The organism is Vibrio sp. GLN_1, from assembly GCF_043106015.1.
GTDB classification, from domain to species: domain Bacteria; phylum Pseudomonadota; class Gammaproteobacteria; order Enterobacterales; family Vibrionaceae; genus Vibrio; species Vibrio parahaemolyticus.
In genome coordinates, this window is record NZ_JBICMD010000007.1 from 57,672 (window position 1) to 173,014 (window position 115,343).

Consider the following 115,343-nt stretch of genomic DNA (forward strand, 5'->3'; position numbering starts at 1 on the left):
TTTATTTCGGGCTTACCAAACCTCAAAAAACATCGGTTATTTGGTAAGAACCATACGCGCATTGAGCGGTTGAACTGGACGATTATTTTCCCCCATGACGTGTTCAAATTGCGCAATTTGCTCTGCCGAAATGCTTTGTGGATCTTTGATCACAAGCCAACGCACGCCTTCTGAACATGGTGGCGTGGTCAATGAGCCGTTAAATCGGTAGTAGTCTTTGTCGCTAGGAATCAACGCGTTTGCATCGAAAGAAGCGCGAATCGCTACGTTTTGATCTCTTTCCGGCACATTTTCTAGCAGATTCGCCAACGCCGGATTGGCTTTGCCTTGTTCAAAAAATACCGCCACTACTGCGAGATTGCCTTGCTCATCGGCATGAACGTAATGCGCTTCCAATGGGTAAGATTTGCCGTCGACATGGTTTTCAGATGGTGTGTGGAAATGAAACTGCTTTAAAGCAAACGCTTTGCCATCAATGGTCAGAACATTCTCTCCCTCAATGCTGGTTTGCAATGTGTGACCATTGTTTGTTAGCGCAACCACTTTGCCTTGGTAATCCAATTGCAGTTTTGCTAATTCAGCTTGCGTCGCCGCATGAATATCAATCGGGCTTTGGTTTTTACCTTGCGCACATTCAGAAGCAAACTCGCCCCAATGCTCTGGTCCGTGACTTCCTTCGTAACCCCAGTTTGCTGCGTTGGCCGAACCAACGAATACCAAAGACAATCCAATCGCTGTAAGTGACTTTTTCATGATTTTCCTTATCCCTTCAAGTGAAGTGTTGTAAAAGCAAAGCCATACTAATCTCACAGGATTCGGTCGTTACAGAGTGGAAACTATGATTGCAAACAAACTTTGGAATCAACTCCTCTAGTCATGCAATTGATATGATGCTCAAAATTGAACATCAACGATTATTGAGTCGGTATAAGTGCCCGCGGGAGGGGTAGTTTGGCTTGCCATTATCTGCGCGCGATAATTGTAGTTCTGTGGAGTGATACCATCTGGAATGGCGTCGCCAGTATCGACATCACTCTGTTCGCGGCGCTCAGCACCAGCCGAGCCCCAGCGCTCCGTCGATGAAGACTTATAGATTTCATATTCCAAATAGTTACCATCAGATGCCATCCTTCGTTGGCCTCCTGAAGCATTTACGCCGTCGTTTAAACCAATGGTGAAGGAACTGTTCTTGGTACAAGTTAACGATATAACCTGACTAACGGGATCGAAGCCCGCCACCAATGGGGATGAACCAAAATCAATATCCGGCGCGGTTATCATACAGTCGGGAGTCACTTCCAACTCGACCGTAATAGTACTTTGAGCACTCCCCTCATTCCGCATAATACATACTCCTGGTAGACCTACGCCCTTGCAGTAATTCCAATCCCAAGACGCCATAATTTGGTCTGTATAAGTTCCGGCCGAAAGGTTACTTCCAGCTCCCGTCCGAGCATAAAGAGGGAACTCAACTTGGTCTCCAAACAGCCCCAACAAATCTAACAAGTCGGTGTCTGTGAAGGTGTGCAATTGGCCAAAAACATACTCTTCTGAAAGGCTTGAATCGCCAAAGATCTGATAGTTAATTACCGAACTGGCATCTCCTTGGGTGGTCATCTGCCCACCATTGAGGCTGGTAAATGTGACGGACACATAGTCGCCACTCAACAACGACACAAGTGTCGAAAAGTCACACGTTATCCCGGCATGAGGCTGAGCTGAACTTTGTTGCTGAGTGCTCGACACCGTAAATGAAGAAACATTGCCAAACTGGATTGAAGGTGTTAGCGCCGTGATCTCACATGCCATTGTCGAACAGGAGAAAAAGAGAAGTAGACTAGCCAGCCAGCGATGCAAAATCATAGTGCCGCCTCATCTTCTGTTTTGAGGCAAACCAGACTATTCAGTGTTTGTATTTTTTGACTCTCGCGCTCATACAACCCTTCAATTGAAACTTTACATGGTGACTGCCCTTGAGGATAAAACAGAATGTAACTGCCCGGATCAATGCCTTCAAAGTAGGTAAACCCATCCCACCCAATTTGACTGACTAATCCTGTCTCTGAACGCCCAAACGTGCCAAGCGGCAGGACTAGGTGATTTTCATCCACAACGGTCATACTCAATGCAATTTGCAGCTCAATGGGAAACTCTAATAAATAACCGTAACCTGCATGTATCGAAGCGAACTGCTCTGTCGTCGAAAATGCCGCATTCGCTGGTAAAGTGAGTGGGTCAATTTCATATTTGGCGGTGTAATACGCGGTAGCCCAAGGCACTAGCAAATAGCCATCCTCGTCAGTCACGCCAACAATTTGGTTTTCATATTTAACCGGAATACCGTCAAAACCGCTGGTGCTGACCACGGCAAAGCTGTCATACACTTCGTTAGCAGGGAAGATTTTGCCATCCAATGTCGAGACTGAACCCGCCATTTCCGCAAAATAATCATAATTCCCACTGGTGCCATTGAGCCCTCCTCGAAACTGAGCCCACGAGGCACGATAGGTCAAATCGGCTTGCTTACGGTTTTCAGGATCTTCATTGAGGTCATGTGCTAAGTTAATACCCCAACCGCCTTTTATAGGCGCGAGGCGACTGTATCCAACTCGCCCTCGCGCATCGCCATCATCTTCCCTTTTCAGCGTTAAGCCAGCACTGCCGCCAAGCGAACCAAAGGGCAACGAGAACTGTGCTAATGTCACTGCCTGACCACCAATACTGTGGTTGTAAGAGAGCGACATATTAATATCAAAAGGCAGAGCATAACTGTACGTAAGATTGAGTGTACGCGAGCTAGAATCGGTTTGCTGAATATCGAAATAACCACCGGAAAGTGAGCCCCAATCCCCTAGCCGTACTCCCATATTGACTTGCGATACATGGCGAGACTTCAGCGATGCCTCCTCCCCTTTATTAAGCTTCTCGTAATTTGGCAAATGTGACAGGGTATAGAAATCAGCTTGCTCCACTTGCGTTCTAGCAGCGAAGCTAAACAACCTAGATTGGTAACTGTAACTCAGCGCGTATGAGCTGGATTGGTCTTTAAAATTACTGACTCGAAATGAGGCATCTACCGTACCTAAGTTGAACGCATTACTAACAAAACCCAGCCCTGCAACAATTAGGTCATCTTTTGCTTCAGCTTGTGTTTCCAAGGTTAACCAATCCGTCATGCCATGACGCATCGCTACAACAACGCCGCCAGCACCATATTCATTCGATGCGTTTCCAAAATCTTCTCTGAGCGCACCAATACTGGCACTGTAGGAAGTAAATCCTGTTTTCAACAAATCGGAAGATAGGAAAAACGGACTGGTCATGACCGTTTGTCGGCCTTGAGCATCAGTCGCAATGACAGTTGCTTCACCCGCGCCAGAGATCATGGGAATGTCGTTGATAACGAAAGGGCCTGGCCCGACGGCCATTGAATCGGTTTTAAAGCCATTTATGAATAAATCCAAGGTCGTGGGCGCAGTGACCTCACCATAAAACGCTGGCAATGGCGTCGTCACTACGTCGGGGCGCATAGAAAAGTCATGCGACAACTGAATGCCCGCCATTCTCACCGGCTGACTCCAAGACAAAGGACGGACGATGTAGTCTCCGACTTCCAAACGAAGTCGGCGCGCCTGATTGGCGTACTCATACCCTGTATCGAAACGGGTGTATTGACTGCTTTGCTGAGACTGAACATCGCGATGAAAATTGGATTTAAATATTCCCGTTGTAGAAAAAACGCCAAACTCAGAAAAGGCTCTGATTTCATGATCGATAGAAACCTCCTTTTGTTGGCTTTCGTTTTCATACACACCAAAAACGTTGTAGTTAAACAGTCCCCCACGACCAAACTTAGCTGGAGAAAATCGCCCCATATCGTGTGCAGATAAACTCTGCATCGGCAGCCAGTTCGGCGGAACGTCGATCGCCAGTTGCAATGACGATTGCAAATAACGCACGTTAACCCCTGCAATGGAAGAAACGTCAATCCTGTCTTCCGTTCCTGGCAACGATTTGGCCGTAACGCCAACCGCTATTAGATCTTGCCGCTGGAGAAAGTACTGCTCGCCAATGCGCTCGACTTCGGTAATATGCCCCGTCGCTCTTTGATTGATCACCAATTCTAGTTTCAAGCTAATATTGTTAAACTTATCAAAAGAAAAGTTTTCAGGACTCGGTAACTCAGAAAAACTGTTGGGTGAGTTCGCACAAAGGCCAATATTGCTCCACGCCATACTTAGTAATCCAACCCAAAGCAAGACATACATTTCATTGCGTCTGTTCATTATTATCATTATTGCGTCAATGGTATTTTGTAGCGTTTACCTCCAATATTCGCACTCAAACTCATATTGTTTATATTCTTATATGAAATAGGCCAAACCTTATATTGCTCTGGAAGAATATAACCGGCTAATCCTTCAGAAATCATTAACGGTTCTTTATTCGGAGAATCCAGTTGTAAATTCACCAGACGCACATGATGATTTCCTGAGTTTTTAATGTGAATAAAACGTTGATTATTTTTCTTAATCAATTGAGCTTGCAAACCATTCCACAACTCACTGTCCTTATTCTGCTGTTGAGTATTGTTAAGCCCTTTTCCATAGATAAATAAGGGGATGGAGTAGCGCATTCGAACTTTAACAGCGAGTTCATTTTCCATCGAATCGGTTAGAGGGTCGTGAGTTGGAGGCAGTTCATCGATGATCACTCGGTAAGCGTACTCTTTACCTGCTGCGGCTTCATCTTGATTGAGGATACGAATCAGCTGTTTTTCACCAGGTTCAATTTTGACAAATGGTGGCGTGGCAATCAGTTGATTTTGATTAGAATAGTTATCTTCACCTTCATTTTGTCCCCATTTAAAAATCCTCACTTGTAAGTAAGAATCAACGTTGCCTTTATTCACCATCCAAAGGTATGTCGCATTCGTCTCCGCTGTTATTTTGGGGTAGATCGGCCAAATTAATAATGAATTGGCGTTAGTATTGGAGATAAAAACAAAAAGGAAGGTCGCTATTAATAATGATTTTTTGAGTATGAATTCCATTTCATCCCTCCGAAACATCACTTACCACTCTAAGGTCAGCGTAAGCGTATCCATATAAATTCCGGCTATTTCATTCCCATTTATTATTGCCTTTGCCCAGATAGGAAACTGAATATTATCTGGGTCTTGAGTGGTATCGACGGAATATCGTGTATCGATATCAAGCACTTGTGTGTAATCCAGATCCTGAAACAAAAAGTAGTCTACCGTCGTGACCTCTTCGCTATGCTTTAACTTGCGCACGCCATCCGATGAATTCAGCCCACCGTTTAGAGAAACATTCATCGCAATACCCGGAGTACAACTTAATGTAAGTGATGAGCTGTATGTGACATTGCCTTGTACTTCCGCCGCATAAACAGAAGAATGTTCACCAAAATCCAACGTTCCTATTTGTCCAACTTGTGTTGCGCTCTCTTCTTGTACTGCGCCATTAATCAAACAGCCTGTGTCTACTGTTGCTGATACTTGAAAGGTTTCTGTCACATCAGCCAGCACAGTTGAAGAACACCAACTCATCACGACAAGTGAAAAGCCTCTAACAACCAGCGTCACGGTTTACCAGCTTAATGTCACACTGATTGTATCTGAGTACGATCCCGCAGTGCTGCTCGTACCGTAAGCTTTCGCAAAAAGCTCAATGGTCTGAGCCGTTGCGGTCGTAAACTCAGTAAGCGCCACCGTTCCATTTTGCACGATTTGGGTATTTCTGTCTGAATCGGTAAACAGCTTATATTCGATATACTCGGAACCATTCGACATCGCGTAGGAGCCAGCTGCTACACTTCCGTCATACAAACCAGTGCCAAGTGTAAAGGTCGGAGTCACACCGTTACTACAGAGCACTTCAATGCCCGTCGCGCTGCCACCATTGACCACAGCATCTTGCTCAGTAAAGATCGCTGGCACGTCGCCGAAATCAAGTGAACCAAAACCAATACCAGAAGCAGTGTCTACCGCATTATTTCCGTTGATCACACAACCTTGTACAAGGTTAATGGAAACATCAATGGTGCCGCTCACTGAGGCGCCGTTTGCTTGCCAACTGAATGACGTTAATAACAGAGGCATCATCAAATATATTCTTTTCATATAAAGCTCCATTTTCTAACATTCCACTGTATATCGATGATTGTTTTATTAGTTATAGCTCAAGTATGACAAACTAAGTGCATATAAAATACGAAACATATAAAAGAAGTAAGTTAGGTATAAAAACAGGCATACTTAAAAAATAAATAACCACAAAAAACAACTTTTACGAGATATAAAACCACAAAATACCCTTAAAATTAAAAAGGTCATTTGGTTATTCTAAATACGGAAAGTGAAGCTTTGCTGAAGTTTCAGAAGAAAATAAAGTCGATTTGAACAGAGTCGAGCAGGAAATTGGTTATTAAACGGCAGTAAAATTCTAGGCTGAAATTAAGAAAATGGACGAAAAAGATAGGGCTAAAATAAACAAAAAGCGCCCCTTTTGGAGCGCTTTCTTACTAAAACTGACTATTCCCAATCAAGAATAACTTTGCCCGACATGCCAGAGCGCATGACGTCAAAGCCTTCTTGGAAATCATCAATCTTGTAGTGGTGCGTGATGATTGGCGATAGATCCAAACCAGATTGAATCAGTGAAGCCATCTTGTACCACGTTTCGAACATTTCACGGCCGTAAATGCCTTTGATAACCAGACCTTTGAAGATCACTTGGTTCCAGTCAATACCCATGTCTGATGGTGGAATACCCAACAGAGCGATACGACCACCATGATTCATTGTCGTTAGCATTGAGTTGAATGCAGCTGGGTTACCCGACATTTCAAGACCTACGTCGAAGCCTTCTGTCATGCCTAGTTCAGCCATTACATCTTCAAGCTTCTCTTCAGCCACGTTTACTGCACGTGTTACGCCCATTTTACGAGCAAGCTCAAGACGGTATTCGTTTACGTCTGTGATAACTACATGGCGAGCACCAACGTGTTTAGCAACCGCTGCCGCCATGATGCCGATTGGGCCAGCACCTGTGATCAGCACGTCCTCACCCACAAGGTCGAAAGAAAGCGCAGTGTGTACCGCGTTACCAAACGGGTCAAAGATAGACGCTAGATCGTCAGAGATCTCGTCTGGGATCTTGAACGCGTTGAACGCTGGGATAACCAAGTATTCTGCAAATGCGCCTTCACGGTTTACACCCACACCGATAGTGTTACGGCATAAGTGAGTACGGCCGCCACGACAGTTACGACAGTGACCACAAGTGATGTGACCTTCGCCAGATACGCGGTCACCGATTTCAAAGCCACGAACTTCCTGACCAATCGCAACCACTTCACCCACGTATTCGTGACCGACAACCATAGGTACTGGAATTGTCTTTTGTGACCATTCGTCCCAGTTGTAAATGTGTACGTCTGTACCACAAATCGCGGTTTTCTTAATTTTGATCAGAATGTCGTTATGGCCAACCTCAGGTTTGTCTACTTCGGTCATCCAAATGCCTTGTTCAGGCTTTAGCTTTGATAGTGCTTTAATTTTCATAGTATTCACCAAATATTGCCCCGCTCAGTGCGAAACAAAAAATCTCTATAAGGTTCATCATCACTCAACAATGCGGGATAAAAGGCTTAACCCAATGAGCCTGCTCCAACGGAGATTTGGGCAAGCCTTTGTCATCAAACCGCATCAACATGAGAGATATCGAACTTAGATAATGCCCATGTCTTTACCAACTTGGATGAACGCATCGATCGCACGATCTAGCTGCTCACGAGTGTGCGCTGCTGACATTTGAGTACGGATGCGCGCTTGGCCTTTTGGTACTACAGGGAATGAGAAGCCGATTACGTAGATGCCTTTTTCTAAAGCACGCTCAGCGAACTCCGCTGCAACTTTTGCATCGCCCAGCATAATTGGAATGATCGCATGGTCTGCGCCGCCCATTGTGAAGCCTGCTGCTTCCATACGAGCACGGAAATGCGCTGCGTTTTCCCATAGACGGTCACGTAGGTCGCCGCTTTCTTCTAGTAGATCTAGAACGCGGATAGAAGCGTTTACGATTGCTGGTGCAACAGAGTTAGAGAATAGGTATGGACGAGAGCGCTGACGTAGCCAGTCAATCACTTCCGCTTTACCAGATGTGTAGCCGCCAGAAGCGCCACCCATTGCTTTACCTAGCGTACCAGTGATGATGTCGATACGGTCAACCACGTTGTGGTGCTCGTGCGTACCTGCCCCCGTTTTACCCATGAAGCCAACTGCGTGAGAATCATCAACCATCGTCAATGCGCCGTACTTCTCTGCTAGGTCACAGATAGCTGGAAGGTTTGCTACTACGCCATCCATAGAGAACACACCGTCCGTTACGATAAGAATGTGGCGAGCACCTGCTTCTTTCGCTGCGATCAGTTGTTGCTCTAGCTCTTCCATGTTGTTGTTTGAGTAACGGAAGCGCATTGCTTTACATAGACGAACACCGTCAATGATTGATGCGTGGTTTAGTGCATCAGAAATGATCGCATCTTCTTTACCAAGAATGGTTTCAAACAGACCAGCGTTTGCATCAAAGCAAGAGGTGTAAAGAATCGTATCTTCTTTACCGAGGAATTTAGAAAGCTTTTGTTCTAGCTCTTTGTGGATGTCTTGAGTACCGCAGATAAAACGTACTGATGCCATGCCGAAGCCGTGCTCATCCATGCCTGCTTTACCCGCTTCGATAAGCGCTGGATGGTTTGCTAGGCCTAGGTAGTTGTTCGCACAAAAGTTCAGTACTTCTTCACCTGTCGAGATTTTAACAGCGGCTTGCTGTTGAGAGGTAATGATACGCTCTGCTTTGTAAAGACCTTCAGCCTTCACTTCTTCAATTTGCTGTTGAATCTGTTGGTAAAATGCAGAAGACATTCGCAATTCCTTCCTGGTTGTTTTGACGAGTTTTCACTCGTTTCGAATTTGGTTTAGCCTTTACGTGACGGGCGTCACAGGCCATCAGCTATCAATTAATTGTAGTGTAAAACAAGGAAAGGAAAACGATTATCCCTCAAGGTGGAAAAGCATTAATGAATTTGAGGAACAAATAACATCAATGCTTTTCTATGAGGTTGTATTGAAAGGAGTTATGACCAAGTAGGTTGGTTTAGAAGTTGCTCAAACTCCTTCGCTGGCACAGGGCGGCTATAGTGGAAACCTTGGCCGAACTCACAGTTTAGCTCGTTGAGATAATCCACATGGCGCTGCTCTTCGATACCTTCTGCGACAATTTTAAGACGCAAGGCTTTGGCCATAGCAATGATCACGTTGACCAGTTCACGATCAGAGTCGTTCTCAAACACGTTTTGCATAAAACTGCGGTCGATTTTCAGACGGTCAAACGGGAACTTCTGCAAGTAACTCAGTGCAGAATAGCCCGTACCGAAGTCGTCAATCGTCAGCTTGGTACCGAGCGCACGTAGGTTATCCAGCATGTCTACCAACTCATCATCATGGTTAAACAACAAGCTCTCGGTTACCTCGACATCAAATTGCTCAGCAGGCAAACCCGATTCTTCTAAGCTTTGCCTAATGAACGCCAATAAGCGATCACAATAGCGGAATTGAACGCTAGAGAAGTTCACCGATACAAACAACGGCGAAATGGATTGCCATTGCGAGGCTTGATGACACGCTTGCTGAATGGCGAACTCGCCAAGTTGATGAATCAATCCGTTTTTCTCTGCAATCGAGATGAACTCTTCTGGATTAACAAAGCCGAACTTCTCATCATTCCAACGCATCAATGCTTCTGCGCCAACAATTTTGCCGCTTTTCAGTTCGATGATTGGCTGATAGTACATTTCGAGCAGTTGGTTCGAGATCGCATTACGCAATCGACTTTCTAGATCCAAGTAACGCTGTAGATCTTGGTTCATGTTGTGGTTGTAAAAGCAGAACGCATCACGGCCATCTTGCTTCACGCGGTACATCGCCATATCGGCACATGCCAACAGCTGCTCGGCGTTATCACCGTCGTCTGGGAAAACCGACATGCCGACACTGCCTGTCAGGAAAAACTCGTGATTATTCCAAACAAACGGTTCACTAAAGGCCGATAACACGCTCGAAGCAACGCGCTTCGCGGTATCGTTATCTGGTAAATCTGGAATCACCAACAGGAACTCATCCCCACCGATTCTGGCGAGCAAATCGGTTTTTCTCGCGACGTTTTGAAGACGCTGAGCACTAAGTTTGAGAATTTCATCCCCGACAAAATGCCCCATAGAATCGTTGATCTGTTTGAAGTGGTCCAAATCAATAAACATCACCAATACTTTTGACCCCGTACGAGATGCACGAATAAGCTCCAGCGCCAATCGTTCTGAGCCATAACTGCGATTTGGCAATTCTGTTAAGGTGTCGTATTTGGCTTGGAATGCGAGCTCTTTCTCCGATGCTTTTCGGCGCTCTATTTCTTTGGTGAGTTTGTGGTTTTGTTGAGAAAGAATATCTTTACGCTTTTTCTCTTCCTCAAGCTTAATCTTTAATTCCAATTTATTATTGTTTGCGACAAATGCATAACACAGCGCAATAACAATCATCACGGCGAGAATACTTAGCCCAACAATAAAGAGTCGAGAAGTAAAAATATCTCGCTCGTTGAGCGGTTCAAACCATGCCATCAATTTAAAGTGATGTTGTTCCACTGGCACTTCGAAATATATTTTTCCATCCAAAACTTTAGAAAGAAAATGATTCTCATCTGCATTAGTGGTTGAGTTTTTAATGATGGAATCCCACACCACCATTTCAACATCTTTTATTTTCAGCACCATGCGACTGTAGCTGTCTTCGTGCTCTTGATTGGTTAATTGCTCAATAACAATATCTTTATTGATGTCCGCAATTAAAAAAGCCACTGGTTTCCCTGAAAATTTGACTTGCTTAATCACTTGAACCCGAATGTTGTCACCATCACGAGTGGCACAAACTTCTTCCGGATGCCCGTGTTGGGTCATCAAATCATGAATATCCATTGGCTTGAGATCTTTTGGGCCAGTCGTGACGATGGTTGTTCCGTCACTGCCCACCAGCGTTAACTTGTTGTAGATGTTGCTACTGTTGATCAACTTGCCGTCAATCTTCTCATCAAATCTACGCTTTAAGTTGATTAAACTTGCACCTAGGCCATATTCCATCGACATACCAGATGCTAAGTTTGCAAAAAATGTTTGAACGGTTTTGTCACTCGATAAATTATCTACGTCTTCACTTGCAATAGTAAATAAGTTGTCTAGTGTGCTTGCATAGCTTTTTACTTTTAAATCCAGCTCTCTATATTGAGAGTCTTTTAATTTATTCTGTCCAAGACTTGTAACAACGATAAGTATCGCTAAATAAATAGAAACGATTATTGCGCTTATCGTTATTATCTTTTTACTGGATATTTTTTTAGCAGCCTTTTTCATCGAATTTTCTTACTATCTTCTAAGAAGTAATCGTTATAAAAGTAGTAAATTGACGGGTAGTATTTTTTAACGAGCTTTTCATACGTCCCATCTTTTTTAATAGAATCTAAATAACGATCAAACGCTTCGCGTAATTCCGGTGAATTTTTACGGAACGCAACAGCCATTTTTTGATTTTCAGAAACAGGGCCAATGACTTTTATTTCTCCCGGCCATTTTTCTAAAGCAATTAATGTGTCTGCGACATCCAATAAGGTACTTTCAGCATCATTTTTCATGATGGCAGGTACCATTTCGTTTAAGAGTCGTTTGCCATCGGGCAAAATCACTTTGGCACCCGTGTCGTACAAGTCGTAAAGGTTTGGGTCTAGGCACGAATGCTCTAGCGCCAACACTTCTCGTCCATCGATCAACTCTTTCACTGTCTTGACGTCTTCGTCGATCGAGCCACTGGGCTTAATTGGACTTAAACTTGAATCGGTACGAGAAACAAGCCATACCGCCGATGGGAAGTAGTCCTGAGAAAAGTCCAATACCTCTTCCCGCCAATCCAAAATCGTCACGCCATTGGCGATCAGATCACCCTCAATTGGCACACTGCCACCCACGACTGCGCGGTTGTGTCGGTATTGAACATCTTGACCTGTCAGCTTACCGACCATGTCACTCCACTGAGCCGGTACGTACTCATATCGCACACCCAACGAGCTCGCAAATCCTTTTACGATATCGACATCTAATCCTGTCAGCGTGTGCATTTCACCTTGCTCGATGTAAGAAACAAAGTTGGCATAAGGCACACCGATATGACGAAGCACACCACGTTCACGGATTTCTTTAAGGTCATTAGACCAAGCCGAAGAAGACATCACGGACGCGGCCAAAATCGCCACTGCAGTGATGGTTCGTTTAAGTGTTTTGGCTGACATTGTGTATATCCTTCCCTTCAACAAAGCGCCCATAAATGGGCGCTTGAGTGATAAACAACGACATTAGAACGAGTAGTACAGATCAGCAATCGCTTCGACCAATCCTTCTACATCTCGCTCATCATGGAACAAGTGTGTAGAGATACGAAGCGCGTACGTGTCGTGTCCATCATCTTTGTACAGCTTGAAGTTCGTTGTACGGATGATGTAGCCATATTCTTCACGCAGACGGTCACGGAACTCAGTCAGGATTTCTTCGTTCGTCACATCATAAAATGGGTTGAACGTCGTTAATCCACTCGTCAGCCCTTCCACATTTGGCGAGAACATTTTCGCATGTGGCAGCACGTCTTGGAGTGAGGTTTTACATTGGTCACTCAACGTTAGAATGCGGTCTTGGATTCGGTCACGACCAATCTCATCCCACATTTTACAGCTATCAGCCAGAGCTTGTTTAGCTGGGTAGTTATCGTTACCAATGTACTGCATTTGGATTTGCTTACCTAAGTAATCCGCATGAGAAAGCGACGAGTTTATCAACCACAATGGATTTTCACGGTCGCTCCAGTATTCGTTCAAACGATTACCGTTGTCGCGCACGTATAAAATGCCTGTTGCGCCCGGGCCACACTGCCATTTATGGCCAGAACCAGAGTAGAAATCGCAATCCAGATCATGTAGGTCAAGATCGAACATACCCACCGTGTGAGCACCATCCACTAACGTTGGAATTTGGTGCTCTTTTGCAAGAGAACAAATTGCCTTTGCTGGCAGAGCAGTACCGGTCTTGTATGTGATGTGAGAGAACACAATCAGGCGAACATTGTGGTGCGCTTCAATAGCGTCACGGAATGCTTGAATGTAGTCTTCTTCAGAAACGTCTTCAGTACCTGTAAACACTGGTAACTGAATTTCCACGACTTCTACACCAAAGCGGTGTTTTACAACATTCAGCGGAGATGTCGCTGCAATGTGTTCGTGGTGTGTAGTAAGAATCACGTCTCCCGGCTCGAAATGCAGACCATTAATGATCGAACATAGACCGTCAGTCGTGTTGCGGCTTAAGATGATTTCGTCAGCATTTGCGCCAAAACCTGGTGCAATCTCTGCGATCATGTCTGAAACGTAAGGGAACTTACCAAACTTACCTTTCATGTCCCATGGGAACTTCGCCACTAATTTGTTGTTGTCTTCATAGCCTTCAAGAACATGTTTCGGCATTGAGCCTGTTGTACCAATGTTCATGTAAGTCGTTCGTTTATCCAAAACGAACTGCTTTTGCACTTTACGCCAAAAGCGCTTATCGTGCTTTCTACCTAGCCCGCGGCTGCTCCAATCAATTTTCTGTTCTCGAGCTTGTGCTACACCTGAAAAAGCAGAAGCACCAACACCAGCTACAACGGCACCCGTTGCGCCTTTAAGAAAATTACGTCGGCTGCGATTAGTCTGAATAGAATCCTTGTCGCTCATTTTTTCGATCCTTGTCGGAAATTAGCCATATTATTAATTTTTAAACGCGTAACTATCTGTTACTAAAACATTATTACCTATTCAAACCAGACTTTAATTTTTTACTCTGCTATTAAGTGACTTTAGTTCCACTTTTTTAGCTTATTTGATGACATAAGCAACAGTTTCGCTTCCAACCAATAAACAACTGAATACATATTAAAATATTCATTAAATTGACTATTTTTATGATAAACGCTTAATAATAGTTTTATCTATAAACAAACGGTGAGCTTTGTTATAAATTCATTAAAAATTTAACTTTGTATTAATTAGAAAATTCAGCGTCATATTTGTTCAACTGCGACTATTCTTTTTATAACCAAGTAATCTCAATATGTTAAGTTTCATAAAATGGCTTGATGTTTAAATGAACAGTTAATTTTTAGACCATATATAGCGAGATCTAAAGTAGTTCAAACAAATGTACGGTCTAACTCTTAGCTGCGAGAACAAACCACTTGGATATACGCTCAAATGAATACTTTATAAAGAAGGAAATCGCATGTTAAAAGGATTGCTGTGCATCTCAGCGGCGGCTGCTTTCGTGATGACACCAAACGCGTTGGCCCAATCAATCACCATGACCGATTTGGGTACTAACCAAGCCGTCGGTACGGTGGAATTATCAGAGAGTGACTACGGAATTGTATTCACGCCAAATCTTTCAGGAATTCCAGCCGGACTACATGGCTTTCACGTCCACGCTAACCCATCCTGTGACAGTGCAGAAAAGGACGGTAAAACCGTAGTAGGTGGCGGTGCGGGCGGCCATTACGACCCAGACAATACTGGCCAACATGGTTTTCCATGGACCGATGGCAACCATCTTGGCGATCTGCCAGCGTTGTACGCCGACATGGAAGGAAACGCCAACCAACCGGTTTTAGCTCCGCGCCTCAAAATGTCTGATTTAAAAGGCAGAGCCTTGATGATTCATGCTGGTGGGGACAATCACTCGGATCAACCAGCCAAATTAGGTGGCGGCGGTGCACGCATTGTGTGTGGCGTGATCGATTAAATCATGATCTGTCTGATTCACACTTCCTCATGCGGCAGGAAGTGTGAATCGTTGTGTAAACCGATGCGATGTCACATCGGTTTCAAGATGACTGTGATGCAGCATTAAAATGGACTGGACAATTTTAGTACCAATGCCTAGCGCGCCAGCTTGCGCATCCAGCTCTATTTGGTTGGAAAAAGTAAAACGAACTTGAGATGTATTATCGCCCCGTTTTACATCGCAACTCACGGTCGCATCCGACGGACTATGCCGAAGTGCATTTTCCAATAAATTCAATATCAATCGTTCTAATAACCCCTTATCACCTATCACTTGGATTGGCTCATCTACGGTAATGTTCAACGTCACGCCTTTACGTTGAAACTGACTTTGCATGGTTTCGGCGCATTCTGCCATTAGTTGGCTAATATCAATCGGAAGATACTCATAGCTCGGTAGCGGAGCTTCTTGTTTCGCCACATCCAACAGAGCGTGCAATTGCTGGGAGAGTTTTTCACTGTTGCGAAACGCCACTTCAATGAGCGGATCGGGGTCAGGATGCTGCAAACGCCAAGTTTCCAAATACCCAAGCACACTCGAAAGCGGCGTTTTTAAATCGTGGCTCAATTGCAAAAGACTTTGGCGGCGATGAGAGGATTGATATTCAAGTTGTAAAAATTGCTGCTGGATGTGTTTTGCCATCAATTGATACGAACGAGCAATCGGCACTAGCTCCGGCACTTGATGTGCAAAATCGGGTTGTAGGCGAAAGTCGTGTTCGGCTTGTTTTTGCAGTTGATCGGTCACACGTTCAATCGGGTTTAACAAGCTGCGCTTAACCAAGAAATATGAGCCAAAAGCGAAACCTAAAATCGAAATAAGCACTAAACCCGCAAGCGCCAAGTACGGCGAATCCACTTGAGCATTGGCAATGGCCGTATGACGAGAACTCCCGATCACCACATACAAATAACCAATGGTTGAGCCAAGCTCCTCTATCGCTGCGACAGAAAAGACTTTATGTTCATCACGATTACGCGGGTCATCGCCTAGAATCGGGAAAGGTTCTCCACTGAGAAACTGACGAATAGGAGCCAGATTCACCGCTCCCATCAATTCCGTCCCTTCTGGCGCAGCGTGCGTAGTAATGTTGCCTTGGCTATCAAGAAAATAGATTTCGAAATCAGGCCCTATCAACATGAGGGTGTGGAAAATCGACTTGAGCGCTTTGGGATTGTAGTCCGTACCAATCATGAGCGGATTGTCATCCCGCATGTGACTGGCTAGATCTTGATGCAAGCTTTGCTTGGTACGAAGCTCAATGGTCTCTTTTTGCCAATTGTAAGTCAGCGCAATGGCCGCCATCGCCAAACAAAACCAAACCGTGGTGAATACCACCAAACGAGATTTGAAGCTCATCCTATCGCCTCCTCACACCGCCCATTATTGGCGCGGCTGAAATTTGTACCCAACACCCCAAACCGTTTGAATAAAATGATGCTCTGAGTCCGACAACGACAGCTTGCTGCGCAAGCGATTAATGGTGCTACAAACCGTGTGATGGTACCCAGCATGATTGGTGTTCCAGACATGATCCAACAGCTCGTCCTTACTGTAGACTCGACCGGGACGCGTGGCGAGAAACTGTAGCAAGGTAAATTCGGTTGCCGTCAGCGCGACGTCTTTATCGTTGAGCGAAACCTGATGCAATTGGGGAATGATCTTCAAGTCACCAAAGTTAAGTGCCCCATCTTCTGCTTTTTCTGGAGTCGGCTTTTCAGCGACTTGATTAACGCGCCGAAGTACATTTCTCACCCGAGCTTGAAACTCTAAAACACTAAACGGCTTTGTAATGTAATCATCGACGTCAGCTTCCAACCCATCCACTTTATCCATCTCACCGTCTCTTGCGGTCAACACCAAAACCGGCGTCCAATCTTGCTGCTGGCGCAAGTGATGGCAGATATCTAAACCATCACCATCGGGTAAACCTCTGTCGAGGATCACCAAATCAAACGACTGCTGCTGATAAGCATTTCTGCCCGCTGCAACGCTGGATTCTCGACTGACTTGATGCCCCTGAAACTTGAGATGCATTTGAACCAGTTCGGCCAAGTCATCATCATCTTCAATCAACAATATGTTCGCCACCACGTTGGTTGTGTGCCGTTCCATAATCCTTTCCTTGTCTGGGAGACGCCTCATTCTGCAAATGACCGGAACGGAGCCGTATTTCTTTCAACAAGGTCAGCTTTCAACAAGGTCAGATTCCCACAAGGTCAAAAAGTGCTCTGGTGGTGGAATGAGGGATAAAAGCATGAACAAACACTTTTAGGAAAGGATCCGCCACCAGAGCAGGTGAGTTATTCAACGCGCGTGATCGTGACCTTCGCTCCAGGATTTAGAAAACGATGGTTTGCCGACAAGGTTGAATCCGCCAGTCCATCATCATGGCTGATGACCCCAGCGTGAAACGCGACCGCATCATTCATATCATTTCGGGTTGAGTTAAACCCTTCTCCGCCACCCGCAGGGCCGGGAATCGTAGCCGCCAATTCGTCATTAAGCTCTGTGCCAGAATCCCACACGTTCATGTTCATCTCGTAACTCTCACCCACTGCGAGTGACTTGAGCGATAATCCCGTTTCGCCAACAAAGGCATCATTAGTGTTCACGAGCATCGAAGCCAGCGACAAATAACCATAACGATGAGGATTGACTGTGATGGTGACTTCGTCCGATGAGCCCGGCAGCAGCAAACCGTTACCAGAGACACCTTGGTAGACGTTGTCGTCACTGTTCATCAGAGCAATCAGCTCGGCATTGCTGCCACCCTCGGCTAAGTGTTCTAACTCAACCGACGCACTTTGACCAATTTCGAATAGCTGAAAATTGCTATTGTGAGTCAGCACTGCCAATGGAGACATCGGCTGATTCGCCGTTAAGTTCTCGACAGACACCGTATATCGGTATGACTTCGCGACATCATTATCGTCATCATTCGGACAACCAGCAAGCACTCCGACAGAGGCCGCTACCAGTAAGATTTTGTATTTCATACCTCCTCCTTACTTCACAACAATTGTGATGGTTGCGACTGGGTTTAACCAACGATGATGACTGCTATCGAGATCACTCTTGCCACCAGCCGGATCGCTGTCACCCAAATTACCCGGATGAATGTGAACCTTGTCGTTGCTCACCGCCGTTTCTACACCAGTACCACCGCTACCGAAGGTAATAAAAGGAGGATTAGGAATACTGGACGCTAACTCATCGTTCGCTTCAGTGCCCGCGTCGTAACTGTTCAAGGTTGCTTTATAAGTGCCCGCTTCGGTTGGAATTTTCCAACTATCTAAGCCGACAAAACCATCATTGGTTGGCAATAACATCGCGCTAAGTGAGAGGTAACCGTGATCGCCACTATCCAAAGTAAACGTAGTCGCAGCGCCCGGATTGAGAATACCGCCCGCAGGGTTTTCTACGACTGCGCCGCCTGCGTTGCCAATCACGGTCGATAATCCAGAAATATCCCCACCTTCAGCCATCGCTTCAAGCTCTGCTGTGGCGGATTCTCCGACTTTAAACATGTGCAGATCTGAGCCATGCGCCGCGACGATAAGCGGTGTAAAGTAAATGCCTTTGGTTGCGTTGGTAACCGTAATTTCTAGTTCCGCCGCTTGAGCTGATGCCGCGCCAACCGCCAGAGCAACAGACGTCATGACAAGACTAAGTTGGGTACGTTTTTTCATTGTGAATCCATCCTTTTATGAGAGTGAAACCCAAGCCCTTGAACATCGTCTTTTGTTGGCTTGAGCAGCATTGCTTTCGAACGTTTGTCATTCTTGTCTTTAAGCATGACGAGCAAATATCTCGGTAACTTCATCGAATTCTCATAAAATTCTCACAACTTCTTATCTCTTTCATTCCGTTATAAAATAGCGCCCATCCGTTCCCCAAACGCACATTAAAATGCTCAACAATTTACTTGCTGCATACTATGGAGAAATCTACGGTATTGCCTTTTTCAGTCACTATCTCAACAACTACAAACAGGCAGAGCAACGCGCGCTTTGGCAAACTTTAGTCGACGTGGAAAAACTGACCGCTGAAAAACTCAAACCTGTTTTGCAAGCACATGGACTGGAGATAGAAAACCGTCATCAAGAAATGATGGAAAAAGGTCTTTCCGATGCAGAAAAGTGGATCGATTTACCTTGGTCAGAGCTGGTTTCCACGCTACTCAATTGGGTTGAGCCGTACGAAGTGACATACCGAGAATGGCAAACACTCGCGATAGAGAAGAATTCAAACGCTGTCAATTTTCAAACTGCATTTGATTTAGTCGCAGAACATGAAACCGCTATTTATCAATGTTGGCAGCGTTATCATGCTAACGAGTCTGGGTTGCCGATTCTTCACGCCTTTTTGGCAAAATATCGTTAAAGCGAGACTGGCACACTTGCACCTCGTAAAGCCCTGCCAGACAATACTTTTAATACGCCGCGTAGAACGGAATCTTTATGGTTAATCCAAAACTCATTGCTCTACTGCCCGATTTGGCCTCCTTTATTTTGGTGGTCAACGAAGGCAGTTTTACTGCCGCAGCCAAACAGCTTGGCGTTACCCCATCTGCGTTAAGCAAACTGATCACCCGTTTGGAGCAAGCCCTCAACGTGAAGTTGTTTGAACGCACCACGCGCAAGCTGATCATTACTCAAGCAGGGCAAAAAGTGTATGACCAAAGCATTGCGATGGTTAATGCCGCGCAGCAAGCCGTTGAGCTCTCTGCGGAAGAACATGCCGAACCAACTGGCGCGCTCACGGTAGCGGCACCAGAGGCGTTTTTAAACTCGGTCTTGCAACCGTTCGTGCTGCCTTTTTTGCAACGTTATCCAAAAATTCAGCTCAAGCTGCGCGCTGCCGACGGGGAAATCGACCTGTTTCATCAGGGCATTGATGTTGCCTTTAAACTCACCGATAAACCGGATGAAAACTTGGTGCTCAAAGAGATAAGCAAAACCAATCTGGTTTTGTGTGCCTCACCAGACTACCTCGCACAAAGAGGCATGCCAGAACATCCGACGCAACTTGAACAGCACGACTGTATTTACCTAGCAGAAAACGACAAAGACAACATTTGGTCGTTTTTTAAAGAAGAGGCGTTTCATTCCATTGCGGTCAGTGGTCGGTATGCGGTCAACCATTCGCAAATGCGCCTAAATGGCGTCAAAGCAGGTTTAGGGATTGGCATCTTCCACGATTTCGTGGTGAAAGAGGCATTAGAGCGCGGAGAAGTGGTCGAAGTGTTGTCCGATTGGATGATCAAAAGTAACTACCACGGTGCGGTCGCCATGCAGTACGCACAAACCAAATACATGCCTGCGCGTCTGCGTGTATTTCTCGACTTTGTAAACGAACATCTCGTGTCTAAGGAACCCAACCATGTTTAATGCGATTCATCACGTCGCTATCATTTGCAGTGATTACCCAACATCAAAGCATTTTTACACCGAAGTGCTAGGGCTAAAAATCATCGCAGAAAACTATCGTGAAACGAGAGATTCCTACAAACTCGACCTTGCGTTGCCGGACGGAAGTCAAATCGAGCTGTTCAGCTTTCCCGGCGCACCGGAGCGACCAAGCTTTCCGGAGGCGCAAGGCTTGCGACATTTGGCGTTTCAAGTCGACAACGTTGAAGAAGTAAAAACGTACCTCGAGTCCAAACACATCGCTGTTGAACCCATTCGCATTGATGAGTTTACGGGAAAAGCATTTACGTTCTTCCAAGATCCCGATGGCTTACCATTGGAGCTTTATCAGAAGTAAAAAGAGCCAGCAATTCGCTGGCTCTTGTTTTATACCAATACGACACCTTAGTTCAGTGCTGCTTTTAGCTTCTCGACACGGTTGAACACCACCCAGTCCAACAGCAAAACGCTCACAATGGCTAAACCGCCCATCGGGAACGCGGCACAAATGGCAACCAATGTGGCTAACCCCAATTTCCACACTCCGTCATGTTGAAATTGTGGCGGCGCGCCAAGCGATGCGCTGCGACTTGGTCGACGTAACCACCACATCACCACTCCGGAAATAGCAATCAGAATAAATGCCAGACAGAACAGCACATTCAACGCCTTGTTGATGATGCTTACGTCTCCTTGGTGAAGTGAGACACCCGCAGCCATTAACTTGGCAAACCAGCTGTAATCCTGCCAAGTCACATCCACCAGCAAACGACCTGAGTATTGGTCAAAATGGCTGGTTCGATCTTGTCTTGGGTCAGAGATGTCCCCTCCCATTGAGTTGGCGGCAACGGTGTAAACACCGTCATCTGAACGAGGCAAGAATACTTTGTAGCTGGTAAAGCCCATCATTTCTGCTTTAAGAATAATGTCGTCAATCGATAACGCGCGAAGGCTCCCCGTGTAAGACGCCCCCCTTTCCATGTTCGCGTGATCATGGGCGGGTTTATCTTTCGATTCAGGTACGGCAGCAAGCTCTAAGTTCCAAGGCATTTCTTCTGACGAACCGTGGTTAAGATCCTTATTCGTCAATGTCGACTCTGGCTTTTCACCCCAAGTGTAATAGGTCGGAAACGTGTTCCAAGCTTGAACCATCTTTGCCCCCCAAATTCCAGCCCAAGACAAACCAGAAATCAGAAAAAACAGTAAAACGAGGGACAACACGCCACCTAAATTAGCGTGCACATCGCGCAATAAAATACGAGAACCTTGGGCAGTACGGATTTTCAAAAAGCCCGCTCGACTGGCGTTGTGACGAGGAAGCCAGAGATACAAGCCCGACACCAAAAGTAAAATACCTAAGCTGGCTGATATTTCGATTAAACGATCGCCAAGCTCACCAATTAGCAAGGTGCCATGAATGTTATTCATCAGCTCATAAACGCTGTCTGAGCGATCAATGGTGCCTTGAACCTCGCCCGTGTATGGATTGACTGCAGCAACGAGCGAACGTCCATCTTCCGCTTTAATTGAAAACCGGTTGGCAAGATGCGCTGTTTTGGCAGGCACAAACTGGGTAACGCTGAAATCAGGATAGGCTTGCTTAACCGACTCTAACTGGATGGACACTGGTACCTTGTGCTCTTGCGGCACCACTTTTAGCGTAGCCTCATAGCGAGCCAGTTCAATCTCATCATCAAACAGCATCACCAGTCCGGTGACGGACAGCATGAGCATAAATGGGATAACGAATAATCCTGCGTAGAAATGCCATCGCCACGTCATAAAGTAGATGGATTTTGCGCGCGACGCTTCCTTGAGTTGAGGCTTTGTTGAGTTTCTCAACATGTTAATTTCCTTTTCATTTTTGCACGCCAAAAACGCAGACCAAATGCTTCCCCCACATGCTTTTCTATGCGGTGAAATTTGGACAGGTTTGGGAGTGCGACTGCTTGAATGAGCAGTGTATGTGTGACTTTACTTATTGTTTTTATGGATTATGAAAAAGAAACCACAGGCGGCGCGCGCGGAACTGGCGTTTCAAATCGTACACTTAGAGCCAAAAAAGTGTAGCGTTCAGAAATTACCGAGCTCAGTCGTGAAAGTATCGGTGTAGTTGGAAGTGAATCTTGGTGGAAAGTGGAAAAGTGACTAAATGGACACGGCTTGCCCTTGTGCGTCACCGAGCTGTCGCCCTCTTCTATCTGAACCAGCTCGAAACCGTTTAGCGTACAAAGCGTCGCCCACACGCCCATGCTGTTACCATGAGCATTGATAACAGGCATCAGTGTCACGAGCACCCAACTTAAGGCGCTAGCGAATAACATGGAGCGATAAAAAGGAATTAATCTACGCATAACGGTGACTTAACAAATTTCACACAGAGTAGCCAATTCTGAGTTTCAGCTCAAAAAGAGGATCAATAAGTGATTACTACCTCACAATCATTATGTTGACAGAGACAAAAAAGCCCGCAAATTTGCGGGCTTTCTTTCAATCATTCATGCACGTAAGCGCTGCTTAACCAAACAGCTTGCTCCAAATGCTTGGATTACGCTTGTCGTGGTACTCTTCACGAAGGCTATCGATCTCACGCAGTTGCGCTTTTGCTTCTGTCAAATTACCTGCATCCAGATCCGCTTCGATTTTGTCTAGCGTTACCGACAGCTTGTTGAAACCTTCTAGGTAAGTATCAAACTTTTCTGGTGGGTAATTACCACGTTTTGACTGTTCTACAATGGCTTGCAAGCTATCAATCGCTGATTTCATGGTTTCCACATCAGACGCTTCTGCGGCCTGTTTGAATTCCATCTTCATCTGCTTCATGTTTTGCTTCAAATCAACCGCTTCTGCCATCGCGTATGTTGAGCCCAACGCAATCGCACACCCTAGAACTAAAGGACGTAACATTTTCACTTCTCCATTTTAGTGCCGAATTCTGTGTCGGCTTCGTTTACCCAAATAACTCGCCACGCTAATGCGCATTGTAGGAATATTCGGGTATTTAAGAGGGGCAGTGTAAAGCAATCTTACCTAGGGTGCATACCTAAAATGTAATCAAGTTTATGCGTTGCGAATCTCGTCATACTCTGCGATTGGCAAGCGGCCACGCAGTTCAAGAAATGACAAAAACTGTTTAGCAGAGTGAGTAATCACTTTGTTGCTATCAATATCAAGGTTGTCCATCAGCTCACTGACAAGATCCAGATTGCCCACATCATGACAAAAGTGTGCATCGCTTCCCGTAGTAAAATACACATCTAACGCTTTGCCGATTTGCGCAATTTCATGACAACGATCCACACTGCCAACGCGGCTGTTGCCTTTGAGCGTGGTGTTATTGATTTCTATCGCTACATTGTGCTCTCTAGCGCACTTCAGCACTTGTTCAAAATCGAAATCGAAGTTCGGGTTACCCAAATGCCCTAACGCATCAACGCGACCGCTTTTGATGACGTTTATCAGCGCTTCAGTGTGTGCTTCTTTATTGGCAGGTGGAAAAACGGGCTCGTGGAAACTGGCAATAACCCAATCCAAATTGCGATCGACGCTTGGCGGAATATCAATTTCGCCTTCAATGTTAAGTATGTTGGATTCCACTCCGCGAACGATGGCAACACCTTCAAGAAAACGAGGCAGAATTTTTTGGTTGGAGAAAAACCAGTAGTGAGGCGCACCCGGCATCGACTCCGCATGGTCCGTCGTGCAAAACATGGTTAACCCGTTCTCTTTTGCCGACTTTGCGTTTTCAATCAACGTACTATACGCATGACCACTCGCGTAAGTATGCGTGTGGGTATCAACCTTAAATTCCATCATCCAGTCTCTTGAGTGCTCAAATTTGCGGGTATTGTATACCCTCGTGCGGTCAAGATGTAGCGAACACCGAAAATGCGGCGGTGAACGCTCTCTTACTCAGCCTAGAAATGGAAAAAGTGCGTCTCGATATTTAGTGCTATTGCGAGTCCGTTTCCTCACAAATACTTTTAATCAATGGCAACGCTTTTTCCCACCCATTGTTGAACATCGATACAAAGTCACTGTGAGTGTGAATGGTGATGTTGAGCAACAAGCGTTCGTCTTCTGTGTCGATCTGATAGATCTCACGAGATCCAATCCACTTGGCGGCGATATCAGCGTCCAACTGTTGCCTATTGTCGGGGTTAAAGATGGCAACATGATGAAACTCTAGCCGATGCAGTGGCTGTACAGAATCAATCACTGCGCGAGTACCGCCCATATCCGGATCAAAAAAGGTGATGTCGCTGCCCTCTTCCCATTCCCCTTCGAATTGAGATTGAGGTGAAAATGCCTGCGCCCAACGCTTGTAAAGCTCAGCATCCGTCAGCACTCTCCATACGCGCTGCGGAGTCGCGGTTATTTCTACGTAATAGTTTAATGTAAGCATGTTTTCTCTCCCTGAACCTTCATTGACGCTAGTTTATTCTCAGGAAAAATCAAATTTGCTTGCGTTTTAAATGCTTATCTCAACTAACTTTTACGAGGCACTAAGATGTTCTCGTTTGTAACGCCTTGCTTTGGTGATGCTTGACCAATACATCCCAGCACCCATTCAATACCGTCGCGAGCACAATTAAGCCCATGCCCGCGATTTGAGTGCGGCTCATTACATCAGCGAAAAAAAGTGATTGCCAAACGGCCGTAAACAACAAGTTGGTAAAAATCAGTGGTGCGAGTTGAGAGCCGCTACTGGCCAGTTGATAGGCTTTTGCACGAAACACTTGAGTATTGATGATCAACATCGACATGACTAATAGCCACAGCACACTAGGCTCAACGGATAGTGAGAATGAATGAGCCCCCAACAGTCCAGAGCCATCGTTGATAAGCACCAAAGGCAGAATAAATAACGCGGCAAAGCTAAACGCCCAGAAGTTGATCTCTAGCGGTGACATATTACTTTTGCTGACTTTATACAGCGTCAATTGTGAGCCGGAGTTAAACAGACCGCCAGCCAAACCAAGCAGTAAGTCGTATCGCAAAGTAAATTCGCCTTCCGTTCCAGCCAACAACACCACACCACTAAACGCCATCACAATACCAAAAACGGTGGACGTACGAATTTTTCCATGCCAGACAAGCTTCTCAATCACAGGCATAAACAACGGGCCTGTAGCAAAAAGGACCACACTTTCGACCAGCGTTAACGTTTGAAGAGATGCAATAAAACACAATTGAGACAGACCAATACAAAGTGCGCGAAGCAAAGTGGGCTTCAGCTCGGTCGATTTCGGCAGTTTGATGCCTTTCGGGATCAGAACTAAGAGCAAGATAAGCGCAGGTAGGAAAAATCGCAGAAAGCTGAACATGGTTACCGAAAGCGCCTCAGACAGCTGCTTTGCTAGCAAGCCCGTAACAGATAAGCTTAATGTAGACATCAACATAAATACGATGGGTTTGTGAACGTGATTCATTAGATACTCCTTAATTCTCGGAGCATTTTATGAAAAGTGACTTTATAGAAATAGCGAGTAATATTAACCACTATTGTAAGTAAAACTTACACATTGAAAACAGGTTCGTTCCATGCGCAAATTAGTACCATTAAAATCCATCTACGCGTTTGTGGCGGTGGCGGAATCAGGCAGTATGACGGAAGCCGCCCAGCTTCTGAGCGTTAGCCACTCGGCGATCAGCCAAGCGATTAAATCTCTCGAAAGCCAAGTAAACAAACCGCTTTTTGACCGAATTGGACGCCATGTGTACCTCAATACGGAAGGCAAAAAATACTACCGCAAAGTCGCGCCAGCGTTAGAACAAATCGTCGATGCAACCGAAGCACTGATGCACGATCAAAACTCTCAACGCATTACGCTAAACATGGTGAATTCTTTGGCACTGCATTGGTGGATCCCACGTATGCCATGCCTTCAAGCCTATGCGCCCCAACTTGATGTGCGCCTATCTAACCTTTCTGGACGGTTCAATTTGGAACAAGAAGGCGTTGATGCTGCGTTGGTGCATGGCAAACCTGAAGAGTGGCAAGACTACTATTGCGAAAAGCTCAGTGAAGACGAACTGGTATTAGTGTGCAGCCCTGATCTCATCGACCACAGCAATCCAGTTAACCTTTCTGACATCTTAAAGACGTATCCGCTCATTGAGGTCACGAATGAGCGCAGAAAACACGATTGGCAAGTCTGGTCAGACGCGATAGGAGTCGCTCGTCCAAAAAACAAAAAGCCGATCACTTTTAATATGTCGATTCAAGCGGTACAGGCAACCACGCGTCGTTTGGGTGTGTTGGTGACTCACCGTTTGTTTGTGAAAGACGACATCAAGTACGGTCAACTGATCGAACTTGGTGAGCCTGTGATCAATCCTAATCAGCAACTTTATTTTGTGTGCCCACCGCATAAGCTCAAGCAAGAAAGCTTTCACCTATTGCGCTCGTGGTTAAAACAAGAATTTGCGTAACTGAGCCTGTTACTCAATACGTTGACTTGAGCTTGGTGAACTCTCGGCTAAAGTAAATAGAGTGCGAAAAAACTCAAGGATGAGGCTATGCGATTGTTTCATAGAGTAGTGATTGGGGCTTGTCTCGTTGTACCAGCAGTGGGTAATGCCAGTGGCGGGTCGGAGCTTGACGAGCAAGGCATTTCAACCGCGATTATTGGAGGCCAGCAAGCGTCTCAAAATCAGCTCCCCTTCTTTGCTCGGCTAATTTTACACAAAACGGGCGACCGACAATTCGCGAATATTTGTGGTGGTTCTATCGTTAATGATCGTTTCATATTAACGGCAGCCCACTGCGTAGAATCCTCGGTTTTTACTGACGGTTGGACAGCGAATGACCTCCGTGTTCTGGTAAAAAATCCAACCATGAACGATGTTTATGTCGAAGAGTTCAAAGACGTTCGCACTATTACAATTCACCCCAACTATGATCCTAATGACCTATGGATTAACGACTTGGCGGTATTGGAGTTAACCCGGCCAATTACCGATAACGTTCAGTCCATCACTCTGCCTCAAGATTTTGGCGATTACAGCGGCGAATCGGTTTATCAAATCTTTGGATTGGGACAAACGTCCACGACCGACACCAGTGGCCCGAACTATCTACGATGGGCGGAGGTTCAACCGCTTTCTGATGCCCAATGTGCCTCTCTCGTTGTAGGGTATAACGATCAAGAAAACATTTGTGCAAATGGCTTTCCAGACCGTAGCTATACCGGAATATGTAGTGGGGACTCTGGCGGCCCACTCACCTATCAAGACAGCAACGGTATGTATCAGCAAATCGGGATTGTGAGCTACGGCTCATCCATTTGTGAGTCGGCAGCCATTCCGAGCGTCTTCACAGAGATTCTGAATTACACCTCGTGGATAGAGGCAAGAACCAGTTCTGGGGTCAAAACCGTTTATAACGCGAGCTTAGCAGCCTTAGAGGATTACCATAGCGAAGGTGATTCTGGCTTTGATCCAGAAGACACTAATGTTTCAGGATTTAGCGACAACGGCAGCGGCGGTGCAATAGGTGCAGGGATGTTGTTCTTTGGAGGATTGTTAGGGTGGCTGCGACGCAGAAAAACGACGTAACGTTTCTCTTTACTAGATAAAAATAAACGCAAAACGCTTACAACGTTTTGCGTTTCACGCGAGAGTTGATGATGTCTTCAATCAGCTTTTGCTCTTTTTTGGCTTTCTCATAATTTTGCTTGGTACGCCATCTCTCTAATACCTTTTCCAATCCTTGAACGCGAGCGTGTTTGTGTTCTAACGTTTTTTGTACTGATGCACATTCGGCTTGCATCACCGCTTGTTCTTGCTCGTGGTGACGAAGCATTCTTTGCAGCATCTGATCAACGCGGTTGAAGTTCATCAACGCCGCGCTATTCAAAGACGGAGAGGACAACGCCGATTGACCAGCGTGTCCTTTGAGAGCTGAAAGTTGTTGCAACTGCGTTGAAAGATGATTGTGACGCTGACGCATAGCGTCGAGCTGTTGCCCGACCCTATCACGCTGCTTTTCTTCCATTTGTTGCAGTTTGCCGACCGCTTTAAGTTTGGCTTTCATCGCTGCATTTGCTCTCTACTGTGCGCCTTGGAACATTTGAGCCAGCTCAGTCAAACTTGTGGTGTAATCCACCGCCTCGTTCGCTGATTGCTGTAAGTACGAACGCAAATGCGGATACATCGACACAGACTGATCCAACTCAGGGTCCTGACCCGGTTGATAGCCACCAAGCGGCAGTAACTCTTTCACCTGAAGGTAATTGGAGTACATTTGGCGGAAGTTGTTTGCGATGGTGGAATGAGCAGGTTGCGTACAAGTGCTCATACAACGGCTGATAGAAGCGTTGATATCAATCGCCGGATAATGCCCTTGTTCCGCCAGCTGGCGCGACAACACAACGTGTCCATCCAAAATGGCACGAGCAGAGTCCACGACTGGGTCTTGCTGATCGTCGCCTTCCGCCAGTACAGTGTAAATCGCCGTTAAGCTGCCATGAGGATTTTCACTGTTACCCGCTCGCTCTAATAGCTGCGGTAACACACTGAATACCGAAGGCGGATAGCCGCGCGACGCTGGTGGTTCCCCCAAAGATAACGCGATTTCACGTTGAGCCATCGCGTAACGCGTTAGGGAATCCATCAACAAAAGTACATCTTTGCCTTGATCTCGGAAATACTCCGCGACGCGGTGACAAAGCAGTGTCGCTCTAAGTCGCATCAATGGTGATTCATCCGCAGGAGCTGCAATGATGATGGCTTTTTCTCTCGCTTCTGGCGTTAAGTTGCGTTCAATAAACTCACGAACTTCTCGACCACGCTCACCAATCAAACCCACCACAATGACGTCCGCTTCCGTGTTTTTGGTGATCATCCCCATCAACACACTTTTACCAACACCACTGCCCGCCATTAGACCAATACGCTGACCTTTACCGACCGTCAGCAAACCGTTGATCGCACGAACGCCAACATTAAGCGGGGTATCGACAGGACGACGCTTAAGGGGGTTGATCGGTTTAGGTTCAAGTGAAACACGATCGCCTCCTTTAAGCGGCATGCCGTCATCCAATGGCTCGCCTAAGCCGTTCACCACGCGCCCCATCCACTGAGAGCTGAGTTGCACGGTACTGTCGCCGTCTAATGGGATCACCTTCGCACCGGCAAACAAACCGCCTAAACGGCGGATTGGCATTAAGTACGCAACGGTATGATCAAAGCCGACCACTTGTGCTTCGATCATATCGCCTTCGGCGGTTTCCACTAAGCAACGTTGCTCAAGCTTAAAACGACATCCAACCGCTTGTAACATCAAGCCGTTCACTTTAATCAAGCGTCCGGTTACTCGCGCAACAGGAATAGAATCAAGCGATGCTAATGCATCGCTCAAACGCTCACTTAATAGTTCGTGGCTTAATGTACTACTCATTTTCAGACTCAACCTGTGGAATGCTGACTTCGTCTAACAAGTGCTGTTTTACGTTGTCCATGCACGCCTCTAAGCGTGAGTCACAACTGGCGTCTGCTTCCGCATCATCCGTCACTAACTGACAACCACCTATTGGCAGTTCGTTGTTGGCAACCAGCTTCCAAGACTTAGGCAGATCCGCGTTAATGTGCGTAATGCGTTCTAGATCTTGTGGGTTGAGATGAACCGTCACGGTTTCCGCTTTGCCCGGCATCGCAGACAGTGTTTCATCCACCAGCGCCAGAATTTGCTGTGGCATCAGAGTAAGCTCGGCACGAATCACTTGCTGAGCTACCTTCTGTACCAACTCACAAATCATGTGGCGTTGCTGCTGCTCTTTTTCACTTTGCCAGCGAGACAAGGCTTGGAACAAATCATTAACTGGCTTCGCCGCTTCTAAAAAGCCTTGCTTACCAGCTTGTTCACCAGAAACAAATCCTTTCTGGAAGCCTTCTTTCTGACCATCGAGCAAGCCTTGTTGCTTACCTTGCTCAATACCTTGGCGTAAACCTTCTTCATGACCTTGTTGCAGCCCCTGTTGGAAACCTGCTTCAAGTTGCTGCTGAATGTCCACTTGCGACTCTTGCCAACCTTGGTTGTCCAAGCCGAACTCTTCATCAACCGCAACTGGCTGAGCCAACGGCGGAAAACGGTGTAAACGGTAACCACTTGGAGGCAGTCGCATAATGTTCGATCTTTGTTCTGCCATGCTTTATTCCACCGTTGGCTCTTCGTATAGAAGCAACTGAACTTCACCCGACTCATCAAGCTCGCGCACCATTTGCATGATGTCTTGGCGCGCTTTCTGAACTCGACTTAGTGCAACTGCACCACGCGCTTCCATATCGTCTTCTAGCGCTTTCACCATACGTTGTGGCATTGAGCGTTTGATCGCTTGCTGCAACGTGATATCCGAACCTTTCAGTGCCGTAGCCCAAAGCTCGAGTGGAATTTGCTGTACGAGCATGTCCATGGTTTCTTCGCGTTGACGGCCCAGCACCATGAAGTCAAACATGTTCTCTTCGATGGCGTTAACCACTTCTTCATCATGCAGTTTGAGCATTTCCATCAGTGAACCACGGTCGCCTTCAAAGCGGTTGATGATGTCTGCCGCTTGCTTAACGCCAGAAAGCGGTACACTTTGGCTTGCAGACACTTTTTCGATACAACGTTCAACCAGTTCATGCAGATCGGTCGCGACTTGGTGATCGATGTCTTGTAGCTGCGCAATACGGAAGATGATTTCATCATGGTAGTCTTGCGGCAGATGCTTCAGCACAGCAGATGAGCTATCCGCTGGCAGATAAGCCAAGAAAATGGCTTGCATCTGCGGGTGCTCGTTGACGATAAATCGCGCCAGCGTTTCAGCCTCTACCCATTGCAGACGCTGCATGTTGTTGCGAATTTCGTCACCGTACAGGTTGTTCAACAGACCTTTAGCAAGATCGTTACCGAGCGCCTTACGCAAGGTGTTCGACAAGTACTCTTTCGATGCACCACGAATGCCACTGTGCTCACGAAAATCTTCAAAGAAGTTTTGAATCACGCCGCGTGCTGAATCGCTTTTTATGCCATTCAGTTTCGCCATTGCGCGAGTCACACGCTGTGTTTCATCGCGGGTGAAATGCTGCAACACTTTGGCCGCAGCATCCTCGCCCATGCCCAGTAGCACAAGCGCGGTTTGTTCTACATAACTAAGCGTTTGTTTTGACGTCAACTGAGCTGTGTTCATTGATGTTTACCCATTGTTTCAGTATTTCGGCTACGCGCTCTGGCTCTTCATTAGCAATAAGCTGTAGGTGTTTCAATTGAATCTCTAGTGGAGAACCTGCCGGAGGCAGCATGTCGCTGTTCACATCCAGACCCGTCGAGGCAGAAATGCCTTTTTCAGACAGACGACGGTTAAGCACTTCTTCATGCTCACGCTCTTCACGTGTTTGTAAGTTGTCGTAATCTGGCTCTTCTTGTGGCGGCTCAGCAAAGTTCAGTTCAGGCACTGGCTTGTCTGCGCCGGTTAGGTGCATGATCAATGGACGCAGCACAAAGAAGATCATCGCCAAGCCCAACATCCCACCGATCACGTAACGTAATGGCTGTTGAACCGTAGGGTCTTGCCACCAAGGCAGAGCTGTTGGCGCGTCGATATCAATCGGTGTGAAGTTGAAGCTCATCAAGCTCAAGCTGTCACCTCGCGCGGCTGAAATGCCAACGGCATCGGTGATCATGGTAGAGATTTGCGCTTTGTCTGCATCGCTCCAAGCCACGCCGTCTGGCGATGCTTTTGAGTTCAATAGAACCGATACGCTCAATTTCTCAATCTGACCTTGTTGGTACTGAGTACGGCGCACGCTGCTGCCAACCGCATATTGACGATTCACTTCAGAACGCGCATTGGTGTTTTGGCTGTCGTTTGTCGCCGCGTCACCAGTCACTGGAGGCTGGTTGCTGAGAGAACCTGGTACGCCAAGCGCGATTTGGTCAATCGAATTGTTTTGAATGGTGTGTTCGTTACGAACCACTGGCGCGTTATCAAGGATTTCTCGCGTTTCTTCCACTTGGCTGAAGTCCATATCGGCTGCAACCTGAACACGGAAATTACTAGGGCCAACAATCGGCGTTAGCATGTCTGCCGCACGTTGGATGATTTGCTTCTCAACGTTCTTTTGGTATTCCAGATACTTCGCGTTTACTTTGCCCGCTTCTGCCGACGCCACATCTGCACTCAACAGTCGGCCATATTGATCGATGACAGAAACAAACTCAGGCTTCATCGCCGTCACACTGCCGACGATCAAGTTGATGATCGCTTCAACCTGTTCTGGCTTAAGGTCTTCACCCGGTTTGAGTTCGAGCATGACAGATGCAGACGGGTTTTCACCGTTTTGGCGTACAAACAAAGTTTGACGAGGAATCGCAAGGTGAACACGCGCATTCGCTACCGAGTTTAGCGACATGATAGTGCGTACTAACTCACCTTCTAAACCATGACGGTAACGCGCAGTCTCCATAAACTGGCTGGTACCTAATGAGCTGTCTTCTTTCAGCGAATCCAATCCGGTTGGCAGTTTCGCTTTTACGCCTTTTGACGCCAATAACATACGAATGCGAGCCACCTCACCTTCAGGAACCAGCACTTGGCCGTTCTGCTCCTGCATGCGGTAGCTCACACCTTCACTCTCTAAGACCGAGACAATCTCGCCAATATCGAATCGCTCTTGTTGGCTGTAAAGCGGACGGAAGCTTTGAGAGGAACTCCAAAGCGCAACCACAATGATCGCCGCTACAATCGCCGCGAGAACAGCGGATAGAACAAGATTTCGTTGGCTACTTGACCAAAGCTGCTTAAGCTTATTTGTCACGTCGTCCATGTTGCCTGCTGGCGAGAACGCTTGTGTCGTGCTGGTCGTCATGGCCGTATTTCCTGCAACTTGGGGGGTTAGTTCTGACATGAATTACACCGGCATCTTCATAATATCTTCAAAAGAGGCAACCACTTTGTTGCGCACCTGCATAAGAGCGTTGAACGATAAGCTGGCTTTCTGGCTTGCGACCATTGCGCCAACTAAGTCGTCACTTTGCCCAGTTTCTACCGCCGTCATTTTTTGACTGGCCGCAGATTGATGTTGATTGACTGTATCCAACACGTTCGTCATCGCTTGAGAAAACGACAGTGGAGCATTCAGTGCTTGTTGATCTAAAGGGTTGGCACTCACGATAAATTCAGGCGGCTGCACTTGAGCCTGCATCGCCTGCATTTTTGACAACATGAGTTGCTCTGCCGAGACCGCATTAGTAGGTTGACTTGCCATCTATATTTTTCTCCTATTAGGCAGCCGAGCCTAGAGCCGACTGTAAATCAATACCGTGTTCTCGCATGGCTGCGAGCTTGTAACGTAGCGCTCGGGTTGATACTCCCAAGGCGTTTGCGGTTTTGGTTCGGTTTCCACCAAACTGACGTAATTTGTCCAAAATAAATTGGTATTCAGCCTGCTTCTTCGCTTCTACATGACCAAAGCTGGACTTTGGCTCCATGGAAGGCACTGGGGCAATGAGTTCAATCGGTAACATCAGATCGTGCGCTGTAATGTAGTCACCATGGCGCATCACCAAGGCACGTTGAATAACGTTCTCTAATTCACGAATATTGCCCGGCCAGTGGTACTGACTCAGAGCGCTGATCGCATCCTGAGATAAGTGACAGCGGCTGCTATCTTGATATTTTTCAACGAAGAATTGGCTGATCGGTAAAATGTCTTCTTTTCTTTCGCGAAGTGGTGGCCAATGCAATGGCAACACATCCAATCGGTAGTAAAGATCTTCACGGAAGGTGCCTTTTTGCACTTCTTCGCGTAAATCTTTGTTGGTTGCTGCAATCACTCGAATATCAAGCTTGATGGCTTTGTGACTGCCCACACGTTCCACTTCTCGCTCTTGAAGTACGCGCAAAAGTTTGGCTTGGACTGCAGGAGACATTTCACCGATTTCATCTAACAAAATCGTGCCGCCGTTTGCTTCTTCAAACTTACCGCTTTGCGAATTCGTCGCGCCAGTAAACGCGCCTTTCACATGACCAAAAAGCACCGCTTCTAGCATCGATTCAGGAATCGCGGCACAGTTCACTGCAACAAATGGGCCATTAATGCGAGGAGAGTGTTCGTGTACATATCGAGCTAGCACCTCTTTACCCGTACCAGACTCACCCGTGATCAACACACTCGCGTTCGTACACGCTGCACGGTGCGCCAATTGAAGCACCTGCTTACTGCGCCATGACTCAGCCACAATGTTCGCCATTGGTTTGCCAAGAGCTTCAACACGCTTTAGCAAATTGATGAGCTGATTCGCTTCAAACGGACGCAACAAGTAATCGGTCGCGCCCGACTTCATAGTCTCTGCAGCCAAAACGCCTTGTTCTTGATCCACAATCGCAATCACAACGCCAGCATTACGCTGCTTCTGGTGACACGCAACAAACTCACGTACGCACATATCCGGTAGCGTAGAGCTCACTAACGTGATGCTTGCGCGCTCTTCTAACAGTGCGCTTCGCCCTGTACGTGTGTGCTTTGCGGTGTAACCGGCATTCTTCAGCACATCCAGTACAGGTTGAGCAAGGTGTTCGTTCGGCTCAACCAACAAAATATTCGTTTTCGTCATCATTGAACCTTAACCTTCTTTTGTTGAGTCTGTTGTTGTACGTACATGGTGTTTTTTTCTATGGTGCGTTCGTTGTCTCTGACTAGGCGTAACGTCACACGTCGATTCTTTGCCTGACCAGCTGCTGTATTGTTATTTGCGACCGGATATCGGTCACCATGAGATCTGACTTCGATAATATTTGGGTTTACACCGTGAGCAATCAGTGCATCGGCCACTTGTTGAGCACGTAAACGTGATACCGAAAGGTTGGTGAGCCTTGGTCCAACATTGTCGGTATGGCCATCGATTAGCACTTTCGTCACTCGGTCATCAACAGAAAGATAGCTATAGAGCGCAGCTAACGTCTGTTGCTGAGTCGCATTTAGTGTTTTCTGACCGAATTGAAAAGGCAAAACGATGTCTCTTGCTTGTGAGAACGAAAGTTTCGGTAGTCGCTCAAGACACGCATTAAATTCGCTCAGTGCCTTTTGAATTTGAATTGTTGGGATTCTTACTTCTGACAAAGCGGAAGCATCTTTTCCTTCCAATACCAACGTAATCCAACTACCACCGGCAATCGCCTTCATTAATGAGGGGGCGCCTTTACGGAATACAAATCGACGAGAAGGCTTGGTAACTGTAAGAGAAGATTCGACTTTTCTATAAAGCTCTTTATCCCACGGTGCATTTTGACTAATTAATGTCACACCTTGCCATTTATTCCCTTCGTTGCGTATATCGGAAATAAATAAAATTTGATTATTTGGTTCCGCACGGAAATAAAACTTCCCCATTGGAATTTTTGAATGCATCAGGTTGCACTCAAATTTATTTCCTTTGAAAGACCAATTAGAAATATCCATTGGAACTGTCAATACCTCACCAGACATGGCTGGATTAAAATTGACCAAACCCAAAGAAAAAAAGACGTTACAAATTATTATCAAACTACGAAAGGAAAGGTATATCTTACATTTCCATGACTTAAGCAGTTTAATTAAATATGCCACTGAAGCTCTATAACTGGCATAGCTAATCATGTTAATTACCTATTCTGAAATATTTAAATTGATTGGCAAACGTTTAGCATGAGCTGGAACACCCATAAAACAAACGAGATAAGACCAATAAAACAACTAGTTATATTAATATTTTTATAATAATCACGTTAGTCACCAGATAGAGGATCCTGGTGAAATAACAACAAAGATTGCTCAAAAATTGTTATTTTTACTTATTAACCGATTTATAAATGAAACTAACCCTTTTTAATTTTTATTAAAAGCTTCGTATGTACTGACATAAGCAACATGTGAACTAAAGTCACATAATTCGAAGTTAAAACTAAAACATCATGAAAAACTCTGTGTAGACTACCGAATATTAAGTTAGAAGAACTTAGTTTGTTAACGCACGGTAAAATATAAATGGAAACTAGAGTTAGTGAGTCTATTTCCGATATCAAACCTCTTGATGTCGAATTATTAGGCAAGCCTATTCATATCATTCGAGATAAGCTTGAAAATTTAATTTCAGAATCTTGTTCAAGCCTAACGAATGAATTGCAAAATTGGCTCAGTACAAACAAAGTGGAAGCTAGCTTAACCTCCGTAGACCTGCATCGATTCTCTCCTGCAATGATGGACAAAGATCAGACATCCACCCATAAGCACCAAGAAGGTGGCATGGTATTTGTTCACGGTGATACTCAGACTCTCGTTAAATTAGCAGACCGTTTTTATGGCGCTAATACAGAGCGTTCAGTCGCAACACTGACTGCCAGTGATCTTCGCCTACAGGAAAGAATCAGCCGCATTATTATCGGTTGGCTAGCACCGCAAGACATGTGGGAAGCATGTGAGTATGAAGCTCCACGCGGCATAGGCTTATGTGTCCAATTAAATATCACCTTTGAAGGTTATCAAGGGTCGATGTACTTAAAACTGGACACGCATCTGATCCAAACCTTGATTGAACAGCTTGAGCTGCAATCAGACGTGGATTTGTATGAACCTTTTTGTCGTTCCCTAGAATCAACGCCAGTTCGTCTTAACGTGGTATTGAGTAAAAAAACGATGGCTCTAAGTGACGTGGTCAGCCTAAAACCTGATGACATCATGCCAATCGAATTACTGAATACCGTACCGGTAAGCATTGGCAATCAACCTCTCTTTACTGGCCGTATTGCTGAGCAAGACGGACAGCTTGTTTTGATTTTTAACCCGGATAAGGAAACGCAGCGATGAGCGAAGCGCCTGAAACTAAAGCGTTCGACACAGATGAACTGAACTTTGATGATTTTCAATTAGAAGACTTTGACGCTGAAACAACGCGCCAACCTGAACCTGTTGCTGCAGAGCGCGACCTGAGCTTTTTCAAAAGCATCCCTGTGACTGTCACGCTTGAAGTCGCAAGTAAAGAGATTCCACTTGGTGACTTGATGAAAGCGGGCGAAGGCACCGTCATTGAACTTGAAAAGCTGAACGGCGAACCATTGGACGTAAAAGTGAACGGTTCCCTACTTGGCCATGCGGAAGTAGTTGTCGTTAATGACAAATACGGTCTTCGCTTGATTGACGTACACGATTCGGCATTAAGCGGCGTTGGTCGATAATTTTTGGTAGGCAGTACAATGAACAATCTGAGCGCTTGGCATCGTTGGTTACCTTTGTTGGTATTGGTGTCACTTTTGTTTGCATTCCCAACAATGGCAGCAGACAACGGCTTAACAATTCTGTCCGTTACGGACGGCGACGCACAACAAGAGTATAGCGTTAAACTACAAATTCTTTTGTTGATGACGGCGCTCAGTTTCCTTCCTGCTTTCATTTTGATGGCGACGAGCTTTACACGCATTATTGTGGTGCTGGCTATCTTGCGCCAAGCGCTTGGTTTGCAGCAGAGCCCGCCAAACCGCGTGTTAGTGGGTATTGCATTAACGCTTACTCTGCTCATCATGCGCCCAGTTTGGACGGATATCTACGAGAACGCATTCCAACCATACGACAATGGTGAAATTACGCTGGTTCAAGCATTTTCCGTGGCGGAAAAGCCCGTGCGCAACTTCATGTTGGCGCAAACCCATCAGAGCTCTCTTGAGCAAATGTTGCGAATTGCCAATGAGCCGCTCGATCAAAAAGTAGAAGACATCTCGTTTGCCGTTGTTCTTCCTGCGTTTGTGATCAGTGAGCTTAAAACTGCGTTCCAAATCGGCTTTATGCTGTTCATTCCGTTTTTGATCATCGACTTGGTGGTCGCTAGCGTCTTGATGGCCATGGGTATGATGATGCTTTCACCACTTATCGTCTCTTTGCCATTCAAGTTGGTGGTGTTCGTTCTGGTCGATGGCTGGGCGATGACGGTCGGCACTCTTTCAGCCAGCTTCGGTTAACAGGAGCCCATAATGACACCTGAATTAACCGTTACTCTATTTTCTGATGCGGTATGGCTCATCATCTTGATGGTGGCCGTACTGGTAGTGCCAGGCCTGATTGTGGGTTTGGGTATTGCGGTATTCCAAGCGGCAACGCAAATCAACGAACAGACATTGAGCTTTTTACCACGTCTGATCGTCACTCTGTTGATGGTGATTTTTGCAGGACACTGGATTCTTCGCAAAATCATGGAGTTGTTTGATTTCTTGTTCCACAACATTCCGGGGATGATTGGCTGATGGCCATCACATTTGCAGACCTCTCTGCAATTCTCGGTCAACTTTGGTGGCCGTTTTTTCGTGTGGGAGCGGTATTTTTATCCATGCCATTTTTTGGTGACGCGTTGATTCCGATTTGGGTTCGCAGCTTATTAGCACTCTCTATCGTGGTCATCACAGCGCCATTAATGCCAACAATGCCTGCGGTTGAACTCTTCTCATTAACCTCTTTGTTTCTCGCATTTGAGCAAGCGATTTGGGGTTTGATGTTCGGTCTGATTCTGCACATGCTGTTTAACGTGTTCACCATGCTCGGCCAAACCATTTCTTTGCAGATGGGTTTGGGTATGGCAATGATGAACGACCCTGTGAATGGTCTGTCGGTGGCGATTCTAGGCCGTATCTTTTTGATTTTTTCGACCTTACTCTTTTTGTCACTAGAAGGGCACTTACTGGTGATCGACATCGTTATTCAGAGTTTTGTGGTGTGGCCTGTTGGCTCAGGCATCACGGCCCTATCACTGCAAGGCGTGATCAACGTGTTTGGTTGGATGTTTGCCGCTTCTCTCGCACTTGCGCTGCCCGCCATCGTGTCAATGTTGTTGGCGAACATCAGTTTTGGTGTGATGAACCGCGCCGCACCGTCTCTGAACGTTTATGCGCTAGGTTTTCCGATGACCATGCTACTTGGCCTGTTCAGTGTTTTGATTTCTGTTTCCGGTGTTCCGGGCCGCTACACCGCGCTGGTGCATGAGACGATCCGACACTTAAACAACTTTATGTTGGGGGGCGCATGAGCGATCAGTCGTCACAAGACAAAACCGAAAAGGCCTCCCCCCAGAAAGTTAAAAAAGCCCGCCAGGAAGGCCAAATTCCACGAGCGAAAGAGTTCACCACTGCAGTCATTTTTATGGCTGTAGCGCTGTATTTTTACTCTCAAATCAATAGCATCTGGGAAAGCATGTTCGGCATTTTTCGCTATAACATGTCGTTGACGAAAGCCGACCTAGAAAACCCACAGCAAATGGTAGAACAAGTGGGTCAGAGCCTTGGCATGATCATCGAAATGCTGTTGCCACTTTTCACGGTTATCATCATCGTGACGTTCGGTAGCAGTATGGTCTTGGGCGGATGGATGTTTCGTCCCGCAAACATGTTACCAAAACTGAGTAAACTCAACCCGCTCAGCGGCATTAAGCGTATTTTCTCAACGCGTTCGTTGGTGGAACTGGTTAAGTCGACAATCAAAGTAACAGTGATTTTCGGCATCCTTTACGGCTACTTGGACAATCACCTTCAGCCATTGTTAGGCATTCAAAACCTTCCGCTTAACCAAGGTTTTTCAATGGTGATGTCTATCTTGTTTGAAGGACTGCTCTTGATGGGATTTGCTTTGCTGTTGTTTGGTGTGATTGATATTCCTTACCAACGTTGGGAACACCTCAAAGAACTTCGCATGACTAAGCAAGAATTGAAGGAAGAATTCAAAAACAACGAAGGCCGCCCGGAAGTAAAACAACGTATACGCCAAATTCAGCAGCAGTTTGCGCGCCGAAAAATCGACAAAATGGTACCGACCGCCGACGTAGTGATCACAAACCCAACTCACTATGCAGTCGCTCTAAAATATGAGCCGTCGCTCTCAGATGCACCATTTGTGGTCGCCAAAGGCGTCGATGAAACAGCCATGCACATTCAACGTATCGCGCGAGAAAATCAGGTGGAAATCATTAACTCCCCACCTCTGACACGTTCGATTTATCACACCACCGCGATAGAGCAAGCGATTCCAAGCCAACTTTATATCGCCGTGGCACACATTCTTACTTACGTTTTGCAGTTGAAAGCCTTTCGTAAAGGAGACGGAAAAAAGCCGACACCTTTGCCTCATTTTTCAATTCCAAAACACTTGCAGCACTGATTAACCCGCGTTTATCCAAGGACACGAAAGTATGCTTACTCGGTTAAAACAACTTCAAACCTCAACCAAAGGCTACATTGGCATCCCCATTGTTTTGCTGATGATTCTGGCGATGGTTATTTTGCCATTACCACCATTGCTATTGGATGCGCTGTTTACTTTTAACATCGTATTGGCGATCTTGGTATTGCTGGTCAGTACCACAGCAAAGCGACCACTCGACTTTTCTGTTTTTCCAACCATTTTGTTGGTGGCAACCTTACTTCGCCTAACGCTGAACGTCGCCTCAACCCGAATCGTATTGCTAGAAGGCCATAACGGTGGCGATGCCGCCGGTAAAGTCATTCAAGCTTTCGGTGAAGTGGTGATCGGCGGCAACTACGTTGTCGGTATGGTGGTCTTCATCATCTTGATGATCATTAACTTTGTGGTTATCACCAAAGGTGGTGAACGTATTTCAGAAGTCTCCGCGCGTTTTACATTGGATGCCCTACCGGGTAAACAAATGGCGATCGATGCGGACTTAAACGCCGGTTTGATTGATCAAGAAACCGCTCGTCTGCGCCGTAAAGAAGTTGCGAACGAAGCCGACTTCCACGGCTCAATGGACGGTGCGTCGAAATTTGTTCGCGGTGATGCAGTCGCAGGTCTGTTGATTCTATTCATCAACATCATCGGTGGTATCAGCATCGGTGTTTTCGAACACGGCTTACCAGCGTCTGAAGCATTCAAAACTTATGCACTGCTAACCATCGGTGATGGCTTGGTAGCGCAAATTCCATCGCTATTACTGGCAACCGCAGCTGCAATCATTGTGACTCGCATCAATGACAGCGACAACGGCATGTCAGAAACCATGCAGAAACAGTTGCTCGCAACTCCAGCAACCTTGTTTACGGTTGCAGGGATCATGGCGGTCATTGGTATGGTTCCGGGCATGCCGCACCTTGCATTCTTTGCATTTGCTGGCGCACTAGGGTTTGCAGGTTGGAGACAAAGTAAGAAACCAGTTCAAGACACGCAAATCGAACAGGTGGAAGCACTTTCTCAAGCCATGCAAGAGGAAGACACACCACTCACATGGGACGACATCCCACACGTGCACACCCTGTCTCTTGCGCTTGGTTACCGTCTTGTTCACTTGGTAAACAAGGATCAAGGTGCGCCACTTTCGCAACGTATTCGTGGTGTACGTCGTAACCTCTCAGAACAGGTAGGTTTTCTTCTACCAGAAGTTCGCATTCGCGATAACCTAAGCCTAAAACCGAACCAATACACCATTTCTCTTAATGGCGAAGTGATTGAGCAGGGCTTCATCGAACCAGAGCGTTTAATGGCGATTGCCGTTGGCGACACCTACGGTGAAATCGATGGCATTCTAGGGAGCGATCCTGCTTACCAACTTCCTGCGGTTTGGATTGAACACCAAGACAAGGCGAAAGCGCTCAACATGGGTTACCAAGTCGTGGACGACGGTACCGTGATCGCAACGCACATCAGCAAAATCATGAAAACCAACCTTGCAGAATTGTTTACACACGATGATGTAGAAGCGATGACGCAGCGCTTAACCCAACAAGCACCGAAATTGGCAGAAGCCTTAGCAGCTGCGCTAAACCCAGCTCAACAGCTCAAAGTGTACCGCCAGCTATTGCTTGATCAGGTGCCACTAAAAGACATCCGAACCATTGCGAATACCATGCTGGAGTCTTCAGAAAACACGAAAGACCCGATTTTGTTAGCGGCTGATGTTCGCTGCGCACTAAAACGCACGCTGGTTAACTTAATTGCAGGACAAAAACCTGAGCTCAATGTTTACGCTTTATCGGATGAATTGGAGCAAATGCTACTGACGTCGCTGCAACAAGCGCAAGCTTCAGGTACAGTGGTTCTCGATAGTTTCCCAATCGAACCGAATATTCTTGGTCAGTTCCAACAAAACTTACCTTTGATTCGACAACAACTTAAGCAGCAAGGCTTACCGCCAATACTACTTGTAATGCCGCAATTACGCCCACTACTGGCGCGTTATGCGCGTACTTTCACTCAAGGATTGGCTGTGCTGTCTTACAACGAAATTCCAGAAAACAAACAGATCAATGTGGTAGGAAACCTTGGTTAATCTTATTTCAACACACGCGATATACGAATATCTTTGTAGTCTCGCGGTACAACACATCGTCACGGACGACGATCAATTGGTATTTGAAGCACTCAAACATAATGACATCCAACACGCTTGCCAAGCCATTCGTGAAACTCAATCCGGTGAGGTGGTGTACCAACACCTCACTTTGAGATTCGGATTGCGCGGAGAGCAAAGCGTTTATCAGTTTGAGCTTTCCGAACAAATGCAATACTGCTTAGATTTGTTCAGCCTTTATCTCGCCTTACGACAAACTCAATTTCAATTAGAAGCTTTTCATCCAGATTTAATCAGCAACGTCGTCGTACCCATTCGCGTCGATGCACTGCTGTGGGATCCGGGCGTGTATTTTCTTGAGCAGATGGTTCAGTTTCACTCAGCCGCTTTCCAGCATGTCATCCCATCCTTACAAGCAGATGAAACATTGTGCCTTCACGAACGCATGGAAACGCTTGTCGAAAAACTGAAGGAAAATGCGTTTGCATTGTGGTTTGAAGTAGCCACATCCCAAACGCATTTTGAGCGTATTGCTGAATTTGATCCAGATATGATCAAACTCTCGGTAACGATAGAGAACAAACAAGATCAACACTCATTTTTACCCATTGCGCGATTTCTAAGAAAACACAAATACCAGTGGGTTGCTGGTCGCGTTGCAAGCCAAGTCGAACTCAACCGCTATCGACTGCTCGGTGCAAGTTATTACTTTGGTTACTTCAGTGACATCCCTACTTCCCTGTCTTTCCGTTCCTTTGATGAGGAATAGCTGAAACCCAACCCTCATGGCTAAACTAAAAAGCGCGAATGATTCGCGCTTTTTTACTTTTCTCGTTTTAGATTTTCTCTCTGCCTTAATCTTATGCCGATCAAAACACATCGGAAACTAACGCTAAAACGGTAACAAACCCCAACTTAGTGGAATGCAAGTCACTAAAAATCATCAATTTTGATCTTTTTTAGAAAATTTTTAATTTTCAAATTAATCATTAGTGGCAAGCGACCGCCTCTAGTTAGTGACTAGGGAATATCCCAAGGCCTGAAAGAAATAGTGATAAACTAAGGAGACTAAGATGGCTTTATCAATGCACACTAACTACGCATCACTTGTAACTCAAAACACTCTAAACAGCACAAGTGGTCTTTTAAATACTGCGATGGAGCGTCTAAGCACGGGTTTCCGCGTAAATTCAGCTTCTGATGACGCTGCAGGTCTACAAATTGCTAACCGTTTGGAAGCTCAAACTCGCGGCATGTCTGTAGCAATGCGTAACGCTCAAGACGGCATCTCTATGATGCAAACTGCTGAAGGTGCAATGGAAGAGATGACCAACATCACTTACCGTATGAACGACCTTGCAACACAATCTTTGAACGGTTCAAACAGTGATAAAGACCGCGCAGCAATGGACGCTGAGTTCAAACAGCTTTCAGCTGAACTAAACAACATCATGGGCAACACATCTTTTGGTGGTCAAAAACTACTAGCAGCTGGTGGTGGTTTTGAAGCGGGCGCAGTTACTTTCCAAATCGGTGCTTCTTCAGCTGAAACTCTAGACGTAGACGCATCTGCAAGCATCAAAAAAGTAGCAGCTACACTTGCTGACGCAGCTATCACTGACGGTATCGGTGACGCAACTAAAGCTAAAGCAGCTCTTGATAAAATCAGCGATGCTGGTGGCCTTATCGAAGATATCGGTGCTACTCGTGCGCAGTTTGGTGCAAACATCAACCGTCTAGAGCACACAATGACTAACCTAGGCAACATGGTTGAGAACACTTCTGCAGCTAAAGGCCGTATCATGGATGCAGACTTCGCAGTAGAATCTTCAAACATGACTAAGAACCAAATGCTTATGCAAGCTGGTACTACAGTTCTTTCTAAAACTAACCAGCTACCTAGTATGGCAATGTCTCTACTTCGTTAATAACGAATTAGAACGTACGATATTGTTAATATGTACAAAAAGCAAAAGCCTCCCTATGGGAGGCTTTTTTATCACCTACGTATATAAATAGAGCTTGTATTCCCGCATTGCTCTTCAGGAACCCTAAAGCCTATTTTTCGCATCATGTTGTGAAGTACTTTGTTAAATAGCTCCAATTCAACTGTCTCGCTTCCCTGTCCTTGTTGATAAGTTTTTAACTCAGGGAAAGTGGATATCGCTTCCTGCTGGATACTGGCCAATTCATCCGCATTAATATTTTGTTTGCTCAGTAACTTAGCACTAATAAATGTCTCGTAAGATCGAGCGCATTTCATTAGTCGTAAAACAAATTCATTCATTTCTGTCGTTCTTTTCTAAGTGATAGCCTGACGTTGGTAAGGTGCGCTAAAACACCAAAATATGCCGAGTTAAAAGATACCAAAAATCGATGTACTTCCTCTGTAGGAATAGTCCTATTTACATAGCAGGAAACACCTAAAGCAGCGCTTTATTAACGGCTTAATCAACACGTCACATTCCTAAAATGAATTAAATATTTTCCGCTTTTTAGTCGCCTTGTCTTATAGGGAAACACTAGATGTTTTCGAGAGGAAGGCGGAACACATAAGGTGGAAAATCTACTTCCTCTCAAATTTAAATAGTATCGCAAGTCAATGTTTTATAAATACATTTAAGTTCGGCACGTATCTTGCGATAAGACATACTTTCAAGGCATAGAGTTACGCCAATTACCAATGAGAGAGGGAGTAAGCTCGTGAGTTCAATAGATCCAGCAACCTTTGCAGCCCAGTTCGCGCAGATCGAAATTCAACCTTTTAAACAACGCTACCAACTGCAAACCAATACGTATCAATCTCAGCTATCTGCTCTGGGTAAAGTTGAGAGTGCCATGCGCGAGTTCCGCACTGCGCTCAACGAAATGAACAGCAGCACAAACAGCATCATTAAAAACTCCACCTCCATCTCTCAAGAAGGCTACTTTACTGCAAATGCAGACGCTAAGGCTCTATCGGGTAGTTATCAGATATTCGTCGAGCAAGTAGCAACGTCACACCAAGTTTCTACTGGAATGCCAGCAGATCTAGACGCAACCACTGAAATCCCAAAAACAGGAAATCTTGAGTTCACCATCAACGGTAAAACAATGACGATTGATCTATCAACGGTCGATACCGACGGTGATGGTGTAACGACGGTGAGTGACCTAACGAAAGCGATCAATAACAACAGTGATAACCCAGGTGTAAACGCAACCTTGGTACGCTCAAATGGTCAGACTCACTTCATGCTTTCAAGCACTGAAACCGGCGTCGCTAACCAAATCAACGTGTCCACAACGGGCACAGGCCAAGCGTGGTTTGAAGATGCATTCACAAACCTTAGTCAAATCAGTGCCCCCCAAGATGCCGTGATCTGGTTGGGTGCAGAGAAAACTGGTCTAAAACTCACTAACTCGAGCAATACGTTTGAAGGTGTTATCGATGGCGTAGACATTACCGTAACCAAGGCTCAGACCTCTGGAGAAACCGCGATTGGTTTAGGTATCGGCGCTGATGACGAAGCAACCAAAGAGCAGCTCAATAAGTTCGTAGACGCCTACAACACTTTGATATCTACAATTGATGAACACACACAAATCGGCAGTGAAGATAAAAAACGCGGTGTTCTAGCTAGCGACCCAACCATGCGCTCAATTGAAAGCCAACTATCAAGCCTTGTCCGAGGCGAGCACGGCGGCATGCGCTTAAGCGAAATAGGCGTAACGTTGGATCGCCATGGCAAATTGAAAGTGGACCAAGAAAAATTTGCAGAGGCACAAAAAAACAATAGCGCAGGCTTAGAAGCAATGTTCAATGGCGACGGTGCATTACTTGACTCAATGGATGCCATGGCCGAACCATTCCTTAAATTTTCTTCTGGTGCGTTCAAATCTCGTAAAGAAGCGCTGCAAGCAAACTTAGATCGCCTCTCAGACAAACAAACCACTTTAGAACGTAAGTACGACATGTCGTACAAGCGTTACCTAAAACAATTCACTCAAATGAATACATTAATGACCCAAATGAACCAAACCATGTCAATGTTTGGCTAAGGCTTTAGGAGAAGATCTCATGCTTATGGACTCCGGTTACGACTCATACCAACAAGTCGACCTCGATGCTCAAGCGGCAGCAGCAAACCCTCATCAACTTGTCATCATGCTTATTGATGGCTTACTCGATGAAATTGAACGCATTCGCGGCCATCTTGCTGCGAAGCGTTTGGCAGAGAAAGGCGCTGGCATCAATAAATGTATGAACATTTTAATTGGATTAACCAGTGCCCTTGATGACGAAAATGGTGGCGAAATTGCAGAGAACTTGCGCCAACTGTACGACTTCTGTCAAGTCGAACTGTACTACGCAAGCGTACAAAATGACGCTGACCGTTTAATGAACGTCGAACGTGTAATGGGTAATATTCGTGAAGGTTGGATGAATTTTGGACAACAAGCATAAAGTGTCGCCAGAGCGATTCCGTCACTTATCTCAGCTAATCCAATTCGCCACTAAGACGGCGGATTGGCACGCGCTAAAACGCCATGATTTGCAGCTTCGAGAGCTGCTTATCAGTCATAAGCCGTTTTTGAAAGATCCCAAATTAGCACCTGAGATTCAGCGTGCTAAATCCGTGCATGCGGATGCTTTTGCTGCATTAGAGAAAGCCACTGGTGAGCTCAAAAAAGAGATGAACATGGCGAACGATCAACAAGAGCGTGCTATGGCATATCAACTAGCGATGACAATGGAGATGACACAATGATGATTTCTTCTTCAATGCCATCGTCAAATGCCGCTCCAGCTTCAGAAGGCCGAATCACGCAAGCAAAAGACGTTCAAGGCTTTTCGCAGCGCAATGCTTCAGGGCATACACCTCTGAATCAATCCGCAACATTATCAAAGCTAGCAGTACCAAGCTTTCGCCTTGCTGCACAAACGTTCTCAAGTGAAGAGCGCAAAGAGGCGACAACTGCAACAACGGAAGAAAATGCTGCTGTTGACACCACTGGAATGAATGTTCTTCTGAGTGCAACGACGCCAACTGAAACACCAGACCTTGCAGCGCAAGCGCAAACCTTGACGCAAGGCATGCTAAACATGGCTGAGAAATCGGTTGCGTCGTTCAACAAAGTCAATCCGTTGGAAGTAAAAGGTGAAGCAAAAATAACAAGCCCAGCGCAAGCTAATGCCTTGTTAAACACATCACCGCAACAACAAGATATTCAAATTAGCCAAACAGCTTCTGCGAATGCACGCGTGAATACCTCTGCCGTAGACTTTCAAGCATTGTTGAACCAACCAGCGCAAGGGCAAGCAACGACTGCACCACTGAACGTTCAAACTTCTGCTCCGTCCGCTCAAGCAGTGAGCGCTGCGACAGTAGCTCATGCTCATACGCAAGGCTCAGAGTGGGCAGCAGTGAAAGTGGACACAAGTGCAGGCAAATGGGGCGAGCAGATGATGCAGGTGCTGCATGACCGAGTCACCTTGCAAGCACAGCAAAGTGTTCAGGAAGCGAAAATCCGTCTCGATCCGCCCGATCTAGGCAAACTGGATTTACTCGTTCGTGTTGAGGGCGATCGATTGAGCGTACAGATCAACGCAAACACGGCGGCAACACGTGAAGCCTTGATGCAAGTATCGGAACGCTTACGCACTGAACTACAAGAACAAAACTTCGTCCATGTTGATGTCAATGTAGGTGCCGACCAAGGTCAAGAGCGCCATCAACAACAGATGAATGACGAAGACACCACAATTTTCGCTGCACGTGAGTCCAGCGCATTTCAATCCAATACAACAACAAACTATTCAGAACACTGGCTGAACACTCAAGCCTAAGTTAGTCATCGAGGAAAAAGGTTATGACCAAACAACAAATGATCGCCATGTTTATCGCCATGATCATCACCAGCGCCCTCGTTTCGGCCGCCACCATCATGGGTGGTATTTGGTATCTCAATAAACAGGCACAAGATTCAGGTGAAACCAGCTCACTGCTTGAGAACTCTCCTTTGTCTTTTCTTGTGACTGAACAACCAACCAGCAAAGGCCCAAGCTTTCACCCTCTAGACAAAGTTGTGCTGAGCATTAAAGGCAAGAAACAGACGCACTTTGTCATGCTAGAGCTGGCTATTGAGACCCGTCGACCAGAACGTATTAAAGACATCGATAACTACATGCCAATGGTTCAAAACTCGCTTTTGAAGCTGTTTAGCGACAAAACTTTCGATGAACTACAACAGACAGGCGCGATCGATATTCTGCAAAACGAAGTGAAGCAAACGCTGTTGGTAGCCTTTGCGAAGACTGACATCGTGCGTGATATCGATGATGTACTGCTGACGAAATACGTTGTGCAATAACGGAGCACAACCATGTTAGACATGAACCCTCAAGAAACGTACACCGCACCAGAGGAAGTGAACACACCATCACGCCCGATTGATGAAAACGCACTTTTGCAACGTCATCAAGTGATGGTGAAACGCGTAGTTAACCAGCTTCGCGTTCATGCCACTTCCCATTGCAGTATCGAAGATATGCAGCAAATTGGTCTTATCGCGCTGGTTGAAGCAGGACGTCGTTATGGAGACATTGACGATACTCACTTCCCGGCGTTTGCGGTTTGCCGCGTACGTGGCGCGATCTTAGATGAACTGCGCCGTTTAGACTGGCGCTCACGTAAGACACGTCAGCAAGCCCATGAGCTTAACGACGTCACACGTGACCTCACCCGCTCGTTAGGTCGCATGCCAACGGACTCAGAAATCATCAAAGCTCTCGGCACCGACGAGCAAGATTATTACAACCGTCAAAACGCGGCGCTTGCAGGTGAAATGCAAAGTCTCGATCAACTGATGGAAAACAGCACCGACAGCCACTTTGGTGGGCAATACGACGGCATGGAGCACGAGCACATTCGTCGTAGCTTAGACAGCGCACTAGGCCGACTGTCAAAGCGAGATCAATTGCTACTGACGCTGTTTTATCAACACGAACTCAATTTACACGAAATAGCCCTCGTCTTGGATCTGACGCCACCTCGAATTTGTCAGCTTCATAAACAAGCGCTGAAACAACTCAACCAATTAATGTCCTCTTAGGAGTCACAAGATGCAAAAGTTTTTAGGAGTCCTCACTATCCTTGTGTGTGTCTTCGGCGGATACATGTGGGCTGGCGGTAAGCTAGGTGCAATTTGGCAACCAGCAGAATTTCTGATCATCATCGGCGCGGCAGCGGGTTCTCTCATTATTGGTAACCCACCACACGTGCTGAAAGAGATGCGCCAACAAGTGCCAGCAACCATCAAAGGTCCAACTGAAGAGTACGAGTACTACATGGAGCTGATGGCGCTATTAAACAACCTGCTAGAAACAGCGCGTAGCCGTGGTTTCAAGTTTTTGGATTCTCACATCGAAGCACCAGAACAAAGCTCTATCTTCCTGATGTACCCGCTAGTTTCTGAGGATCATCGTCTGATTTCGTTCATTACTGATAATTTACGTTTAATGGCGATGGGACAAATGTCGCCTCATGAATTAGAGGGACTGTTAGAACAAGAAATCGAAGCTATCCAGAACGAACTGCTGCTGCCTTCACGCTCATTACAGCGTACCGCAGAAGCACTACCTGGTTTCGGTATTCTTGCCGCAGTTGGTGGCATCATCATCACTATGCAAGCCATAGATGGTTCTATTGCGCTCATTGGCTATCACGTAGCCGCTGCCCTTGTAGGTACATTCATTGGTATTTTTGGTTGTTACTGTGGTCTAGATCCACTAAGTAACGCCATGGCTCAGCGAGTGAAACGTAATATGACCGCTTTTGAATGCGTACGCGCAACGCTCGTTGCTTACGTCGCTAAAAAGCCAACATTGCTCGCCATCGACGCTGGCCGTAAACACATTCAGCTAGACATCAAACCAACATTCAACCAAATGGAGAAGTGGTTAGCTGAACAGGAGGGATAATGCAAAAACAAGAGCATGTAGTGTTCAAACGTGCCAAAGCTCACGGCCATGACGAACCTCATGGCGGCGCGTGGAAAGTCGCGTTTGCTGACTTCATGATCGCCCTAATGGCGCTGTTTCTTGTGCTTTGGGTCATGCAAGTGGTGGATAAAGAAGAGCGTAAAGCGATTGTTGCCCACTTGCATAGCTCAAGCGTGTTCGACAAGAGTTACGGCAATCCATTTGATACCTCACAAAGTATCTCTCCTATCGACTTGGCACAGGACTCTTCTGTGCCAAGTAAACACAATTCCAATCACGTTGTGAGCTCTTATTTTCAAGGTGACGGTGATGGTCCAGAAATTAACTCTCTAGTTCCTGGCACCTTCGACACCCAAGAGCAACTTGCTGCTCTGGCAAAAGTTATCGAAGAGATGACCGCGCAGATCAACGCGCAAGGAAACGTCAACGTTACTGTGACACCACAAGGCTTGCGTATCGTGTTGCAAGACGATTACAAACAGCACATGTTCAGTCGTGGTGGAGCCGAGCTTACGCCATTTTTTGAAGATTTACTGTTGGCACTTGCCCCTCTTTTCGAGCAAGTAACCAACCCATTGATCATCAGTGGTCATACCGATGCGATTCCGTTTAAGAAACGTTTTGGTCGTCAGTCGAACTGGGCGCTGTCGGCATCGCGTGCTGATGTGGCGAGAAAAACGCTGGTTGAAGGCGGAATGCCTGATGATCGCGTCATGCAAGTTACTGGCATGTCAGATCAAGCGTTGCTGAACCCAGATGAGCCAGATTCAAGCGAAAACCGTCGAATCGAACTGTTTATTCTGACAACACCAGCAGCAAAAGTGCTTGAGACCTTATTTGGCAATCAAGATGACAGCGAGCTGCAAAAAGCGAAACAAAAAGCGGAATTTAACCAACCCGTTATTCGACAAGAAGTGATCCGTTACTCGACGGACGCAGAAAAACAAGAAGCGAAAATCCAAGCACTATAACGCTTGTCAACGCCATAAACCACAAAGGTCACCTCGCCCTGCTGGTGACCTTTTTAATCCCTAATCCAATTGCCGTGACTTTTAGTAGAGTTCAATATGCACGAGCCAATGCCCGACACAAAAAGACGTGATGTGTTGAAGAAAGCCTTTTTGTGGCTAATCATCTTCGACTATTTATTATTGGCGTTTTTTCTTACCCAACTCTCTAGCCTCAACCTAAACAGTGGCACCATGATCAGCCTGCTGCTCGTGGTTTACAATGTTCTGCTTGTGTCGTTGTGTTTTCAACGAACCAACAAGCAAGACTCATACATCATCTACCCAGTGCTATCAGCAACGTTGCTCGCTTTTGTCTGCTTCCTTTACTTTTTTTTTCTGGTTTAAGAGCCCCATAACCTAATCAAGTACGCGTTCACTGATCATACGATTGAACACAACGAGGTCAAATGAGCCTTTAATTTCAAACCGAACTCGTCCCACTTCACTTAAGAAAAACTCAATTTCGCAATCGAGATCAAACGTGCCGGAAGTCTCAATAGAGAATGCATTGATCTTGCTGTAAGGCAGCGACGTGTAATCCACTTTTGAGCCCGTAATACCTTGCACATTCGCCGCAATCACTCGTTTGTTGGTAAACACCACTTGATCACGAACGGTTTTAAAAGCGGCGAAAATGGTCTCACCATCAATCAAAAATTTGTGGAAATCATCTCTGACTTTGGAAACGTCAATAGGCTTAAGCTTGAACACAGAGGAGTTATCGAAGTCGATCATGAGTCGTCCTTTAATTAGGCTGAAAAACGAATTTCTCAACGTATCAGACCACACCGGTTTTGCCTATCTACCTCAACCGTTTTTGCTTGATTCATCTAATGCAAAACCCAAATTACTTCCAACCCTGCCGCCATAACTCTGGGTCTTTCAAATTTTGCCAGTTCATCTCTTGCTCACGTTTACTCATAACGGCTTCAATGACGCATTTCACAACATTGCCGTCTTCATCCAGTTTCATTTCAGTTACGACAAAGTGCTTCTCTTTATTTTTAGGTGACGTCGCCGTCCATTTGCTGTGCAATAGTTTCTTTGGGTGAAGTCTATTCATCGCGGTATACCAATTTAGCTATCATCTTTATGTATACGACTGAATACCAAGAGAGAATCAGATTTTATTTTTAAGCATCCACGAAAGGGAAAAGCCGCAAAAGAGGTCATCCCCCAATACGGCCTTACTTGCAATCCACTTAGGTCTTTTGACCGTTCAAACGAGGGTTTAAGTACTGACTCTGTAGCAACTGCAAAGCCTTACCAACCAGCACAATCACCACCGCGCCGATCAGTACTGGCGTGAACAGAAAGCTCCACCCCTGCCCAGATGCCATGATCAAGATAGGATTTGCGCCCGCAGGTGGATGCGTTGTCTTCGTAATCAGCATCGCTGACACACCTAACCCAGTCGCAATCGCGAGGGTGATTGGCGTGATCTCAACGTATTGGCTAAACGCAATACCGATAGATGCCGTAATGAAGTGACCAATGATCACGTTTTTTGGTTGAGCGAGAGGGCTGCTAGGCACCCCAAACACCAACACCGCCGTAGCACCAAAGGGCGCCATGAGAAGTACAACCTCAGTAAGAGATACCTCGGCGTAAGACAACACACCAATAGCCAATGTCGCACCAAGCCCCGCGACCAAAGATAAAATTAAATTATTCATAAACACCTCAAAGTAGACCGAATTGTCTACAAATTAAAATAGACAAATCTGTCTACCTTTGTCAATATGTGTTTGTAGAACTTTTTGAGGACGTAGTTATGAACAAAAAGAAACAGCTATTGATCGACACCGCGTTGTCGCTGTTTTACAAACAGGGCATCAACTCCATTGGCATCAATGAAGTCCTTAAAGTTTCTGGCGTGGCTAAACGCACGCTGTACAGCCATTTTGAGAGCAAAGAAGCGCTCATCCTCGCCGCATTAGAACAACGCCACCAAATCTTCATGGCGTGGCTAGAGGAAAAACTGTCATCAGCACAATCGAGTACAGACGTAATCGACCAGTTGTTTACCGCGCTTAACGGCTGGTTTCATGGTTCTGAGGAAAAATTGGGCGAGTTTCGCGGCTGTTTCTTCATCAACACGTCCGCCGAATTCAGTGACGACAGTGGCGAAATCGCAACGTATTGCCGCCACCATAAACAACAGGTTCGAGAGCTAATTCAACGCTATCTCAAATCAGACAACACATCATTACTCGATGCTATTTGCATCATGAAAGAAGGTGCCATCACTACCGCTTACATGACAAAAGAGTACGACGACGTCACAAAGAAATGCGTGGAAATTTTGCACAAGCTGTAACGGTAAGAAAGCAAGAAACGAAACGACCGAACACCAAACTGGCGAGAATGTTCAGAAATGGTAAGGTTATTTTATCAACCTAATGAGACACGCTTGATATGAAAATTGGCGAACTGGCACAAAAAACGGGCCTTGCTCCCTCGCGTATTCGATTTTACGAGCGCATCGGACTGCTAAAAACCGTGACCCGTAAAGCCAATGGGTACCGCGAGTATCCGCAAGAAGCGTTAATGATTCTGGACATGATCACAACGGGTCAGCAAGCTGGATTCAGTTTGGATGAACTAAGTGCGTTACTGCCATCCGACCTTTCTAACTGGGATCATCATCAGTTGTTGACAACCTTGCAGCAAAAAGTCCAAGAGCTAGACGAACTTGAGCGAAAAATTGCGCAGAGTAAAAGCAAGTTAAAAGAAGTACTTAAAGAGATTGAAGCTAAGCCAGATGACATGGACTGTGCAATGAATGCAAAACGCGTCATGTCTCAGCTTGGTCAAACGATTCTGACCAAAGAAAACCCTTCAAATAAAAATAAAGCCGTCACCAAAGCAAAGCAACGTTAACAAGCGAAGCTTTACTCTTGATGTTGAGTTAAAGATTCGCAAGTTCCCTACCTGCCACTAAATTGAGTTTATCAAAACCATTCGCCCTTAGCTCAGGTCTGCCATCTCCTTATTTCTATATTCAATAAAAATTAATCTGATTTATCTTCAAAATGCGGGTTGACCTTAAACCTAACTTTAATCTTAGGATGAATATCAAAGCAACACAGCAGGAGATTGGTGAATGCAAACGATATTGGGTGCAAGTGGGCAAATTGGCCGTGAGCTAGCATTAAGCCTAAAACGAGACTTTACGAGCGACATCCGTTTAGTGAGCCGCAATCCGCATCGAGTCAACGAGACGGATCAACTGGTAAAAGCGGACTTGCTCGACGCGAAACAAACATCAGATGCCGTAAAAGGTTCTAGTATCGTTTACCTTACTGCAGGGCTACCAATGGATACCCAACTGTGGGTGGAACAGTGGCCAACAATGATGCGTAATGTCATCGCCGCATGTAAAACTCATCAAGCAAAGCTTGTTTACTTTGATAATACCTACATGTACCCGCAAACGGATACGCCTCAACAAGAAGATGCACCATTTCAACCTAATGGAGAAAAAGGTCGAATTCGTGCGGTCATTACTGACATGCTGCTAGAATCGATGAATAAAGGAGAAATCGAAGCCGTTATCTGTCGCGCTCCGGAATTTTACGGCCCGGGAAAAACGCAAAGCATCACTAATTCCGCCATTATCGATAATCTACTTAACCAAAAGAGCGCAAAAGTGTTTTTACGTGATGACACCAAACGCAGCTTAATTTATACGCCAGACGCAAGCCGAGCCATGGCGCTAATTGGGAATACGCCCGATGCTTACGGACAAACTTGGCATTTGCCTTGCGATGATCGTCGACTGACGTATCGGGAGTTTATCGCTGTTGCGGCAAAGGTTTTTAACGTTCAGCCGAAATACAAAGTCATCAAGCGCTGGCAATTGTGGCTAGCTGGGCGATTTAATCAAACCATTCGAGATGCAGCCGAGCTTTTGCCTCGCTACGAATCTGACAACCTTTTTGTTTCAGATAAGTTTCAGACTCGTTTTCCAGATTTTCAAATCACCACATTCGAACAAGGCTTGACCACAATTCAACAAGAAAAAGCCAATGACCAGAAACCTCTTTAAGCAGGCATTGATAGGAGCTTTTTGATGAAAGATAACACACCGGCATCATCCCCAGAGCGTTGGATCATATACGGAGCCAATGGTTATACAGGCGAGCTGATTGCGAGAGAGGCCGTAAAACGGGGTCACCACCCAATCCTTGCAGGTAGAAGTTTAGAGAAAGTACAAAGCCTAGCGGCTGAACTAGGGCTGCAAAGTCTTGCTTTTTCTCTTGAGGATAAAAGCAGCGCGGTCCAACATATTTCGGGTTCCTCACTGGTATTAAACTGCGCAGGGCCCTTTTCTTCGACGGCAAAACCGATGATGAAAGCGTGCCTAGAAGCAGGCGCGCATTATCTCGATATTACAGGTGAGATCTCTGTATTTGAGTTTGCACAAACGCTGCAATCACAAGCAAAGGAAGCTAGTGTCGTATTGTGCTCTGGTGTTGGTTTTGATGTTATTCCAACGGATTGCATTGCAGCCACATTGAAAGCTGCGCTACCAGATGCAACCCACTTGTCTCTCGGTTTTGACTCTCGCTCTGGTTTTTCTCCGGGCACAGCGAAAACGTCTGTCGAAGGTTTGGCTCAAGGCGGAAAAGTGAGACTTAACGGAAAAATCACCACCGTTCCGCTAGCGTATAAAGTTCGCAACATTGATTTTGGTGACGGCGAAAAACTTGCGATGACCATTCCGTGGGGCGATGTTTCAACCGCCTATTACACCACGGGGATTGAGAATATTGATGTTTTTATTCCCGGATCGCCGAACATGATAAAAAACGCTAAACGAGCGAATTGGGTTCGCCCCCTTCTCGGCATAACCTGGGTACAAAACCTCATAAAAAGCCGTATTGAAAGAACCGTAAAAGGACCGAATGAGGAGCAAAGAAACCAATTACCCACATATGTGTGGGGTAAAGCAAGTAACAAACTCGGACAAAGCAAAACAGCACGAGTACAAACGGCCAATGGCTACAGCTTAACCGTAACGGGATCTCTGGCGATTGTAGAACACCTGCTACATACGAAGCCTGAAGCCGGTATATACACACCCTCTAAACTCATGGGCTCCAATTTTGTGTCGCAGCTTCCCGGCTCTAGTGGCATAACCATTGAAGAGTAAACAAAAAGGCACCTATCGGTGCCTTCTGCATTAACAGGGGTTGAGACCATCACAACTCGTGTTCGGTACGGGCGATGATGTCATCCTGCGCGTCTGGTGACAGCGCGGTAAAGAAGGCTGAATAGCCCGCAACTCGCACGACAAGGTCACGATATTGCTCAGGGTTCTTCTTCGCTGCCAGCAAGGTTTCACGAGAGACGATGTTGTACTGCACGTGCCAACCTTTGTGGTGATTAAAGAAGGTGCGAATCAGCATTGAAAGCTTGAGCTTATCTCCTTCTGAAGCGACAGCCGCTGGGCTTAACTTCTGGTTAAGCAGCACGCCACCTAGGATTTTATTGGCTTGAATTTTACCGACTGAGTTATACACCGCCGTTGGTCCCAAACGGTCAGAGCCCGATGCTGGACTTGCGCCTTCCGCCAGTGGCGTTTTCGCTTTTCGACCATCTGGTGTTGCCATCGTGGATGCGCCAAATGGCACGTTGGCAGAGATGCTCGATGTTCCCGCGTAGTAGCCACCACCAATTGGTCCGCGCCCATAACGTGTGTTGACAAATTGCGCCAACTCATCGATATAAACTTGGTAAGCATCAGCCAGCAGTTGGTCGACATAATCGTCGTCATTGCCGTATTTTGGCGCGAAGTTGATTAAGCGTTGGCGAAGTTGTTCGTTCTCAATACCATCGAAGTCTTCTTCTAATGCTTTTGCCAATTCCGTTTGGCTGATTTGTGCTTCTTCAAACACCAAATGTTTGATCGCCGCCAAACTGTTACCCAAATTGGCGATACCCACTTGCAGGCCAGATACCCAATCGTATTTCGCTCCGCCTTCTTTTACGGTTCTACCACGCGCCAAACAGTCATCCACCAGCGATGAGCAGAAAATATCTTGCGCTTGCTGCTCAAGCACGCTGTCGACTACGGTATCGATCTCAATCGATTTACGTGTGTAGTAGCGAATTTGCTCCGCCCAAGAAGCGGTGACTTGATCAAAACTCTCGAAGTTACCTTTTGCTAGCGACTTATCATGCGGCAAGAAGGCTTTGCCCGTCGTTGCATCTACACCTTCGTTAAGCGCCGCCAGTAAAATACGCGCAAAATTAATAAAGCTCATGCCCGTGCAACGGTAACCCCATTTGCCTGGAACAGCGGTTTCAATACAGCCAATAGACGCGTAGTTGTAAGCGTCTGCTTTCTCGACGCCTAGCTTGATGAACTCTGGAATGACGATTTCATCGTTGTTGAATGCAGGCATACCGAATCCGCATTTGATCACTTCAATACAGCCCATCAAGAACTCTTGATTCAGACCTTCATGATAGCGAACACTCAAGTTCGGTTGTGTGGAACGTAGCTGACCACAAGACTCTAAAATCGCCCAAGATAGCGGATTTACGGCGTCTTCAGGTTCTCCATTCTCATTCAGCTTTTGGCCACCGATACAGACATTTTGATACAGAGGAGAACCTGCCGATGCTTTTGAGTGCGCACCAGAGCGAATCTTGTTTACTTCAAGCAATTTCAACCAACAGCTTTGCAATAACTCAAGGGCGAACGCTTTGTTCATCGCGCCACTTTCAAGATCACGCACGTAGTAGTCGTTTAGGAACTGGTCCATCCGACCGAATGAAACAGAGTGGCCATTCGATTCAATTTGCAACATCAACTGCACAAAATAGCTCAGTTGCAGAGCTTGCCAGAAGTTGGTTGGCGCATGGAAAGCCACATGACGACAGTTTTCTGCGATTGTCTCCAGTTCCGCTTTCCTCTCTGGTCGCGTTTCGTTTTGTGCCATTTCCAGAGCGAGATCGGCGTAACTCACCATGTGCTCCTGAATCGCAAGCAAGACAATTTCGACGGACTTATAAAACTGCTCTTTCTTCAACCCTTCATACGTCGACACGTCGTTATTAGCGCGATGCTGACGAACCTCATCCAGCAGACCGTTCATACCGATCTTCAGGATTTTTTCGTTATCCACCGCAAGGTGCGCGTCGCCCGAAGTCATGTTGCCCTCGGCTTTAATGATGGTGCTGGCTAGGATCTCTTGTTGCTCGTCGGTAAAAAGTCCATAGCAGCGATCTTGAACCGTTTTACCGCGCCAGTATGGCGTAATGGCGTGAATGCTTTGTTTGTCTTCTTCACTTACCGCAAAACCAGCCCCAGGTCGGTCGGCCAGTTCGTCGATTTCCGCTTCAATCCAACGCACCGTGTATTCAGGGAAGATCGGCGCAGCGCGTACTTTGCTCGCTTGGTTGCCTACAATCAGCTCGTCGTGCTTAATCCAAATGGTGCGAGTGCGTAAGTGCTCTTGTAACGCCAACGCTCGTTGCACAATCACAGGTTTGTCTTCATTTGCCTGATACGCTCGAGTATAAGCCTCTGCGCGCTCAGTACAGATAGGCGGCGTTACGATGTTGACCAGTGCCGATTTGTGGGCTTTGATTCGCTCTGGAAGGGTATGTAGGTCCATGGTTAACCTCTAACAATCACGTTAAGTTGAGTATGTTCGCTTGCGTATTGCATTGCGTTTTCTAGCAGTTCTGGATTATTTAATGGTTTGTCAGAACACTCGTAAGGCATATCGAGCAAACGGTATTTATTGATGCCGAGGGTGTGATACGGCAGCAAGTGAAGTTCTTGACAGCTTTCTAAAGAAGCAGCGAAATCAATGATCGCTTTGAGCTCATCAATGGTGTCATTGAAGCCCGGCACAACAGGAATACGAATCACAATGCGTTTCGCAATTGGTGCCAATTTTCTAAAATTGTCTTTGATGCGTTTTAACGATCCCTTCGCCCAGCAGAGAAACTTTTCTTCGTCGGTGTGTTTAAGATCCGCTAACCAGCAATCGATATACGGCGCAACTTTTTCTACGTTTTTCCACGGAACATGCATGCACGACTCCACCGCCGTAGACACATGGTTTTGATGCAAACGTTCGGCAAGTTCTGCCACAAGATTTGGCTGCATCAGCGGCTCGCCACCAGAAAACGTCACGCCACCTTGGCTTTGATCGTAAAAAGGCTTGTCTTTCATCAACACTTCAAACAAGTCGTCCGACTTCGCCGCATCTCCACATATGCTGAGCGCTTGTGTTGGGCATACGTTTCGCAGCGCTATGATCTGCGCTTCGCTCATGGCTTTTCGATTGATGATGATTTGATCGTCAATGCGTCGGATACCATCACTCGCCATGTCGCCGTTTACGGTTTGTTTATAAGCCGACACACAAAGCTGGCAGTCCGCCATACAACTGCGCTCATCAAACAGCAGAGAGTGCTTTTCACTGCGGCTTTCTGGGTTTTGGCACCAAGGACAGGACAGACTGCATCCCTTCAGAAACAGAATGGTGCGAATACCATCACCATCGTGGGTCGAGAACCTCTGAATATTGAAATACATTGCCGTCCGCCTCTTGGTTTGCTCTTCTACTTTTCACGCTTTTCTTTTTCTGAAAGCTTCATTTGATAATGAAATATTGCCACTTAACTTTCGTTTTATGAAATTATTATAGCTTCAATTGAAATTACAATTGATCAAAATCAAGATCTCGGCGGATTGTCAGATCTATAGTGATCCCATCATCAAAACGAAGATTTTGTATAAGGTAGAACCCATGATCGAACTCTATTTAGATACTGCTGACGTGGCAGAAGTAAAACGCTTTAACCAATGCCTACCTCTGAAAGGGGTAACCACAAATCCAAGTATTTTGGCGAAGTCAAAACAAGGCTTGAACCAAACCTTAGCTGGCATGCAAGAAGCGCTAGGGGGCACACCCCGTTTCCATGCTCAAGTGGTGAGCACAACTGTAGAAGGCATGGTGGAAGAAGCGCGCCAAATCCATGAATTACCTTATGATATGGTCGTCAAAGTGCCAGCAACCGAAACAGGCTTATCGGCAATTAAGTTAATGAAAAAAGAGGGAATTCAAGTACTCGCCACTGCTATTTACTCTGCTCAGCAAGGTTTCCTTGCGGCATTGTGTGGCGCTGACTATCTTGCGCCTTATGTGAACCGTATTGATGCGATGAACGGTAACGGTGTAGAAGTGGTCGCAGACCTGCAATTGCTACTGGATCAAAACCAACTGCCTGCAAAAATTTTGGCAGCGAGTTTTAAGAATACCCAACAAGCGATGGAAGTGATGAAGTTAGGTATTGAAGCGATCACCTTACCTGTCGATGTGGCCGCGCAGATGTTTTCTCATCCAGCAGTTCAGCCGGCTGTCAATCAATTTGATAAAGACTGGAAATCCGCATTTGGCAACAAACTTTCATTTGAAAGTTAATCGTAAAATTATCGAAAGTCCCGTTCCTCCTCGATCGAGGGGCTTTTGATATGGGAATCTCTGAGAAAAGGTAACATTCGTGCAGGCAACTGTTTATAGATGCGGCTTACGAAGAGATTCCCACCCCACTAGTCTCGCCTCTACCTTCACGCAAACTACTCTATTCGTAACATCACTACTGACGAAAAACGCTCGTTCCACAAGCAAAAAATTTTTGCTTCAAGCCGACAAACTCACAAGCGCGACGCATCAATAAGTCGGTAATTATTAATTTTATCTATTGGAAATGAACACTGTTCATTTATAATCAGCGAACCTAACGCAGTAACAAGGAATCCACTTCATGAAACGCATTGCGCTTCTCTTTGCCATGTTTGCATTAGTTTCTGGTTGTAGCAGCATGTCGCCAGAACAATGCCAAACCGCAGATTGGTATCGCGTCGGCTACCAAGATGGCCGCTCAGGCAACAACCCAAACATTTTGTACGAATATATTAAAGATTGTCGCGAAGCAGGCGTAACGCCAAATCACGTTGAGTGGCAAGACGGTTTTGATAAAGGCACTATTCTTTACTGTTCGCCAGACAATGGTTACACGGTGGGTGTAGAAGGAAAAACCTACTATGGCGTTTGCTCTAACGATCTTTTCCTTAAAAACTATCAGTTAGGCCATCAAGAATATCAGCGTCAACAGCGCATTAACGCGTTAGATGCGGAGATATCACGCCTTGATCATCAATTGGATGCAAACTTAGATAAAGACAACGCGAAGCGTATTAGAGAGAGAAGAAAACAACTGGCGCGTGAGCGTGCATCACTCATCTCGCCAGGAGCTAATTACTACTTTAACTTTTAGTCGCGACGGGCTACAACGCTAGGGTCATAAAGCGGCTATTTGGATCAGGTTGATAGTCGCCAAACGGCTCGCAGTACGCGAAGCCATGTTTTTCATATAGGCGATGCGCGGGTTCAAAAAATGCCATCGACCCAGTTTCCAAACTTAAACGTTGTATCCCCTGATGTTTCGCTTGCTCAATCACGTGATTGAGTAAGCGGGATGCCACGCCCTGTTTTCTCGCCGACGGCGTCGTACGCATCGATTTCAACTCTGCGTGACCATCTTCTAGTTGGCTAATTGCCACACATCCCAATAGCTGCTCACCATCCCAGCCTGTCCAAAACGTGATTGAAGGCAGCTTCAACTTGCTTACATCTAACGCATGCACGCTCTCTGGTGGCGATGTAGCGTACATGTCCTGCAAATGCTCTTCCAACAACGCAAGCACCTGCGGCCGTTCTAAATCGTCGATTTCAATTCTCATATTTCCATCCTTGGTGTTTTTACTATCCAAGTCACCTTAACTATATGTTTTAAAGTTAAATGTCCATCCAAACCTCAAAGATACCTAGGTTTGCACGAAACTAAGATGATTGAATAATAAAAAAGCCCCAACACAAACATCAGAAAAATCATGTGTTGGAGCTTCATTTGCATTTCTATGTAAGTCTATTCGTAAAGTGCTGGCGTACTTTGCAATTGCTCGCTAAATTTGAAAATATCATCAATCGAGTCGATTGGATGACGGGTTTCTGTTTTAGCTTCATCAAAGAGGCCAATGTACTTTTGTTTGGTATTGAACCAGAGGCGACATAATGGCTTCCTATTGTTGTCATCAAGCAGGATACCAAAATAACTTTGCGTATCACGGGCACACACTCGCTGTACATCAACTTGTTGTCGCAATATCGCTTTAACGACATTAAAACCCTCGATCTCTTCATCTGTCGTTTGAACTTTGGGTTTATCTTGAACGGGTTCAACAGATTCTTCAAAGGTGTTGACGCTATCGTCAACCTTGATCGGTGCTTTATCATCTCCACCAATTGCAGATTTCAATCGAGCATTAATGCTGTCGTTCAAGAATTGTTTTAGAGCCTTCGTTGTAATATCCATGAACTGTGCTTTGACTTTTGCGGTTTGGACGCCATCGTACACTTTTGAAGTAAAGAATTTTACAAACTCCTCTTCAGGGTTCTGAAACTGTTCATGAAGTGCTTTTTTAATTTGATTGAGGTACTTGAGCTCGCCGGCAGCATCAACCACAGACTCAACATCAAAAGAAGACTTGGTAAGCTTTTTCACTTCGGGAATTACGTGTTCATCAAGATTGGCAAGATCCAAAGTCAAAAACGGCTTTTCATCCATTTTATTTGGAGCGTCTAAGTCCGTAAAAAACTGATATTCAGATCCATTAGTTAAAATCGCAATACGAGCATTGGTTACTGAAAAATACCGAAACAATTGATTAGCATGTTTAGTGGCCAATGGCTCACCAAATTTTTTACACTCGATAAGAATTTGTACAACCCCATCTTTAATGAGTGCGTAATCTACTTTTTCTCCCTTCTTCGTAGCAATGTCAGCAGTAAACTCAGGGATAACCTCATTTGGATTAAAGACATCATAACCTAATACAGAGTGCAAAAATGGCATTACTAATGCGTTTTTTGTTGCTTCTTCTGTAGCTAAACTCGCTGATACTTGGGGAATTTTTTTGGAAAGAGCTTGAACTCGTTCTATAAAATCCATAAGACACTCCATCATATTGTTCATTTAAACACTTAAAGTATATATGACACTGGTATCTTAAAATGTTGTGTAGTTAAAAGTTTGAATGCCATATGCAAACACTCACTCAACAGCGAACTTAAAGCGGTTGTCTCATAATGTGCTGCGGTCCAACGGGGCCGCCGTGGTAAAGCTCATTGGTATCTTCAAACCCTGATTTTAAATAGCACTGATAAGCAGGTATGTTGCGGCAATTCACGGTGAGATAAAGCGCCTCAAACTCGGGATAATGGCGTTTGGCGAAATCGGCAAACTGTTGAATGGCTTGCTTGGCGATGCCTTTGCCTTGATGACGGTGATCCACCAGCAAAGCACGTACGCCTAAACTGTTTTTAGGGCAAAAATCGTATTTCTCGCTGTAAGCTGCATCAAATAGAAAAAAGCCAACCACGTCATCGTCTGCCAGAATCAGATGCGGAAGCTCTGTGGGTTCAAGACGTGTAAGCATTTCACCCACATCCGCGACCGTAAACTGCGATTGCTCTTCTAGCACGCTAAGTTCGCAAGTTTGTTCATGTCGCTCAGGCGAATACTTCTCAATAGTAATCATAATCTTCCTTGTTGTTTTTATGCTCAATTCATACAGGGTATGTCGTAAATAGAAATACCTAGTGTCGTATTTCCCACTCGCAGGCAAACGTTTAGCACTCTATTATCCTCGCCATTCGATAGAGAGGTTTCCATGTCCCGTTTTTTACTTTGTAGTTTTGCACTCGTTTTACTCTACCCTACTGCCATTGATTTGTATCTTGTTGGTTTGCCTCAAATTGCGTCAGATCTCAACGCCAGTGAATCTCAGTTGCATATTGCGTTTTCGATCTATTTAGCTGGCATGGCTACCACCATGTTATTCGCGGGGAAAATTGCAGACTCTGTGGGACGAAAACCTGTTGCCGTCGTCGGCGCGATGATCTTCGTGCTCGCGTCTTTTCTCGGCGGGATGGCTGAGCAACCAAACGCTTTCTTGATTGCTCGCTTTTGCCAAGGCATCGGGGCTGGATCTTGCTATGTCGTAGCGTTCGCGATTTTACGCGACACGTTAGACGATGAACGCCGCGCGAAAGTATTGTCGATGCTCAATGGCATCACCTGTATCATTCCAGTGATCGCACCCGTGATTGGTCACTTGATTATGCTGAAATTTCCTTGGCCGAGTTTGTTTACCACGATGGCAGGAATGGGCATTCTCGTCAGTGTATTGGCCATTTTTGTTCTCAAGGAATCACTACCCAGCCAACAATGTGAAGAACAGACAGCGCCAGAGAGCCATCAAGAGACTTTCTTCGAGCGATTTTTTATCAGTAGGCTGATCATTACTGCACTTGGAGTGACCACCATTCTGACCTTTGTTAACGCTTCACCAATTGTCGTGATGAGCATGCTTGGTTTTGATCGCGGTGGCTATTCTTCCATCATGGCAGGGACTGCGACGATCAGTATGTTGATTTCATTCTCGGCGCCATTGGCATTGGGGATTTTTAAGCAGCGAACTTTAATGATGACCTCTCAAGTATTGCTCGCTTGTGCAGCCATCGTGCTCAGTGCTGCCCATTTCCATGATGGACAATCTCATTACTATGTGTTCGGACTTGGGCTGATTTGCGCTGGCTTCGCTTGTGGCTTTGGCGTGGCCATGAGCCAAGCGCTCAGCCCATTCTCTCAACAAGCTGGCGTGGCGAGCTCACTACTGGGCATTGCTCAAGTTTGTAGTTCAGCGTTCTATATTTGGTTTATGGGTTTCATCGGCGTTAGTGCACTGAATATGTTGGTGTTTATCTTAGTGTTAGGTAGCGTAATCAGCCTTGCTCTAATACTATTGATTCCAAAGCCTGTTCACGATACCCATTATGAAGAAATCCCTAGCGCGACTTGATTTAAACTTACTGTTCACTCTGCAATTATTGCTGCAAGAGCAAAGCGTTTCGAAAGCTTCGAAAAAGCTGAACGTTACGCCCTCTACCGTAAGTAAGTCGCTCAACAAACTTCGTCATTGGTTCGATGATCCTTTGTTTGTCAAAACACCTAAAGGTCTTGCGCCAACGCCTTTGGCGCAAAGCATGGAGCAAGATCTAGCAGAATGGCTGCAAATTGGCAGCCAGATTGCAGAAAAACGCAGCGATATTACGCCTAAAGGAGTGCGTTTTGATATCACGATTGAGTCGCCATTAGTGCTCACGGTGCTGGACAGACTCATCGTCGCTATCCACCAGCGATACCCTGAAGCGAAAGTAAAAACCAGTAACTGGGATTACGATTCACTCGACGCCATCATTCGAGGCGAGGCGGATATCGGTTTTACCGGCCGAGAAAGTCACCCGAGATCGAAAGAGTCGTTGGATCTTCTGCCGTATTTCTTGGATTTTGAGATTCTATTTTATGACCTGCCGATGGTGTATTTACATAAAGATCATCCGGCATTACAGCAAGAGTGGAATCTCGAGACCTTTCTGAGCTACCAACACATCAATATTGTTTGGGAAAAAAGTGAAACTTGGGCGTTGGATGAAGTGTTAACGGAACTAGGGCTACAGCGCTCTATCGGGCTGACGATGTCCAACTTTGAGCAATCCCTTTTTATGGCAGCGCAGCCGACGCATGACATGATCACCACCGCGCCGCACTATTGCAAAAGCTACACAGAAAAGCTGCATCTCGATTTGGTGTGCTTGCCAATTCCGTTAGACCAAGCTCAACAAGACAAGTTACTGATTCCATTTACCATGATTTGGCATAAACGCAATGCGTACAATCCCAAATTGCTATGGTTGAAAAACACCATCAAGTCATTGTACGAACAACCATCCCTACCACAGTAACACTCAGGCTAAGGTCAGGTTTTCTCTGGTGATTTTTGCTGATTTTCTCGCTCTGACAGCTATAACTAATCACTTTATCAACTAATGAAAAAGGTCGTTTGACGCTACACTCAATCCATATTTCTGCGTTAAGGGCCAAGGATGTCGACCTTTTTACTCACTGCTATTACGATGCTGGCGTTCGCCGCCAATTCATTATTGTGCCGACTTGCATTGGCCGAAGGGTTGATTGATGCAGGAAGCTTCACTCTCGTCCGATTGATATCTGGCGCGATTACCTTAATCGCATTGCTTGTCGTGAGAGGTCAGTGGAAAACCGATCGGCCAACTTCTCGCTTTCGCTTTTTTGCTGGCGTGGCGTTATTTGGTTACGCTGCCCTTTTCTCTTTCGCGTACTTACAACTGGCGACAGGAACCGGTGCTTTGCTTTTGTTTGGTGCCGTGCAACTGACGTTACTGGCCATCTATTGGTGGCAAGGTGAGCGCTTTCAGTTTCTCGAAATCATCGGTATCGGCCTTTCGATTGTTGGCTTTGTTTGGTTAATGTTGCCATCTGCCACTCGCCCCGACATCAGTTCTGCACTTCTCATGTTGATTTCTGGCGTTTGTTGGGCTGCGTTTACTGCGCTCGGCAAACAAGCGCCTTCTCCAAGTAGTGGCATCACATGGGGGTTTATCGCTGCATCTATGATTGGCATACTCCTATCACCGTTGATGCTGTCCTCAATCTATCTCTCTTTGAGCGGAATCTTGCTCGCTATCACGTCTGGCGCTATTGCATCTGGCCTTGGGTATACGCTTTGGTATCAAGTCATGCGTAAGCTCTCTTTACTTCAAGCCGCCGTCAGCCAACTTTCCGTGCCAGCCATTGCTTTGCTGCTAGGTACCGTCGTACTCCACGAGTCTCTTTCACTGCATACACTTTTAACCAGTGGCATCATTCTTGGTGGTATCGCTTTGGTTTTTTTATCTCGATCCAAAAAAACAAGCGAACAATCGGCAAGCCGATAAAAAATAATAACTTTCCCTCTCAAATACCTATTCATCATCTATGCTTTTTAAAGCAGCAAAGCTCATTGCAGATGGTACGAGTGGCCTGCTTTAGTATCAGGCGAAGGATATAAGGTGAGAATTGGCTCACACAACACGACGATTTTGTTTCAAAAGTGAGAATCGTCACAGATCGCGATTTTGCTCGTTTTAGGCGTTTCGTCAATAACGCCAAGGGCTAGCGCGAGATCGAGCCAAATACGCACTTTGTGTTTTGACAAAGGGTTTACAAAGCACACTTTTTCACCCGCTATATTCCGCCCCCCGAATTTATTCAGAACAAGATTCTGATTATTCACATAAGAAATTCATCAACTTATAACGATAAGCCTGAGCAAACTTTGACACTATGAACGACAAAATAAAATTCGCTATTAAAGTATCGCTTAGCCTGACTCTGGCTTATCTAATCCCGTTTGCCATGGGTTGGCCGCAAGCATCGACGGCCGCAACCACAGTGATGCTGATTGCATCCACAGGCAGTCGTCGTGAATCTCTCGCCAAAGGTACCTTACGCGTGTTCGGTACGTTGGTTGGCGCCGTCGTTGGCTTGTTACTGGTGGGATTGTTTGCTCAAGACCGCTTGCTGTACATGCTGAGCGTGTCGGTTGTGGTCTCTTTCATTTTTTACTTCCGTAATGCCTACCAAAAAGATCCAACGCTACTCATGCTGACCGGCGTCATGACGCTGATGATGTCCAATGGCGGTGATGCAGAAGGTGCGTTTCTTTATGGCGTTGACCGCGCTTATATGACGGTGTTTGGGGTGGTGGTTTACACACTCGTGGGGACTTTCTTATTCCCGACCAAAACAGAACAAAACCTAAGACAGCTCATCGAACAACTCAACCAAGCACAACGCGCGTTGTTCACCGCTATCTTGCAAAATTTCGAGCAAAAATCGGCAGGGCAAGTCTCTACTCAAGAAGAGGGAGAAGAAAATCCAGAAGCAGGAGAGCCACAACCTAGCGTGGATTCTCTTATCGAACAGATGTTCGCCGCCCAAAATGCGCTCGAACAGCGTTTTGCCACAGTCAGTGTGGAATGCAGCGACGTGTCGGCCTACATGAAAGAGTGGCGCTTGGCGGTTCATTTGAACAAGCAGGTAACGCAACAATTGACCGTTGCGGCGCACAGCCACTTTAGCCACCAGCAAGACCGTGAAAGCATCAGCAACTTTGATCAAGCCGTTGCGGAAATTGACGCGCTATTTGATACCTGCCAACAAGTCTGGGACGAAAAAGAGCCTGCTTTTCGTGCTCAAGAGTTCAAAGTCGAATACAACCAAGCGTTGCTTGAAGACGCAGCGCACCTAGAGAAAGGCTCTGCGCTTATGCTGGGGCACCTTTTGGGGCTCATGCATCAAAACTTGTCGCGTTTAGCGGAGAGCATTAGCTGCATTGACTCTGTGACGAACAATGTCTCCTTTGACGTGCCGCTGCCGAAACCGAAAGGCAAGTTTCTATGGTGGGACGCAGAAAACTTTAAAACCGCGGTCAAAACCTTTGTCACTTATTGGGTTGCAGGACTGATTTGGATTTATTTCAATCCGCCAGGCGGATACTCGTTCGTGGTCTTCTCGACCATGTTTATGTCTTTGCTGTCGTTCGTGCCTGTGCACCCGATTTTGTTGCTAGTGCTGTTCACTTTCGGCTTCTTGTTCGCGGTGCCTTCTTACGTCTTCATTCTTCCGCAATTGGATCTCGGGTTAGAACTTGGCCTATTCATCTTTATCTACACCTTTATCGGCTTTTATCTGTTTAACGGGCCAGTGACGATTTTCTACATGGTGGGCTTGTTTGTTCTCGGTTTAGATAACAACATGTTCTATCACTTCGGGATCCTCATGACGATCATGCTGCTGTTCTACATGGTGGTATTCATGATCATTTTCGCGCACTACTTCCCGTTTAGCTCACGACCAGAACACCTCTTTTTGACTATAAAAGAGCGCTACTTTAGGCACACTCGGGATCTGTTTGACTCCTATCAGAAGCAGTCCAGCTCGATTATCACTCCGCTCAAACGGGCCTTGCACTTGGTGACGCTCAACGTTTCATCGAAAAAGCTCAAGGTGTGGGGTTCGAAAATCAACCACAAACACTTTGACAAAACCACGCCAGAAGCGATTGGCGCATTTAGCAAAGCGTGTGATGTACTCAGTAATCACATCAACATCTTAATGGCCGCCGAGAAAAAGTTGATGACCAATCCGCTGATTACTCAGCTTCGCCAACAACACCGCGATTCCATCATTCCTTTGATGGCGGGCGCTTTAGCCAGCCACCAAGCAACACAAGAACTCGACTCCGTATTCGACCAATACAGTCAGGATTACCAAATATTCGAAGATAAACTGGAAGATTTTTTTAGTGAGTTGGATTTATCTGACTACGCTTATTCTGAGATAGCCGGTTTTTATATCTTGCTGAATTTAAAACGGAACGTGTTCGAAGCAATCAAGCATTGCAAGCAAACCTACGAGGATATCGATTGGGTGAACTTACAACAGAAGCGGTTTTAAAGGTGGGGATATGATGCTTCCAAAACTAACCAAACCAAGCCTCGCCATACTTTCCCTGCTCGGGCTCAGTGCGTGTACCACTGTGGGGCCAGACTATGTCCACCCACCGCAAACGCCATTACCAAGCGATTGGTCGGTGCAAAAAGCAGCCAAAGATACGCAGCAATCCGAGCAACAATTACAACAGTGGTGGCAGCAGTTTAACGACCCGACGCTCAATCAATTAGTCGAGTTGGCGAATGAGCAAAACCTAGACATAGAAGCCGCGGGGCTGCGCATTGTCCAAGCTCGTTCATTACTTGGCATTTCGACCGGCTTGCAATACCCGCAAGTTCAAACCGTGTCAGGAAATCTAGCGCGTGCCTACGTGAATGATCAGGGTGTAAACAACGCCGCTCTGTCGTTTGATGCGGCGTGGGAAATGGATATTTGGGGCAAATACGCTCGTGGTATCGAATCTGCAGAAGCCGGTTATTACGCATCCATCGCCTCGTATCACGACATCATGGTCACCATCACAGCTGAGGTGGCGCGCAATTACATCAACTATCGCACATTCCAAGAACGTATTTTGCTGTCTCGCCGCAATATCGAGATTCAAGAACGCGTTGTGCACATCACCCAAGTTCAGTTTGATTCCGGCAACGTAACAGAGCTAGACGTACAGCAAGCGAAAAACCAGCTTTACACCACAAAAGCCGCGCAACCAAGCCTCGAAGTCGCGATGAAGCAATCGCGCACGGCACTGGCTTTGTTACTGGGTGTATTGCCTGAAGAAGTAGAGAAATTGCTGCAATCGGACGGTTTGACGCAGCAAATTGCTGATTATGAAGCGCAGTTCAAATCGACGGGCAGAAAATCGGCGCTATCGGGCACCGACGAGCACTCCATTGTGCCGCGCCCACCGCTGTTGGATACCCAAGTGGACGCGAACTTAGTGATGCGCCGTCCGGATTTGCAAGTCTCTGAGATGCAAGCTCGCGCGCAAAGTGCGCAGATTGGCGTGGCGGAAACGGCTCTGTACCCAAGCTTTTCGTTGTTCGGTTCCATCGGTATCGACAGTACGGTTCCCGACGGCAGCAGTTTCAGTTTTAGCGATTCGCTCACCATGGTGGTTGGCCCAACGTTCAGTTGGAACATTTTCCAATACGGACGTGTGAAAAATAACATTCGCTTCGAAGATGCTCGCTTCCAAGAAACGCTGACCAACTACAACAAAAAAGTGCTGCAAGCCGTGAACGAAGTGACCAATGCGATCGAAGCGTATGACCTGTATTTGCAGCAAAAAGATTTACGTTTGCAATCGGTCAACTCCTCCATTCGTGCGTTCAACATCTCCATGACGCAGTACGAAAACGGCCAAATTTCTTTTGAGCGACTGCTCAACTCAGTCGAAAAAATGACGCGCGCGGAAGACAGTTACGCGCAAATTAAAGGCAATGTCGCGAACCAAGTGATCGCGCTGTACAAAGCGTTGGGCGGCGGCTGGCAGGCACAAACGGGGAAACCATTCCTTGAAGAATCCATCGCCAAGCAGATGCAAGATCGTACCGATTGGGACGGTTATCTGGATGAAGAAAACCGTACGTTGCCACCTTTGCCTATCGAAACACCGACGGAAAACAGCGATAAGAACAAAACGGAGGATCTCTAATGCCTCATGAACTCTCTTGGGGAGACATTTACTTTTCTCCCACGCTACTGGTGCTCTTTCTCGCCGTCACGGCAACGTGGATAACGGTGATGATATTGAACAAGACACGTTTGTCTCGCTTCATCGCTTTTCCGTCTCTGACGTTTATTGCCATCATGGTCGGTTATGTGGTGGCCATCGACAGCTTTTATATTCAATTTTAGGTGCCAAACAAGATGAAAAAACTATTCGTAATCGCACTCAATCTTGTCATTCTTGGTGGCGCAGCTTGGCTCGGCTATCAAAAATTTGAAGAGTATTTTAATAATCCATGGACACGCGATGGCCAAGTACGCGCGAACGTCATCAAGGTCGCACCGCGAGTGTCTGGCCCAATTGTGAATGTTTCGGTGCAAGACAACCAAGAAGTGAAAACGGGCGATTTACTGTTTGAAATCGACCCAACCACTTACGAAGTCGCACTATCTCAAGCCGAAGTGGCGTTGGAAAAATCCATCGTGAGCTCTCGCGGTAAAAAAATCGAATACGATCGCCTTAAAGACATTCGCGCGAAAGACCGCGGCGCAGTATCTCACAAGGATCTGATTCGTCGTGAAATCGCTTACGAGGAATCGCTACTGCAAATCAAATCTGCAGAAGAGCAATTAAAGTCAGCGCGCCTTAACCTCAGTTTCACCAAAGTTTATGCGACCGTCGATGGTTTTGTGTCTAACCTCGATATTCGAAACGGTACACAAGCGGTCGCAAACCAACCGCTGCTCGCACTGATCGACAAAAACAGTTTCTGGGTATTTGGCTTCTTCCGCGAAAACCAACTCGCGCAAATCGAACCGGGTAGCCAAGCACGTGTCACCTTGATGTCTCACCCAGACACGCCTATCGACGCGACCGTTGACTCTATCGGTTGGGGTATTGCGCCAAAAGACGGCACGGTCGGTTACAACCTTCTTCCAAACGTGAACCCTGTTTTTCAGTGGATTCGCTTAGCACAACGTATTCCGGTACGAATCTCCATCCAAGAGCTTCCTGAAGATGTTGATCTTCGATTCGGGCTTTCTGCGTCCATTATGGTGATGAAAGATTCATCGGCAGAAAATGAACAGTAACTAAGTGAGAAGAACCATGGTCATTGGTAAAAAACTCAAAAACATTAATGAAGAAAACAACTTCTTCTATCTAACCTTAGCGCTGGTGATTTTGTTGCTAGGGAGTGCGATGGCACAAGTGGTGGGCGAAGGGACGATTGAACACATACTGCAGGCGTTCACGGTTCTCACGTTCATTGTCTGTTTTGCCAGCCTTCGCTTTGACAAAACGTGGTCTCGATTCCTCTATACCCTGTTTGGTGTTTGGGTACTAGTGATTGTGATCAAGACCGTTTTTAACATCCGCGAGATGAATGTGGTGATGCTTGCTCTCACCTTCGCGTTCTTTTTCGGCACTTTTAAATCCATCGCAAGACAGATTCTCTTCACTGGCCACGTCAACAGCAACAAAGTGATTGGCTCGGTCGCGCTTTTCTTGCTGCTTGGTCTGATGTGGGCGATTGCCTACCTCATTCTGCTTGAGTTCTCGCCTGAAGCCTTTACCGGTATGGAAGCGATTTCTTGGGGGCAGAACTTCTCCAATGCGGCGTATTTCAGTTTCGTCACCTTAACCACGCTCGGTTATGGCGACATCAGCCCTCTAACGCCACTGGCTCAAGTCGTGGTGTATTTAGAGGCCATTACAGGTGTGTTTTATATGGCGATTGTTGTTTCAAGTCTCGTCAGTTCCAACATTGATCATCAGGTAAACAAAAATGGATAAACAATCGGAAAGAAATGAAAGTAAGCTTTTCATCAGTAACATGGTGGAATCAGCGATACGTATTGGCTTGATCTTCGTATTGCTGATGTTTACGTACGACATCATCAGGCCTTTCATCCTTCCAGTGATTTGGGGTGCCATCATCGCGGTAGCGCTACTACCACTGACCAAAAAACTGCAACGCGCTTACGGCGGCAGACGCGGCTTGGCTGCCACAACAATCGCACTGCTGGGTATCGCCCTGCTGGTAACGCCACTAGTGATGGTGTCGGGCTCTATCGTGGATGGTGCAACACACGCGTTGGACGTACTGCAAAATGGTCAGGTAAAAATCCCTGGACCTAAAGCTTCAGTTGCTGATTGGCCTCTTGTGGGTGACAAACTTTATGAAGTATGGACGCTCTTTGCGACAAACTTAGAGCAAGCAATACAAACCTTTATGCCACAAATCAAGTCAGCATTAACCTCTTTGCTTGGCATGGTTGGCGGCGTGTTAGGTAGCTTGTTGCTGTCTATCTTGTCACTGGCTATCGCTGCTGGCTTTATGACGTATTCAGAGTCGTTGGCATCAGGCCTACAAACTATCGCGATCCGTACCGCTGGCGAAAACGCGAAAAGCTGGACAACGCTTATCGCCGCGACCATTAAAAGCGTGCTGCTTGGCGTAGTTGGTGTGGCTGCGATTCAAGCGCTATTGATCGGTGCTGGCTTCTTTGTGTTTGGCGTTCCTGCTGCTGGTTTGCTCACTTTGATTCTGATGATTTTGTGTATCGCTCAGCTTCCTGCGCTGCTTGCCGTATTGCCAGTGATTGGCTACATGTACATGACGCAAGACAGCACAACCGCAACCATGTTTACCGTGTGGGCGGTTGTCGGTGCGCTGTCTGAGAACTTACTAAAACCAATGTTCATGGGCCGTGGTGTAGACGTACCAATGCCAGTGATTCTGCTTGGGGCCATCGGCGGTATGCTTTTCTACGGTATCGTTGGCCTGTTCCTAGGTGCGGTTATTCTGGCGATTTGGTATGAGTTGTTCGTTTGGTGGTTGAGCATCGAGAAAGCACAACAGCAAGAAGAAATGGCTGAACTCAAAGAAGAAGAGGAACAAACAGAATCTGGACATGGTGCCGGTATTTAAATTACCAAGGTAATGCCTTATCTTTGACCGAATAAAACAAACCGTTGCCCTGCAGCGGTTTGTTTCTATTTAACCTTAGCTCACAGTTTCATCGCAACGGATGAGATAAAAATGACGTTCTTGTTAAATTTTCATACTTCTTACACTTGAGAGTTGCAATCAAGCACTTAACGATGCAATCTCGTTGATCGCTATACCCAAAGAATTCCAAGATCCCCCTACATTTGAGCGACCGATCTTGACGAATTGGGACAATTACAAAGCTTAGGATAAAAACAATGAAATTGATCAAGCCTTTAACTTGCGCGCTTGCTCTAGCAATGAGTGGCATGGCATTCGCAGACGTTACGGTTAGCGTTCCTGACGACGTTTCAGTATTGGCAGCAAACGGTGAAAAAGCGAAACTTTCTGGCGGCTTTTTTGCTTCTGAAAAAACATTGACGCTACCGGATGGCGTAAACCAAGTCGTTTTCCGCTACGCACCTTACTTCAACCAAGGTAATGACCGTCTAAGCGTAGAAAGTGACGCTATCGTGGCACGCTTCGATACTGCAAATGCAGAGTTGACGATTGAAGTTCCAAAATACCGCAACATGCGTGACGCGGAAGAAAACATCAAAGATCTCGATTGGAAACTGGTTGATGGTTCAGGCAAAGCAGTCGCAGTTGACCAAGACAAGCTGATCAAACCGGGTATGCAAATCGGCCGTGATTACGTGCGTGAAATCGAAGATTACAACCGCGCTGGCGGTACAGCAGCCGTCGCTTTTGCTGGTGCAGCGACCATGCAACCAGTCACGCTTCCTGCAAAGATTCCTGAAGACATGAAACAAGCGCGTGCAACCGCAGTGAAAGCAGATTCTACGGCAGAAGAAATGCTGCACTTCTGGTACCAAAAAGCAGACGCAGAAACAAAAGCGCGCTTTAAAGCGTACATCAATCAGCAATAGTCGTTGATTGACCTGATTTAAAAAGCCACTTAATGTGGCTTTTTTTGATCATGCAAAATAGACAGCAGCAAGTCAGGTGCTTGCACGACTTTGGTCTTGGTGAGGAAATCATGCAACAAACGTCGCTCTGGATGAAAAACAAGCAACACAAGGTTCACCAACGGAACGCCAGGAATAAACATTTCGAGTAGGTAGCTGATGCCAAGCCGGATGGAAACCGTCACTTTGGTCGCGGCACGACCATTTTTCATCACCACTTTGATACCAACAAAACGCATGCCGATGGTTTGCCCTTCCTTCAACCAATACCAGTTAATCACGAGAAGAATGGGAACAGTGAGGAGGTACACCGCGTGGGTGTCGTAAACAAGCGTGAAGTTTTCTTGCAGGGATAAACGGAAGTCATAGAGCCAAAAATTGATACCCAACGCGATAACAACGACAACGCTAATGACGACGAACAGATCAACGAAACCGCCTATAAGCCGCTGCATTTTGCTCGCAATTGAAGAGTACATATAACCACCTACAACAACAGTGAACGCAGTCTAGGCATTGTTGTATATGTGCTCAATTGATAAGTCTATAAATTCGTATCATGTCTCAAAAGTGATTTTTAATTTACACCGATATAACTTAGTTATCTCGGTTTCAGCAATGGGTGGATACTTACCAATAACGCTCATAGATAACGTGACCGCCTGTTCGAGTTCGATACTTTTCTAACCCTAATTCTTGCAGCACAGGCAAGGTATCTTTAATCATCTCTGGGTTACCACACAGCATCACAAAACTGCTTTGCGGAGAGAAAGGCACATCCACTTTATTGGCAAGCTCACCAGACGCAATCAACTCTGGGATTCGACCTTGCAGTTTTCCGAGTGACGATTCACGACTCACGATTGGCACGTACTTTAAGCGTCCTTCATATCGGAATTGAAGATGCTCAATCAGGTATTTGTAGACCAAATCTTTTTCGTAGCGAACACCATGCACCAGCACGATACGATCATTGTGAGGAAGCAGGTTAATGTCATCCAGCAAAGATAAAAACGGGCCAATGCCAGTCCCCGTCGAAAGCAACCATAGATCACTCGCTTGCTTAGGAATGGTGTCGTGAATGAGATCGCCATGCGCGGTTTCACCCACATAAATCGGGTCACCCGCTTTTAGCTTTTGCAACCTTGGAGAAAGTTGCCCTTGAGGATCTGCCACAATGAGGAATTCGAGCCACTCGTGTTGCTCGCTTGGCGCATTAACCACAGAGTAAGCGCGGCTGATAGGCTTGCCCTCATCATCGAGCAAAGCAAGCTTGGTGAACTGGCCGGCTTTAAAGGTAAGAGGCGCGCCTGAGACCCTTAAACTGAACAGCTCGCCAGTCCAGTCAATGCGTTTTTCCACCTTGGCTAGATTGAAACCTTTCAGCTCAGTCATAAGACACCTCCTATTTGGTTACTCTTAGTTAAACTTACGCCTTCAACTCGATTATGTAAAGTTTCTAGTTTACATAATAAGATTGCCATTTCATTTCACATTTTAAAAACAATTTTATTACATATTAAATGATTACATCTAGAATAAATGCTCAAAGTGATAAGTCGTGTCGCAATTTGTGGCAATGCAGATGAAAAAGGAGCACTAAAAATGGACACACTGTTAAAGGACTTTCCCGTTATCACAGAGATCAAAGTCGCATGGGGTGAAATGGATGCTCTGCAACACGTCAATAACGTGGTCTATTTCCGCTACTTTGAGACGGCGCGTTTAGATTACTTCAACAAAATTAATCTGCTGGTCGACCTGCAAACCTCGCAAATTGGGCCAGTACTCAGCGAGACGCAATGTCGCTACAAACTGCCTGTCACTTACCCAGACACGTTGCTGGTCGGCTCGCGCGTGATCGACATGCAAGAAGACCGCATCACTATGGAATATCAAGTATTGAGTAAAAAATGGGGCAAGATTACGACGGTCTCAACCGCGACAGGCGTGATGTTCGATTTTAAAAACAACGAGAAAGCGGCCATTCCTGATCATGTGCGCCAATCCATTCTTGAGTTAGAAAGCACGGTTGGCAGTACGCATCGTTTGGAATAAATCGGCAGCGGACAGTAAAAAGTCATCGAAGAAACAAGTACAGTAAGAAAACAAAAAGGTGGCTCATGGCCACCTTTTTTGATTCGGATTTTTTAGCTGAAAGCGTAACGCTTAGCAAAACGTCTCGATATACAGCGCTTCGACTTTGTCTCGTGCCCATTGCGTTTTACGCAAAAACTTCAGAGAAGATTTGATCGACGGATCTTTCTTAAAACAGTTCACTCGAACGCGCTCATACAGGCCATTCCAACCAAAGTGTTCAACTAGTCGGGTGACGATTTTTTCTAAACTCAACCCATGCAGAGGGTTATTCGGCTGTTCGTTGCTCATGTTGTTGATCCAGTAACGATGTAAGTGGCGGGCTAATCTAACTCAAAGTGACCACTTAACCTAATGTTTTCACCTTCAAAGGCGTTTAGCTTGAATTACTTTGCTCATCTCCCCTATAGTAGCTCAAACTTCACAAACATCCTTTTCACGATGAAAGCCCTCAACGACCTCAATATTTTTGTCGAAACCGCGCGCCAAGGCAGCTTTTCAAAAGCCGCTAACAGCATGGACATGACACCTGCCGCCATTAGTGCGTCGATTAAGCGTCTTGAAGGGCAAATCGGTTTCCCACTGTTTGTGCGTTCCACCCGAAGCCTGCGTTTAACCTCAGAGGGCGAACTGTTTTTAGACAAAACCACGCAAGCATTGGCTACATTGCAAGAGGGGTTGGATCAGATCTCAAGTGCGCGTGGCGAGTTATCTGGTCAACTGCACATTACTGCGCCCTCCGATTTTGGTCGCAATATGTTGCTCGATTGGGTGGATGAGTTCATCGATCTCTACCCAAATGTTTCCATAAAACTAGAGCTGTCCGATAGCTTGACGGATATGTACACCAAGCCTGTCGATATTGCGATTCGCTACGGCGAACCGGCCGACTCCAATCTGGTCGTGTTGGCTTTGTGTGGGTCAAACGAACGGATCTTATGTGCATCGCCAGAGTACGTAGCCACACATCCAGAACTCACCTCTCCTGCCGATTTAACGCAACACAACTGTTTGTGCTATATGGTCGCGGATTCGGTCTACAACAAATGGACGCTCACGCGTGACGGCGAGAAAGAACAAGTCGTGGTCAGCGGTAACTTGATGAGCAACGATAGTGACTTGCCACATCGATTAGCGATCAAAGGCAAAGGCATTGCGAATAAATCATTGATGGACATCAGCCGAGACTTAATCGAGGGAAGATTGGTGCGAGTGTTACCAGAGTGGGATTGCGGCCCAGTACCGCTCTACATGGTGTGCGCCGATCGTCGCTTACTGACGCCAACGATTCGGACTTTCCGCGACTTTATCCAACAAAAATGCTGCCAACAACGCGCCAACGTGCTGGCAACCTTCTGTCATTAGGCGATAAATCGAAGAGGACGAATCTGGGTATATTCAACCCAATCGTTCTCTTCTAATGTTTCAAGAAACGTCGACATGTGCGGGCTTTGCAAATGCTTATCCAAGGCATCTTGCGATGCCCAAATCTCTTGGAACATAAATAGGCCTTCAACTTTCTCGTCAAGATACAACTCGTATTGGCAACAGCCTTCTTCTTTGCGAGTTGGCTCTAGTAAACCAGCAAGCAAGTTCACCACCTGATCCTTACTGTCTGGATAGGCTTTCACTTCTGCAACTAAGTGGATCATCGTTTTATCACTCTTTTGCGATTTATATATTGATTACAGGGTTCTACGTCACCTGTAAGTAAGCTCGAATTAGATCTCGGTGAATACGGTTTCTGCGTCCCAGCGAGACTTTGGCGTTTTCGCGTTGAAGTCATCTTCCGCGTGGTAGCCCAGCGGCACGATCACAACGCTGGTGTAACCTTTTTCACGCAAGCCAAATTCTTCATCCAGCACTTTGGGATCAAACCCTTCAATTGGCACTGCATCAATTTCTAGCGTCGAAGCACCCAACAACAACGTACCCACGTTGAGGTAAACTTGTTTCTCCATCCAATGATTCGCATCTTTCAGATCAAAGCGGTGCATGTTCACAAAGTAGCTACGACCACCACGCACAGCCGCTTTCGCTTCTTCGGTTGGGAATCGGCCATCTTTTTCTTCTTGCGCCATTAGCGCTTCAATGTAGTCGTTATCAATGCCTGTTTTCGCACAAAACACCAATACGTGAGAAGCATTGAGAATCTTCGCCGCGTTAAACGCGTAGTTCTCTTGCGCCGCTTTAGCGATGCGCTGTTTGCCTTCTTCTGTGCTTGCTAGAATGAAATGCCAAGGCTGGGAGTTCACACTCGATGGACTAAAACGAATCAGCTCTTTAACTGCGTCGATTTTTTCTTGAGGTAGCTTGCGCGTTGGGTCAAACACTTTCGTTGAGTAACGAGATTTTGCAGCTTGTACGATATCCATGAGGTTCTCCAATTAATGAATTTAAGCTGTGTAACAGCATAACCTCATGAGATAAAGGGAAAAACCGATTTCGATTAAAAACATTTTCAAAATAAATTTGAAAATAAAACGATAAGAAAGGCTTTGAGCGTTCTCACTGAACTTCTTCATCTTTTCGGCAATAATGCATGTTTGCTCGCAACCAAACTCAACTCATGCTGCCTCAAGATAACGTTATTACATCCTTTCTGTGCAAAAAGCTCGGTCACAATCATCTGAGAATTGCCGGCGAATATTGGCACATTGAGAAGTTGGTTGCCTTGCAATGCATGATGTTGAAAGAAGCGCCTAACCTCCAAGAAGGGCTGCTTTGGTGGAGTAAAAGTGTCTCATTATTCGACCGCCGTTTGTACGTCACATTGCAACATGGTGATGCCCAAATCCATCTGCAAGTCGAATGTAGAACGGCCGATATGCCAAATTGGGCCGAGTCGGTGTTTGGCTTGCTCAAAATGCAGTTGGAAATGCTTGAGCTAAGCGAATCAATACAGGTACAAGTTCAAGCCAGCAATCCACTCGCGGCCGATATTTTTCTAGAGGAAACGCGAGATTCTAAAACGAGTTCAAGCGTGTTTGACCTGGTGAAACATGTTTATTTGCTGCTTTCTCACCAGCCAATTGAGCAACCAGAATTACTGAGTGTTTTGAACGCCTTGTTCATCAAAAACAGCAATTACGCGCTCAAGTTAGAGCAAGCGGCAAGGCAACTGGGCGTCTCCAAACGCACCTTGCAACGTCGACTGCAAGAGAAGCAAATGAGCTACTCTCAATGCGTTGATTTCGCGAAAAGAAAGCAAGCACTCACTTTGCTTGCCGACACCCAACTCACGACGCAGCAAATCGCCTATCAACTTGGTTACGAAGAGCCATCGAACTTTCACCGCACTTTTCGTCGTTGGTATCCGTTTTCACCCATGCAGTATCGCCAACAATGTTTGGATAACCGAACTCAACTAAATCAGCAACCGATCCGCTTGCACTACGCCAAAGCCAATACCTTCGACGATAACCACATCGACCAACCTGTCGGCAAAATCTGGATAGAAGTGGACAATATTGCGTTTGAAAAAGTGGTCTCGGTAGAATGCCGTGACCGTGATGGCGCATGGCGGCGCTATCCCGCCTTCTTCGAGCGTTTTTTAAGTCATGGCACCGAACTCTGGGCAACGACTGAACTTCCGGTGGCGCATCCCCTTACCTTTCGCCTGTGTTATGAAGTCGATGGGGAACGTTACATTGAGAATAACCACCAGCGTGATTATGTGGTTTCTAAGGGGCTTTTAATTGGCGCAACGGAATACATTGTTCCGACTCGGCAGCTGATTAATATTGGGGCGCAATACACGCTCTTTGTCGAACTGGCATGCCGACTTGAAAACGTTGCGAGGATTGACTGTTACGCCGATGATGACCCCACACCTCACGCAATGCGCTTGACCCAGCACTCGCTACATTATGCTTGTTGGGTGCTGCAATTATCGCTCACTCAAACAGCAAAGCAGTGCCGTTTCCGCCTTTATGATGAATCCGACAACGAGCTCGCGAAAGAGCATTACCCGATACAATATCCTATTGTGCAACCGCTCAATTAAAACTGTCGGTCAGATCAAAACCATCACTTCGTGACATCATTTCACGTCTTTTTTGGCGTGAAGTGACACCCTCAATTTCAAACCTTTGCTTTATCGTTTCTGCATTACTGCATAACGGAGGCAGAAACTGTGTTTGAAACTCTACCTAACCCAATGAATAAAATAAAAATACTTCCTTTAGCGATCGCTCTTGCTCTCTCTGGCTGTGGAAGCGACGAAACCACACCAATCGATACAGGCAGCCACGTGGCATCCCCTGATTGGCAAGATCAAATCATTTACTTCCTGATGATCGACCGTTTTAACGACGGCGACAGCGCTCTCAATGATCAAGGGCAAAACGAATTCGATCCGACGTCGGATAAAAAATTCAGCGGCGGCGACCTCGTTGGCGTGAGTGATAAGTTAAGCTACATCGAAGATCTCGGTGCCACATCGATCTGGATTACTCCGCCAGTTGCTAACCAATGGTGGGATGCTGAGCAAAACTACGGCGGCTACCATGGGTACTGGGCGCGCGATTTTCAAAAAGTGGATGAACACTTTGGTGACATGGAAAGCTACCAAGCGTTAGCACGCGAAGTGCATGCGCGTAACATGTTCTTAATTCAGGACATCGTGACCAACCATGTAGGCAACTTCTTCACCTACGATGATCCTTACAGTTATGATCCAAGCCTACCTTGCCAAGGCTTCCGTTTGATTAAAAATGCACTACCCGCCGGGCAAGAACTGCCGTACCCACTCAACATGAACGAGTGTAAAACAGACGGCACAGGCAGCTACCATTGGACGCCAACCATCACCGACCACAACGATCCGGTACAAGAAAAAACCTGGCAACTCTCTGATTTGGATGACCTTAATACGTCCGATCCTGAAGTACGCGCTTATCTAAAAGAGAGCTACCGAAAATGGATTCGCGAAGTCGGCGTCGACGGATTCCGTATCGATACGGTGAAGTTTGTTGAACACGATTTCTGGAACGATTTCCTACACGCCAACGATGGTGTGATGACGCAAGCGGTTGATACCGGTCGTGACAACTTCCTCACTTTTGGTGAAGTATTCGAAACATCTACGCCATACAACACCGAAGGCGAAGAGAAGATGCTGACTTACATCGGTGAAAGTGGCTCACCGAAACAGCTAACCTCGGTACTGAACTTCCCATTGCAAGCGACCATGACGCGCGTATTTGCATCAGGACAACCGACCGACTATTTACGTTTCCGTCTTGAGAAAATGATGGAGATGTTCCCAAATCCATACATCATGCCGAACTTCATTGATAATCACGACATGCCGCGTTTTCTGTCGCAAGGTAGCGTGAATGACATGAAACAAGCACTGATCACCATGATGAGCGTGCCGGGTATTCCTGTGATTTACCAAGGTACAGAACAGGCGATGTCAGCAGCGCGCGATGCGATGTTCGCCGGAGGGTACCGTGAAGATGGCAACTACGTAGACTCATTCGACCAAAACAGTGAGATGTACTTGTTTATTCAAGAACTTGCCAAGCTACGTATTGAAAACAAAGTCATGACACGTGGCGAAATGAAAGTGATTGGCAGCGATAAAGCGGGCGCGGGCGTGTTCGCCTTTACCCGAACGTTGGATAACGACGAAGTCTTGGTTGTGATGAATACATCCAACTCGCCGATGTTGATGAACCAACTCGATGTAGAACAAGTTGGCGGCACCGTCTTCAAACAACAGATCATGTCGAACTGGGCAGACGCTCCAGAACAGTTAGTCGCAGATGAAAATGGCCATGTGACGTTGGAACTGCCAGCTAAATCAGCAGTAATTTACTCAAAAACAAGCAGCAACCAATCTGTAAATACCCCAGACCTCAACATCCAACTGGCGCAGGATTGGGAAGGACAAACCATCACTGGTGATATTGTTATCGCGGGTAGTGCGAACGCCAACGAGAAGTTGAACCTTGTCGTCGATGGTAACTTGGAAACAGCGCAAGCCATTACTGTAGGCGCTGATGGTCAGTTTAGCGTCACGCTGTCGACTCGTCACTTTGCTATTGGCGAACAACAGCACCGCTTCGCGATTTATTCCACCGAGAAAAAAGCAGGCATCGAGGACGTGAATTTTGTCTCCAACCTAAGCTGGTCAAACACGCCGGACGACACCATTGATGATGCAGGCGATGCACAAGACAGCATGGGCGGTCCTAACGGTAACTACTCGCTACCAACCGATCCAACATTCGACAAAGACAGCAGCCAACTCGCAATCAACAAAGCAGAAGTGTTTACCGTTGGCAGTAACGTACGCTTGACCTTCACCATGAACAAAATCACCGACACTTGGTTGCCACCAAACGGCTTCGACCACGTGGGTTTCACCATCTTTATTGATTTACCGGAAGAAGCCGCAACCAACTTGTCTGAGCTACCGAAGGTCAACGCTTCTATGCCAAGCGGAACCTGGAGTCGCAATGCGGTTGTTTTTGGCTGGCAAAGCTCGATTTACAACACCAAAGGAGCAAATGCGACGACATGGGGAGAAGCCGTAACGCCAGCACCAACAGTGACAGTAGACAAAGCCAACAACACCATTTCAATGGACTTTGCTAGCGGTGCACTAGGCCGCCCAGATTCGCTCGATGGAATCCGATTCTATGTCACGACTTGGGACTTAGACGGCCTTTCGGCAACTTACCGTCCGCTAGAGCAAGACAAAGGCCCTTGGAACTTCTCCGGTGGCGCATCGGATGAAAGTAAGATTTGGGACGATTTACCAATCATCACCTTGTCGGAATAAACCGTTAAAAAAGACACCGCCCTGCGTTTAGCTGGGCGGCCATCAACAAAAGAATGCAGAAAGACACTTCTGCTCGTTTTTATTCTAGTTAAAGAACGATTTCACCCACAGCACCAGACTGTCCCAAAGCTGACCGAACCACGAGCCCTCTTCTACCGCTTGGCTGCTGACCAAGGGATAACTCGCCACGGTACTGTCATCGCTTTTCCAAACGACCTTACCAATCTCATCTCCTTGCGCGATCGGCGCAATCAACGGTTCATTTAACACCACACTCTTATCAAGCCCAGCCGTCATTGAACGAGGTAGAGTGAGATAGGCATCTTTAGCGAAGATCGCTTCAACTTGATTAGCATTTCCCTTCCAAACGCGAACTTTAGACTCAACTTGGCCCTGCTTAGCAACTTGCTTGGTGTCATAAAAGCGAAAACCATAGCTGAGTAGATTCTTCGATTGGCTGATCCGAGCCTGTTTACTTGGCGTACCCATCACCACCGAGATAAGGCGCATTCTTCCTTCTTTGGCCGAGCTCACCAAGCTGTATCCGGCATTGCTGGTGTAGCCGGTTTTGCCCCCGTCGACATCAATGGAATTGTCCCACAACAACTTATTGCGGTTGTACTGCGTAATGTCGTTCCACTTGAAGACTTTCTCACTGTATAGCGCGTACACATCAGGAACATCGCTGATGATCGACTGCATGAGTTTTGCCATATCGGTTGGTGAGGTTTGGATGCCATCACTATCAAGACCATGGGAGTTCACAAAATAGGTATCTTGCAGTCCTAATTTCTCCGCCCAACCATTCATCAAGGCGACAAAGCCGCGTTCGCTGCCTGCAACGTGCTCAGCCAGTGCAACGCACGCATCATTTCCTGATTGGATGATCACGCCGCGCATTAAGTTCGCAACACTAATTTCATCTTTCGGTTTGATGAACATTTTAGAAGAACCGGGAAACTTGGCCGACCACGCGTTTTCGCTCACGGTGACAACATCATCCCATTTCAAACGCCCCGCTTTGATTTCTTGTCCAACTACATAAGCGGTCATCAACTTGGTTAAACTCGCCGGAGCAAGGCCTGCTCGCCCGTTATGCTCGGCAATAATGGCACCGGATTGAAAGTCCATTAATACGTAGCCTTTTGCCTGTAACTGAGGTGGGTTAGGCGTAACAACGGCAAAAGTAGGTACGCTTATTAAACAAGTCACAATTGTCCATCGAGCCAGTGACACTTTCATCCGACTTCCTCCATGCTCTTACTTTGTCGCAACTCTATTGAGCATAGCTCACTCAACCAGTTGCACCAGTCGCTAATCGTTTCATTTTCTTGAACTTACATTGATTTGACCAAGGTATAGAACTGAAGAGGCGATTGGGAAATAGCATTGGTTCTTCATGCCATTCGCAGTAAAGTAGCACTACCCCTCAATAAGGAAATAAAGATAACAATGAACGCTCAATCATTTATCGACGCAGGATTGCATTACACTCCCCACAGTTTTACCGTTCCTCTGGATTACCAAGACGCGAGCAAAGGCACTATTGAAATATTCGCTCGTGCGGTTTGCCTAGTTGGCGATGAAGAATCGACCAAACCTTGGTTGGTTTACTTTCAGGGCGGGCCGGGCTTTCCCTCTCCGCGTCAAAACGGCAATAGCGGCTGGGTAAAACGCGCGCTGCAAGAGTACCGAGTTTTGCTTCTCGACCAGCGCGGTACGGGCAATAGCAGCGTAATTAATCACCAGACGCTTGCTCACCTCACGCCGCAGCAACAAGCAGACTACTTGAGCCACTTCCGAGCGGATAACATCGTGCGCGACGCGGAGTACATTCGTAAGCAATTTGGCGTCGAAAAATGGGCGATCTTAGGTCAAAGCTTTGGTGGGTTTTGCTCCCTCACCTATTTGTCTTTGTTCCCAGACAGCTTGCTACAAAGCTACATCACAGGTGGCGTGCCATCAGTCTCGCGTCATGCCGACGATGTGTATGAAGCCACCTTCAAACGCACCATGGAGAAAAACCAAGCGTTCTTCCAACAATTTCCAAGTGCGCAACAACTTTGCCAAAACATTGCGAATCATTTGCTGGAAAATGAAGAGTACCTACCAAATGGTCAACGCTTCACGGTGGAACAATTTCAACAAATCGGCATCAATTTTGGTGTGAGTGATACTTTCTTGCCAACTTACTATTGGCTAGAAAGCGCGTTGATTGAAGTGAACGGCAAACAACAACTTCGCTATGAGTTCTTGAACGATATGTTGGCGCAGCAAAACTTCCAAACCAACCCGATCTACGCCATTTTGCATGAATCGATTTACTGCCAAGACTTTGCGTCGAATTGGAGTGCGCACCGTGTTCGCCAAACCCGACCAGAGTTTAATTATGAACCTGACCAGCCATTTTACTTTACGGGGGAAATGGTCTTCCCGTGGATGTTCGACCAATACGTCAACCTTAAACCACTAAAAGACGCCGCAGAAATATTGGCCGCGAAAGACGATTGGGCTGCGCTGTACGATCAAACTCAACTGGCTCAAAATAAAGTGCCTGTCAGTTGCGCCGTTTACGCCGATGATATGTTTGTTGAAATGGATATCAGCCGAGAGACGCTCGCGTTAATCCCAAATTCAAAAGCGTGGATCACCAACGAGTACGAGCACAACGGTTTGCGTGCCGACGGTGAACGTATTCTCGACAGGCTCATAGCCATGGGCAAACAGACCGCAGCTGCGTTGAAATAAGCACGGCAGACGTTAGAAAAACGCCTTTTCAGTATTTGGTGAAAAGGCGTTTATAGCGGTTTATGAACAATGGCGATCAGTCTTTCACTCTTTTGCTCATCATTTTAGTCATCACGCGATAACCCATCTTATGATAGAAATCTTCGCCTTCATGATTAAACGATGCGACCGTTAAACCAATTTCTTCAATACCTTGATTGCATAAATCGCTTTCGATTTTGTCCATGAGCGACAAGCCTATTCCTAAGTTGCGGTGACTTTCCGAGACCACCAACTCGTTAACGAAGCCAACGCGCTTTGCAACAGAAACCATCGAGTCAATATCTCGAACGGTACCAGAGATAAATCCAACGACTTGTCGATGTGAGCAAGCGATAAAGGCGATCATGCTGTCATCGAAATACTTGTCAAAGACGCCACGTTCTTCCCTTAGCTGCGCCATTTCTTCGGGTGATCGGTAGAAGTTAGGCTCGGCTTCATAGTGAGAGGTATCGAGCTCTACCAATAATCCTTTGAGTAAAGGGATATCTTCTTCTCTCAGCCTTCTGATGTGAAACTGCTGCATGTCCTTTTCCTGCTAACTGATGGTTTTATTGTCATTTTGGCTTTCGCTCATCACCTATTTAGGTAGAAATATAAAGCCTAGCCACAGTACAAATTTCAACCAACCATGTCGAGTTTGATTTCCCTTTCCTCCTTTTGTTTTTGCCAAGAGTTTGAACACATACCGGATTTGTCTCGCTGCCGAGCGATTAGCCATCCAGCATCGCCTCTCTTCTGACAAGAATATCCGTAAATTTTGTCCGTATTTCCGACTAATTTACTCAGGTATACTCCGAGCCGCTAAAATTTAAAGGTCATCGACCACCTGTTTTTATAAAGGAAATCTCATGAGTCAGTATGTAGTCTGTGCGCTGTACAAGTTTGTGGAGCTGAATAACTATCAAGAGCTACGCGAGCCATTACTTGCGTTGATGGAAAAACACCATATTCGCGGCACGTTACTGCTGGCTGGGGAAGGTATCAATGGTACGGTCGCCTCTGACCGCGCGGGTATTGATACGCTGCTTGAGTGGCTAAATACTGAGCCTCGTTTAACGGGCACGGTCTACAAAGAATCTTACTCTGAAACGCAACCATTCAACCGCACCAAAGTGAAGCTGAAAAAAGAGATCGTGACATTGGGTGTTGAAGGCATCGACCCTCGCCATGTGGTGGGTACGTATGTGAAACCCCAAGATTGGAACGATTTGATCGCCGATCCAGAAGTGTTTGTGGTGGATACTCGCAACGATTACGAAATCGAAATCGGCACCTTCAAAGGGGCTGTAAACCCAAATACTGAAACGTTCCGAGAGTTCCCAGACTATGTGAAAGAAAACATGGATCCGGAAAAACACAAGAAAGTTGCGATGTTCTGTACAGGTGGTATCCGCTGTGAGAAATCAACCGCTTACATGAAAGAGCAAGGCTTTGAGGAAGTTTACCACCTAGAAGGCGGCATTCTTAAATACCTTGAAGAAGTACCACAAGAAGAGAGCATGTGGGAAGGCGATTGTTACGTGTTTGACGGTCGTGTGGCTGTCAACCACCAGCTTGAGAAAGCCGATTACGATTTGTGTAACGCTTGTCGATTACCGATCACAGAAGAAGACAAGCAGTCTGAATTGTTTGAGCAAGGCGTGAGCTGCCCGAAATGTCACGGCAAACATTCAGAAGAGCAAGTTGAGCGATTCCGCGAGCGCGAAAAGCAAGTATCATTAGCCAATCAACGAGGCGAGCAGCACGTTGGTGGTGAAAGTGCTAAACAACGTGCGCAGCGACGCGAAGCAAAGCTAGCGAAAAAAGCAGCTCAACGTAAACAAGCTTAAGTGACTCAATAGGCTTTCGGCGGGCCGTAACCCATACGGCTCGCCCTCTTTTACAATCACTATTTATTCACTTCCCCACTAACATTCAAGCAAAACATTTACGTTTCAAATCGAACTCGACAACAGTAAACACACCTAAAAAACCTCACCAAGAGCACAATCGCACTTAGCCCTGAGCACTTCCCCCTCATCAGTGTTAGCAGCAAAACAAACTCAAAAACCATACCAATAGAATGCTCAGAATTTCATTCATAAAATCAATTAAAAACACCTAAAAATAAATATTTTCAGATAGTTAAATTACATACAATTACAAAGGTCATTCGTTTATTTAGCAAATGGATATTAAATTGCGAGAACGATTCCACAAGGAGATGAATTATTTTTATTTGCACAGATTCATACGCTACATTCCGAGTGCTCAATCACATTTCGGCAAACCATTCGAAAGGATGGGACGCAAAGCTTCCGGTCTGCCAGCACTGCTTAACTAGTCAACACTAGTGCTTAAGATAGCGGGGTTGCCACTTTCTATCTGTATCTAATGAGTTCCAATCAGATGCGGACGAGAGTGCTCTGCATGCGCCGAGTTGTGGCATTCATTTGTCAGCCAAACAAGAGGACGTGTAATGAAATCATTCCCTAATAAATCGCTCGTTGCCCTTGCTATCGCAAGCATGAGCTCTGGTGTCTTAGCACACGGTTACGTATCGGAATCCAACGATGGCGTCGCAGCAAGTCGTGCAGCGCTGTGTAAGTACCCAACATCGGATACCAATGAAAGAAACACTAACTGTGGCGCAATTCAATATGAACCACAAAGCGTGGAAGGCCCAGATGGCTTCCCAGAGACAGGCCCTCGCGACGGGAAAATTGCCAGCGCAGAAACAGCTCTAGCAGCTGCACTAGACGAACAAACCGCCGACCGCTGGGTAAAACGTCCGATAAAATCTGGTACACAAACGTTTGAATGGACTTTTACAGCAAACCACGTGACTCATGATTGGAAATACTACATCACAAAACCGAATTGGAACCCGAACGCTTCATTGTCACGCGACTCGTTCGATCTCAACCCTTTCTGTGTGGTTGACGGCAATATGGTTCAACCACCAAAACAGATGAGCCACCAATGTAACGTGCCTGAACGCGAAGGGTACCATGTCATCCTTGCGGTATGGGATGTGGGTGATACCGCAGCATCATTCTACAACGTTATCGATGTCAATTTTGATGGTGACGCCCCTGTGATTCCTGAATGGACTCAAGGTGGCCAAATCATCCCTACTATGAATCTAAAGGTTGGCGATTCGGTTTACACTCGCGTGTTTGATCAATCTGGTGAGAACGTTGCGTACCGCACTGAACTAGCAATTAGTAACGACGTACTCACTCAAGCGAAAAACTGGTCTTACGCCTTGGCGAGTAAAATCAACCAAGAGCAAACTAAGCTTCAAGCTGGTCAATATTCGGAAGACAAGTTCACGCCAGTGTACGGCACGAACCCAATTTACCTGCAATCAAACAGTGGCCTTGAGCGTGTTGAAATTGGCTACAATATTGAAACGCCAGTACCTGACTATTCACTCACGGTTGATGGTCTTGCTAGTGAGTACATAATTGGTACAGAGCCAACCGCTTTAGACCTCACTCTTACCGCAGAGGGCGACTTAACCGCCGAGTTAACGGTTTACAATCATCATCGCGAACCACTAGCAAGTTGGACGGGTTCAATTCAAGATGGTGCAAGCGAACAAGTAGAACTCACGCTGAGCAAATCAGAACCGGGGCACCACATGTTAGTAACCCGCATTAAAGATACCGATGGCAACCTTGTCGATCAGCAAACTCTGGATTTCCATCTAAAAAGTGAGGAAGTCACCCCACCACCATCAGGCGAATACGACTTTGTATTCCCAGAGGGGCTTTCTAGCTACACAGCAGGTACAAAAGTGTTAGCAAGCGACGGCGCGATTTATCAATGTAAACCATTCCCTTACTCTGGCTACTGCGTACAGTGGAGTGAGAGTGCAACACAATTTGAGCCAGCGACAGGCTCACACTGGGAAATGGCTTGGGATAAACTGAACTAATCTCGCAGACGATAGACGTAAAGAACCCCGCCAATCGCGGGGTTCTTTTTACTTTATCAATCACTGCGAGTTAAAGACAAAAGTGGCAGTTTTCTCGACTTAAACCATAACCACCAGACAGATTGGTGATATGAGTTCTGCCTTCTTGAAGCCCCATTTCATACCCTTCGAGTAGAACGGATTGGCGCATCGACAAGCGTTGCACATGAAATTCATCCGGCGGCGCAATCACTCTCACGCGGGTTCCTTGTGGTGGATTGCGGATAAATTCCAAGGACTCATTGTAGTTCTCTGAACGATGCAACATCGCTTCTGCCATTTTAGGATGTTCAGCAAACAACTTGTTCATTAACCAAGTATTTTTTACTGGTTTTTTGGAGTAATTCAGCGGGTGCGATAGCACAACCGTGATGTCTCGCGCTCCTCTTCGGTAAGCTTCTCGAACCGGAATAGAATCCGCCACACCACCATCGGTATAACAACCACCAGAAAAACACGGAGTATGTTTGTAAGCAATCGGCAATGCTGTTGTCGCTTCTATCGCATGATGGAAATTTTCTCGCGTCACTCGATAGTAGTCCGCTTTACCTGTGTCCACATTAGTGGTGGCCGCAAAAAATGGAATGCCTTCAAAAAGCTTTTTCTCATCGACGGGATACAAACGGTTGGACTCTTCAAACAGCCATTTTACATCAATCAAATCGCCACCTTTGAGGAAACGGGTCGGGTCGAAAAAGCGCTTGCTGGTCGCGAGCTTTGTAATCACATTTATACTGCGGTGCGGGTAATCGGTCAGATAACCAATCAAATTAGATGCGCCTGCCGACACACCAATCGCAAAATCAAATGGCTTATAATCTCGCTCTAGAAATGCGTCTAACACGCCACTGGCAAAGACGCCGCGCATCGCTCCACCTTCCACTACAATTGCTTTCGTTGCCATGTTTCCCCCATTAATTTCTCGGAAAAGAGTAATGAAATTCGTGCATTAGCAACAATTGGTTATTCTTATTATTGAGATAGGTGAAGTCTATGTATTTCTGCCTTAGAAAGTGAAAACTAAAGATCAAAAAATCCACACTTATGACGCAACACAAGTGTGGATTTGGGAAATATAGGAAGAGTTAGGCAAATACGGTTTTGTAGGCTTCGCCAGCACCATCGATGAACATTTGGGTGCCGATAACTGCCAAAATCAGGCCCATCATTTTTGTCACCACATTCAAAGCACTAGGCCCTACCGCTTTGACCAGTTTGTCCCCAAACAGGAACAATATGTAGGTAATGATACAAAGAACCGCAAATGAAACGATGGTAATAATGGTTTGGTCAAAACCACCTGTGGTCGCAAAGTTCATCGCTGTCGCAATCGTACCCGGCCCCGCGAGTATTGGCATCGCCAACGGTGATACGGCAATACTCAAGGCTGCCTGTTGCTGCGCAGGCGAATACGCTTTTTCCTTGGTTTTTTGATGCGTGGAATCTCCTTGCAACATATTAAAACCTATCATGAAGACTAAGATTCCCCCAGTAATGCGCAGCGCATAAAGGGTGATACCAAAGAGGTCGAAAATCACTTTTCCTGCGATGGCAAAAATAGCCACGATGACAAAAGCAATAAACACCGAACGAAGTGCGATTGATCGAACGGTCTCTTTATCTTCATCCGCCGTGAGGCTCAAAAAGATAGGAATATTGGCAATGGGATTCATAATCGCAAAGAAGCCCATGAACACTGTGACGGTATGAAGTATCAGCTCTTTCATCTTTCCAACGCAGATAAACTATTGATTCTAAAAACAGTATATACCTTCACAAACAGAATGCGCGCCGTTTCCCCAGTCTGAACTCAAACTTATGCTCTAAGGCACAGTTTTTCTTTCACGATAGTTTACCCATTCATTAAATACCGCTAAGGTGAACGCTCAGCCTAAAAATAGAACAAAGGATGTTAAGTCATCATGAACAGTACGATCCAAACCATTCTTGGCCACCGTTCCATTCGTAAATTTACCTCACAGCCTATCGATAAAGAGCAACTGGAAACCATCCTTCAAGCGGGTCTTGCCGCATCCTCATCCAGTATGTTGCAGGTAGTATCAATTGTTAGAATCACGGACACAGAGAAGAGATCACAACTAGCGAAATTTGCAGGGAATCAAGCATACGTTGAAAGCGCGGCAGAGTTCTTGGTGTTCTGTATCGACTACCAGCGTCACACCAGTATTAATCCTGATGTTCAAGCCGATTTCACAGAGTTAACGCTCATAGGTGCCGTAGACTCTGGAATCATGGCTCAAAACTGCTTACTGGCAGCAGAATCGATGGGCTTGGGAGGCGTATACATTGGCGGTTTAAGAAACAATGCTCAGCAAGTGGATGAGCTACTGGGGCTACCCCAGAATACCGCCATCCTATTTGGCATGTGTTTGGGCCATCCAGATCAAAACCCAGAAGTTAAACCTCGCCTACCTGCGCACGTGGTGGTGCACGAGAACCAGTACCAAGCTCTCAACTTAGATGACATTCAAGCATACGACCAAACGATGCAGAACTACTATGCAAACCGCTCAAGCAATCAAAAACAAAGTACGTGGTCACAAGAAGTTACGAGCAAGTTAGCAGGTGAGTCTCGTCCGCATATTCTGCTTTACTTAAACAGTAAAGGGCTCACTAAAAGGTGATGACCACAGTACGATAGGATCAAAAAAGGCCTCTGAAGAGGCCTTTAGAATTTATCAGCAAAAACTCGCTTAGTTACCGCCTGTCGCGCCAGTACCATCTCCAGGTTGTGGTTCTGGTTTAATTGGCTTACCAGGTTTCGCTTCAGGAATTGTAGGAACAGTTGGTTTAATTTGATCTGCAGGTTTTCCTGCAGCGATATCTTTTTCAACCTGCTCAACAACGTTCTTTGTATCTGCTTCAGAAATCTCTACGTAAATCACTTCATCAGAACCCGCGCTAGCTTTCGGGTAATGTGGATTTTTCGCAATCACTTCTTCGGTAATCGATTTTGCAGCAACTGCTACAGCTTCAGGTGCAGCTGTTGGGTTTGCTTTAATGATATCCGATACAACGTTCGCTGTAGCAACTAACTTCGTAGCAAGTGCACTATTACCGCCTTCACCTTGAAGACCTTCAACTACTGACTCTGTATCACGAAGGATTTCATCAACCGTTTTACCACTTGCATTGATATCAATACCTAAGTTCTCGAATACTTTTTCGGCGATATCAGAAGAGTAAATCTCACCTTCTTTCAAAGAGTTAGAAACCAAAGTCGTAAATGGAGAGCCTGTTACTAATGAATCCGCCTGCGCTAAGCCTTGAGGGATTTTGTAATCAGATGTAATAGGTTTACCATTTGATGCGTCTTTACTCTCATCAGTATGCGTCAATACGAAAGCACAGTCACCTGGCGCATTTACGACATTGATATTTTCAAAACGCGCTTCACCAACCATACCTTCATAGTTTGTTGTATTTTCAATCGCGTCGTATGTTTCACCACCACATACAGCTTGAACCTTCATGCCGATAACAGCTGGATCATAAGCCTGAACTGAGTAAGTTTTCACTACTGGGTCACTGTCACTACCACAACCTGCCAGCAGAACCGCAGCCACACTTGCCGTTAAAAGTTTGATTTTCAAAATTAGCTCCAATAATTTGTTGTTATATCCGACCGCAACAGGAAGCATAACGGCAGTTGCATATGGTGTAAATAGGATGCATACAACTTTGGCATGAGTTTTTTCACATTAATCTCTGTTTACCTGTGCAAAATCATGCATTCGTCTCAATAACTCTAGATAGACACATTTTTGTCATATATTTGTCAGTATTTTTTAAGTATCTAGTTGCCTTTATTGCAACCAGATGGATAATAGTTGTCTATTTTTTGTGGGTCAGTTTTCAACCTTCATTAATAAAACTAAAGCTCTAAGTCGCAAGCAGCCATTTGGAGTGCTTATTACATAAATAATTCTGAATGGACTCGTTTTCTACAGGCTTAAACTGCAGTAAAACATCAATATTGATGACATGCAGCTCAACTAGAATGATTCAATTTCAGTCGGCAAATTTCTTTCGGTAGCTATAAACCAATGAATACACTTAATAAATTTTTGGGGATAACTGTACTTCCTATCGTCCTTTCAGGCTGTACACTTCCTGGTAGCCATCTTTCTATCAGCGATAAAACGGTAATGACTACCGAATCCAGTGACATAGAGTCTCAAGTTACCGTTTATCCCCTAACTTTGGAGCGAGTCACTTCTTTAAACTCTATTGAGCCTTTCTCGAAACCAAACCCAGAGCTAGATGTGGAAATAGCCAAATATGAGTATGAGGTTGGCCCTGGTGATATTCTGAACATCACGATTTGGGATCATCCAGAGCTCACTATTCCTGCGGGTTCGTACCGTAGTTCTGCGGAAGCTGGGAACTGGGTGCATTCTGACGGCACCATTTTTTACCCATACATTGGCGTTGTAAAAGTGGAAGGCAAAAACGTTCGACAAATTCGTTCTGATATTGCAAGCCGTTTAGCAAAATACATCGAAAGTCCTCAAGTAGACGTTAGCGTCGCAGCTTTTCGCTCTAAAAAAACCTATGTTACAGGTGAAGTGAACAAGCCAGGCCAACAAGCGATCACTAACATTCCACTAACACTTCTAGACGCAGTAAACCGCGCAGGTGGACTTGCTCAAGAGGCAGACTGGCGCAATGCAACTCTTACACGCAATGGGGTGGTTGAAAACATCTCGCTTTATGCACTAATGCAACAAGGTGATCTCACTCAAAACCGTCTTCTAAAACCGGGCGACATTGTCCACATCCCACGTAATGACGCACAAAAGGTATTCGTGATGGGTGAAGTCAATGATCCAAAACTGCTGAAAATTGATCGCAGTGGTATGAGCCTTACTGAAGCACTGAGTAACGTCGGTGGTATTAATCAAATTTCGGCAGACGCCACGGGTGTTTTTGTCATTAGACGTTCAAAAGAAGAATCTAAAATGGCAGACATTTACCAGTTAGATGTGTCTGATGCGTCTGCACTCGTTATTGGTACCGAGTTTGATCTAAATCCATATGATATTGTGTATGTTACCACCGCTCCGATTAGCCGTTGGAATCGTGTAATTACACAGCTAGTGCCTACGATTTCAGGCTTTAATGAGCTAACAGAAGGTGTGCTACGCATTCGCACTTGGCCATAGAATTAACATGAGCACAAGAGTTGAACCTTGTGCTCTTTTCTAATACCAAAAGAACCGTTGTTGCTCTTCAGAACAAGATAGAGCATGTAGATTCGATTATTTAGCAATAGCTTAAATAGGGTGAGAACTTGTTTTCTAATATTCTCGTTGTCTGTGTAGGCAATATTTGCCGCTCCCCGACCGGGGAAAGACTTTTACAATCTTTGCTTCCTAATAAGCAAGTGGCTTCAGCAGGCTTAGCTGTCCACAAAAGTCATCTATCAGGAAAGCCCGCAGATCAAATGGCTGCAAACCTCGCCAGTGAACACGGTATTAGTTTAGACGGACATGAAGCACAACAATTAACACCAGAGCTCTGTGCTCAGTACGATCTTATACTGGTAATGGAAAAAGGCCATTTAGAAGCCTTAACAAAAATTGCTCCGGAGGCTCGTGGTAAAACCATGCTATTTGGACAATGGATCGAAGAAAAAAATATCCCTGACCCATACAGACAAAGCAGGGAAGCATTCGAGCATGCTTATGCGCTGATAGAAAAAGCTGCATTGGCATGGTCAAAAAAACTATAAGTCGAAAGACTATACATAAACGCTAATGGCAAGGTATTCAAGAAGTTAAAGTAATGACAACACAAACTATTAAACAATCACGTCAAGTCGACGATGAAATCGATTTGGGGAAGCTCTTTGGTATCATTCTTGATGCTAAGTGGCTCATTTTATGTACCGTCGTCCTATTTTCTATTGTAGGTGTCGGTGTTGCCATTCTATCTACACCTATCTACAAAGCTGATGCTCTGATTCAAATTGAAAGTAAGAGTTCAGGTGGTATTTCTGCAATGGTTGGTGATATGGGAGAATTGTTCTCCGCCGAATCATCTGCCACTACTGAAATTGAAATCATTAAATCTCGTATGATCTTGGGTGGCACTGTAGATAAGTTCAACTTAACAACCGTTGCATCTCCTAACTATATGCCAATCATTGGCAAAGGCTTAGCACGAATCCAAGGCGAGCAAATTAGCATTAACGTTACTCGTTTTAACGCTCCATCCTATGCGGTCGGAATTCCTCTAACATTAGAAGTTGTAGATGCAGAGCAGAAAGCATTCAAGCTAACTGAGGATAATGGCAGTGTCGTACTTGAAGGAAAAGTTGGTGAACTGCTTGAGAAGAATGGATACCAATTTTTAGCAACTGAATTAGTGGCTCAAACTGGTGACTCATTCACGGTCAGCAAAATCAGCAAGCTAGATGCAATTAACAAACTTCAAGAAAACCTTTCAATCAGCGAGCGTGGCAAGCAAACGGGAATTATCTCTTTAAGCTTCTCTGGCGAAGATCGTACTAAAATTCAAGCCATCCTGAACGATATTAGCCAAAACTACTTCTTACAAAATGTACAACGTAATTCCGCAGAAGCAGAACAAAGTCTTGAGTTTTTGAAAGGCCATCTACCAGATATCAAAACTAAACTGACGGCATCTGAAGATGTACTTAATCGATTCCGTCAAGAAAATGAATCCATCGATTTAGGCTTAGAAGCTCAATCAACATTGAAAGTGATGGTTGAATTAGAAGCGCAGTTGAACGAGCTTACATTCAAAGAAAGTGAGATCAGCCAACGCTTCACTCAGGATCACCCGGCATACAAATCGCTGCTTGATAAGCGTCAAACCTTGCTTAAAGAAAAAGAGCGCCTAAACAAACAAGTTCAAAAACTACCTAAAACTCAACGTGAAGTATTGCGTATGACACGTGATGTAGAAGTTAACCAACAAATCTACATCCAGCTATTGAACAAGGTGCAAGAACTCAACATTATCAAAGCAGGAACCGTTGGTAACGTTCGTATTCTTGATAGTGCTCAGTCATTTTCTAAACCAATAAAACCGAAAAAAGCACTCATCGTTGTTTTGGCGACGTTGCTAGGCGGTATGGCTGGCGTTGCATTCGTATTGATTCGCGCAGCCTTCCACCGTGGTGTAGAAACGCCTGACCAAATCGAGCAAATGGGCATTCCGGTATATGCAAGCGTCCCTAAATCTATTCAGCAGCTAGAGTTTGCAAGCAAACTGAAGCGCAATAAAAGCAAAGGCAACAATGAGTTGGTTTTACTTGCTGAAGCGAACCCTGCAGATTTATCTATCGAAGCTCTTCGAAGCCTACGTACCAGTTTGCACTTCGCAATGATGGAAGCGAAAAACAACGTGCTTATGATTTCCGGTCCAGCGCCTTCTATTGGTAAGACATTTGTCTCGACCAACTTTGCAGCCGTTGCTGCGAAAACAGGTCAAAAAGTGCTTCTTATTGATGCAGATATGCGTAAGGGTTACCTACAACAATGCTTCGGCCTACGTTGGGATAATGGTCTTTCAGAATACCTGAGCGGTAAAGTAGCACCTAGCAACATCATTAAATCGACGTCAATAGACAATCTAAATGTAGTTACTCGCGGTCAGGTTCCACCAAACCCTTCCGAGCTTCTTATGCACCCTCGCTTTAAGAGCTTTATTGATGATATGTCCGCTGAGTACGATCTAGTCATCATCGATACACCGCCTGTACTTGCAGTAACGGATCCAAGCATCGTTGGTGCACTTGCTGGCACCACATTGATGGTAGCTCGCTTCGACCAAACGACATTGAAAGAAATTGAGGTAGCACGTGGTCGCTTCGAGCAATCAGGTGTAGAAGTTAAAGGTGTGATTCTCAATGCGGTTGAGAAAAAAGCATCTAACTCATACGGCTATGGATACGGCTACTACAACTACGCGTACAAAAGCGAATCATGAATTAATCTAGATCGCTAATTTGACCAAATATGACAAAGCCCTGCTAGAAACAGCAGGGCTTTTTCTATTGCACTCTTAATTGCTTATACGTCAACAAACTGAGCGAGACAAAGAATATTGGGTCACTCCAACCAAAACCGACAAATACTCCTGTAATGCCGGCATAGGTAGTAATCACTGTCCCTAACCCATTAGTAATAAATAATGCTTTAAACAGCTGTTTCGCAGTCTTACCAGATTCCACATCTCGTAGCATCAAACTCACCGCAGCGATTCCACCTAAAAAGATCGACGTATGTTGCGATAAAAACAGCGCGTATTGGTCGTTAATTTGTACGCCATACATCGGCCACATCATGGTTGGTACAAAAAACAACGCAAAAGCGAATACCGTATATATGACGCCATGAACGGTTAGAAAAGTGCGGTTGGTCATCATCTCCTTATCCTCCAATAGGCCCTTGATTGATCGTCGTTAACGGCAGATTGATATCGAAGATTTGACCTCGTACTTCGACTACGCCCATTTTTCGTAAGCGTGCGGCATGCATTTCGAGATAAGCTTGCGCCGTGGCTTCATCTTCAAAAAGATAGATACCACCACCGAGTTTGTCTTTTTCGCTTTCCGTCCAAATTTTCCAAATCATACCCGGCTCTTGGTTAATTGACTGAGCTAAGTCGACCAAAGTATTCGACATCTCTTCACCAAACGGACCATGAAATTCAAAATCAACTTGCAATAATTTCGCCATCTTGAGTCTCCTCTTATTATTGACTCGCTTTCGATGACAAGATTATTACCTTTATAAAACTGACAAAAAAGTTCATAATTTTGCCATTAACTGTCTAAAAAATTGACTCATGAGACTAAAAACGACCTTAGAACAATGGCAAACGCTACAAGCGATTGATCAAGAAGGCAGCATTCAATCTGCAGCTTTGCTGCTCAACAAGAGCCATACCACATTGATCTACTCGGTGAGGAAGTTAGAAGACCAACTTGGCATTCAACTTATCGAAGTACGAGGGCGCAAAGCAGGTTTGACTGAGCACGGTAAAACCATACTGCGTCGTGCACAATCCATGCTTGAACAAGCGCGGGAACTGGAGGTCATCAGCGAGCAGTTAAAAAGTGGGGTGGAATCTCAAATCACGGTCGCAGTAGATCATCTTTGTGACCCTTGTTGGCTTTATGCACCACTCAGTCAATTTTTGGAGGACAACAACACGACCTCCGTTCAAGTGGTTGAAACGTCACTGAGCAAAACAACCGAAATGGTCGTAAATGAGCTCGCTGACATCGCAATCATCAACTTACCGATAACCAACTACCCTGCCGAAGCATTTGGCGTAACAACCATGCTGCCTGTAATCGCAGCACACCATCCACTCGCTAAAAAGCCGCATGTTTCCATCGACGATTTTGCAACCACCAGCCAAATTGTCATCCGTGACTTAGGCGATTCAGACAAAACGAAAAGAGACGTGGGTTGGTTACGCGCACGTCAGCGTATTACCGTCGATAACTTCGACCACGCTTTTCACGCCGTAGAGCAAGGCGCTGGATTTTGTCGGCTACCAGCGCACTTAGTCGCAGCCCGCAAGAGCGATAAAATTAAAGTATTGGAGGTCGAACACTCCCATCAATATCAGGTTGCGCTGCACCTCACTTTGCCCAAAGGAGCCAAAAGTGGTCCTGCGACTCAAGCGCTTTATCGTACTTTACTCAAAAGTGTAGAAACTCGAGCCTAGCGATAGTGGTATTGAGTTGAATCGCTAGTGTTATCGCCTATTGATTCTCCCTAAATATAGAGAAACGGCCATTTTGTGACGCTACACTCTCACAAAAGGTTGCACGAAGGATAGCGACCACCTACTATCACTCTGCTCATGCCTAAAGCACCCAACACTCGCGGAAAGAACTCGGTTCACGGCAATATCCTCACCTGCTTGGTTTAGCAGGCACAATCTGTTTTTACCTTCTTTTTAGCTTCTATTTAGGCGAGTGTGGAAGAAATAAGAAAGGTGAAATATGAACTCTACAAATAGCTTCTCGATCAATATCAATCAGCAAAAATCCATTGTTAAAAAAAGGCTCAAAGCTATCCGCCTATACGATGACGCTACGTTGGAGTTAGTTAAGCGATGTCACTCCAAACCAGAGTCATTGACTCCCAATACAATTCAATTGGCTGACGTTCAACATGCACTCGCAAGAGAACTGGGCTTATCCAGTTGGAGTAAACTAAAAGCTCATGTCGAAGAGCTAGAAGCGCACAAACGAGCCATCAAAGAACAAAAACCGCCCCTAGATGCGAAAGTAAAAACGCTACACGTTCGTTGTGGCCACGACATTCAACAACAACTTAAAGCCAGCGGATTTGAAGGGACATTTTTAGCCCTGATCGATCCGCTTTGTATTGGCCCCATACCAGCAACACCACAGAACTTCCTTGCCATTCGTGCCCAATATGTCGTAGAGACTCTGCTGCCTGTGATGAAGCGTGAAGACTCAGTGCAAGATATAGTCACATTGGAACAATCAAACCTCGAACTGTTGCAAAGTGATGTATTTGAACGAATCGTCTTTTGGGTCGAACATGACAGCTATGATCAATTGATGCTAATTCGTGCTCTAACACAGTTAGAGAATGTAGAGAACAAAGTGATAGAGATCATTGAGTTGAACCAGTTTCCGGGTACTGAGCGATTCATCGGCTTTGGGCAGTTGCCTGAAGAAGCTATTCGTTCTTGTTGGCGATATCGTAAACCCGTATCTGCTAAGTTATTGAGCCAAGCAAAGCAGTGTTGGCAAGCAGTGTCATGTTCCTCACCAAAAGCTATCGTCAGTTTGATAGAGCAACATCAACTGGATTGCTTACCGAACATGTCCGATGTGCTTAGGCGTCTCTTGCAAGAACTGCCTCATACCAATAGCGGTTTGAGCATGACTCAACAGCTTGCTTTAAATGTATTGAGTTCACAGCGTTCACCCATCTCTGTAACAGAGTGGTTCAAGCGGTATCAGCAAATTGAACCGCTGCCTTTTTTAGGTGATGTCATGTTTTACGCCCTACTGTTTCCACTTACTCAATCCGAAGTGCCGCTTTTCGCTATCGACTCAGTAGAGAAAAATTGGTGGGAACAAAAAGTTACTTTGACCGAATTTGGCAAAGCGTGTTTAACAGGCCAAAAGCGAGCAAAGCAATGTTACTGGGCGGGCGGAATGCGAATAAGCGAACATAATCATTGGCGTTGGGATCACCAACGGATCTCCTCACTATCTCACTACAAAAAATCGTAATTACACAACCTTGAGCTGCGATGCTATTGACTGTAGTGAGCATTAGCATCGCCGTCTGGATCCAAATACTATTACGACCTATCACCTATTTCACACTGCATAAACCGTAACTATTTATGCAAAAATCAGTTTCCGCCTCGAAGATATGCACATCATTCCTTATTTAACCAAAATGTAAGAATTCATTTCTATCGGTTGTATGTTCGATAAAAGTGTTAAAACTTGAAGTTTTCAACTAGCCATTTCGTTACAATTTAGTTAAAGTTCTATTTTTTATAGTGACAAAGTTCACATCTATTAATCAATCAGAGGATTATTCTTTCGTATTTTCCCACTCCACTGCTACTCTGCTCGCCGCTTTGAAGTGAACTCAAGGTGCATAACTATAAGGAGTGTTCTCATGAATACCAAGAAACCGATGTCGCTCACCAGCCGAGTAATTTTAGGTATGGTAGCGGGTATCTTGACAGGATTTGCAATTCGCACACTTTTTGCCGACAACGGATTTGTCGACGCATACATCGTTAATGGATTATTTGAAGTTGGTGGGCAGATCTTCGTCGCCAGCTTAAAAATGCTTGTCGTACCACTAGTGTTTGTTTCACTGGTTTGCGGCACGAGCTCTCTAAAAGACCTTTCTACATTGGGTCGCATGGGTGGTAAAACCCTTGCTTTCTATATAGCAACGACCGCTATCGCTATCACACTTGCGCTTACAATGGGCACGCTATTCCAACCGGGAGCTGGCGCTGATCTGACAGCAGCAAGCTCATTTAAGTCGGCAGAGGCGCCTTCTTTGGGTCAAGTGATCATCGATATGTTCCCAACCAACCCAATCAGCGCGATGGCAGAAGGTAAAACCCTGCAAGTGATCGTGTTTGCGGTTCTGTTTGGTGTCGCGATCAGCGCAGCAGGTAAGCCTGGTGAGCGAATTGCAGCATTCTTCTCTGATCTAAACGAAGTGATCATGAAGCTTGTAGCAATTTTGATGAACCTAGCTCCATATGGCGTGTTCTTCTTGATGGCGAAGTTGTTTACTGGTCTTGGCTTAAGTGCCATCGTCAACCTAGCCGAGTACTTTGTTGTGTTAGCGGGCACACTATTGCTTCACGGCCTAGTGACTTACAGTCTAATGCTAAAAGGCTTTACTGGCCTTAGCCCAATTACGTTCCTACGTAAGATGGAAGACGCAATCATGTTTGCCTTCTCAACGGCATCATCAAACGCGACCATTCCAGTGACAATGGAAACAGCAAAACACCGCATGGGCGTAGATAACCGTATTTCATCATTCACTGTTCCTCTAGGTGCAACCGTGAATATGGACGGCACAGCCATCATGCAAGGTGTCGCAACCGCGTTTATTGCTCAAGCATTCAATATTGATTTGAGCATGGGCGATTACATGATGGTTATCATGACCGCAACACTTGCGTCTATTGGTACTGCGGGTGTTCCTGGGGTGGGTCTTGTCATGCTTGCTATGGTATTGAACCAAGTTGGTCTGCCACTTGAAGGTATCGCGCTCATCATGGGTGTTGACCGTCTTCTTGATATGATTCGTACCGCGGTAAACATCACTGGTGACAGTGCAGTAACCGTCATTGTTGCGAAATCAGAAGGTGCATTGGATGAAGCTCGCTTCAACGACCCAATGGCAGGCGTTGCCGAAGAAGAAGTGCATCTTAAACGCGCTGACGCCTAAATCGTTCTGCGATTACCATTCTGAAATTACATAGTCCTGTCTAAAAGAAAGCCCCGATGGAAACATCGGGGCTTTTGTTTTCTCCGCGTCTAGAAATGCTCTTTCTAATCCGCCATCGAATTCAGTTTTTCTCTGGCTTGTGCTTCGTGTTCTTTAGTGATGGCATTGCCGACAGAGTTAGCGGCTAAGGTAAGCGCTGCCATGTCATCGGTAAAGCCGACGCCAGCTAGTACATCTGGCACTATATCGGTTGGTAATACGAAGTAAGCCAACGCGCCACCTAAAATCGCCTTATGGCGAACGGCGGTGTTGGAATCTGTCATCGCGAGCCATGATTTTATGCCCATTACGGCAATTTCTTCACCCGCTTTCTTAACCGACCCTTTCATTTTTCGCCAGAAGGTTTTCTCATCTGGCGCTTGCATCGTTTGATCTTTGGCGTCTTTCGGCGCCGATTTTACAGACATTGTTGTGGTCATCGTTGCCTCCGAAATTTATGACTGTGGCCAACATATTAATAAATCGAACCTGAACGCAAGATTAATAACAAGAAATGATAGTAAAGTGAAACAAAAACACAGATAGAAAAATCCCCAAACCGAAGTCTGGGGATCGTGATGTTGGGAACCAAGCTTTAGAAGGAGAATGCCTTATTGAGCAATCTTCTCCAGTACACGCATCAGCATTTTGATTCGTGGCTCGATAGACTCAAGCAACAAGTACTCTTGGTCACTGTGGAAACCTGCACCGATAGGTCCTAGACCATCCAAAGTTGGAACGCCAAGAATTGCCGTATTGTTTGCATCAGAGCCGCCACCCACTTCTTTCCAGTTGATGTCGATAGCCAGTTCACTTGCTGCTTCTTCAACTAATGCCATCAAGCTTTCAGTTTGTGCGCTTGGCACCATAGAAGGTTTATAAGCTTCACGTACCAACTCGATGCTAACGCCATCAACGAATGGTGTTTCCAGCATGCCGTTTAGCTTGCTATCGACATCATCGTATTCTTCATTACTCCAGAAACGCACATCCAAGATCGCTTCAGCGTGCTCAGGGACGATGTTTGCGCCGTTACCGCCAGACACAATACCCACGTTTAATGTGGTGCCAGATTCGAAGTTCGTCATAACATTGATTGCGAGAATCCAGTTCGCCATCTCGGTAATTGCACTGCGGCCATTTTCTGGCTCGTTGCCAGCGTGGGCCGCCACGCCGTTAAACGTGATTTTGTAACGCGCCATGCCTTTGCGCGCTTTGACTAAACCGCCGTCTGCGCGTGCTGCTTCTGCCACCAATACGTTTTTCGCGTTTTTTGCAACAGATTGAATCCAGTCGACCGAATCTAACGATCCGGTTTCTTCGTCTGGGTTCATGCAGATACAAATCGACAGTTTATCCAGCACCGCTTGGTCGAGGTTACGCATCGCGTACACAATATTCAGCAAGCCAGATTTCATATCCGAGACACCCGGACCGTACGCTTTGTCAGCGTCTTGAGACATAGGACGTAATCCAGCGGTGCCGACAGGGAACACGGTATCCATGTGACCAATCAGCATCACGTCAACTTGCTCAGCCTCAGGCTTGTTTCGAACTTCAAGACCGATGCCCGCTCTGCCACAGTCGATGCGTTTTACGCTCCAACCAGACATCGCTTGGTACTTCTCTTCAAATTGAGAAGCGATAAACTCAATGCCATCAGTGGTGTACGTGCCACAATCGACATTGATGAGAGGACGAAGTTCTTCGAGATATTCATTGAGAGAAAACTGCATGATTGCCCCCTAAACAAACAAGTTCATGACTAGCATTGCGCCAAATGCGTTCAATACGGAAATCGCAATCATGATTGGGATGTAACGACCTTCAGTACCGATAGGTCCCATAATTCGACCCATGTACTGAACCTGAGAGCCCATTAGGTAAATTGCAGGTGCAAGAATCGCGATGTGTGTACCGTTCAAGATGCCTTGGTCAAACAATGTGATAACCACGCCAACTGCGCCGCCCATCGACATCCAAGCACCAATCAGCACCGCAGCCGCTTCACCTGGCAAACCAAAAACCGCCATTACTGGAGAAAACACCGAGCCCATCAAATCCAACGCGCCAGTGATCTGCAACGCCTTAATGATGACAAACGCCATAAGAACGTTAGGCACGGTTGATGTTGTCGCAATAACCCAGCCTTTTTTAGCGCCTTCAACGAAAATATCCGTCACCATCGGCTTACTTACTTTTACGTCACTCATTACGCCGTCTCCTCTTTTAAGTTCTCAGATTTGCTTTTCTCTTGCTTGTCTTCTTTACCTTCTGTGATGTTTAGATAGATACGGAATAAGTTCGCACCCACAATTTTAAACAAAAACATCACCACAACCGCCAAACCAATAGAAGATGTTACGGCAAGCGAGCCATCCGCCATCGTCAGCGTAAACAGCACCGCCCCTGAGGAGAAAAAGTTAACAATGGTGGCACCAGCAGTGAACTGGAACATAGTGAACACATCGGTTTCGCGTTTGGTGAGATGGCCTTCATCTTTAAGCTGACGAGTCATCGCCGCGCCCGCGTCGGTACTTTGCAGCGAAGCGATAAGAGCCAAACCAGAGTTACCCGGAATACCCATAATTGGACGAAGAAGCGGCGTTAACAGTTTGCGTGCCGCTTCTAGTGCACCATAGTGCTCAAGTACATTGATCATACCCAGTGCGAACATAACGGTAGGAATCAAAGTAAGTGCAAAAATGAAACCGTCACGTGCACCGCTACCACCAGTACCACGAAGCGACGTTGTTGCAACTTGCACACCGTCAGCCGTTTCGGTGACACCATAAGCCACCTTGCCAAAAGAGCCATTCAACGTGGTGAAATCAAATACGCCATACCATTCGTTCGATTGCATTAGACCAGAAAAGAAGACGACCGCAAACGCCAGTGCAACGTAGCACCCCAGCGTAACCTTGCGCTCGGTTTGAACAGGATTTTTCATAACATTACCTACACATGTGGGACAGGACACATATGTTCACCCGAATAATGTGCTAGAGAGATGATCAAAATCAATCCGCCTGCCGAACATTCTGGTGACTCAGTTATGAAGTTTTGTTTTATGATTTTAATCACATTTGAAAGATAATAAAAATTTTTGCTAACAATTAGGTATATTAATCTATATCGATACCTCAGGACTTCTTCATCAATCCGACCAATGATTCTAACGAATATTGCTTTCTACAACATTCATGACGTACTTCATACTTTGGCATTGAGGCGATATCGATTAACTCGAAAGTAACATTCCATAATGAAATTTAGGTTAGGATTGTCCGGTCATATGCAAACGGCATAAACCAGAATCAACAGGACTAGGCAGCCCATTGTTACGCTCACAACCTAAAATAGCCAACTGGACACTCGCCCTCGTGTTTTGGGTGGTGATGGTATGTTTGAGCCAAAACTCCGGCTTCTCGAAAAGCTGCCCTAAGGCTCACCAAATACAGAGTCAGCAAAATGAAAGCGTGAATTTATCACCATCTTGCGACCTTTCAGAGAAGCTGGTTCAAGCGTACCAACACCAGTTTGATCATATTCTTATTCCATTTTTTCTGTTTGCTTTGATTGTGGCGCTGCCGATGGCATCCACAGCAATTCGTTATCTGGAATACACAGAACCGATACGGGAAAAGTATCGGGTTCACCTAAAACTTTGCGTGTTTAGAGAATAAACCCAGCAAGGCGAGAAACCCGCTCGCCTGATTTTTGTACGTATTTTATTCACTTCACACAACAAACAACGAAATCTAAAAGTTTTAGGAAATATTATGACATTCACTCGTACACTTTTGGCGTTAACGATGGCTATCGTACCTGCCGTATCTTTCGCATCAGAAAAGACCTCAGAACAAAAGCTAGAGGAAATTACTCAGATACTAAAAGAGAACCCTCAAATTCTTGATTCATTGCACCAAAACCTGCAAGAGTACATTGCGTATCAACAGTCATTTGGCGACACCTTGAAGGAGGTTCGTCACTATCTAAATGATGGCAAACATTCCTCTTTTGGTGCTGAAACCCCAGAGTTAACCATTATTAACGTAACGGACTACAGTTGCCCTTTTTGTAAACGTTTAGAAGGAGAACTGGTCAAAGTTGGTAAGGAATATCCGCAGATAAAAGTGCTTAACCTCAATGTCTCTTTTAAAGAACAATACGAGAAAAACGGCTACAACTCGGCAAGTTACGCATTAAATGTTTGGCAAAACCAGCGAGATAAGTACGAACAAGTGCATGAGTTATTGGTGAAAAAACCGGGCGCACATGATGCACGTTCGTTAAAACAAATCGCGCAGAAAACGGGGACAGAAGCGCAACTTGTCGACGACAAAGAGACCAAAGCGCTGCTTGATAAAAACTATCAGTATTTCACGCAACTTGGTTTACGCGGCACGCCCGCGTTGATCATTAATGATCAGATCATTCCTGGTTATGTGCCGTTTGACGAGCTAGAAAAAGTCATCGACCAAGAACTGGCGAACTAAAACAATAGAGCCCTTCCCTGATAACTCAAGGAAGGGCTTTATATTTACCGACATAAAGAGCGTTTAGTTACTTATCACGTCCTACAAACGCCACGACGACTTTGTCATTGCCAAGCGAACGGGAGAAAACGTACGCGCCTTCCTGTTCAATCACTCGATGCTGACCTGCGCCAATGGCAGGGTGTGCTTGACGGAACTGACCAAGGGTTTGCCAGTGTTTCAGCAAAGCTTGTTTGTCATCAGATAGCTTCCAAACCATGTCTGAACGTGTGCCTTGGTGGAAATCATCCGCATAAGGGCCAATGTTACGGCCTACTTCATCGCCATAATAAACCTGAACCGCTCCTGGGCTAAGGAGCAATGCGTTCGCGGCATTACGTTGCATGCCGTAATCTTTAAAACGTGAGAAGAACAACTCCGTATCGTGAGAAGACATGTAACTGACTGGGTTGAAGTCTTTCTCGTTCGCGATAGTGTCCGCATAGCTTTGGTAAGTGTCTGCCATTTGGCTAAAGCACGCCGCGCCTTTGTCTAGCTTCTTCTGCATATCGAAGTTGATCAACGCGTCAAAACCATCATCGAAATAAGGGCTGCGATACGCGGTGTGTCCCCATACTTCGCCCATCATCCAGAACGGCTGACCTGATTTGCCATTTTCTTTACGCCATTGTTCTAGGCTGTTCGATGCTTCCTCTTTTAGACGCTTCCAAACTTCACCTTCGACGTGCTTCACCGTATCGACACGGTAACCATCAATGCCAAAGCGTTTCACCCAATCAGTTTGCCACTCAATTAGGTAGTCCGAGACGGTGTAATTGTCACGCGCCTCAACGCGAGTACCAGGGTTATCCAATAGCCACTGCGCGGGCTTCACTGCTTTGTCTGATTCAGTGATGAAATCTGGCAAGCCAGCAAGAGACATCGTAATGTCGCTACTGCCCGGAGCTGGGTAACCCGGCAAGCCGGTTCTTACCCAATCGCCGCCCCACCACTTCGCCCAGTTCGGACTCTGATAATCAATATTCTGGTGGTAGCTATGCCAACTTTCGCCTGCTTTTGGTTGCCAGTCGCCCCATTTCTTGGGCAGTTCGGCATTAGGCTTTAACACATCGATACCGTCGAACTGTAGATCTGCCAATGTTGAGTAACCAGAATGGTTGATAACCGCATCCATCAAGACTTTGAGGCCACGCTTGTGCGCCTCTTCCACCAGCGTTTTTAAATCTTCTTCGTTACCGAAGTTCTCATCAATCTTGGTGAAATCGCGCGTCCAGTAGCCATGGTAAGCATAAAACGGGAATGAGCCACTATCACCACCACCGACAAAGCCGTGCACTTGTTCAACGATTGGCGACAACCAAATCGCGTCTGTACCTAGGCTCTTGATGTAATCCAGTTTCTCAATTACACCTTTAAGGTCACCGCCGTGGAACGTGCCAACTTCATCTTTGCCGTCTTTTTTGCGACCATAACTGTTGTCGTTACTTGCGTCTGCGTTGTTGAAACGGTCAACCATCACGAAGTAAATGTTCGCGTTTCGGTAATCAAATGGCACCGCTTCTTTGGTTTTCTGCACAGGCTCTAGCAGCACTAGGCCGCCAGAGTCTTTACTTGGCGTCAGTGATACTTTCTGCTCTTTCACTTCAACCATTTGACCTGAATAAGCATCGCGTAACTTGGTGCTTTCAGGAAAGCTATCCCCCAGAGCGATCGTCACTTCTCCGCCTTGGTAAACCCCACATTGTACTTGCGGGATCGGGCGTTTAAATTCGGTTTTTGCTGCTTTTTTCGGCTCTCGCTTAAACAGCAACGTCTTAGCCGCGTCGTCATACGCGAAGGAATAGTCGCCAGTAAAGCGAACTTTGAGTGGCAGTTCGGTCGGCTTGCCACAATTTAGCGCGATAGGTTTGTTGAACTTCACTTTCTGACCATCAGGTGCAACGCAGTCACCTTCAACGCCCGTGATTTTAAGCGTGTATCCGTCTTTGGTTAGAGGCACAACCAAAGGCTGCTCTGCACTTAGCGGGAAGTCACGGCTGTTGGTCGTGGTAGAAATGGTGATGTTAGGCTCGGCGATGGCACTTGCCGACGCAAGCAGTAAAGTAGTGGTAATCAGGTTCAGTTTCATCGTTCAGTCCATTGGCAGCACATGGTAACCATGCACATTTATTAGTTTTATTCACACTAATTGTGCCTAGATAAGAAACTGAACACATCATTCTAACTGCCTACGCCCCAAAGGTCGTGACGCTTCACATTTTATTGATATAGGGGCGTAGTTCTATTTAAGCGCAATGGATTGAGGGAGTTAAAGTTGCACGCTGCCAAGATTGCTCATTTGATTCATCGCCCATCTTGTGCGGCGAGCAGTGTAATCACTTTGTGGATAGACTTTGATTCGATATGGGTTTGGCAACACCACGGCTAAACGCGCTGCTTGCCACTTCGAGAGTTGCTTTGCACTGACACCAAAATAATTCTGCGCTGCCGCTTCAGCGCCGTAAATACCGGGACCAAATTCAACCACATTTAGATACACTTCGAGAATGCGCTCTTTACTCCACATCAGCTCCATCAGCAAGGCAAAGTAAAGCTCATAAGCCTTGCGAACGTAGGAGTGAGATGGAAACAAAAACACATTTTTCGCAGCTTGTTGGGTAATGGTGCTCGCGCCTCTCGACGGACCATTATCACCTGCCTCGGAAATAACGTCGAATAGCGACTCGAAATCGACACCATAATGATGAGGGAATTTTTGGTCTTCGGTCGCAATCACCGCTAACTGCATATTTTTTGAGATACGCGACAAGGATACCCATTCGTGTTGGCTGCTGTCTGGATAGTTCTTTGGTGGCGCAACAATGCGGCTTAACTTCCATCCCCATATTGGTGGATCGACATATTTCACCACACCAACCAAAACGATTGGGGCAATCAGTAATATCAACACCATTTTAAATAGAAATGACTTAAGCCTTTTCAACATGAGTGGTTCCCCAATGCATTAGCGATTGATGATAAACAAACCAGCGAGATTGCCTGATTCAATCAGGAACAACAAGTTTTTGAGGTAAAAAATAGGTCAAAAAAAGCCCGATTTACAATGTAAAACGGGCTTAGAATTTGATTAGACTGAATTATTTATTCAGCTTGTAGAACACGGTTGAAAGTGGTGGTAAACGAAGCTCAAGTGATTGAGGCAGTGATTCACTTTCGACTTTTTCCGTTTTCACACTGGTCAGCACTTTAAAATCGCTGCCGCCGTATTTGCTGTCGTCCGTGTTCAGCAGCAGTTCGTATTGACCTGCATTTGGAACGCCTAAACGGAAACGCTCGTGTGGTACGGGCGTAAAGTTGGTGATGATGAGAATACGCTCACCTTCTTTACTGATACGCTCGTGCGCTAGGATACTCGCATCCGCTTCGTCTTGTAGACGCCACTCAAAACCCGCAGGGACACAATCTTGATCGTGCATCGCCGCTTCATTTCGGTACAAGTGGTTCAAATCTCGCATCAGCTTTTGGACACCTTGATGACGCTCATATTCCAGCAAGAACCATTGCAACTGATCATCGTGGTTCCACTCCGCCGTTTGGCCGATTTCCGCGCCCATGAAGTTCAGCTTTTTGCCCGGTTGACCATACATGTAACCGTAGTATGCACGTAGGTTTGCGGTTTGCTGCCATTCATCACCCGGCATCTTGTTATGGATAGAGCCTTTGCCGTACACCACTTCGTCGTGAGAGAGAGACAAGACGTAGTTCTCGCTGTGCGCATAAACCAGCGGGAATGTGATGGTATTGTGGTGGTATTTGCGGTGAACAGGATCTTCTTTGATGTATGAAAGACTGTCGTGCATCCACCCCATATTCCACTTGAAGCCAAAACCTAAACCACCCATAAAGGTTGGCGCAGACACCCCCGGAAACGCCGTTGACTCTTCCGCAATCGTCATCGCATTCGGGAAGTGCTTGTACACTTCTTCGTTCATCCATTTTAAGGTTGCGATTGCGTCGTAGTTTTCATTACCACCGTCGACGTTCGGTACCCACTGATCGTGACTACGTGAATAATCGAGATAGAGCATCGATGCGACTGCGTCCACGCGAATGCCATCAATATGGAATTGTTCAAACCAGTACAGCGCATTCGATACAAGGAAGCGACGCACATGTTCACGGCCTAAATCATAGATGTATGAGTTCCAATCTTGGTGCCAACCGCGACGTGGGTCCGGGTCGTGGAACAACGGTGTGCCGTCAAAGTTTGCTAAACCGTGGTCATCCGATGGAAAATGCGCCGGAACCCAATCCAGCACCACACCGATACCAGCTTGGTGACACGCATCCACAAAGAATTTGAAATCATCAGGAGAACCGTAACGGCTAGTTGGCGCAAATAAGCCAACGGGTTGATAGCCCCATGAACCATAGAATGGATGCTCAGACACAGGCATCAGCTCAACGTGGGTGTAGCCCATATCCACAAGGTATGGCACCAACTGCTCCGCGAGTTCGCGGTAGTTGAGGAAATCACCTTTCTCGTCGCGCTTCCATGATCCAGCATGCAACTCATAAAACGATAACGCTTCATCACGCTTTTGTGTCACTGCGCGGTTTTGCCATTTCGCATCTTGCCATTGGTAACGCTTGTGATCGTAAGTAATGGATGCGAACGATGGGTATTGCTCAGAGTAGAAACCCCAAGGGTCTTGTTTGTGTGGCAGCCCTTCCCCATTTGGCCCTTTGAGCTCAAATTTGTACTGAACGCCTTCTTCTAAGCCAGGAATGAACAAACCCCAAATGCCATAATCTAAACGTTGCATTGGGTGACGACGACCATCCCATTGGTTGAAGCAACCGACAAGGCTAACAGCCGATGCATGCGGAGCGTAGACAAGGAAACGAACACCGGAAATGTTTTCACCGCCACGTTCTAGCGTGACAAAGTGTGCGCCCATGTAGTGATACATGTCTTTTGGCGTATGCAGATGCTCGTACTCTTGGTAGATATTGTGGTACTGGTACGGGTCATCAATAATTTGTTCAACACCATTCCAATCGACCGCTAAACGGTAGTGGGTCAGGTGTAAATCGCGTTGCTCTTTTAAGATAAAACCGCTGTCGCCATCGCGTTCAAGCGCCACGCGAGGTTCACCATTAACAAGCAGTTCAACCTTGTTTGCGCCCGGCATCCACACTCGCAGCGAACCTTCGCCGTCATCAATGAATGGGCCCAACGCCGCAAATGGATCTGAGTAAGCCGCCTCAGAAAGCAGTTCGTACGCGCGTTCGTGTTTTTTCTTTATTTTCTTTGTTTTGGTGATTTTCAAATCTTTCTCCCTAGAGCCAATATTCGTTTGAACCGAATGTTGGTTTCTCCACAGCCAACGTTGTGAACTCACAAAAGACTCCGCTTCTCACGTTCGTCGCGTAAACGGCGTCAAAATACAAAAATGCCCGCTATTGTCGCGGGCATAATAACGGTACTTCATCCTAACGGATTGTGTGGTTTGAATGAGTGACCTAGACGGAACTTTCGTACCTCTGAGCTAACAAAATTAGTAATCCGCTCATTCATCTACGTCACTCTACGCATCTTATTTGCTCGCCTGTGCGCGAACTTCTGTAAGGCGTTTAGAAATGCGATTCACGTCTTCACGACTGAAGATTTCATCTAGGTTCATCGATAGCTTACGACGCCAGTTTGGATACTCATCAACTGTGCCAGGAATGTTGACCGGTTGATCCATTTCTAGCCAGTCTTCAAGCTGAACGCTAAGCAGTGCAGAATCACCCGCCGCAACGTGCAATTGAAGCGCTTCGCTTAGGTATGAATCCATTGGTACGAACTGCGCATCATGGCCAATGCCTTCTGGCAAGTAACCGTGCCAACGAACGCTGTCTAGGATGCCTTGTTTGCACTTCAAGCGGTCAGCGAATAAGCCTTCCAACTGTTTTTCATCTGGGTACAGACCAATCTCACGACCCATTTTCAAGTCATCACAGTGCCAGAAACCGCGTAGGGTTGGCATGTCGTGCGTACACAATGCCGCCATAGACTGCTCTGCGTAATGCTTCGGAGAAATAAAGCCGCCGTCCTCTTTTGAGGTTTCGAAGAAGAAGACTTTGTACGAATGCACGCCCGCATCACGTAGGATATCAACGATTTCATCTGGTACAGTACCTAAGTCTTCACCAATCACAGAGCACTGATGGCGGTGCGACTCAAGCGCTAGGATTGCGAGCATGTCTTCCACTGGGTAGTACAAGTACGCGCCTTCTGTCGCTTTCTCGCCTTTTGGAATCCACCATAGACGCAATAGGCCAAGTACGTGGTCGATACGCAGTGCGCCACAATGCTTCATGTTGGCACGTAGCAACTTGATGTACGCATCGTAGCCTGTCGCTTCCAACACTTGAGGGT

Annotated in this window: 114 protein-coding genes and 1 riboswitch (1 of these 115 only partly in view); of the genes, 56 read left to right on the forward strand and 58 right to left on the reverse strand. The window is 46.0% G+C overall.

Annotated features, from left to right (window positions below):
- Window positions 1-36: 36 nt before the first annotated feature.
- The 11 genes from ACF8OV_RS02940 to ACF8OV_RS02990 all read right to left on the reverse strand — a co-directional run bounded on the left by ACF8OV_RS02940 (window position 37) and on the right by ACF8OV_RS02990 (window position 13,883).
- Window positions 37-753 carry a carbonic anhydrase gene (locus ACF8OV_RS02940; RefSeq protein WP_203503470.1) on the reverse strand — a complete coding sequence of 239 codons (717 nt, stop codon included), beginning with the start codon at window positions 751-753 and terminating at the stop codon, window positions 37-39.
- Between the two features lie 141 nt (window positions 754-894).
- Window positions 895-1,863: a spore coat U domain-containing protein gene (locus tag ACF8OV_RS02945; protein WP_203503473.1), complete on the reverse strand. Its 969-nt coding sequence runs from the start codon at window positions 1,861-1,863 to the stop codon at window positions 895-897.
- Window positions 1,860-4,235, reverse strand: coding sequence for a fimbria/pilus outer membrane usher protein (locus ACF8OV_RS02950; protein ID WP_203503477.1), 2,376 nt, complete (start codon window positions 4,233-4,235; stop codon window positions 1,860-1,862). The genes ACF8OV_RS02945 and ACF8OV_RS02950 overlap by 4 nt, the downstream gene beginning before the upstream one ends.
- A 59-nt stretch (window positions 4,236-4,294) precedes the next feature.
- Entirely contained in the window at window positions 4,295-5,053 is a 759-nt protein-coding gene (locus ACF8OV_RS02955; RefSeq protein WP_203503480.1) for a molecular chaperone, read from the reverse strand.
- A 21-nt stretch (window positions 5,054-5,074) separates the two neighbouring features.
- The gene (locus ACF8OV_RS02960) at window positions 5,075-5,572 is read right to left on the reverse strand and encodes a spore coat U domain-containing protein (RefSeq protein WP_203503783.1); all 498 of its coding nucleotides are present in this window, start codon (window positions 5,570-5,572) and stop codon (window positions 5,075-5,077) included.
- 39 nt (window positions 5,573-5,611) lie between these two features.
- Window positions 5,612-6,157 carry a spore coat U domain-containing protein gene (locus ACF8OV_RS02965; protein ID WP_005478315.1) on the reverse strand — a complete coding sequence of 182 codons (546 nt, stop codon included), beginning with the start codon at window positions 6,155-6,157 and terminating at the stop codon, window positions 5,612-5,614.
- A gap of 399 nt (window positions 6,158-6,556) precedes the next feature.
- Complete coding sequence (gene tdh, locus ACF8OV_RS02970; protein WP_005478141.1) at window positions 6,557-7,588, reverse strand: L-threonine 3-dehydrogenase; 1,032 nt, start codon at window positions 7,586-7,588, stop codon at window positions 6,557-6,559.
- Window positions 7,589-7,753: 165 nt separating this feature from the next.
- Window positions 7,754-8,947 carry a glycine C-acetyltransferase gene (locus tag ACF8OV_RS02975; RefSeq protein WP_005478319.1) on the reverse strand — a complete coding sequence of 398 codons (1,194 nt, stop codon included), beginning with the start codon at window positions 8,945-8,947 and terminating at the stop codon, window positions 7,754-7,756.
- A 212-nt stretch (window positions 8,948-9,159) separates the two neighbouring features.
- Window positions 9,160-11,484: a bifunctional diguanylate cyclase/phosphodiesterase gene (locus tag ACF8OV_RS02980; RefSeq protein ID WP_203503483.1), complete on the reverse strand. Its 2,325-nt coding sequence runs from the start codon at window positions 11,482-11,484 to the stop codon at window positions 9,160-9,162.
- The gene (locus ACF8OV_RS02985) at window positions 11,481-12,413 is read right to left on the reverse strand and encodes a transporter substrate-binding domain-containing protein (protein WP_203503485.1); all 933 of its coding nucleotides are present in this window, start codon (window positions 12,411-12,413) and stop codon (window positions 11,481-11,483) included. Before ACF8OV_RS02985 ends, ACF8OV_RS02980 begins: the two co-directional genes overlap by 4 nt.
- A 63-nt stretch (window positions 12,414-12,476) precedes the next feature.
- Complete coding sequence (locus ACF8OV_RS02990) at window positions 12,477-13,883, reverse strand: aminotransferase class V-fold PLP-dependent enzyme (RefSeq protein WP_005462860.1); 1,407 nt, start codon at window positions 13,881-13,883, stop codon at window positions 12,477-12,479.
- 544 nt (window positions 13,884-14,427) lie between these two features.
- On the opposite strand from ACF8OV_RS02990, the gene sodC reads away from it, so the two are divergent.
- Entirely contained in the window at window positions 14,428-14,943 is a 516-nt protein-coding gene (sodC, locus tag ACF8OV_RS02995; RefSeq protein WP_005462859.1) for a superoxide dismutase family protein, read from the forward strand.
- A gap of 27 nt (window positions 14,944-14,970) precedes the next feature.
- Here the strand turns inward: sodC and ACF8OV_RS03000 are convergent, their stop codons facing one another.
- The 4 genes from ACF8OV_RS03000 to ACF8OV_RS03015 form a co-directional block, all read right to left on the reverse strand.
- Window positions 14,971-16,344, reverse strand: a complete 1,374-nt coding sequence (locus ACF8OV_RS03000; protein ID WP_140116992.1) for a sensor histidine kinase KdpD — start codon at window positions 16,342-16,344, stop codon at window positions 14,971-14,973.
- 24 nt (window positions 16,345-16,368) lie between these two features.
- Complete coding sequence (locus ACF8OV_RS03005) at window positions 16,369-17,100, reverse strand: response regulator transcription factor (RefSeq protein ID WP_180944614.1); 732 nt, start codon at window positions 17,098-17,100, stop codon at window positions 16,369-16,371.
- Window positions 17,101-17,288: 188 nt separating this feature from the next.
- Window positions 17,289-17,984: a spondin domain-containing protein gene (locus ACF8OV_RS03010; protein WP_025537055.1), complete on the reverse strand. Its 696-nt coding sequence runs from the start codon at window positions 17,982-17,984 to the stop codon at window positions 17,289-17,291.
- A 9-nt stretch (window positions 17,985-17,993) separates the two neighbouring features.
- The gene (locus ACF8OV_RS03015; protein ID WP_005462849.1) at window positions 17,994-18,677 is read right to left on the reverse strand and encodes a spondin domain-containing protein; all 684 of its coding nucleotides are present in this window, start codon (window positions 18,675-18,677) and stop codon (window positions 17,994-17,996) included.
- Between the two features lie 220 nt (window positions 18,678-18,897).
- On the opposite strand from ACF8OV_RS03015, the gene ACF8OV_RS03020 reads away from it, so the two are divergent.
- The 3 genes from ACF8OV_RS03020 (at window position 18,898) to ACF8OV_RS03030 (ending at window position 20,754) form a co-directional block, all read left to right on the forward strand.
- Window positions 18,898-19,371, forward strand: coding sequence for a hypothetical protein (locus tag ACF8OV_RS03020; protein WP_023584533.1), 474 nt, complete (start codon window positions 18,898-18,900; stop codon window positions 19,369-19,371).
- A gap of 77 nt (window positions 19,372-19,448) precedes the next feature.
- Window positions 19,449-20,378: a LysR family transcriptional regulator gene (locus ACF8OV_RS03025; RefSeq protein WP_025631041.1), complete on the forward strand. Its 930-nt coding sequence runs from the start codon at window positions 19,449-19,451 to the stop codon at window positions 20,376-20,378.
- Window positions 20,371-20,754, forward strand: coding sequence for a VOC family protein (locus ACF8OV_RS03030; RefSeq protein ID WP_021452955.1), 384 nt, complete (start codon window positions 20,371-20,373; stop codon window positions 20,752-20,754). Before ACF8OV_RS03025 ends, ACF8OV_RS03030 begins: the two co-directional genes overlap by 8 nt.
- A 47-nt stretch (window positions 20,755-20,801) precedes the next feature.
- Here ACF8OV_RS03030 and ACF8OV_RS03035 read toward each other — a convergent pair whose 3' ends face one another.
- The 6 genes from ACF8OV_RS03035 to ACF8OV_RS03060 all read right to left on the reverse strand — a co-directional run bounded on the left by ACF8OV_RS03035 (window position 20,802) and on the right by ACF8OV_RS03060 (window position 25,828).
- Window positions 20,802-22,241 carry a PepSY domain-containing protein gene (locus ACF8OV_RS03035; protein ID WP_229611109.1) on the reverse strand — a complete coding sequence of 480 codons (1,440 nt, stop codon included), beginning with the start codon at window positions 22,239-22,241 and terminating at the stop codon, window positions 20,802-20,804.
- A gap of 149 nt (window positions 22,242-22,390) precedes the next feature.
- Entirely contained in the window at window positions 22,391-22,750 is a 360-nt protein-coding gene (locus ACF8OV_RS03040; protein ID WP_071936908.1) for a hypothetical protein, read from the reverse strand.
- A 163-nt stretch (window positions 22,751-22,913) separates the two neighbouring features.
- On the reverse strand, window positions 22,914-23,303 hold the full coding sequence (locus tag ACF8OV_RS03045; RefSeq protein WP_023584529.1) for a cytochrome b562: 390 nt from the start codon (window positions 23,301-23,303) through the stop codon (window positions 22,914-22,916).
- A 153-nt stretch (window positions 23,304-23,456) separates the two neighbouring features.
- Complete coding sequence (locus ACF8OV_RS03050; protein WP_031822829.1) at window positions 23,457-24,209, reverse strand: phosphatase; 753 nt, start codon at window positions 24,207-24,209, stop codon at window positions 23,457-23,459.
- A 139-nt stretch (window positions 24,210-24,348) separates the two neighbouring features.
- Window positions 24,349-24,801 carry an SRPBCC domain-containing protein gene (locus tag ACF8OV_RS03055; protein ID WP_005462830.1) on the reverse strand — a complete coding sequence of 151 codons (453 nt, stop codon included), beginning with the start codon at window positions 24,799-24,801 and terminating at the stop codon, window positions 24,349-24,351.
- A gap of 100 nt (window positions 24,802-24,901) precedes the next feature.
- Entirely contained in the window at window positions 24,902-25,828 is a 927-nt protein-coding gene (locus ACF8OV_RS03060; protein ID WP_317676236.1) for a DMT family transporter, read from the reverse strand.
- A 112-nt stretch (window positions 25,829-25,940) separates the two neighbouring features.
- Here ACF8OV_RS03060 and ACF8OV_RS03065 point away from each other — a divergent pair, with 112 nt between their 5' ends.
- Window positions 25,941-26,831 carry a LysR substrate-binding domain-containing protein gene (locus ACF8OV_RS03065; RefSeq protein WP_317676235.1) on the forward strand — a complete coding sequence of 297 codons (891 nt, stop codon included), beginning with the start codon at window positions 25,941-25,943 and terminating at the stop codon, window positions 26,829-26,831.
- Window positions 26,832-26,918: 87 nt separating this feature from the next.
- Window positions 26,919-27,956 (forward strand): trypsin-like serine protease, encoded by a 1,038-nt coding sequence (locus tag ACF8OV_RS03070; protein WP_140122297.1) that lies wholly within the window; start codon window positions 26,919-26,921, stop codon window positions 27,954-27,956.
- 37 nt (window positions 27,957-27,993) lie between these two features.
- On the opposite strand, the gene fliJ is transcribed toward ACF8OV_RS03070, so the two are convergent.
- From fliJ to ACF8OV_RS03110, 8 genes are read right to left on the reverse strand one after another with little or no spacing between them, the layout of a single operon-like run.
- Window positions 27,994-28,434 carry a flagellar export protein FliJ gene (fliJ, locus tag ACF8OV_RS03075; RefSeq protein WP_005462826.1) on the reverse strand — a complete coding sequence of 147 codons (441 nt, stop codon included), beginning with the start codon at window positions 28,432-28,434 and terminating at the stop codon, window positions 27,994-27,996.
- A 15-nt stretch (window positions 28,435-28,449) separates the two neighbouring features.
- Complete coding sequence (fliI, locus tag ACF8OV_RS03080) at window positions 28,450-29,799, reverse strand: flagellar protein export ATPase FliI (RefSeq protein WP_005478244.1); 1,350 nt, start codon at window positions 29,797-29,799, stop codon at window positions 28,450-28,452.
- The gene (gene fliH / locus ACF8OV_RS03085; protein WP_005478070.1) at window positions 29,792-30,547 is read right to left on the reverse strand and encodes a flagellar assembly protein FliH; all 756 of its coding nucleotides are present in this window, start codon (window positions 30,545-30,547) and stop codon (window positions 29,792-29,794) included. The genes fliI and fliH overlap by 8 nt, the downstream gene beginning before the upstream one ends.
- Before the next feature lie 3 nt (window positions 30,548-30,550).
- Window positions 30,551-31,570 carry a flagellar motor switch protein FliG gene (locus ACF8OV_RS03090; RefSeq protein WP_005478340.1) on the reverse strand — a complete coding sequence of 340 codons (1,020 nt, stop codon included), beginning with the start codon at window positions 31,568-31,570 and terminating at the stop codon, window positions 30,551-30,553.
- The gene (gene fliF / locus ACF8OV_RS03095; protein WP_031776906.1) at window positions 31,533-33,287 is read right to left on the reverse strand and encodes a flagellar basal-body MS-ring/collar protein FliF; all 1,755 of its coding nucleotides are present in this window, start codon (window positions 33,285-33,287) and stop codon (window positions 31,533-31,535) included. The genes ACF8OV_RS03090 and fliF overlap by 38 nt, the downstream gene beginning before the upstream one ends.
- Window positions 33,288-33,290: 3 nt before the next feature.
- The gene (fliE, locus tag ACF8OV_RS03100; protein WP_005462799.1) at window positions 33,291-33,647 is read right to left on the reverse strand and encodes a flagellar hook-basal body complex protein FliE; all 357 of its coding nucleotides are present in this window, start codon (window positions 33,645-33,647) and stop codon (window positions 33,291-33,293) included.
- A gap of 16 nt (window positions 33,648-33,663) precedes the next feature.
- The gene (locus ACF8OV_RS03105; RefSeq protein ID WP_272149683.1) at window positions 33,664-34,995 is read right to left on the reverse strand and encodes a sigma-54-dependent Fis family transcriptional regulator; all 1,332 of its coding nucleotides are present in this window, start codon (window positions 34,993-34,995) and stop codon (window positions 33,664-33,666) included.
- Window positions 34,995-36,017, reverse strand: coding sequence for an OmpA family protein (locus ACF8OV_RS03110; protein ID WP_317676233.1), 1,023 nt, complete (start codon window positions 36,015-36,017; stop codon window positions 34,995-34,997). Before ACF8OV_RS03110 ends, ACF8OV_RS03105 begins: the two co-directional genes overlap by 1 nt.
- 387 nt (window positions 36,018-36,404) lie before the next feature.
- Between ACF8OV_RS03110 and ACF8OV_RS03115 the strand changes: the two genes are divergently transcribed.
- The 9 genes from ACF8OV_RS03115 (at window position 36,405) to lafA (ending at window position 44,621) form a co-directional block, all read left to right on the forward strand.
- Window positions 36,405-37,223: a FliM/FliN family flagellar motor switch protein gene (locus tag ACF8OV_RS03115; RefSeq protein WP_005462796.1), complete on the forward strand. Its 819-nt coding sequence runs from the start codon at window positions 36,405-36,407 to the stop codon at window positions 37,221-37,223.
- Window positions 37,220-37,591, forward strand: a complete 372-nt coding sequence (gene fliN, locus ACF8OV_RS03120) for a flagellar motor switch protein FliN (RefSeq protein WP_031814703.1) — start codon at window positions 37,220-37,222, stop codon at window positions 37,589-37,591. The genes ACF8OV_RS03115 and fliN overlap by 4 nt, the downstream gene beginning before the upstream one ends.
- 18 nt (window positions 37,592-37,609) lie before the next feature.
- Window positions 37,610-38,368, forward strand: coding sequence for a flagellar type III secretion system pore protein FliP (fliP, locus tag ACF8OV_RS03125; RefSeq protein WP_005462793.1), 759 nt, complete (start codon window positions 37,610-37,612; stop codon window positions 38,366-38,368).
- A 12-nt stretch (window positions 38,369-38,380) separates the two neighbouring features.
- Window positions 38,381-38,650 (forward strand): flagellar biosynthesis protein FliQ, encoded by a 270-nt coding sequence (fliQ, locus tag ACF8OV_RS03130; protein WP_005462792.1) that lies wholly within the window; start codon window positions 38,381-38,383, stop codon window positions 38,648-38,650.
- Entirely contained in the window at window positions 38,650-39,426 is a 777-nt protein-coding gene (gene fliR, locus ACF8OV_RS03135) for a flagellar biosynthetic protein FliR (RefSeq protein ID WP_021484135.1), read from the forward strand. Before fliQ ends, fliR begins: the two co-directional genes overlap by 1 nt.
- A complete protein-coding gene (gene flhB / locus ACF8OV_RS03140; protein ID WP_005462787.1) occupies window positions 39,423-40,550 on the forward strand; it encodes a flagellar biosynthesis protein FlhB in 1,128 nt (375 codons plus the stop codon). The genes fliR and flhB overlap by 4 nt, the downstream gene beginning before the upstream one ends.
- Window positions 40,551-40,581: 31 nt before the next feature.
- Window positions 40,582-42,672 carry a flagellar biosynthesis protein FlhA gene (gene flhA, locus ACF8OV_RS03145; RefSeq protein WP_005478396.1) on the forward strand — a complete coding sequence of 697 codons (2,091 nt, stop codon included), beginning with the start codon at window positions 40,582-40,584 and terminating at the stop codon, window positions 42,670-42,672.
- Entirely contained in the window at window positions 42,665-43,462 is a 798-nt protein-coding gene (locus ACF8OV_RS03150) for an EAL domain-containing protein (protein WP_011106532.1), read from the forward strand. Before flhA ends, ACF8OV_RS03150 begins: the two co-directional genes overlap by 8 nt.
- 304 nt (window positions 43,463-43,766) lie before the next feature.
- A complete protein-coding gene (gene lafA / locus ACF8OV_RS03155; RefSeq protein ID WP_005462780.1) occupies window positions 43,767-44,621 on the forward strand; it encodes a lateral flagellin LafA in 855 nt (284 codons plus the stop codon).
- Between the two features lie 71 nt (window positions 44,622-44,692).
- On the opposite strand, the gene ACF8OV_RS03160 is transcribed toward lafA, so the two are convergent.
- Window positions 44,693-44,980, reverse strand: a complete 288-nt coding sequence (locus ACF8OV_RS03160) for a hypothetical protein (RefSeq protein ID WP_005499873.1) — start codon at window positions 44,978-44,980, stop codon at window positions 44,693-44,695.
- A 416-nt stretch (window positions 44,981-45,396) separates the two neighbouring features.
- On the opposite strand from ACF8OV_RS03160, the gene fliD reads away from it, so the two are divergent.
- The 9 genes from fliD (at window position 45,397) to ACF8OV_RS03205 (ending at window position 52,032) form a co-directional block, all read left to right on the forward strand.
- Window positions 45,397-46,734, forward strand: a complete 1,338-nt coding sequence (gene fliD, locus ACF8OV_RS03165) for a flagellar filament capping protein FliD (protein WP_203503501.1) — start codon at window positions 45,397-45,399, stop codon at window positions 46,732-46,734.
- Between the two features lie 19 nt (window positions 46,735-46,753).
- Window positions 46,754-47,140 (forward strand): flagellar export chaperone FliS, encoded by a 387-nt coding sequence (gene fliS, locus ACF8OV_RS03170; protein ID WP_005462778.1) that lies wholly within the window; start codon window positions 46,754-46,756, stop codon window positions 47,138-47,140.
- Complete coding sequence (locus ACF8OV_RS03175) at window positions 47,124-47,444, forward strand: hypothetical protein (RefSeq protein WP_005478392.1); 321 nt, start codon at window positions 47,124-47,126, stop codon at window positions 47,442-47,444. Before fliS ends, ACF8OV_RS03175 begins: the two co-directional genes overlap by 17 nt.
- Window positions 47,441-48,523 (forward strand): flagellar hook-length control protein FliK, encoded by a 1,083-nt coding sequence (locus ACF8OV_RS03180; protein WP_203503503.1) that lies wholly within the window; start codon window positions 47,441-47,443, stop codon window positions 48,521-48,523. The genes ACF8OV_RS03175 and ACF8OV_RS03180 overlap by 4 nt, the downstream gene beginning before the upstream one ends.
- A 23-nt stretch (window positions 48,524-48,546) precedes the next feature.
- Window positions 48,547-49,047, forward strand: a complete 501-nt coding sequence (gene fliL / locus ACF8OV_RS03185) for a flagellar basal body-associated protein FliL (RefSeq protein WP_005462773.1) — start codon at window positions 48,547-48,549, stop codon at window positions 49,045-49,047.
- Window positions 49,048-49,059: 12 nt separating this feature from the next.
- Window positions 49,060-49,788, forward strand: a complete 729-nt coding sequence (gene lafS / locus ACF8OV_RS03190) for a lateral flagellar system RNA polymerase sigma factor LafS (RefSeq protein ID WP_005462772.1) — start codon at window positions 49,060-49,062, stop codon at window positions 49,786-49,788.
- Between the two features lie 10 nt (window positions 49,789-49,798).
- Window positions 49,799-50,656 (forward strand): flagellar motor stator protein MotA, encoded by an 858-nt coding sequence (motA, locus tag ACF8OV_RS03195; protein WP_005462768.1) that lies wholly within the window; start codon window positions 49,799-49,801, stop codon window positions 50,654-50,656.
- On the forward strand, window positions 50,656-51,648 hold the full coding sequence (locus tag ACF8OV_RS03200) for a flagellar motor protein MotB (protein WP_392404325.1): 993 nt from the start codon (window positions 50,656-50,658) through the stop codon (window positions 51,646-51,648). The genes motA and ACF8OV_RS03200 overlap by 1 nt, the downstream gene beginning before the upstream one ends.
- A gap of 96 nt (window positions 51,649-51,744) precedes the next feature.
- Window positions 51,745-52,032, forward strand: coding sequence for a hypothetical protein (locus ACF8OV_RS03205; RefSeq protein WP_005462765.1), 288 nt, complete (start codon window positions 51,745-51,747; stop codon window positions 52,030-52,032).
- A gap of 12 nt (window positions 52,033-52,044) precedes the next feature.
- Here ACF8OV_RS03205 and ACF8OV_RS03210 read toward each other — a convergent pair whose 3' ends face one another.
- The 3 genes from ACF8OV_RS03210 to ACF8OV_RS03220 form a co-directional block, all read right to left on the reverse strand.
- Window positions 52,045-52,422 (reverse strand): PH domain-containing protein, encoded by a 378-nt coding sequence (locus tag ACF8OV_RS03210; RefSeq protein ID WP_025552769.1) that lies wholly within the window; start codon window positions 52,420-52,422, stop codon window positions 52,045-52,047.
- Between the two features lie 112 nt (window positions 52,423-52,534).
- Window positions 52,535-52,750, reverse strand: coding sequence for a TIGR02450 family Trp-rich protein (locus tag ACF8OV_RS03215; RefSeq protein ID WP_140269200.1), 216 nt, complete (start codon window positions 52,748-52,750; stop codon window positions 52,535-52,537).
- Between the two features lie 139 nt (window positions 52,751-52,889).
- Window positions 52,890-53,363 (reverse strand): HPP family protein, encoded by a 474-nt coding sequence (locus ACF8OV_RS03220; RefSeq protein ID WP_005462762.1) that lies wholly within the window; start codon window positions 53,361-53,363, stop codon window positions 52,890-52,892.
- 98 nt (window positions 53,364-53,461) lie between these two features.
- On the opposite strand from ACF8OV_RS03220, the gene ACF8OV_RS03225 reads away from it, so the two are divergent.
- The 4 genes from ACF8OV_RS03225 (at window position 53,462) to ACF8OV_RS03240 (ending at window position 56,845) form a co-directional block, all read left to right on the forward strand.
- Window positions 53,462-54,007: a TetR/AcrR family transcriptional regulator gene (locus tag ACF8OV_RS03225; protein WP_015313610.1), complete on the forward strand. Its 546-nt coding sequence runs from the start codon at window positions 53,462-53,464 to the stop codon at window positions 54,005-54,007.
- Window positions 54,008-54,105: 98 nt separating this feature from the next.
- Window positions 54,106-54,570: a MerR family transcriptional regulator gene (locus ACF8OV_RS03230; protein ID WP_005462760.1), complete on the forward strand. Its 465-nt coding sequence runs from the start codon at window positions 54,106-54,108 to the stop codon at window positions 54,568-54,570.
- 223 nt (window positions 54,571-54,793) lie between these two features.
- On the forward strand, window positions 54,794-55,738 hold the full coding sequence (locus tag ACF8OV_RS03235; protein WP_005462753.1) for an SDR family oxidoreductase: 945 nt from the start codon (window positions 54,794-54,796) through the stop codon (window positions 55,736-55,738).
- A gap of 24 nt (window positions 55,739-55,762) precedes the next feature.
- Window positions 55,763-56,845: a trans-acting enoyl reductase family protein gene (locus ACF8OV_RS03240; RefSeq protein ID WP_140096891.1), complete on the forward strand. Its 1,083-nt coding sequence runs from the start codon at window positions 55,763-55,765 to the stop codon at window positions 56,843-56,845.
- 49 nt (window positions 56,846-56,894) lie between these two features.
- Here ACF8OV_RS03240 and ACF8OV_RS03245 read toward each other — a convergent pair whose 3' ends face one another.
- Window positions 56,895-59,318: a formate C-acetyltransferase/glycerol dehydratase family glycyl radical enzyme gene (locus ACF8OV_RS03245; protein ID WP_203503510.1), complete on the reverse strand. Its 2,424-nt coding sequence runs from the start codon at window positions 59,316-59,318 to the stop codon at window positions 56,895-56,897.
- Window positions 59,319-59,320: 2 nt separating this feature from the next.
- On the reverse strand, window positions 59,321-60,250 hold the full coding sequence (locus ACF8OV_RS03250) for a glycyl-radical enzyme activating protein (RefSeq protein ID WP_169615260.1): 930 nt from the start codon (window positions 60,248-60,250) through the stop codon (window positions 59,321-59,323).
- Between the two features lie 214 nt (window positions 60,251-60,464).
- Here ACF8OV_RS03250 and ACF8OV_RS03255 point away from each other — a divergent pair, with 214 nt between their 5' ends.
- On the forward strand, window positions 60,465-61,139 hold the full coding sequence (locus tag ACF8OV_RS03255; protein ID WP_140201696.1) for a fructose-6-phosphate aldolase: 675 nt from the start codon (window positions 60,465-60,467) through the stop codon (window positions 61,137-61,139).
- A gap of 343 nt (window positions 61,140-61,482) precedes the next feature.
- A complete protein-coding gene (locus ACF8OV_RS03260) occupies window positions 61,483-61,995 on the forward strand; it encodes a DUF2799 domain-containing protein (RefSeq protein WP_140067781.1) in 513 nt (170 codons plus the stop codon).
- A 10-nt stretch (window positions 61,996-62,005) separates the two neighbouring features.
- Here ACF8OV_RS03260 and ACF8OV_RS03265 read toward each other — a convergent pair whose 3' ends face one another.
- The 3 genes from ACF8OV_RS03265 to ACF8OV_RS03275 all read right to left on the reverse strand — a co-directional run bounded on the left by ACF8OV_RS03265 (window position 62,006) and on the right by ACF8OV_RS03275 (window position 64,318).
- Window positions 62,006-62,461, reverse strand: coding sequence for a GNAT family N-acetyltransferase (locus tag ACF8OV_RS03265; RefSeq protein ID WP_025515282.1), 456 nt, complete (start codon window positions 62,459-62,461; stop codon window positions 62,006-62,008).
- 185 nt (window positions 62,462-62,646) lie between these two features.
- A complete protein-coding gene (locus tag ACF8OV_RS03270; RefSeq protein ID WP_024701019.1) occupies window positions 62,647-63,729 on the reverse strand; it encodes a type I restriction endonuclease in 1,083 nt (360 codons plus the stop codon).
- 118 nt (window positions 63,730-63,847) lie between these two features.
- Window positions 63,848-64,318: a GNAT family N-acetyltransferase gene (locus ACF8OV_RS03275; RefSeq protein WP_025508138.1), complete on the reverse strand. Its 471-nt coding sequence runs from the start codon at window positions 64,316-64,318 to the stop codon at window positions 63,848-63,850.
- A 132-nt stretch (window positions 64,319-64,450) separates the two neighbouring features.
- Between ACF8OV_RS03275 and ACF8OV_RS03280 the strand changes: the two genes are divergently transcribed.
- The 10 genes from ACF8OV_RS03280 (at window position 64,451) to ACF8OV_RS03325 (ending at window position 75,709) form a co-directional block, all read left to right on the forward strand.
- The gene (locus ACF8OV_RS03280; RefSeq protein ID WP_025632450.1) at window positions 64,451-65,641 is read left to right on the forward strand and encodes an MFS transporter; all 1,191 of its coding nucleotides are present in this window, start codon (window positions 64,451-64,453) and stop codon (window positions 65,639-65,641) included.
- Complete coding sequence (yidZ, locus tag ACF8OV_RS03285) at window positions 65,616-66,584, forward strand: HTH-type transcriptional regulator YidZ (RefSeq protein WP_025524491.1); 969 nt, start codon at window positions 65,616-65,618, stop codon at window positions 66,582-66,584. Before ACF8OV_RS03280 ends, yidZ begins: the two co-directional genes overlap by 26 nt.
- Window positions 66,585-66,725: 141 nt before the next feature.
- Entirely contained in the window at window positions 66,726-67,595 is an 870-nt protein-coding gene (locus tag ACF8OV_RS03290; protein ID WP_005484187.1) for a DMT family transporter, read from the forward strand.
- Between the two features lie 388 nt (window positions 67,596-67,983).
- The gene (locus ACF8OV_RS03295; protein ID WP_203503513.1) at window positions 67,984-70,158 is read left to right on the forward strand and encodes an FUSC family protein; all 2,175 of its coding nucleotides are present in this window, start codon (window positions 67,984-67,986) and stop codon (window positions 70,156-70,158) included.
- A gap of 10 nt (window positions 70,159-70,168) precedes the next feature.
- The gene (locus tag ACF8OV_RS03300) at window positions 70,169-71,812 is read left to right on the forward strand and encodes a TolC family protein (RefSeq protein WP_025573616.1); all 1,644 of its coding nucleotides are present in this window, start codon (window positions 70,169-70,171) and stop codon (window positions 71,810-71,812) included.
- Window positions 71,812-72,015 carry a DUF1656 domain-containing protein gene (locus ACF8OV_RS03305; protein ID WP_005462724.1) on the forward strand — a complete coding sequence of 68 codons (204 nt, stop codon included), beginning with the start codon at window positions 71,812-71,814 and terminating at the stop codon, window positions 72,013-72,015. Before ACF8OV_RS03300 ends, ACF8OV_RS03305 begins: the two co-directional genes overlap by 1 nt.
- Window positions 72,016-72,027: 12 nt before the next feature.
- On the forward strand, window positions 72,028-72,918 hold the full coding sequence (locus ACF8OV_RS03310) for an HlyD family secretion protein (RefSeq protein ID WP_005499907.1): 891 nt from the start codon (window positions 72,028-72,030) through the stop codon (window positions 72,916-72,918).
- Window positions 72,919-72,934: 16 nt separating this feature from the next.
- On the forward strand, window positions 72,935-73,621 hold the full coding sequence (locus tag ACF8OV_RS03315; protein WP_005462716.1) for a potassium channel family protein: 687 nt from the start codon (window positions 72,935-72,937) through the stop codon (window positions 73,619-73,621).
- A complete protein-coding gene (locus tag ACF8OV_RS03320; RefSeq protein ID WP_005484213.1) occupies window positions 73,614-74,759 on the forward strand; it encodes an AI-2E family transporter in 1,146 nt (381 codons plus the stop codon). Before ACF8OV_RS03315 ends, ACF8OV_RS03320 begins: the two co-directional genes overlap by 8 nt.
- A 278-nt stretch (window positions 74,760-75,037) precedes the next feature.
- Entirely contained in the window at window positions 75,038-75,709 is a 672-nt protein-coding gene (locus ACF8OV_RS03325) for a DUF2057 domain-containing protein (RefSeq protein WP_005499910.1), read from the forward strand.
- Between the two features lie 29 nt (window positions 75,710-75,738).
- Here ACF8OV_RS03325 and ACF8OV_RS03330 read toward each other — a convergent pair whose 3' ends face one another.
- Both ACF8OV_RS03330 and ACF8OV_RS03335 read right to left on the reverse strand, forming a co-directional pair.
- Window positions 75,739-76,227 carry an RDD family protein gene (locus ACF8OV_RS03330; RefSeq protein WP_005462711.1) on the reverse strand — a complete coding sequence of 163 codons (489 nt, stop codon included), beginning with the start codon at window positions 76,225-76,227 and terminating at the stop codon, window positions 75,739-75,741.
- Window positions 76,228-76,378: 151 nt separating this feature from the next.
- A complete protein-coding gene (locus tag ACF8OV_RS03335) occupies window positions 76,379-77,143 on the reverse strand; it encodes a ferredoxin--NADP reductase (protein ID WP_005462708.1) in 765 nt (254 codons plus the stop codon).
- 210 nt (window positions 77,144-77,353) lie between these two features.
- On the opposite strand from ACF8OV_RS03335, the gene ACF8OV_RS03340 reads away from it, so the two are divergent.
- A complete protein-coding gene (locus ACF8OV_RS03340; RefSeq protein ID WP_025579641.1) occupies window positions 77,354-77,806 on the forward strand; it encodes a thioesterase family protein in 453 nt (150 codons plus the stop codon).
- A gap of 111 nt (window positions 77,807-77,917) precedes the next feature.
- Here the strand turns inward: ACF8OV_RS03340 and ACF8OV_RS03345 are convergent, their stop codons facing one another.
- Complete coding sequence (locus ACF8OV_RS03345; protein WP_005396617.1) at window positions 77,918-78,136, reverse strand: VF530 family DNA-binding protein; 219 nt, start codon at window positions 78,134-78,136, stop codon at window positions 77,918-77,920.
- A gap of 150 nt (window positions 78,137-78,286) precedes the next feature.
- Here ACF8OV_RS03345 and ACF8OV_RS03350 point away from each other — a divergent pair, with 150 nt between their 5' ends.
- Entirely contained in the window at window positions 78,287-79,210 is a 924-nt protein-coding gene (locus ACF8OV_RS03350) for a LysR family transcriptional regulator (protein ID WP_005484216.1), read from the forward strand.
- On the opposite strand, the gene ACF8OV_RS03355 is transcribed toward ACF8OV_RS03350, so the two are convergent.
- A complete protein-coding gene (locus ACF8OV_RS03355; protein WP_203503516.1) occupies window positions 79,207-79,497 on the reverse strand; it encodes a putative quinol monooxygenase in 291 nt (96 codons plus the stop codon). The two genes, ACF8OV_RS03350 and ACF8OV_RS03355, sit on opposite strands and share 4 nt — an antisense overlap.
- Before the next feature lie 69 nt (window positions 79,498-79,566).
- Window positions 79,567-80,220 carry an oxygen-insensitive NAD(P)H-dependent nitroreductase NfsB gene (locus ACF8OV_RS03360; RefSeq protein ID WP_005480118.1) on the reverse strand — a complete coding sequence of 218 codons (654 nt, stop codon included), beginning with the start codon at window positions 80,218-80,220 and terminating at the stop codon, window positions 79,567-79,569.
- A gap of 167 nt (window positions 80,221-80,387) precedes the next feature.
- Here ACF8OV_RS03360 and ACF8OV_RS03365 point away from each other — a divergent pair, with 167 nt between their 5' ends.
- Window positions 80,388-81,851 carry an AraC family transcriptional regulator gene (locus ACF8OV_RS03365; RefSeq protein ID WP_203503519.1) on the forward strand — a complete coding sequence of 488 codons (1,464 nt, stop codon included), beginning with the start codon at window positions 80,388-80,390 and terminating at the stop codon, window positions 81,849-81,851.
- A gap of 129 nt (window positions 81,852-81,980) precedes the next feature.
- Entirely contained in the window at window positions 81,981-84,638 is a 2,658-nt protein-coding gene (locus ACF8OV_RS03370) for an alpha-amylase family glycosyl hydrolase (protein ID WP_274055879.1), read from the forward strand.
- An 84-nt stretch (window positions 84,639-84,722) separates the two neighbouring features.
- Here ACF8OV_RS03370 and ACF8OV_RS03375 read toward each other — a convergent pair whose 3' ends face one another.
- Window positions 84,723-85,880 (reverse strand): D-alanyl-D-alanine carboxypeptidase family protein, encoded by a 1,158-nt coding sequence (locus tag ACF8OV_RS03375; protein WP_021484077.1) that lies wholly within the window; start codon window positions 85,878-85,880, stop codon window positions 84,723-84,725.
- Between the two features lie 210 nt (window positions 85,881-86,090).
- Here ACF8OV_RS03375 and ACF8OV_RS03380 point away from each other — a divergent pair, with 210 nt between their 5' ends.
- Entirely contained in the window at window positions 86,091-87,386 is a 1,296-nt protein-coding gene (locus ACF8OV_RS03380; protein WP_274055880.1) for an alpha/beta fold hydrolase, read from the forward strand.
- A 76-nt stretch (window positions 87,387-87,462) separates the two neighbouring features.
- On the opposite strand, the gene ACF8OV_RS03385 is transcribed toward ACF8OV_RS03380, so the two are convergent.
- Window positions 87,463-87,951 carry a GNAT family N-acetyltransferase gene (locus ACF8OV_RS03385; protein WP_005462686.1) on the reverse strand — a complete coding sequence of 163 codons (489 nt, stop codon included), beginning with the start codon at window positions 87,949-87,951 and terminating at the stop codon, window positions 87,463-87,465.
- A gap of 325 nt (window positions 87,952-88,276) precedes the next feature.
- Here ACF8OV_RS03385 and ACF8OV_RS03390 point away from each other — a divergent pair, with 325 nt between their 5' ends.
- Both ACF8OV_RS03390 and gbpA read left to right on the forward strand, forming a co-directional pair.
- Window positions 88,277-89,257 (forward strand): rhodanese-related sulfurtransferase, encoded by a 981-nt coding sequence (locus ACF8OV_RS03390; RefSeq protein WP_203474286.1) that lies wholly within the window; start codon window positions 88,277-88,279, stop codon window positions 89,255-89,257.
- Between the two features lie 424 nt (window positions 89,258-89,681).
- A riboswitch (cyclic di-GMP riboswitch) is annotated at window positions 89,682-89,786 on the forward strand.
- 100 nt (window positions 89,787-89,886) lie between these two features.
- Entirely contained in the window at window positions 89,887-91,350 is a 1,464-nt protein-coding gene (gbpA, locus tag ACF8OV_RS03395) for an N-acetylglucosamine-binding protein GbpA (RefSeq protein ID WP_392404326.1), read from the forward strand.
- 70 nt (window positions 91,351-91,420) lie between these two features.
- On the opposite strand, the gene ACF8OV_RS03400 is transcribed toward gbpA, so the two are convergent.
- Window positions 91,421-92,293, reverse strand: coding sequence for a patatin family protein (locus ACF8OV_RS03400; RefSeq protein WP_005458402.1), 873 nt, complete (start codon window positions 92,291-92,293; stop codon window positions 91,421-91,423).
- Window positions 92,294-92,474: 181 nt separating this feature from the next.
- A complete protein-coding gene (locus tag ACF8OV_RS03405) occupies window positions 92,475-93,116 on the reverse strand; it encodes a MarC family protein (protein WP_005458325.1) in 642 nt (213 codons plus the stop codon).
- 195 nt (window positions 93,117-93,311) lie between these two features.
- Between ACF8OV_RS03405 and nfsA the strand changes: the two genes are divergently transcribed.
- On the forward strand, window positions 93,312-94,034 hold the full coding sequence (gene nfsA, locus ACF8OV_RS03410) for an oxygen-insensitive NADPH nitroreductase (RefSeq protein WP_203503531.1): 723 nt from the start codon (window positions 93,312-93,314) through the stop codon (window positions 94,032-94,034).
- 69 nt (window positions 94,035-94,103) lie between these two features.
- On the opposite strand, the gene ACF8OV_RS03415 is transcribed toward nfsA, so the two are convergent.
- Complete coding sequence (locus tag ACF8OV_RS03415) at window positions 94,104-95,003, reverse strand: hypothetical protein (protein WP_078230625.1); 900 nt, start codon at window positions 95,001-95,003, stop codon at window positions 94,104-94,106.
- A gap of 453 nt (window positions 95,004-95,456) precedes the next feature.
- On the opposite strand from ACF8OV_RS03415, the gene ACF8OV_RS03420 reads away from it, so the two are divergent.
- From ACF8OV_RS03420 to ACF8OV_RS03430, 3 genes are all read left to right on the forward strand, one after another.
- The gene (locus tag ACF8OV_RS03420; protein WP_023584498.1) at window positions 95,457-96,575 is read left to right on the forward strand and encodes a polysaccharide export protein; all 1,119 of its coding nucleotides are present in this window, start codon (window positions 95,457-95,459) and stop codon (window positions 96,573-96,575) included.
- A 128-nt stretch (window positions 96,576-96,703) separates the two neighbouring features.
- Complete coding sequence (locus tag ACF8OV_RS03425; RefSeq protein WP_023584497.1) at window positions 96,704-97,144, forward strand: protein-tyrosine-phosphatase; 441 nt, start codon at window positions 96,704-96,706, stop codon at window positions 97,142-97,144.
- Between the two features lie 53 nt (window positions 97,145-97,197).
- Entirely contained in the window at window positions 97,198-99,369 is a 2,172-nt protein-coding gene (locus ACF8OV_RS03430; RefSeq protein WP_021450524.1) for a polysaccharide biosynthesis tyrosine autokinase, read from the forward strand.
- Between the two features lie 64 nt (window positions 99,370-99,433).
- Here ACF8OV_RS03430 and ACF8OV_RS03435 read toward each other — a convergent pair whose 3' ends face one another.
- Both ACF8OV_RS03435 and ACF8OV_RS03440 read right to left on the reverse strand, forming a co-directional pair.
- Window positions 99,434-99,805, reverse strand: coding sequence for a hypothetical protein (locus tag ACF8OV_RS03435; RefSeq protein ID WP_203503786.1), 372 nt, complete (start codon window positions 99,803-99,805; stop codon window positions 99,434-99,436).
- 7 nt (window positions 99,806-99,812) lie between these two features.
- Entirely contained in the window at window positions 99,813-100,121 is a 309-nt protein-coding gene (locus ACF8OV_RS03440) for a monooxygenase (protein ID WP_017447198.1), read from the reverse strand.
- 109 nt (window positions 100,122-100,230) lie between these two features.
- Between ACF8OV_RS03440 and ACF8OV_RS03445 the strand changes: the two genes are divergently transcribed.
- The 3 genes from ACF8OV_RS03445 to ACF8OV_RS03455 all read left to right on the forward strand — a co-directional run bounded on the left by ACF8OV_RS03445 (window position 100,231) and on the right by ACF8OV_RS03455 (window position 104,378).
- Window positions 100,231-101,121 carry a LysR family transcriptional regulator gene (locus ACF8OV_RS03445; protein ID WP_147691311.1) on the forward strand — a complete coding sequence of 297 codons (891 nt, stop codon included), beginning with the start codon at window positions 100,231-100,233 and terminating at the stop codon, window positions 101,119-101,121.
- A 280-nt stretch (window positions 101,122-101,401) separates the two neighbouring features.
- Window positions 101,402-102,673 carry a DUF1835 domain-containing protein gene (locus tag ACF8OV_RS03450; RefSeq protein ID WP_203503535.1) on the forward strand — a complete coding sequence of 424 codons (1,272 nt, stop codon included), beginning with the start codon at window positions 101,402-101,404 and terminating at the stop codon, window positions 102,671-102,673.
- 400 nt (window positions 102,674-103,073) lie between these two features.
- Complete coding sequence (locus ACF8OV_RS03455) at window positions 103,074-104,378, forward strand: dicarboxylate/amino acid:cation symporter (protein WP_005458380.1); 1,305 nt, start codon at window positions 103,074-103,076, stop codon at window positions 104,376-104,378.
- Between the two features lie 104 nt (window positions 104,379-104,482).
- Here ACF8OV_RS03455 and ACF8OV_RS03460 read toward each other — a convergent pair whose 3' ends face one another.
- From ACF8OV_RS03460 to ACF8OV_RS03475, 4 genes are all read right to left on the reverse strand, one after another.
- Entirely contained in the window at window positions 104,483-104,857 is a 375-nt protein-coding gene (locus ACF8OV_RS03460; RefSeq protein ID WP_140068124.1) for a YkvA family protein, read from the reverse strand.
- 171 nt (window positions 104,858-105,028) lie between these two features.
- Entirely contained in the window at window positions 105,029-106,153 is a 1,125-nt protein-coding gene (locus ACF8OV_RS03465) for a M20 family metallopeptidase (protein ID WP_203503537.1), read from the reverse strand.
- A 9-nt stretch (window positions 106,154-106,162) separates the two neighbouring features.
- Entirely contained in the window at window positions 106,163-106,630 is a 468-nt protein-coding gene (locus ACF8OV_RS03470) for a YjiG family protein (protein WP_005458317.1), read from the reverse strand.
- Window positions 106,630-107,367, reverse strand: a complete 738-nt coding sequence (locus ACF8OV_RS03475; RefSeq protein WP_005458324.1) for a nucleoside recognition domain-containing protein — start codon at window positions 107,365-107,367, stop codon at window positions 106,630-106,632. Before ACF8OV_RS03475 ends, ACF8OV_RS03470 begins: the two co-directional genes overlap by 1 nt.
- 448 nt (window positions 107,368-107,815) lie before the next feature.
- Here ACF8OV_RS03475 and ACF8OV_RS03480 point away from each other — a divergent pair, with 448 nt between their 5' ends.
- Together ACF8OV_RS03480 and ACF8OV_RS03485 are read left to right on the forward strand one after the other, a co-directional pair.
- A complete protein-coding gene (locus ACF8OV_RS03480) occupies window positions 107,816-108,103 on the forward strand; it encodes a hypothetical protein (RefSeq protein WP_005484669.1) in 288 nt (95 codons plus the stop codon).
- A 96-nt stretch (window positions 108,104-108,199) separates the two neighbouring features.
- A complete protein-coding gene (locus ACF8OV_RS03485; protein WP_025507991.1) occupies window positions 108,200-108,916 on the forward strand; it encodes a DsbA family protein in 717 nt (238 codons plus the stop codon).
- A 67-nt stretch (window positions 108,917-108,983) separates the two neighbouring features.
- On the opposite strand, the gene ACF8OV_RS03490 is transcribed toward ACF8OV_RS03485, so the two are convergent.
- The 4 genes from ACF8OV_RS03490 to malQ form a co-directional block, all read right to left on the reverse strand.
- Entirely contained in the window at window positions 108,984-111,044 is a 2,061-nt protein-coding gene (locus ACF8OV_RS03490) for an alpha-amylase (protein ID WP_203503540.1), read from the reverse strand.
- A gap of 180 nt (window positions 111,045-111,224) precedes the next feature.
- Entirely contained in the window at window positions 111,225-111,902 is a 678-nt protein-coding gene (mtgA, locus tag ACF8OV_RS03495) for a monofunctional biosynthetic peptidoglycan transglycosylase (RefSeq protein WP_005484665.1), read from the reverse strand.
- Between the two features lie 151 nt (window positions 111,903-112,053).
- On the reverse strand, window positions 112,054-114,249 hold the full coding sequence (gene glgB / locus ACF8OV_RS03500) for a 1,4-alpha-glucan branching protein GlgB (RefSeq protein WP_373273433.1): 2,196 nt from the start codon (window positions 114,247-114,249) through the stop codon (window positions 112,054-112,056).
- 267 nt (window positions 114,250-114,516) lie between these two features.
- Window positions 114,517-115,343, reverse strand: partial view of a 4-alpha-glucanotransferase gene (malQ, locus tag ACF8OV_RS03505; RefSeq protein WP_317676232.1) — the final stretch only. 1,354 nt of this gene lie beyond the right edge of the window; the window shows 827 of its 2,181 coding nt (coding positions 1,355-2,181); its start codon lies beyond the right edge, outside the window; its stop codon occupies window positions 114,517-114,519.

Coding starts and splice junctions, on each gene's coding strand:
- ACF8OV_RS03315 (WP_005462716.1), top strand. CDS start 72,935: ATGGTCATTGGTAAAAAACTCAAAAACATTAATGAAGAAAACAACTTC.
- ACF8OV_RS03230 (WP_005462760.1), top strand. CDS start 54,106: ATGAAAATTGGCGAACTGGCACAAAAAACGGGCCTTGCTCCCTCGCGT.
- mtgA (WP_005484665.1), bottom strand. CDS start 111,902: ATGTTGAAAAGGCTTAAGTCATTTCTATTTAAAATGGTGTTGATATTA.
- ACF8OV_RS03280 (WP_025632450.1), top strand. CDS start 64,451: ATGTCCCGTTTTTTACTTTGTAGTTTTGCACTCGTTTTACTCTACCCT.
- ACF8OV_RS03430 (WP_021450524.1), top strand. CDS start 97,198: ATGACAACACAAACTATTAAACAATCACGTCAAGTCGACGATGAAATC.
- ACF8OV_RS03160 (WP_005499873.1), bottom strand. CDS start 44,980: ATGAATGAATTTGTTTTACGACTAATGAAATGCGCTCGATCTTACGAG.
- fliJ (WP_005462826.1), bottom strand. CDS start 28,434: ATGAAAGCCAAACTTAAAGCGGTCGGCAAACTGCAACAAATGGAAGAA.
- flhA (WP_005478396.1), top strand. CDS start 40,582: ATGCTTACTCGGTTAAAACAACTTCAAACCTCAACCAAAGGCTACATT.
- ACF8OV_RS03180 (WP_203503503.1), top strand. CDS start 47,441: ATGATGATTTCTTCTTCAATGCCATCGTCAAATGCCGCTCCAGCTTCA.
- ACF8OV_RS03005 (WP_180944614.1), bottom strand. CDS start 17,100: ATGGAACGGCACACAACCAACGTGGTGGCGAACATATTGTTGATTGAA.
- ACF8OV_RS03345 (WP_005396617.1), bottom strand. CDS start 78,136: ATGAGCAACGAACAGCCGAATAACCCTCTGCATGGGTTGAGTTTAGAA.
- ACF8OV_RS03115 (WP_005462796.1), top strand. CDS start 36,405: ATGGAAACTAGAGTTAGTGAGTCTATTTCCGATATCAAACCTCTTGAT.
- ACF8OV_RS03485 (WP_025507991.1), top strand. CDS start 108,200: ATGACATTCACTCGTACACTTTTGGCGTTAACGATGGCTATCGTACCT.
- flhB (WP_005462787.1), top strand. CDS start 39,423: ATGAGCGATCAGTCGTCACAAGACAAAACCGAAAAGGCCTCCCCCCAG.
- ACF8OV_RS03420 (WP_023584498.1), top strand. CDS start 95,457: ATGAATACACTTAATAAATTTTTGGGGATAACTGTACTTCCTATCGTC.
- motA (WP_005462768.1), top strand. CDS start 49,799: ATGCAAAAGTTTTTAGGAGTCCTCACTATCCTTGTGTGTGTCTTCGGC.
- sodC (WP_005462859.1), top strand. CDS start 14,428: ATGTTAAAAGGATTGCTGTGCATCTCAGCGGCGGCTGCTTTCGTGATG.
- ACF8OV_RS03445 (WP_147691311.1), top strand. CDS start 100,231: ATGAGACTAAAAACGACCTTAGAACAATGGCAAACGCTACAAGCGATT.
- fliL (WP_005462773.1), top strand. CDS start 48,547: ATGACCAAACAACAAATGATCGCCATGTTTATCGCCATGATCATCACC.
- ACF8OV_RS03390 (WP_203474286.1), top strand. CDS start 88,277: ATGAGTCAGTATGTAGTCTGTGCGCTGTACAAGTTTGTGGAGCTGAAT.
- ACF8OV_RS03360 (WP_005480118.1), bottom strand. CDS start 80,220: ATGGATATCGTACAAGCTGCAAAATCTCGTTACTCAACGAAAGTGTTT.
- ACF8OV_RS03210 (WP_025552769.1), bottom strand. CDS start 52,422: ATGATCGACTTCGATAACTCCTCTGTGTTCAAGCTTAAGCCTATTGAC.
- ACF8OV_RS03470 (WP_005458317.1), bottom strand. CDS start 106,630: ATGAGTGACGTAAAAGTAAGTAAGCCGATGGTGACGGATATTTTCGTT.
- ACF8OV_RS03325 (WP_005499910.1), top strand. CDS start 75,038: ATGAAATTGATCAAGCCTTTAACTTGCGCGCTTGCTCTAGCAATGAGT.
- ACF8OV_RS03400 (WP_005458402.1), bottom strand. CDS start 92,293: ATGGCAACGAAAGCAATTGTAGTGGAAGGTGGAGCGATGCGCGGCGTC.
- ACF8OV_RS03475 (WP_005458324.1), bottom strand. CDS start 107,367: ATGAAAAATCCTGTTCAAACCGAGCGCAAGGTTACGCTGGGGTGCTAC.
- ACF8OV_RS02960 (WP_203503783.1), bottom strand. CDS start 5,572: ATGAGTTGGTGTTCTTCAACTGTGCTGGCTGATGTGACAGAAACCTTT.
- ACF8OV_RS03050 (WP_031822829.1), bottom strand. CDS start 24,209: ATGGAATTTAAGGTTGATACCCACACGCATACTTACGCGAGTGGTCAT.
- ACF8OV_RS03350 (WP_005484216.1), top strand. CDS start 78,287: ATGAAAGCCCTCAACGACCTCAATATTTTTGTCGAAACCGCGCGCCAA.
- ACF8OV_RS03010 (WP_025537055.1), bottom strand. CDS start 17,984: ATGAAATACAAAATCTTACTGGTAGCGGCCTCTGTCGGAGTGCTTGCT.
- ACF8OV_RS03265 (WP_025515282.1), bottom strand. CDS start 62,461: ATGAGAATTGAAATCGACGATTTAGAACGGCCGCAGGTGCTTGCGTTG.
- fliH (WP_005478070.1), bottom strand. CDS start 30,547: ATGGCAGAACAAAGATCGAACATTATGCGACTGCCTCCAAGTGGTTAC.
- fliP (WP_005462793.1), top strand. CDS start 37,610: ATGAACAATCTGAGCGCTTGGCATCGTTGGTTACCTTTGTTGGTATTG.
- ACF8OV_RS03025 (WP_025631041.1), top strand. CDS start 19,449: ATGGTTAATCCAAAACTCATTGCTCTACTGCCCGATTTGGCCTCCTTT.
- ACF8OV_RS03030 (WP_021452955.1), top strand. CDS start 20,371: ATGTTTAATGCGATTCATCACGTCGCTATCATTTGCAGTGATTACCCA.
- ACF8OV_RS03060 (WP_317676236.1), bottom strand. CDS start 25,828: ATGAATCACGTTCACAAACCCATCGTATTTATGTTGATGTCTACATTA.
- ACF8OV_RS02945 (WP_203503473.1), bottom strand. CDS start 1,863: ATGATTTTGCATCGCTGGCTGGCTAGTCTACTTCTCTTTTTCTCCTGT.
- ACF8OV_RS03035 (WP_229611109.1), bottom strand. CDS start 22,241: ATGTTGAGAAACTCAACAAAGCCTCAACTCAAGGAAGCGTCGCGCGCA.
- ACF8OV_RS03215 (WP_140269200.1), bottom strand. CDS start 52,750: ATGAATAGACTTCACCCAAAGAAACTATTGCACAGCAAATGGACGGCG.
- ACF8OV_RS03045 (WP_023584529.1), bottom strand. CDS start 23,303: ATGTTACGTCCTTTAGTTCTAGGGTGTGCGATTGCGTTGGGCTCAACA.
- ACF8OV_RS03200 (WP_392404325.1), top strand. CDS start 50,656: ATGCAAAAACAAGAGCATGTAGTGTTCAAACGTGCCAAAGCTCACGGC.
- ACF8OV_RS03465 (WP_203503537.1), bottom strand. CDS start 106,153: ATGCAGTTTTCTCTCAATGAATATCTCGAAGAACTTCGTCCTCTCATC.
- ACF8OV_RS03455 (WP_005458380.1), top strand. CDS start 103,074: ATGAATACCAAGAAACCGATGTCGCTCACCAGCCGAGTAATTTTAGGT.
- ACF8OV_RS02950 (WP_203503477.1), bottom strand. CDS start 4,235: ATGGCGTGGAGCAATATTGGCCTTTGTGCGAACTCACCCAACAGTTTT.
- ACF8OV_RS02975 (WP_005478319.1), bottom strand. CDS start 8,947: ATGTCTTCTGCATTTTACCAACAGATTCAACAGCAAATTGAAGAAGTG.
- ACF8OV_RS03380 (WP_274055880.1), top strand. CDS start 86,091: ATGAACGCTCAATCATTTATCGACGCAGGATTGCATTACACTCCCCAC.
- ACF8OV_RS03290 (WP_005484187.1), top strand. CDS start 66,726: ATGTCGACCTTTTTACTCACTGCTATTACGATGCTGGCGTTCGCCGCC.
- ACF8OV_RS03220 (WP_005462762.1), bottom strand. CDS start 53,363: ATGAATAATTTAATTTTATCTTTGGTCGCGGGGCTTGGTGCGACATTG.
- ACF8OV_RS03305 (WP_005462724.1), top strand. CDS start 71,812: ATGCCTCATGAACTCTCTTGGGGAGACATTTACTTTTCTCCCACGCTA.
- ACF8OV_RS03480 (WP_005484669.1), top strand. CDS start 107,816: ATGGTATGTTTGAGCCAAAACTCCGGCTTCTCGAAAAGCTGCCCTAAG.
- ACF8OV_RS03235 (WP_005462753.1), top strand. CDS start 54,794: ATGCAAACGATATTGGGTGCAAGTGGGCAAATTGGCCGTGAGCTAGCA.
- fliI (WP_005478244.1), bottom strand. CDS start 29,799: ATGAGTAGTACATTAAGCCACGAACTATTAAGTGAGCGTTTGAGCGAT.
- yidZ (WP_025524491.1), top strand. CDS start 65,616: ATGAAGAAATCCCTAGCGCGACTTGATTTAAACTTACTGTTCACTCTG.
- ACF8OV_RS03440 (WP_017447198.1), bottom strand. CDS start 100,121: ATGGCGAAATTATTGCAAGTTGATTTTGAATTTCATGGTCCGTTTGGT.
- ACF8OV_RS02980 (WP_203503483.1), bottom strand. CDS start 11,484: ATGAAAAAGGCTGCTAAAAAAATATCCAGTAAAAAGATAATAACGATA.
- ACF8OV_RS03245 (WP_203503510.1), bottom strand. CDS start 59,318: ATGGACCTACATACCCTTCCAGAGCGAATCAAAGCCCACAAATCGGCA.
- ACF8OV_RS03460 (WP_140068124.1), bottom strand. CDS start 104,857: ATGACCACAACAATGTCTGTAAAATCGGCGCCGAAAGACGCCAAAGAT.
- ACF8OV_RS03375 (WP_021484077.1), bottom strand. CDS start 85,880: ATGAAAGTGTCACTGGCTCGATGGACAATTGTGACTTGTTTAATAAGC.
- ACF8OV_RS02965 (WP_005478315.1), bottom strand. CDS start 6,157: ATGGAGCTTTATATGAAAAGAATATATTTGATGATGCCTCTGTTATTA.
- ACF8OV_RS03340 (WP_025579641.1), top strand. CDS start 77,354: ATGGACACACTGTTAAAGGACTTTCCCGTTATCACAGAGATCAAAGTC.
- ACF8OV_RS03270 (WP_024701019.1), bottom strand. CDS start 63,729: ATGGATTTTATAGAACGAGTTCAAGCTCTTTCCAAAAAAATTCCCCAA.
- fliF (WP_031776906.1), bottom strand. CDS start 33,287: ATGTCAGAACTAACCCCCCAAGTTGCAGGAAATACGGCCATGACGACC.
- ACF8OV_RS03205 (WP_005462765.1), top strand. CDS start 51,745: ATGCACGAGCCAATGCCCGACACAAAAAGACGTGATGTGTTGAAGAAA.
- ACF8OV_RS03055 (WP_005462830.1), bottom strand. CDS start 24,801: ATGCTTACATTAAACTATTACGTAGAAATAACCGCGACTCCGCAGCGC.
- ACF8OV_RS03365 (WP_203503519.1), top strand. CDS start 80,388: ATGTTTGCTCGCAACCAAACTCAACTCATGCTGCCTCAAGATAACGTT.
- ACF8OV_RS03105 (WP_272149683.1), bottom strand. CDS start 34,995: ATGACGAAAACGAATATTTTGTTGGTTGAGCCGAACGAACACCTTGCT.
- ACF8OV_RS03260 (WP_140067781.1), top strand. CDS start 61,483: ATGAAACGCATTGCGCTTCTCTTTGCCATGTTTGCATTAGTTTCTGGT.
- ACF8OV_RS03250 (WP_169615260.1), bottom strand. CDS start 60,250: ATGTATTTCAATATTCAGAGGTTCTCGACCCACGATGGTGATGGTATT.
- ACF8OV_RS03110 (WP_317676233.1), bottom strand. CDS start 36,017: ATGATTAGCTATGCCAGTTATAGAGCTTCAGTGGCATATTTAATTAAA.
- ACF8OV_RS03385 (WP_005462686.1), bottom strand. CDS start 87,951: ATGCAGCAGTTTCACATCAGAAGGCTGAGAGAAGAAGATATCCCTTTA.
- ACF8OV_RS03335 (WP_005462708.1), bottom strand. CDS start 77,143: ATGACTGAGCTGAAAGGTTTCAATCTAGCCAAGGTGGAAAAACGCATT.
- ACF8OV_RS02940 (WP_203503470.1), bottom strand. CDS start 753: ATGAAAAAGTCACTTACAGCGATTGGATTGTCTTTGGTATTCGTTGGT.
- ACF8OV_RS02955 (WP_203503480.1), bottom strand. CDS start 5,053: ATGGAATTCATACTCAAAAAATCATTATTAATAGCGACCTTCCTTTTT.
- nfsA (WP_203503531.1), top strand. CDS start 93,312: ATGAACAGTACGATCCAAACCATTCTTGGCCACCGTTCCATTCGTAAA.
- ACF8OV_RS03255 (WP_140201696.1), top strand. CDS start 60,465: ATGATCGAACTCTATTTAGATACTGCTGACGTGGCAGAAGTAAAACGC.
- fliR (WP_021484135.1), top strand. CDS start 38,650: ATGGCCATCACATTTGCAGACCTCTCTGCAATTCTCGGTCAACTTTGG.
- ACF8OV_RS03065 (WP_317676235.1), top strand. CDS start 25,941: ATGCGCAAATTAGTACCATTAAAATCCATCTACGCGTTTGTGGCGGTG.
- ACF8OV_RS03355 (WP_203503516.1), bottom strand. CDS start 79,497: ATGATCCACTTAGTTGCAGAAGTGAAAGCCTATCCAGACAGTAAGGAT.
- ACF8OV_RS03090 (WP_005478340.1), bottom strand. CDS start 31,570: ATGAACACAGCTCAGTTGACGTCAAAACAAACGCTTAGTTATGTAGAA.
- ACF8OV_RS03300 (WP_025573616.1), top strand. CDS start 70,169: ATGATGCTTCCAAAACTAACCAAACCAAGCCTCGCCATACTTTCCCTG.
- ACF8OV_RS03070 (WP_140122297.1), top strand. CDS start 26,919: ATGCGATTGTTTCATAGAGTAGTGATTGGGGCTTGTCTCGTTGTACCA.
- ACF8OV_RS03310 (WP_005499907.1), top strand. CDS start 72,028: ATGAAAAAACTATTCGTAATCGCACTCAATCTTGTCATTCTTGGTGGC.
- gbpA (WP_392404326.1), top strand. CDS start 89,887: ATGAAATCATTCCCTAATAAATCGCTCGTTGCCCTTGCTATCGCAAGC.
- fliE (WP_005462799.1), bottom strand. CDS start 33,647: ATGGCAAGTCAACCTACTAATGCGGTCTCGGCAGAGCAACTCATGTTG.
- ACF8OV_RS03275 (WP_025508138.1), bottom strand. CDS start 64,318: ATGATTACTATTGAGAAGTATTCGCCTGAGCGACATGAACAAACTTGC.
- fliS (WP_005462778.1), top strand. CDS start 46,754: ATGCTTATGGACTCCGGTTACGACTCATACCAACAAGTCGACCTCGAT.
- ACF8OV_RS03450 (WP_203503535.1), top strand. CDS start 101,402: ATGAACTCTACAAATAGCTTCTCGATCAATATCAATCAGCAAAAATCC.
- tdh (WP_005478141.1), bottom strand. CDS start 7,588: ATGAAAATTAAAGCACTATCAAAGCTAAAGCCTGAACAAGGCATTTGG.
- ACF8OV_RS02990 (WP_005462860.1), bottom strand. CDS start 13,883: ATGAGCGACAAGGATTCTATTCAGACTAATCGCAGCCGACGTAATTTT.
- ACF8OV_RS02985 (WP_203503485.1), bottom strand. CDS start 12,413: ATGTCAGCCAAAACACTTAAACGAACCATCACTGCAGTGGCGATTTTG.
- ACF8OV_RS03040 (WP_071936908.1), bottom strand. CDS start 22,750: ATGCGTAGATTAATTCCTTTTTATCGCTCCATGTTATTCGCTAGCGCC.
- ACF8OV_RS03405 (WP_005458325.1), bottom strand. CDS start 93,116: ATGAAAGAGCTGATACTTCATACCGTCACAGTGTTCATGGGCTTCTTT.
- fliQ (WP_005462792.1), top strand. CDS start 38,381: ATGACACCTGAATTAACCGTTACTCTATTTTCTGATGCGGTATGGCTC.
- ACF8OV_RS03020 (WP_023584533.1), top strand. CDS start 18,898: ATGCTCAACAATTTACTTGCTGCATACTATGGAGAAATCTACGGTATT.
- lafS (WP_005462772.1), top strand. CDS start 49,060: ATGTTAGACATGAACCCTCAAGAAACGTACACCGCACCAGAGGAAGTG.
- ACF8OV_RS03435 (WP_203503786.1), bottom strand. CDS start 99,805: ATGACCAACCGCACTTTTCTAACCGTTCATGGCGTCATATATACGGTA.
- ACF8OV_RS03000 (WP_140116992.1), bottom strand. CDS start 16,344: ATGAGCTTCAAATCTCGTTTGGTGGTATTCACCACGGTTTGGTTTTGT.
- lafA (WP_005462780.1), top strand. CDS start 43,767: ATGGCTTTATCAATGCACACTAACTACGCATCACTTGTAACTCAAAAC.
- ACF8OV_RS03295 (WP_203503513.1), top strand. CDS start 67,984: ATGAACGACAAAATAAAATTCGCTATTAAAGTATCGCTTAGCCTGACT.
- ACF8OV_RS03015 (WP_005462849.1), bottom strand. CDS start 18,677: ATGAAAAAACGTACCCAACTTAGTCTTGTCATGACGTCTGTTGCTCTG.
- ACF8OV_RS03490 (WP_203503540.1), bottom strand. CDS start 111,044: ATGAAACTGAACCTGATTACCACTACTTTACTGCTTGCGTCGGCAAGT.
- ACF8OV_RS03225 (WP_015313610.1), top strand. CDS start 53,462: ATGAACAAAAAGAAACAGCTATTGATCGACACCGCGTTGTCGCTGTTT.
- fliN (WP_031814703.1), top strand. CDS start 37,220: ATGAGCGAAGCGCCTGAAACTAAAGCGTTCGACACAGATGAACTGAAC.
- ACF8OV_RS03330 (WP_005462711.1), bottom strand. CDS start 76,227: ATGTACTCTTCAATTGCGAGCAAAATGCAGCGGCTTATAGGCGGTTTC.
- ACF8OV_RS03320 (WP_005484213.1), top strand. CDS start 73,614: ATGGATAAACAATCGGAAAGAAATGAAAGTAAGCTTTTCATCAGTAAC.
- ACF8OV_RS03240 (WP_140096891.1), top strand. CDS start 55,763: ATGAAAGATAACACACCGGCATCATCCCCAGAGCGTTGGATCATATAC.